Consider the following 115,041-nt stretch of genomic DNA (forward strand, 5'->3'; position numbering starts at 1 on the left):
GGCCTTCGGGCCGGTTTTTCCATTTGCGGCACGCGTTGTGCGTATTGCGGGTTCAGTCATGGGCGGTCATGGAATGGAGGCGGGCAGCGACGGCAGCCGAGCCTGACAAGTGTGCCGCCATGCGGTGCATGACGTGCAGGCCGGCAGTGTCCGGTCGGTGCCGACGCCGTCCTGTCGGTCACCGCGCCGCATCATCCATCCAGTTCCCCGCCAGCGCCTGGAACAGCGCCGCCGTATCGGCCAGCCGGTCGGCCTGCGCGCGGGTACGGTCGAGCGCCGTCTGCAGCGCCTGCCGTTGCGTGTCGAGCAGGTCGAACGTGCTGATCCCGCCCGCCGCGTAACGGTCGCCGGCAATTGCGTTGCTTGCTGCCGCTTCCCCAGCGGCCGTGTCTCTCGCCTGCAATTCGGCCGCATCGTGTTCGACCGCGCGCATCGCGTCGGCGACCTGCTGGAGCGCCAGCAGCACGGTTTCCCGATAGCTCGCGAACGCGGCGTCGTACGCGGCTTCGGCCGCGCGCTTCTTCGCGCGCAACTCGCCGCCGTGAAAGAGCGGCTGCGTCAGGCCGAGGCCGACGTTCCACACATTGAGCCCGCTCACGATATCCGCGATGCGCGTGCGTTCCGAACCGATCCCCGCTGAAATCGAAAAACGCGGATACAGGTTCGCGGTCGCCACGCCGACGTTCGCGCTCGCCTGGTGCAGCACGGCCTCCGCCGCGCGGATATCGGGCCGTTCGCGCGCGAGCGTCGACGGCAGCGCGACCGGCAGCGTACGCGGCAGCGCGAGCGCGTCGAGCGTGAGGTCGGGCAGCTCGGCGTCGGACGGCGGCGCGCCCAGCAGGATCGCGAGCCGGTGGCCGGCCTGCGCGAAGCGCGCCGCGAGCGGCGGCAGCGAGGCCTGCGTCTGCGCGAGCAGCGTGCGCTGCGCATGCACGTCGGCCCGCGATACGCCGCCCGCCGCGAAGCGCGCTTCGACGATCCGCAACTGCCGGGCCTGCGCGTCGACGAGCTGCCGCGTGAGCGCGATCTGCTGCGCGAGCGACGCGCGCAGGATCGCGGTCGCGACGACGTTGCCCGCGAGCGTCAGCCGCGCGGCGTCGAGCGTGTATGCCTGATAGTCGACCTGGGCGCGCAGCGCCTCGAGCGCGCGCCGGTTGCCGCCGAACACGTCGAGTGCGTACGACACGCTCACCGACGCGTCGTACAGCGTGAACGGCCCGGGATCCGGCACGTTGGCGGGCAGCCCGAACGCGGCGATGTCGACCTTCTCGCGCGTGGCGGACAGGTTCGCGTCGATGCGCGGCAGCATCGTCGCGCCGGCTTCGGCCGCATGGTTCTGCCGCGCTTCGTCGAGCCGCGCGCGGGCCTCGGCGAGCGTCGGGCTGTTGTGCCATGCGGTGTCGACGAGCTGGTTGAGCGGCGCCGAATCGAAGCGGGTCCACCAGCGTTGCAACGTGTGCGTGGCCGGTGCGAACGTCTGCGCGTCGCCGGCAGGGCCGCCGGACGCCGCCGTTGCCGTCGCGTCGGGCGCTTCGTCGCGCGTGTAGCGTTGCGTCGCCGGCGCGTCGGGCGTGCGGAAATCCGGCCCGACCGCACAACCGGCGACGAGCAGCGCAACGGCAGCGGCAGTGAAGCCGCGGGCGGTGTGGGAGGCGCGACGCGAAGGCGGTTTCATCGCGCGGCCCCTAGTCGAGCGTGCGCCGGTAGAAGCGCAGCGCGACACCCATCACGACGAGCGTGAACAGCGCGACCGGCCACACGGACGGCCACAGGTCGGCCCAGCCGTTGCCTTTCAGCAGGATGCCGCGCACGAGGCGGTTGAAGTAGGTGAGCGGCAGCAGGTTGCCGATGAACTGCGCCCACTTCGGCATCCCGGCGAACGGAAACATGAAGCCCGACAGCAGGATGTTCGGCAGGAAATAGAACACCGCGAGCTGCATCGCCTGCAGCTGGTTCTGCGCGAGCGACGACAGCGTGATGCCGACCGTCAGGTTCGCGGCGATGAACAGCAGCGCGGACAGGTAGATCGCGAACATGCCGCCGACGAACGGCACGTGGAACACGTAGCGCGCGGCCACGAGGATGATCGACACCTGGATCAGCCCGATGAACACGTACGGGACGATCTTGCCCGTCATCACCTCCAGCGGCCGCACGGGCGTCGCCAGCAGGTTCTCCATCGTGCCGCGCTCGCGTTCGCGCGTGATCGCGAGGCCCGTCATCATCACCATCGTCATCGTCAGGATCACGCCCATCAGGCCCGGCACGACGTTGTACTGCGTGATGCCTTCCGGGTTGTACAGGCGGTGCAGCACGACGTCGAACGCGGCCGGGCGGCCGTTCAGGTGCGTGAGCGGGCCCGTCAGGTCTTTATCCGCGACGGGCTGCACGAGGCCCGGCAGCGCGCCGATCGCCGACGCGGTCGCGACGGGATCGGTCGCGTCCGCCTCGACGAGCAGCGACGGGCGCTCGCCGCGCAGCAGCCGCTTCGAGAAATCGGCCGGCACGCTCAGCACGAACTGCACGTCGCCGCGGGCGAGCGCATGCCGGCCGGCCGCTTCGTCGGGCAGCGTCGCGACGATGTCGAAGTACGCGGAATTGCGCATCGCGGCGATGAAGCTGCGCGCGAACGGGCTCGAGTCGGCGACGATCACCGCGGTCGGCAGGTGTTTCGGATCGGTGTTGATCGCGAAGCCGAACAGCGCGAGCTGGATGATCGGCACGCCGACGATCATCGCGAACGTCACGCGGTCGCGGCGCAGCTGCAGGAATTCCTTCAGCACGATGCTCCACCAGCGCGCGATCGAGAACGCGTCGCGCAGGCGCGTCCACGCGTTCATGTCGCCGCTCCGCCGGGCGGCCCGGACGCGCGGCCCATCATGAAGATGAAGACGTCTTCGAGCCCGGTGTCGACCGGTGTGACCTGCAGCTGTGCGTGACGGTCCACCTGCGCCGCGACCTGTGCGAGCGTCGCGTCGAGCAGCGCGCGATCGCGGCCACTCACGTGCAGCGCCGAGCCGAACACGACCGTCTGGTCGACGCCCGGCATCGTGCGCAAGCGCGCGGACAGTTCGGCCAGGTGCCCGCCGGTGACCGTGCGCGTCGACAGGTGCTGCGACGCGACGATCTCCGCGGACGTGCCTTGCGCGAGCAGCTCGCCGTACGCGATGTACGCGAGCTTGTGGCAGCGCTCGGCTTCGTCCATGTAGTGCGTGCTGACGAGTACCGAGATGCCTTGCGCGGCCAGCCGGTGCAGTTCTTCCCAGAAGTCGCGGCGGGCGGCCGGATCGACGCCGGCGGTCGGCTCGTCGAGCAGCAGCAGCTCCGGCTCGTGCAGCATGCATGCGGCGAGCGCGAGGCGCTGTTTCCAGCCGCCGGACAGTGCGCCGGTGAGCTGGTCCGCGCGGCTCGCGAGGCCGAGCCCGTCGAGCGCGCGCGCGACGGCCGCGCGGCGATCGGGCATCCCGTACACGCGCGCGACGAAATCGAGGTTCTCGCGGATCGACAGGTCTTCCCAGTACGAGAAGCGCTGCGTCATGTAGCCGACGCGCCGCTTGATCTGCGCGCTGTCGCGCACGATGTCGTAGCCGAGGCAGGTGCCGCTGCCCGAGTCGGGCGTGAGCAGGCCGCACATCATGCGGATCGACGTCGTCTTGCCGCTGCCGTTCGGCCCGAGAAACCCGAAGATCTCCCCGCGCGCGACGCGCAGCGAGACGTCCTTCACGACGTGCTTGTCGCCGAAGCGCTTGTTCAGGCGGTCAACGTCGATCGCGTACGGAGCGGGCGGCGCGTTCATCGCATCCTCACGGCGACGGGCTGGCCCGGGTGCAGCTTCGGCGCGTCGGCGACGGCCGGGCGCGCCTCGATCATGAACACGAGTTTGGTCCGGCTCTCGTTGCTATAGATCACGGGCGGCGTGTATTCGGCCTCGCGCGACACGTAGGTGACGCGTGCGGGCACGTCGGCCGCGCAGCCGTCGCAGCGGATCGCGACGGTGCGCCCCGGGGCGATCGATGCGACGGCGGCCTCCGGCACGAAGAACCGCACTTTCAGGTTCTGCGGCGGCAGCATCTGCACGACCGGATTGCCGGCCTGCACCCATTCGCCGACGCGGTAGAGCGTGTCGTATACGCGCCCGGCGGCGGGCGCGGCGACGCGCTTCTGGTCGAGTTTCCATTGCGCTTCGGCGACGGCCGCCTGCGCGGCATCGACCTGCGCGGCCTGGGCGGCCACCTGCTGCTCACGGCCCGGCAGCCGCGCGACGTCGACCTGGTTCTGCAACTCGCGTACCTGCGCGGCGGTGGTCTGCGCTGACGTGCGCGAATCGTCGAGCTGCTGTTTCGACAGCCCGCCGGCCGCGTACTGGCGTTCGTCGCGCTCGCGTTGCGCGGCGGCCCGCGCGGCCTGTGCCGTGGCCTGCGCGAGCTGCGCCCGCGTGACCGCGACTTCCGGCGGGCGCTTGCCGGTCCGCAGGTCGGCAAGCTGCGCGCGTGCGGCCTCGAGCTGGTGTTGCGCCTGGCGCAGCGCGGCCGTTTCGTTGACGGCTTCGAGCGAGAACACCGGCGTGCCGGCCGCGACGGCCTGGCCGCGTTCGACGGAGAGCTGCGTCAGCGTGCCCGCCTGCGACGACGACAGGTACACGAATTCGCCTTCGACATAGCCCTGGTAGGTCGCGACGTCGTCCGCCGGCCGTCCGCAACCGGCGAGCAGCGCGACGGCGGCGGCCAGTGCGAGCGGCAGCGGGCGGGATGCGTTCACGACGGCCTCCGTCGCGAATGCGCGTCGGCATCCGGCGCGGCGGCGGGCGGCTGCATGCCGGAACCGAGCAGCGCGCGGACGTGGCGATGCAGCACGTCGCGATCGATCGGCGGCAGGCCGCGCGCGCTCTGCCACAGCTTCGCGGTGGCGAGCGGCAGCATCACGAGCGCGATGATCGAATGGAACAGGAACGCGGGCTCGAGCGCGGGGTTCAGCGTACCCGCCTGCTGCGCGGCGCGGATGCGCTCGGCAAACCGCCCGACATGCTCGAGCGGAATGCGCCGGACCATCCGCTCGCGCAGCAGGCCGCCTTCATGGACGATCTCGCGCAGCCAGATCGACGGTAGCCAGGGCATCCGGTGCGTGACGTCGAAGAAGCGGTCGACGAGTTCGGTGACGAGCGCGAACGGATCGTTTTCGATGTGCGGGGCGGTCGGCCGCCACACGAACGCGATGACCTGCGCGAGCCGCTCCTCGACGATCGCGTCGAGCAGTTGCTCGCGATTCGTGAAGTAGTAATGGACCATCGCCGACGTGACACCGGCGGCCGCGGCGATCTGCGCAACCGTCGTGGCCGCGATGCCGCGCTCGGCGAACAGCTGGATCGCGACGTCGAGCATGTGGTCGCGCAGGTCGAAGTCGTCCACCGACGGGCGGCGCCCGCGCGGCCTGGCGACGGTGGATTTCGCGTTCATGACATCGACGCTAATTGATGAGTTAGTTAATTTCAAGGAAGGGTTTTCGCCCGCGTTGATCGCGATCAGGTGCGCGTTGAATGGCGGCGCGGACGAGCGGGGCGGCGGCGCGGCGAAGGGGTGTGTGCTGGCGGCGGAGTGTAGGGAGCGGCTAATGGGGAAACGACGGGGAACGGCGGGGAAACGGTGGGGAACCGGCGGAGCGGCGGCCCCCGGAACCGGTGAGGCAGCCGCGCGGCACGGGCCGGAAAGCCGGCCGTGCAGCACGGATGCGTACCCGACACGGCACGCACCCGTGAAACGTCGTCACTGATCGATCGGCGACTTCAGCGGCGCATGCTCGCCCGTCAGCCCGAACACGACGAGCTGCGCGGGTTCGGTCGCGCTCGCATTGCGCGACACCTGGTGGCGCGAACCGGGCGGCTCGTACCAGCCTTCGCCGGCGCGATAGCGGCGCACCGGGCCGTCGTTCACCTGCGACAGCACTTCGCCTTTCGACACGACCGCGAACACCGAGCCGAGGTGCTGGTGCGCTTCGGACGCCTGGCCGGGCGCATAGTCGACGGTCGCGACGACGGCGAGCTTGCCGGGCGCTTCGGGCACGGGCTGTTGCATGAGCGCGTGCACGGCGTCGCCGGCATCGTGTGCGTGGGCGGCGGCCGGCAGCGCGGCGCCGAGCGCGAGCGACGTGCACAGCATCGCGCGGCGGAGCATGGAGCGGGAGCGCATCATCGTCGACTCCTTACTCGGGCATCTTGCGGAACGCGATCGCGAAGCGGTTCCACGTGTTGATCGTCGCGATCAGCATCGACAGGTCGAACAGCTCCTCATCGCTGAAATGCGGCTTCACGGCGTCCCAGACGGCATCGGGCACGTGGTTGTCGGCGACCAGCGTCAGCGCGTCGGTCCACGCCAGCGCCGCGCGTTCGCGCTCGGTGAAGAACGGCGTTTCACGCCAGGCGACGACCGTCGCGAGGCGGCGGTCAGTCTCGCCGCCCTTGCGCGCATCGGTGGTGTGCATGTCGACACAGAACGCACAGCCGTTGATTTGCGACGCGCGCAGCCGGACGAGTTCGGCGAGCGGCTTCTCGATCGTGCTTTTCGCGAGGAATTCCTCGGCGTTGCGCATCACCTTGATCGCGTTCGGGCTGGCGGCATAGAAGTTCAGGCGCGGTTGCATGGCGGGTCCTTTTTCGGTTGGGTGCGCCGGGTGGCGCGACAGGACCCACTTTAAGCGTGCGATTGGCCTGCTTGAATGTCCAATTCTGGGGAAATTCAGGTAACCAGTGGCAAACCGCCGACACTGCCCGAATCCAGCAGCGCGGCCAGTTTCGCGAGCGCGGTGTCGATGCGCAGCGCGTCGATCCCGCCATAGCCGAACAGCAGCCCCGCGCGGGCCGCCGAGCCGACGTGGAATGCCGAGATCCCGTACAGGCCGATGTCGTGTTCACGCGCCGCGCGGACCAGCGCGGCTTCGTCGAGCCCCGGTTTCAGGTGTGCGGCGAGGTGGATGCCGGCGGTCGGCACGATCGGTTCGAACCACGGCGCGAGGCCGCCGCGCAGATGCGCGAGCAGCATCTTGCGGCGCGCGTCGTAGTGCTTCTGCACGCGCCGCAGGTGCCGCGCGAAATCGCCTTCGAGCATGAAGCGCGCGAGGGCCGCCTGCGTCAGCGTGCAGGTATGCCAGTCGACGATCTGCTTCGCCTTGGCGAGCGCGCCGCGCAGCGCGCGCGGCGGAATCGCGTAGCCGATCCGCAGTTCGGGAAAGATCGTCTTCGAGAACGTGCCGACGTAGGCGACGAGGCCCGTGCGGTCCAGGCTCTTCAGCGACTCGACCGGCCGGCCTTCGAAGCGGAACTCGCCGTCGTAGTCGTCCTCGATGATCACCGCGCGGCGGCGCTGCGCCCATTCGAGCAGCGCGATGCGCCGATCCAGCGTCATCGGCATCCCGAGCGGGAACTGGTGCGACGGCGTCACGTAGACGAGGCGTGCGTCGTCGGGCAGCCGCTCGGTGACGAGGCCGTGCGCGTCGACCTGCACGCCGATCACCGTCGCGCCGAGCGAGGCGAACGCCGCGCGCGCCGGCGGATAGCCGGGGTTCTCGACCGCGACGACGTCGCCCGGCCGCACGACCACGCGCGCGATCAGGTCGAGCGCCTGTTGCGCGCCTTGCGTGACGAGCACGTCGTCCCAGCCGCACGCGACCGCGCGGCTGAACGCGACGTAGCGCGCGATCGCGCCGCGCAACTGCGGATCGCCGGCCGGGTCGTGGTACTGGCCGGGGCCGCGCGCCTGCTGGCGCAACGCGTGGTGCAGGCAGCGGCGCCACGCGTCGAACGGGAACAGCGTCTTGTCGGTCACGCCGCCGCGGAAGTCGAAGGCGGGCGAGTCCTGCGGCGCGGGCATCGCGAGCGCGTCGGGCAGGTCGTCCCACAGGGCGCGTGCGTCGACGGCATGGACAGGCGGTGTGTCCTCGACGAGCGACGGTGTCGCGGCCGCCGCCGTATGCGGAACCCGCGCGAGGCCGTCGGCGACGAACGTGCCGTCGCCCGCGCGCGTGTTCAGGTAGCCCTCGGCGACCAGGCGCTCGAACGCGTCGAGCGTCGTCTTGCGCGACACGCCGAGCTGCTTCGCGAGATCGCGCGTCGACGGCAGCCGGGCGCCGCCTTCGAGCCGCCCGTCGACGATCGCGGTGCGCAGCTGCCGGAAGATTTGCCCGGTCAGGTCGTGACGGCCTTCGATGCGGATCGCGATGTCCATCGCAGTGGTTACCTCAAATGCTGGAATTCGACGTCGATCAGCATACCGGAAGTTCGTGGCCGGATCGGCGCGCGGGCGGCTTCGTGCGGCTCGTGGGGTCATCATTGCGTTGCCTAAACGGGGAAGGCTGCCCGTGAGACCGGTCGGCCATGCCGGCTGGCACTGCGCCGCCGGGCAAGAGCGGCCGGCGCGGCATCCGCCCGATGCCGGCGAGCCCCGCATAGGGCACGGCACCATTCGATTGGACCGTCGCCCGCCGCTGCCTTACGATCCACCAGAACCCCCGACCGGAGTGTCCGCATGCTGTCCGAAGACGAACTCGCGCTGCTCGATGCGATCCGCGCCACTGGCAGCCTGTCGCGGGCGGCCGCGCGGCTCGGCAAGGCGCCGTCGACCGTGTCGCACGCCGCGCGGCAGCTCGAAACGCGCTTCGACGCGCTGCTGTTCGACCGGCGCGGCTACCGGCTGCAGCTCACGCCGGCCGGCCAGTTGCTGACCGACGAGGCGTCGCGCCTCGCGCTGGACGTCGCGCGGCTCACGCAGCGCGTGCGGCAGGTCGCGAGCGGCTGGGAGGACCGGCTGTGGATGGTCAGCGACGAGGTGCTGGAGTTCGACACGCTGCTGCCGGTCGTCCGCGCGTTCGATGCGCTCGATTCGGGTGTGTCGCTGCGTTTCACGCACGAGGTGCTCGGCGGCACCTGGGAAGCGCTGCGCGACGGTCGCGCGGATCTGGTCGTCGGCGCGACCAACGAGCCGCCGGCGATTCCGGGCTTCAAGTGGTTCGAGCTCGGCGCGATGGAATGGGTGTTCGCCGTCTCGCCGCGCCATCCGCTGGCGTCGGCGGGCGAGCGGCTCACCCGCGACGCGATCGGCGCGCATCGCGCGGTCGTCGTCGCGGATTCGTCGCGGCGGGCCGTCGGCCGCGCGTACGGGCTGCTCGGCGGGCAGGCGGTGCTCGCGGTGCCGTCGATGCGCGCGAAGATCCTCGCGCAGCGCGACGGGCTCGGCATCGGCTGGGTGCCGCGCCGGCGCGTCGCGTCGCTGCTGGCGCGCGGCGAGCTGGTCGAGAAGGAAACGGCCGATCCGCGCGAACCGAACGTGCTGTATGTCGCATGGCGCGGCGACCGCGACGGCCGCGCGCTGCAATGGTGGCTGGAGCAACTGCGCGAGCCGCGGCTCGCGCAGCGCCTGCTCGACGGGATCGACGTGGCGGGATGAGTGCGCCGGGAGGGCACGCGGGCACGCGCCGGACGGGCCCCGGCGAACACGTTCGAAGATTTCGAACATGTCTGCCGCGCCGGTCGTACGGCACCGCCGGGCGCCGCGCGCATCCTGTGGTCACGGTCAATTCACCGGTTCACAGGAGAACATCATGCAACGCTTCGAAGGAAAAACGGTACTCGTCACGGGCGGCAACAGCGGCATCGGTCTGGCGGCCGCGCGGGCATTCGCGGCCGAAGGCGCGCGGGTCATCATCACCGGTCGCGACGAGCAGACGCTCGCCGCCGCGCGCGAGAGCCTCGGCGACGGCGCGCTCGCGATCCGCAACGAAGCCGGCAGCGTCGCGTCGGCTCGGGCGCTGGCGGACGCGATCGTGGCCGCCGGTGCGCGGCTCGACGCCGTGTTCATCAACGCGGGCGTCGCGAAACTCGCGCCGTTCGCGGATATCGACGAGGCGTTGTGGGACCTCGTGTTCAACACGAACGTGAAGGGCGCGTATTTCCAGATCCAGGCGCTCGTCCCGCTGCTGAACCGCGGCGCATCGATCGTCATCAACGGCTCGATCAACGCGCACATCGGGATGCCCGGTTCGTCCGTGTACGCGGCGAGCAAGGCGGCCGTCAATTCGTTCGCGAAGACGCTGTCGACGGAACTGCTGCCGCACGGCGTGCGGGTCAACGTGGTGAGCCCCGGGCCGGTCCAGACGCCGCTGTACGGCAAGCTCGGCCTCGACGCGGCGACGCTCGACGAGACGGCCGACAAGATCAAGGGGCTGGTTCCGATCGGCCGGTTCGGCACGCCGGACGAAATCGCGTCGACGGTGCTGCACCTGAGCGCGCCCGAGTCCGCGTTCATCGTCGGCGCGGAGATCATCGCGTCGGGCGGGATGGGCTTGCTTTGATCGTATGACCGGCGGGGCTGCGCGGCCTGACGCAATGTCGGGCGGTGCGGCCCCGCCGTGCAATCGCATCATTGGCGCGATGCACAGGCGTCACGGGCATCGTCGGCCTGATTGCTTCCGTGGAGCTGCGTGACCGTCAAGCCCGAGAAGGTCGCGCTCCCGTGCTCGGCGAACACGGCGACGCGGTCCGCATCGAGCGGCGGAAAGATCAGGTCCGTCAGCGCGACGCGGCCGCCGTTCGCGAACACTTCGACCGAACCGCGATCGACGACGATTTCGAGCTGCAACCGTCCGTGCTCGAGCGGCAGATCGACGATGTGTTCGCGGCTGAACGTGCCCGCGAAGTCCGTTGCGCCGGAGCGGGAGCGGTCGAGCGTCAGCGTGTGCTTCGCCGTGTCGTACACGATCCGGGTGCCGACCGAGCCATCCGCCGAGCCCCGCACGATCAAACCCGCGCGGGCCGCGCGCCGCGGCGCGATCGTTACCGTGATGCGCTGGACGACACCGCGCGTGGCCGGCGACAGCGCCCGAGTGGCGGACTCGACGTTCAGATCGACTTCATGCACGGCGGGCCGCCCGTCGGCCCACGCATCGAACGCGGCGGCCGGCGTCACGACGAGCGTCGGTGCGCCGCCGATCGTCTTCAGCGCGAGTTCGCGCGGCAAGGTCGTCGCGCCGCGCCACGGCGCCGTCGGCGCTTTCGCCGCGTAGTCCCAGTTGCTCATCCATGCAATCGCGACCGGGCGCGCGCCCGGCGCGCCGGAGAACGTGCCGGCCGCATAGAAGTCGGCGCCGTGATCGACCCAGCGGAATCGCGCGGGATCGGAACCGGCCGGTGCGACGCGATCGGGGACGAACGTGCGGCCGTCGAAATCGCCGACAAAGTACATCGCGCCGGAACCGCCGGCGATCGACCACGGGTTGACGTTGACGATCATCACCCACTTGATGTGTCGCGGATCGTCGTCGACGGGCAGCGGCACGAGGTCGGGCATCTCCCACAGCACGCCCGCATGCGGTACGTCCGGCAGCGTGAAATCGCTCAGGAACGACCAGTGAATCAGGTCGTCGGAACGGTATAGCTTCACGACCTGCGCATCGGCGACGACCGTCGTCATCAGCCAGTAGCGTCCCGGCGCGTACCACGACACTTTCGGGTCGCGGAACTGCTTCGATTCGGGATCGAGCGTGAGCACCGGATTGCGCGCGTAGGGCCGCCAGGTCGCGCCGTGGTCGAGGCTGTACGCGAGCGACTGCGCCTGTGTGCCGGGTGCGTGACCCGAGCCGTCCTTATAGACGCTCGTGTAAAGCGCAACCAGCGGCGTCTCGCCCGGCGCGCCGAGGCCGGACGTGTTGTGCGTGTCGGCGACGATCGAGCCGGAGAAGATTTCCTCCGTCGCGTTCGCGCGCATCGCGACCGGCTGCTCGCGCCAGTGGACGAGATCGGTGCTGGTCGCATGGCCCCACGACATGTTGCCCCAGTCCTGGCCGACCGGGTTGTACTGGTAGAACAGGTGGTAGCGGCCGTGTTCGTACACGAGGCCGTTCGGATCGTTCATCCAGTTGCGTTGCGGCGTGTAGTGCACGGCCGGTCGCCATTGTGGCGTGCCGTTCCCGGGCGGCGTGCCGCAGGGCGCGGCAGTGGCGTGCGTGCAGGCCGCGCTTGCGGCACAAGCGAACAGCAGCCGGGCGATTCGGAGGGAAAAGCGAAAAAACGTCGATTTCATACGGGGTTCCGTGCTTCGGCGCGCGAAGCGGGAAAGGAACGCGCATGCCGCTTGCGACGGCGGCAGGCGCGATTCAGCGAACAAGGGAGGCGGCGCGCACGCGACACGCGCGACGTGCGCCGCCTCGACGCTGGCGGGTGGTGCCCGCCGCGTCCGTAGCGGACCCGTTACGGGCGGGTGCCCGGGCCGCCGTTGTGATCGGCGCCCGTCGCCGGCAGGTTCGACGGGATGTCGCCGTATCCGCCGAGGCCGCCGCGTCCGTACGCGCGGTCGACCGCCGTCGACGTGCCGTTGATGTTGACCTTCACCGTCGGCGCGAGCGTGCCGCCGCGACGCGGACCGATCGCATCGATGAACGACTCGACGAGCCCGCCCGGCATCACGTAGTGCGAATACGACTGGAATTCGCGCGGATTCTGGTTCGGATCCTGCGAATACGGCGCGCCGGCCGGCGCGGAGAAGTCGGTCGGGTTGCCGAGCACGAGACCGCTGCCGCCGTTCAGCGGCTGGAAGTCGCTGCGGATGCCGTTGCCGACGAAACCGTAGACGCCGTCCGGCCCGTCGACGCCCGCGGCCATCGTGGTGCGGTGGCTGATCGTGAACAGGTAGTACTTGCCGTCCTTCAGATAGATCTGCGGGCGCTCGGTCTGGTCGTCGACGCAGTTCGCCGACAGGATCGGCGGCAGGAACTTCCATTCGGTCAGTTGCGGGTTCGTCGCGACCGCCAGGCCGACATTGGCCTTTTGATACACTGCGCCCGAGTTCATCACGGCGTTGAGGTCTTCCCGGTACGGATCGTTCGGCGCGTAGCCGAGGTCGGCCTCGGTGCAGGTCCGGGCGCCGCGCTGGCCGCCCGTATTGCCTTCGAACACCATGTAGGTCTTGCCCGGATGCGCGGGGTCGGTGAACACGAACGGATCGCGGAACGAGAAGTAGGTGTTTTGCTGGCCGGTCTGGTAGTAGTTGCCGTCCGGCTGCAGCAGTGCCTTGTGATCGTCGAAGCCGCTGAACCAGACGTGCTTGTCGTCGGCATGGATGTGGCCGTCGGCACGCGTGATGATCGCCTGCGGCGGCGTGATGTCGGCGCCGCCGGGCGCCGAGCGGTTGAACGACGTCGCGGTGTAGTACAGGCTGACGTTGTCGCCGTGCGTGAGGCGCGCGGAGCCCGACCATTCGGCGTTGTTGGTCATCGGCGACGTGCCGAACACCTTGGCGCTCGCGCCGTCCGGGAACAGGTGGCCGCCCCAGGTCCAGCCGCCGTTCGCGGGCCGCTGCGACGCGGGGATGCCGGCACGGCGATAGAAGAAGCCGATGCGTGCATGGACGTGACGATCGTCGAACGTGTAGCCCGCATGCGGATCGGCGGTCAGCGAGAAGATCACTTCCCAGCCCTTGTAGCTGAGCTGGTTCGCGCGCAGGTCGGCCAGCGGCCAGGTATCCCAGACCCACACGTTCGAGTTGACCAGCGGGAAGTCCTGCGGGATATCCGGCATCGTCAGCGCTTGCGGCAGCGAGTTCCGGTCGGCGCCGGCCGTGTGCGACTGCGCGACGATCTGGCGGATGTCCGCCCGGGTCCAGCGCATCGTGAAGTTGCCGTCGGGGTCGTAGGCCTGCTGCGTGTGCGGCGTGGGCGCGGGGGCGCCGGCGGTCTGCGCGTGCGCGGCGGACGCGAACGCGGCCAGTGCGGCGCCGGCGAACAGCAAACGTTTGGCCGCGGTCGCGCGGCAAAAAGGAAAGTAAGTCATGTCGGCGTTGTTTCCGTTGACGGTGAGAGGGAACGACTGACGGCGGCATCGATGTCCAAACCGGTTTGGATGCTATTTCAAACCGGTTTGGACGTCAAAAGATAAATATTTGACGGTAATAACTACCATTCGGAAATAATTGCTGCGCGAGCGGCCCGGCCGGATGGCATGCATAACGCGAGGAGCGACGTGAAGGTGAATCTGAAGGCGCTGTCGGATGCGCTCGGACTGTCGCGCACGACGGTCAGTCGCGCGCTGAACGGCTATGACGACGTGAGCGAGGCGACCCGCGAGCGCGTGATGAAGGTCGCGCGCGAACTCGGCTATGTCGCGGATCCGACCGCGCGCCGGCTGGCGACGGGACGCTCCGATGCGATCGGCATCGTGTATCCGTTCGGCGCGGGCGATCTCGGCGATCCGCGCTTCGGCGAAGTCGCCGCGGGCATCACCGAACGGTTGGCCGAGCGCAATCTCGACTTCATCATCGCGGCCGCGCGGCCGAACGCCGAGCTGGACACGTATCGTCGGCTCGTCGACGGCAAGCTCGTCGACGGGCTGATCGTCGCGCGCACGCTGGTGGACGACCCGCGCATTGCGTACCTGCGGTCGAGCGCGTTTCCGTACGTCGCATATGGCCGCACGCAAGCCGCCGAGCCTTACGCATGGTTCGATTTCGACAACGAAGCGGGCGCACGCGAGGCGGTGCGGCGCCTGATCGGCTTCGGCCATCGCCGTATCGCGATGATCAGTGCGCCGCTGTCGCTCAATTTCGCGATGCAGCGTCGCGCCGGTTATCTCGCGGCGCTGCGCGAGGCCGGCATCGAACCCGATCCTGCGCTGCTCGTCGAGTGTCCGTTTACGCGCGACGGCGGTCAGCAAGCCGCGCAGGCACTGCTCGCGCGGGCCGAGCCGCCGACCGCGCTGCTGGTCGACAACAATATCGCGGGCGGCGGCGCGTTCCGGGCGCTGGCCGACAGCGGCTTGCGGCTGGGGCGGGACATGTCGTTGATCGTCTATGACGGCGTGCCGCCGGACGTCGCGCATCCGCATCGCGTGACGGCGGTGGTGCAGCCGACCGGACATGCGTCGGGACGTGCGCTCGCGGACCTGATGCTGGGCCTGCTCGCGGACGGTGTCCGCGGCCATCGGCTCGAGATGCCGATGATCGAGGCCGGCGATACGGACGGGCCGCTGCCCGGTTAGCCGACGCGGCGCGAGCCGGGGAGCGGGATGCGACCGGCAACGGACGTTGCGGGCTGCGCGCCGTCACAAAAGCCATGACGGCGGCAGGGCTGAATACCGGGTTTCTAGACGACCGGTCTAATCCGGGGCTATCATCCAGCCTCATGAATGCGACGTCGTTCCTGATGCACGGACGCGAAACTGCCATATCGCGCTGCGATGCTGGTCGTGCAGGCGACGGCGTCATTTTTTCGAGTCTCGTCTAGACGACTGGTCTAATAGGCTCGAGCAATATTTTCGGTACGGAGCCGGCACGTTGACGCGCGCCAGCGGACTAACCGGCAGGCGCGCCGTCGTCGCCGGCACGTGGCGTGCGTCACGCCCGCCGCAGCAACGCGGCCCCGTCCCCCCATTCCGCCATTTCGAAGGAGTGTCCGATCATGAAGATTCTGGTTGTCCTGACCTCGCACGACACGCTCGGCGACACCGGCAAGAAGACCGGCTTCTGGCTCGAGGAACTGGCCGCGCCGTACTACGCGTTCAAGGATGCGGGTGTCGATCTGACGCTCGCGTCGCCGAAGGGCGGCCAACCGCCGCTCGACCCGAAAAGCAGCGATCCGGCCGCGCAAACCGACGCGACGCGCCGCTTCGACGCGGATCCCGCCGCCAAGGCCGAACTCGCCGCCACGCGCAAGCTGGCCGAGGTGTCGGTCGACGATTACGACGCGGTGTTCTATCCGGGCGGGCACGGCCCGCTGTGGGATCTCGCCGAGGACCTGCATTCGATCGGCCTGATCGAGCGCGCGCTGGCGGCCGGCAAGCCGGTCGCGGCCGTGTGCCACGCACCGGGCGTGCTGCGCCACGTGAAGGACCCGAAGACCGGCGAGTCGGTCGTGCGCGGCAAGCGTGCGACGGGCTTCACCAACAGCGAGGAAGCGGCCGTCGAGCTGACGGAAGTGGTGCCGTTCCTCGTCGAGGACATGCTGAAGACCAACGGCGCGCAGTTCGAGCGCAGCGCCGACTGGGCGCCGCATGTCGTCACCGACGGGCTGCTGATCACGGGGCAGAACCCGGCGTCGTCGGAGCCCGCCGCCGAGGCGCTGCTCGCGAAGCTCGGCCGTCAGTAAGCCGGCCCGGCGCCGGCACGACCGGCGCCAGATCGTTTCCGTCGTCGGGCGCGACCGCCCCGGCGACGGCCCGAATCGTTCCGCCGTGCGCACCGCGCGGCGGCTCATCCAGTCGTTTCGCAGAACCAAGCAAAGGAGTGGTGGATGTCTGCCCTGTTCGAACCGTTCAAACTCAAGGATGTCACGCTGCGCAACCGCATCGCGGTGCCGCCGATGTGCCAGTACGTCGCCGAAGACGGCGTCGTCAACGACTGGCATCACGTGCATCTGGCCGGCATCGCGCGCGGCGGCGCGGGCCTCGTGATCGCGGAGGCGACGGCGGTGTCGCCGGAAGGCCGCATCACGCCGGGCTGCGCCGGGCTGTGGACCGATGCGCAGGCCGAGGCGTTCGCGCCGTCGGTCGCGGCGATCAAGGCGGCCGGCTCGGTGCCGGGCATCCAGATCGCGCATGCGGGCCGCAAGGCGAGCGCGAACCGTCCGTGGGAAGGCGACGACCACATCGCCGACGGCGATCCGCACGGCTGGCAGACCATCGCCCCGTCGGCGGTACCGTTCGGCGCGCACCTGCCGAAGACGCCGCGCGCGATGACGCACGACGACATCGCCCGCGTGCAGGCCGACTTCGTCGCATCGGCGAAGCGCGCCCGCGACCTCGGCTTCGAATGGCTCGAACTGCACTTCGCGCACGGCTACCTGGGCCAGAGCTTCCTCTCCGTGCATTCGAACCAGCGCGACGACGAGTACGGCGGTTCGGCGGAAAACCGCGGCCGTTTCCTCGTCGATACGCTGAAGGCCGTCCGCCAGGTCTGGCCGGAGCATCTGCCGCTGACCGCGCGCCTCGGCGTGATCGAATACGACGGCCGCGATGAAGAAACGCTGGCCGAATCGATCGCGCTCACGCAGCGGATGAAGCAGGCAGGCCTCGACATGCTGAGCGTGTCGGTCGGCTTTTCGACCCCCGACGCGCGCATTCCGTGGGGCCCGGCGTTCCTCGCGCCGATCGCGGAACGCGTGCGCCGCGAGGCCGGCCTGCCGGTATCGTCCGCGTGGGGGATCGACACGCCGCAACTGGCCGAGCGCGTCGTCGCCGAACAGCAGCTCGACCTCGTGATGGTCGGCCGCGCCCATCTTGCCGATCCGCACTGGCCGTACTACGCGGCCAAGCAGCTCGGGGTCGAGCGTCCGTCGTGGACGCTGCCCGCGCCGTACGCGCACTGGCTCGAACGCTATCGCATCGCCGACAAGGTGGCCTGAGCCACGCGTTGCACCGCGCGGCGGTGCGGCGTTCGCGGCATGCATTTGACGATGCTTGGCACTGCGTGCGCATGCCGTTGCGGCGCCGATGGATAGAATGGCGGTTCGTACAGGCTTCCGGCCTGCACGAACCGCCATTTTTTCATTTCGACCGAGGTGCCATGCGCGCACAAGTCTCGCCCTCCCAGGATTCCGCCGCGCGGCCGCGCGCGCAGCAGATCGCCCGCGCCGTGCTGTATGCGGCGCTGCTGGTGCTCGCGCTGTGGGTGATCCGCGATTTCCTTCCCGCTGTCGCGTGGGCATGCGTGATCGCGATCGCGTTGTGGCCGTTGCTGAAGCGCTTCGAATCCCGTCGCTGGTTTCGCGACCGGCCGACCCTGATCGCGACCGCGATCACCGCGGGCGTGTCGCTGCTGGTCGTGCTGCCGGTCGCGATCGCACTGGGGCAGGCGATCTCGCAGGCGCACGACCTGCGCATCTGGCTGCAATCGATCCAGGACAATGGCATTCCGCTGCCGGACGTCGTCAGCCGGTTGCCGTACGGTGCCGCGCAGGTCAGCGAGTGGTGGCAGGCCAATCTCGGTCATCCGCTGCACGCGGGCACCGCGATGCATGGCGCGAGCGGCGAGAAGTTCATCGCGTTCGGCCGGCAGTTCGGCACGAAGCTCGCGCATGCGCTGTTCGAATTCGGCTTCATGCTGGTCACGCTGTTCGTGATCATGCGGGCCGGCCACAAGTTGTCGGGCGCGTTGCTGCAGGGCGCGCGGCGCGCGTTCGGCCGCGGCGGCGCGGATCTGATCGAACGGATGGTCGCGGCCGTGTACGGCACGGTCACGGGGCTGGTCGTCGTCGGGTTGGGCGAGGGCGCCATTCTCGGCGTCGCGTATGCGCTCGCGGGCGTCCCGCATGCGGCGCTGCTCGGCCTCGTCACGGCCGTCGCCGCGATGCTGCCATTTTGCGCGCCGATCGTGTTCTGCGGCGCGGCACTCTGGCTGTTCGTGCAGGGTGCGACCGCGTGGGCCGTCGTGGTGCTGGTGCTCGGCTTCGTGGTCGTGTTCGTCGCCGAGCATTTCGTGCGGCCGGTGTTGATCGGCAGCTCGACCCGCCTGCCGTTCCTCCTCGTGCTGTTCGGCATCCTCGGCGGCGCGGAGACGTTCGGCCTGATCGGGCTGTTCGTCGGCCCGGCGCTGATGACGGTGCTGACGATGCTGTGGACCGAATGGATCGCCTGACGATGCCGACCGTTGCGCCGATTCGTCACATCGGCTCAGCGCCATCGACGCGTGTGCGAGCCCGCGCGGTGCCGCAACGATTCGTGACGTTCGGGCGCGCGCCGGACCGCGTCGAGCGGGGCGTCGGACACAAGTCTCTACATTTCTTTTCGATCCGGACCCAAAGGTCTAGTAGCATGGGGCTTTCGATCACGCCGGCATGGCGCAGCAGATTTCACCCAGCATGCGATTGATTCCGATGTCCCGCCCCGCCGCGACGCTGTCCCTGGCCGCCAGCTGCCTGATGCTGCACGGCTGCGCGTGGTTCGACTCGTGGCTGCCGTTCTCGTATTCGCGCACGCCGCTGGCGAGGGCCGCGTCGCGGCATGGCGCGACGCGCGCCGACGTCGTCCGCGCCGGCGGCAACCCGCGCAGCGTGTGGATGGTCCGCAACGGCAGCGGCGTCTGCTACAACTACTTCATCGAGCACGGCAACGATCACCGCACTTTCTTCGTCGTGTTCGATAATGCCGGTGCCGTCACGCAACACGGCTTCGATACCTGCATGGACGCCGACCGCAAGGGCACGCTCCAGCCGGGCAAGGCCGCTTCCCGATAGCGCGGCGGCTCGCCACCGGGCCTGTCGTGCCCGTCCGCGCCATCAAGCGATCGTGTCGAGCACGCCGCCGTCGGCGCGCAGCGCGGCGCCCGTCGTCGCCGAAGCCTGCGGCGAGCACACGTACACCACCAGATTCGCGATTTCCTCCGGCTGGGCAGGCCGCTGGATGATCGACGTCGCGCGCTCGCTGCGCACGAAATCCACCGCGACGTCGTCGATGCTGCGGCCCGTTTCGTCGGCCGTCGCCTTCAGCATCGCCCGCACGCCTTCCGACATCGTCGGCCCCGGCAGCACCGAATTGACCGTCACGTTAGTGCCGGCCGCGAGTTTCGCGAGGCCGCGCGCGATCGCCAGCTGCGCGGTTTTCGTGAACCCGTAGTGAATCATGTCGACCGGGATGTTCAGGCCCGATTCCGACGAAATGAACACGATGCGGCCCGTGTTGCGCGCGAGCATCCCCTTCAGGTAGTGCCGCGCGAGTCGCACGCCGGACATCACGTTCATCTGGAAGTAATGGGCCCATTCGTCGTCGTCGATGTCGAAGAACGCCTTCAGCCCGTAGATGCCCGCGTTGTTGACCAGGATGTCGGCCTCCGGCGTGTGCTGCGCGATGCGCGCGACGCCGGCGGCATCGGACAGATCGGCGGCGACGCCGTCGACGTCCGCGCCGGGTACCGCGCTGCGCAGCAGCGCGAGCGCGGCATCGACCGACTTGTCGCTGCGGCCGTTGACGACGACGCGTGCGCCCGCCTGCGCGAGCCCTTCGGCGATCGCCAGCCCGATGCCGGCGGTGGAAGCGGTGACGACCGCGGTCTTGCCTGTCAGATCGATGTGCATGAGCGTACCGGTTGGAAGAGGGAACGGAATCCGCCGGGCATGCCGCGGCGGCCGGAATTCAAAGCTTAGGTAAGTATCTCGCGTAGTGGATCGATGTCCATTGCGGCGAACATGTTTACAGAAAATCTTCTTACAAGGCAAAGCGAACGAGTCAGGTGCGGGCTGATTTGCATTATCAAGGCAAGAGTGTACGAGCGTGTAACCGAATACGAATGCCGGGCGGATCCGACGTCCAAAGAGATTTTTAAATTAAAAAACCGCTACACGCGGGTTTTTTTGTTTGGGATTGGACTTTGACCATCCCGATAGAGGCCATATTAGCCAGAATCTGGTGAACGTCAATCAATGATAAAGCGGCCCGGGCGGCGACAGGCGCATTTGCCGTGGGACGGTGCTGCGCATCGATTCGAGACTAATTTTCATACTTATCCGATTGCGCCCTGAGAAAAAACGGAGAAATATTTGGGGCACGTTTTATTCGTGCATTTCGTGTAGTCGATTAGCCCAGCACCGCTGGCGCTTTATCAGCCAGACAGTAAATGCCAAAGGGAAGTTTGCATGAAAAACGAACAGGGTCGCGACATGGCGCAGCTTGACGATACGACCGATCACGGCGGCAAGATAATCGAGGCGGCCCCCGATCTGAAGCACCTGGGTGTTGCCGTCGCGCTTGACGGCCATCGGGTCGCATGCCCGAAGTGCGGCGGCACCTTCCCTATCATCGCGACCGGCAAGCGGACCCATCACGGCGTGCGCGTCGCCCACCTGGGCGACAAGACCGGTTGCGGCGCAACCCTGATGCGCGGCTGATTTTCTGCAAGGATCTCCCCATGCCTGATTTTCTCCAGTCCCGCACGCTGGCTGTTGCCGGCGCGGCATTGCCGGTATTCAACGGTACGCCAGTTCTGGTGCCGGCACGTCTGTCGGGTACCGAAACGCTTGGCGAGCTGTTCTGCTACATGCTCGAACTGAGGACGGCCGATACGCTGGCGTTCTCGCCGAGGATCGCTGCCAATGTCGATCTGGATAAGCTGATTGGCACCGAGGTCACAGTGTTAGTCGAGATCGAGGGAATCGGCACCTTTATTCCCCGCATGCCAGGCAATACCGGCATGGGCAATATCGGCGCGGGCACACGCGAGATCACCGGCCTGGTCACCTCCGCGCGCTTCGTGCGCGAGGAAGGCCGCGCGATGGTGTACGAACTTACGCTGCGCCCGTGGCTGTGGCTTGCCACGAAGAACCAGGACTGCCGCCTGTTCCAGGACATGGATGTGATGGAGATCACGGATGCCGTGCTGTCCGCCTATATGTTCCCGGTCGAGAAATGGTTGGTCGGGAATTACCCGAAGCGTGACATCCAACGGCAAAACTGGGAGAGCGATTTCGGATTTGTCTGCCGCCTGTGGCAAGAGTGGGGCATCTATTTCTGGTTCGATCATGGTGACGGACATCACCGGCTGATCCTCTGTGATTCGATTGGCGCGCACCGACCGCATGGCGAAGCGTACCGTGCGATTCGCTACGAGGCGCCGGGTGGCAAGCGTATCGATCAAGAGCACATCCATGAACTGTCGGTAGAAAACCACTTGACGACCGGACGCGTCACGAGTGTCGATTACGACTATACCGGTCCGCGCGCGGATCTCACGAGCCGCGACGAAAACCCGCGCGATACCGCGCATGCCGGTCAGGAACATTACGGATGGGGCGATTACGCGCAGCCGCAGGCGGGCGTGAGCGGCCTGTCCGGTGAACATAACGATGCGAAGCGCGAAGCGGACTATCTGGTGCGGGTGCGCATGGATGCGCTTCGCTGCGCCGGCCTGCGTGCGAAGGGAGCGGGCAATCTGCGTGGCCTCGTGACCGGGCAGACCTTCACGCTGGAACGCTACCCGCAGCAGGCGGCCAATCGTGAATACCTGGTCGTCTCCAGCACGCTCACGATTGAGGAAGTGGCCCAGGCGAGCGGCACCGGCCAGCACTACCGTTGCACGACGGAATTCGAAATCCAGCCCACGAGCGAAATGTTCCGCTCGGCGCAGACCCTCCCGAAGCCGCGCACGTTCGGCCCGGAATACGCGGTCGTAACAGGTCCCGCGGAGCAGGAAATCTGGACCGACGCGTATGGCCGCGTGAAGGTCCGGTTCCTCTGGGACCGGTGGGGAGCGCGCGATCACACGTCAAGCTGCTGGGTGCGCGTGTCGTCACCGTGGCAGGGCAACCAGTTCGGAGCGACGCACCTGCCGCGCATCGGCCAGGAAGTGCTGGTGGAGCATATCAATGGCGACCCTGACCTGCCGGTGGTGACAGGACGTGTGGTGAACGCGTTCAACCAGCCAGCCTGGGCGCTACCGGACAACCAGGCGCTCTCGGGCTTCCGCAGTCGTGGACTGAAAGGCGGCCAGTCAAACCACTTCGTGCAGGACGATACGAGCGGCGAAATTCAGACGCAGTTATCAAGCGACTACGGCACCTCGCAACTGAGTCTCGGTTTCGTGCGGCGCATCCTGGGCAACAAGGGACGGCAAGACGCACGCGGCAAGGGCTTTGATCTTCGCACCGATTTGTGGGGAGTCGTGCGCGCGGCGATGGGGCTGCTGATCACGACCGAAGCGCGCAACGGTGCGCAGTCGCACGCGAAGGATATGGGTGAGACGGTCCAGCGCCTGACGCGGGCGCGCGACATTCACGTGAGCCTGACCAGGCTCGCGCAGCAACATGAAGCGCAGCAGGCGGACGCCGACCAGAGTGAGGTCACGAAGGCGATCACGGCGCAGAACGACGCCATCCGGGGCGGCACGCCGACCAGCGATGAGCCGCATCCCGAGATGAGCACGCCGCACCTGGTGGTCGCCAGTCCGGCTGGTATCGAAACCACCACTGCCGGCAGCACACACATTGCGAGTGACGAAAATCTTGCGCTCACGACGGGCGGCCACGTCGGCATTGCCGCGCGAAAGTCGCTTTATGCAAGTGTCGCGGAGGCGTTTTCGCTGTTTGTCCACAAGCTCGGTATCAAGCTGGTTGCGGCGTCGGGCAAGGTGCGTATCGAGGCACAGGGCGACAACGTCGAGATCGTCGCGAAGAAGGTACTTGAACTGATGAGCACGACTGACTGGATCAACCTGACCGCCAAGCAGGGCATCCGACTGAACGGTGGCGGCACTGAACTCGAAATCAGCCCGAAGGGCATTCTCGGCTTCACGGACGGCCAATTTCTCGTCCATGCGGATGCCCATGCGACAGACGCGCCACAGTCGAAACCTGCCGATTTTCCGTCGTTCCCGTCCGGGAAGGTGAATCAGGCATTCCCGTTTTCGCTGTGACCATCAAGGAATCTTAATCAATGGTCATCAGCCCACCGTTCCTGCCATCCCAACCGTCCGGGACCGGGCATGAAATTGACTCGGCCTCCGCCGGTAATACTGTCGTGCCGGATCACGACATCTGTCAGTCCGGCATGCAGGAATGCGCCCCCGGTAACGGCGCTTATCCGGTCAGCTACAGCCTTGGTTGGCACGGCGGACCTCATCTCGTCGCGCCCGAGGCCGCGAACGGCCGGTCGGAGCCGGTGCGCGCGATTGCCGACGGCGAAGTCGTCTATGTCCGCCAGACCGACGCAAGCGAGAAGCCCACCCTGCAATACCGCAATGTCCGCACTGACGATGGTTGCGTCGTGATCAAACATACGACCGAGATTGGCGAAGGAGATAGCGCAAAAGTCACCTTCTACTCGATCTACATGCATCTGCAAAGCGTCACGGTCAAGCTTGGCAAGCCTGTCTACCGGAAGGATCTGCTCGGTATGCCGGGGCAGATCTATGGGCAGCGCGGCCAGATACATTTCGAGATCGTCTGCGACACGGCTAACTTGAAGAAACTGGTGGGACGGACGACCGGACCGCTCGCCGCAATGCAGGGCCGCACCGACGCGATCTACGGGGATATCTGGTTCAAGGTACCCAAGGGCCTGAAGTTCTTTGCGAACCGGCCACATCCTTACCGGCGCGATGACACCGAACCGCCCCAAGGGCCGCACCCGTCGGTGCAGACGCAGCCCGCTGCAGGTACGACGGAGGTTGATCTGCTCGTCCAGATGCATTACGAAAGAGGCGATTGCACGCTCACGACGTTTACGCTGACCAGCGACGGTCGTTGCGTTCGGGTTGGCGAACCGGTGATAACACACGGCTACGAGTACAGCCTGTACGCCGAAGCCATGCGTCTGAACGGGCAGTACCACGACGGCAGCACCAATCCCGCCGCACCCGCGCCTGCGGCGCCTGCACCCAGCCTGATTTACGAAATGCTGCGCCTTGGCCGTGCGGTCGGCGAGCCGATGCCGGGGAACGTGAAGTTCGGGCACTGGCGCAAGATTGCCACGCCAGATGGCACCGGCTGGATCAACCTGAACGCACCAAAGAAAGAAGGTCATTACGGTGCCACGCCGTATGCCGGAATCAGCGTCTACAGCGACGCGGATTTTCCGCACTGGGCGGGCTGGAGTCTGATCGATGACGATACAACACCCGACAGCCTGTGCGAGTCGCCAACGATCAAACGTTGGCTCGACCTGGACCGCGACGGTCAGGTTACCCATGCGGAAGCGAAAGAAGCGCTGCATAACAGGGACGTGCGGAAACGGATGGCGCAGGCGATCTGCAAATTTCCGATTGAATGGGCGAAGCAGGATATCGATACGCGTTGGGGTTGGCTCAAGTCGCCGCATGAGGCGCTGGCGACACCGCTTACCGGGGAAGACTTCCACACACTGACGGCGCACATCGAAGCACTCGCGTTCTGGGAGGACATCCAGACTCCGGACCTGCCTCGAGCCGACGACTGCTGGCATTTTCCGCCAAAGGCATTTATCGAACACCTGAGAAGGTGCAAATGGCTGAGCGAAAGCGAGTTCAGGCAACTCGTCCCGAAGTACGCGATGCGCAAGCACAATGGGACCATGTTGTGGGAGCCTGTGACTAACCCCTATAGCATTGCGCTTGGAACACTCCCCAGGAGACAGCTTGTCCCAATCAATCGAATGTTGCGCACCTTCGGCATCAATACACCACAGCGGATGGCGAGCTTTTTCGGAAATGCGATCCAGGAGACGCAATGGCTAACCAAACTGGCAGAAGGCGCGATGACGGCCCGCTACGCGCCGTGGGACGGTCGAGGCTTCCTGCAACTGACCTGGCCGAAAAACTATCTTGATTACTGGGATTTCAGGGGAAGGTCCACGCAGATTCCCGCGCGCGCGCGTGCCTCATTGCTGACAGCACAACAGCAGGCTGACGCGACACGAAACAACGCACCATTGCGTGCCGCGGATCACCAACTGACCCCAGATATGCTTAGCTGGCGAGATGACGTTTCTGATTCGACAAAGGTTGACGCAGCCTGGAGTGCGGGCTTCTACTGGACCAGCCTGAACATGGTAAGTCATGCTGATGAGTTACACGTTCTGGAACGCGTGATCGTCGCGACCAATGGCGGACAGAAGTGCTATTACCGCAGTCCCAGCTTCTGGAAGGCGTCAGCGGCGGTAAATCTGCCCGGCGCAATCGGCGATCTGTACTCGGCCCGTCTGAACGGCTTTGAGGCCCGCTGTGCGGCCTATGCAGTCGCGTTGTCGGTGTTAGGCGAAACAAAGTTCCCGGCGCAAGGGCAGCCGGGCGAGACGCCGGAAAATCAGATATTGAGGCGCGCATGACGAAGCGAAAACAGGTTGCACTAAAGCTCCTCCGAATGATCAGGGGCGTGATTACAGCGGCGGTTGGATTCTGTCTGACGTTTAGCTGGGCCACCTCCGGACATGCGGAACAGCCGACTAAGGAAGTCAAGCAGATTGTCGTTACTACGGATGGAGTTCAATGCCCGATCAGACTTGTTGATCCTTACGACGCCCGTGTTACCGAAACGAGATATGTACTCGACCACTTTCCGTATCAACGAACGGGGCTCAGGGAGCTTTATCTACAGTTTGAGTGCGTTAATTCTAATGACGCTGAGGTAATCCGAAATATCGTTCTCGCATCATTTGACGAAAACGGAAAAAAATGGAAGGAGGATTTTTCTGCATTGTCTGCTGAAGACGTAGCCTTGCTGAAACCGGTCACTCGGATATTTCCTCTGGAGGCGGCAAATAGCACGGGTATCGCCGTAACTCAAGAGCAGACGAACGGTGATCCGAAGACGCGTGACCGCCGCTTTGCGTTTTGTTTGCGCCATCCCCCGGTCATGCTATGCGGCGGCACACCACAAATCGCTCGTCCCTTTTACCAGAAAAGCGACCTCTTGCCTTTCGCTCTAACCGTAGTCAAATCGATAGAGTTCATCGACACGCCAGTTGATGGCGCTCGCGCTGCATCGGCTGCGACTCCATCACCGGCAGTCGTTCCGCCTCAATGACCTTTGGGGCAACGCCGCCTGTTTTGCGTTTTCCCGGTGTGTTTCAACAAACCGTAAAGAGAGCCCGCGCTGCGTGCCTGACCGCACCCGGCGCCATACCTATCTGAAACCATGAACACTCAACCCAGCGAAGCCTCGACACCGCCTGACGCGCCCAAGGAGATTCCGCCGCGCGAACCTTTCAGCGAACGCCTGGCAGCAGTTCGCGCCCACCGGAATCCATTGCTGGAAGCGGCCCGGCCGCTGCTCCGCGCCCAGGCGGATATGCCGGAATATCTTGATACGGACGCTATCCCCGCGCTGCGCTCGCTTCTCGAACAGGAGATGCGCATATTCCAGAAGCTGTGCGAGCAGGCGAATATTCGGCGTGATCACATAATCGGTGCGCGTTACTGCCTGTGCACGGCGCTCGATGAGGCGGCGATGCAGACGGCCTGGGGGAAAAGCCGCGAAGACGGCGTGGCGTGGATCACGAGCGGCCTCGCGACAGTCTTTCACGAAGACCGTCAGGGCGGCGACAAGATCTATTTGCTGATCGGGCGGCTGATGAGCGAGCCGGACGAACATCTTGATCTGCTCGAAGTGATCCACCGCGTACTGAGTCTCGGCTTCGAGGGCCGCTACCGACTCGAAACGGACGGTCACCGCAAGCACGAGGCTGTGAGGCAGCGGCTCTACGATGAGATCATGTCGCGGCGGAAGCCCGTGCCGGTGGCGCTGTCGCCGAACTGGCGACCGGATACGAATGGCAGGCGCGTGTCGTTCTACAACTTCCCGGTGTGGAGTACGGTCTCGGTGCTGTCGGTGATCCTGCTGGGCATGTATGGCTATGACAAGTACCGGCTGGTGACCCGCGCGGCCGAAGTCCGGAAGCAGATCTCCGACATTGGCCATATGAGGCCGCCATCCGCATCGCAGGCCCTGCACCTGAAACAGTTGCTGAAAAACGAGATCGCAGCGGGCACCGTGAGCGTCGATGAGGATACGCACCGCAGTTCGGTAACGTTCCGGGGCGATGCGATGTTCCCGCCGGGTGGTGCATCAGTGAATGCGACGATGGCTCCACTGATCGCGAAGATCGCGGGCGAGATCGCCAAGGTGCCGGGCCAGGTGACGGTAACCGGCTACACGGACAACATACCGATCCGCAGCCGGCAGTTTGCGTCGAACCAGGCACTGTCGGACGAGCGTGCGACGCAGGTGATGCAGATGCTGCAAACTGCTGGCATCCCGGCTAATCGTCTCGAAGCCGTCGGCAAGGGTGATGCCGATCCGGTCGGCGACAACAAAACCACCGATGGGCGTTCGCAAAACCGACGCGTTGAGATCGCCGTCACGCGGTAGAGCTAAATCTCGATGTCTGTACGTTGCGGTGGCTACGTGTTCATGCAGAGGTTCGGGCGTTGGCCGCTACAGGTGTATCCAGAGGCGGTCTGAGCGTTGACCGTGACCACCACTTCTAGATTTGACGAATTGCTGCAATGCCGTCGGCCGCATAGATCGATGTGCATGAGCGTACCGGTTGGAAGAGGGAACGGAATCCGCCGGGCATGCCGCGGCGGCCGGAATTCAAAGCTTAGGCGATCCGGCCGCGATGCGTCGGGTCGCGGTTGCATCGCGCCGCGCAGTCTTGTACGGTGTGCGTTCGCCGTTCGATCCGGGAGCCCGTCGCGTGAGCCGTTCCGCCAACCCCCTCGCCATGCCGTCGCCGTTCTGGCGCGACGCCGCGCTGCCGTTCATCGAGGCGCGCACCGTCGATGACGGGCGGACGATCTGCTACGCGAAGCACACGCACGACACGTTTTCGCTCGGCGCGATCGTCGGCGGCACGAGCACCTACCTGAACGGCGCGACGAAGGAGCATGTCGGGCGCGGCGTGCTCGTGATCATCGATCCGGAGCAGGTGCATGCGTGCAATCCGTACGGCCCCGACGCATGGGCTTACCGGATGGTCTATGTGGACGTGCCGTGGCTCGCGCGGCTTCAGCATTCGCTCGGGCGCGACCCGAACCGCGATTTTCACGGGTTTTCGCCGAAGTTGACGGAGCGGCGCGACCTGTTCGCGCAGTTCGGCGGTTTTTACCGCACGCTCGTGGCACCCGGGGTCGATCCGCTCGGCAAGGAAAGCGCGGCGGTCGAATTCTTCACACGGCTGCACGGCGCGCTCGATCGCGAGTTGCCCGACGCCGCGCGGCGCGGGGCCGACAACGCAAAGCTCGCGCGCGCGGCGGACTACATCGCCGCGCATTGCCGTCAGGCCGTCACGCTCGATGCGATCTGCGCAGCCGCCGACCTGTCGCCGTCCTACCTGATCCGCGCGTTCAACGCCCGTTACGGGATGACGCCGCACGCGTTCGTGATCGACCGTCGCGTGCAGTACGGCCGCGCGGAGTTGCGCCGAGGCCGGCCGATCGCCGACGTCGCGCTCGATGCGGGCTTTGCGGATCAGGCGCATTTCCAGCGCGCGTTCCGGCGCATCGCGGCCGCCACGCCGGGGCAATATCGAAGCGCCGCGAACTGAGCGGCGAACCGTGGGGCGGTGCCGGCGTCGCAAACCGCAAACCGCAAACCGCAAACCGCAAACCGCAAACCGCAGACCGGCGACGGCCCATATCATCGGTCGCCGGCCGCACCGGCGCCGCGACCACACACCGAAGCAACGGCGCTAAACGTCGAGCAGATAAAGCGCGCTGCCCGCGAGCAGCAGCGCCATCGCGCGGTTGAACAGCCGCATCCGCCGCGCATTCGCGAGCCGGTGCCGCAGCGACGCACCCGCATATGCCCAGCACGCGATCGACGCAAAGCAGATCACCAGATACAGCGCCGCGAATTGCCACACCTGCGCGCGATCGCCGTCGGCCGCATACGCGCCCATCGCGGCCACGCACGCGAGCCACGCCTTCGGATTCAGCCATTGCATCGCCGCGCCGGCCGCCGCCGACGGGCCGGCCGCGTTCGACGCATCCGGATCGGCCGGACCGTCCGATAACCGCCCGTCGTCGAGCGCGAGCCGCAGCGCGAGGTAAAGCAGGAACGCGATCCCCGACCATTGGGTGACGGTGGTCAGCATCGGCCAGCGCGCGAGCACCGTGTGCAGCCCGAGGCCGATCAGCAGGAACAGCGCGACGAAGCCGAGCGTCGCACCGGCCGCATAGCGCAGGCTCGCGCCGAGACCGTGGCGCGCGCCCGCGCTGAGCGCGACGATGTTGACGGGACCGGGTGTGATCGACGACGCCAGCGCGAACGCGGCCATCGAAACCAGCATGCTCATCGGATGCCTCCATGCGAATGTCAAAGTCGCATCGAGACTAAAGAAGCCGCGCGTATCGGTATTGAAGAAAACTGCCCTCGGCGGCCTGGCCGCACGTCAGTGCATCGCGCGCGGCGCGTGCGTCGGCGGCAGCGCGTGGGGGTCGCCGGCATCGGCCGCGCGCAGCGGGCCGCTGCTGCACGGTTGCGTCGACACCGAAAAGCCGAACGTATTGACGCCGCCCGCGCATGCGACGAACACGCTGCCGCCGTGCATCTCCGCGACGGCCTTGACGATCGACAGCCCGAGCCCGTGGTTTTCCTTGCTGTTCGCGCGCGCCTCCTCGAGCCGGTAGAAGCGCTCGAACACATGCGAGCGCTGCACGGGGTCGATCGGCTCGCCGGGGTTTGCAACCGACACGTCGACGAGCGTGTCGCGCGGCGTGATCGTCACGTGCAGCGTCGCGCCGGGCGCCGAATGCTGGATCGCGTTGATCAGCAGGTTGGTCATCGCGCGGCGGAACAGCGACGGATCGACGGCCGCGCGCGCATCGCCGTGCAGTTCGGCGCGCAACTGCGCTTCGTCGAGCGGAATCTCGAGGAAGTCGAGCATGCGCCGCACCTCGTCGGCGAGCGACACGTGCTTCAGGTCGGTCGCGCGTTCGCCGCGATCGCTGCGCGACAGGAACAGCATGTCGTTGATGATCACGCGCAACCGTTCGAACTCTTCGAGGTTCGACTGCAGCGTCAGGCGCATCCGGTCGACCGAGCGGTCGCGGCTCGTCAGCGCGACCTGGGTCTGGCCGATCAGGATGCTGATCGGCGTGCGCAGCTCATGCGCGACGTCCGCATTGAACGCCTCGAGCCGCGCATAGGTCTGCTGGATGCGCTCGAGCGCACCGTTGAACGACGCGGCGAGATCGCGCAGCTCGGTCGGCAGCGCATCGGTCTGCAGCCGCTGGCGGCGGTTGGTGGCGCTGATGGCCGCCGCGTCCTGCGACAGCCGTTCGAGCGGCGCGAGCCCGAAGCGCGCGACCGCGCGGCCCAGCAGCAGCGTGACGCCGGTGGCGATCGCGATCAGCGCGGCGAGCGTCCACACGAAATGGCGCAGCATCCGCTGCGTGCGCTCGCACGACGTCGCGACGATCAGCTTCAGGTCAGGGCGCTCGCCGCTGCCTGCGATCGGGACGGTCTTCGTCATCACGTCGTAGCTGCTGTGGTTGAGCGCGTACTGCTGGAATGCGCCGAACGGTTCGCCTACAGGCACGCCGTCGACCGGATGGCCGAAGCGGAAGTCGGCGTCGGGGCTGTCGATCTGGTAGCGCGTCGACCCGTCGGGCGGTTCCAGGTCGGCGAGTTTTTCCTGCATCAGGCGGCCGCGCACGGCCGTGGTCGCGTGCGACACGATCATCTGCGCGACCTTCGCGCGCGTGTCGATCGTCGCGCGCAGTTCGGCGAACAGCTGGCGCTCCATCATCACGAACAGCCCGCAGCCGACCAGCGTGAACACGAGCAGCGACACGATGCCGAACATCGCCGACAGACGCAGGGTGATCGAGTGTTTCATGCGTGCCGCTCCGCGTCGCCTTCCTCGCGCGCCTCGAGCACGTAGCCCATGCCGCGGATCGTGTGCAGCAGCTTCTCCGCGAACGGGCCGTCGAGCTTCGCGCGCAGGCGCTTGATCGCCGTCTCGACGACGTTCGCGTTGCTGTCGAAGTTCACGTCCCACACGAGTTCGGCGATGGTCGTTTTCGACAGCACCTCGCCGCTGCGCCGCGCGAGCACGCCGAGCAGCTGGAATTCCTGCGCGGTCAGGTCGAGGCGCGTGCCGTCGCGGGTCGCGCGCCGGCCGATCAGGTCGACGCGCAGGTCGCCGATCGAGATCAGCGTCGATTCCTGCACGCGCGCGCGGCGCGTGAGTGCGCGCAGCCGCTCGATCAGCTCGAGGAACGAGAAGGGCTTGGTCAGGTAGTCGTCGGCGCCGCCGCGCAGCCCGCGCACGCGGTCGTCGACGCGGTCGCGCGCGGTCAGCATGATCACCGGCGTCTGCTTCTGCGCGCGCAACGCGCGCAGCACGCCGAAGCCGTCGAGCTTCGGCAGCATCACGTCGAGCACGACCACGTCGTAGTCGAATTCGACGGCCTTCCACGCGCCGTCCTCGCCGTCGAGCGCGGTGTCGACGACCCAGCCTTCCTCGGTCAGGCCGCTCTTCAGGTATTCGACGACTTTCGGTTCGTCTTCGACGATCAGGACTTTCATGGGCTGGTCCGCATAACCGGGTTAGGGGGCGACGCTCGTGGCGGCGGGCTGCGGGCTCGCCGACGCGATGTCGGTCGGCGCCGTGCCGCCCGTCGCGCCGCCGTCCCAGCCGCCGCCGAGCGCCTTCGCGAGAAACACGACGAGTGCCGCGCGCTGGCCCTGGATCTGCACGGCCTGGCGCTCGCTCGTCAGCAACTGCTGCTGGGCCGTCAGCACGTCGATGAACGGCGTGAGGCCGCCCGCATAGCGGTCCTGCGCGAGCGACACGAGCTTGCGCGCATCGTCGACGGCCGCCGACGCCTGCCGTGCGGCCTCGGCCAGCACCGACAGGCCCGTCACCGCATTCTGCACCTCCTGGAACGCGGTGAGCACCGTCTGCCGGTAATTGGCCTGCGCGGCCACGTAGCCGGCCTGCGCGAAATCGACGCCGGCCTTCAGCTTGCCGCCTTCGAACAGCGGCTGGCTGACCGACGCGCCGACCGACCACAGCAGCGCCGGCACGGTGAACAGGCCCGAGAAGCGCGTCGCATCCCAGCCGAGGTCCGGCGACAGCGCGATGCGCGGGAAATACGCGGCGCGCGCGACGCCGATCTGCGCGTTCGCGGCGGCCATCGCGCGCTCGGCCGAGGCGACGTCGGGCCGCCGCTGCAGCAGGTCGCTCGGCATGCCGGTCGGCAGCGCGGGCGCGTTGATCGGCACCACGCGCGGCGGCAGCGAGAACGCGGGGGCCGGCGTGCCGACCAGCGTCGCGATCGCGGTCTCGACCTGCGCGCGCTGCTGGATCAGCAATTGCGCCTGCGTGCGCGTCGCATCGAGCTGCGCGCGTTGCTGCAGCAAGTCGAGGCCGGACACGGCGCCGAGGTCGTGGCGCGCGCTCACGTAGTCGAGCGCCTTCTGCTGCAGGTCGATCGAACGCTTGACGACGTCGATCTCGGTGTCCAGTTCGCGCAGCGCGAAGTAGCTCGACGCGAGATCGGCGGTCAGCACCAGGCGCGCGTTCGCGAAATCGTCGCGGGCCTGCTCGGAGCCGGCCTGCGCGGATTCGACGCTGCGCCGCACGCGGCCGAACAGGTCGAGTTCATAGCTGACGCTCGCGCCGACCTGGATGTCGTTCTGCACGGTCGACATGCTCTGCGTCGCGTAGTTGGTCCGCGGCCGGTCGGCGGAGATCTTGAAGCGCTGGCCGCTCGCGTTCAGGCCGACGGCCGGATACTGCGCGGACGCGACCGACGCGAGCGTCGCCTTCGCCTGGTCGTAGCGCGCGGCGACGGCCTTGAGGTTCTGGTTGTTGCGCAGCGCGTCGGCTTCGAGTGCGTCGAGCCGCGGGTCGCCGAACGCGCTCCACCAGGCCGGATCGAGCGGCGCACGGGCCGGCACGGCGGGGTGCCAGTACGCGTCGGCCGGGTCGAGCCGCCACGCGGCCGGCGTCTCGACGGCGGGGCGCCGGTAGTCGGGGCCGACCGTGCAGCCGGCGAGGGCCGCGATCGCGACGACGGCCAGGACCGCGGTGGGGCGCAGGCGGGCGCGCATCGCGCTCACGACTTCGCTCCCGCGGCCGCGGAGGCCGGCGTCACGACCGGCGGCGCCTGCACGATGACGGTGTCGCCGTTCGCGAGCGCGTCGCTCGGGTTCTCGACGAGGCGGTCGTTCGGCGTGAGCGGCCCGTCGACTTCGAGGGTCTGCCCGATCGTGCGCGCGACCGTCACGGCCTTCAGGCGCACCTGGCCGTTCGCGTCGACGGTCGCGACCGTCGGCCCTTCGGCGCGGAACAGCAGCGTGCTGGCCGGAATCTGCAGGCGGCCGACCGGCGTCATCGGCAGCGTGGCCTGCACGTACGCGCCGGGCAGCAGCCGTCCGTCCGGGTTCGGCAGCGTGATCTCGATCTGCAGCGAGCGCGTCGCGACGTCGATCGCCTGGGACGTGCGCGTGATCGTGCCGTCGAAGGTCCGGCCGGGCAGCTCGGCCTGTGCGACGCTCACGTGCTGGTCGACCTTCACCTGCTGCGCGTATGCCTGCGGCACCTGGACGTACAGGCGCAGCCGGTCGGCCTGCACGACCGTGAACAACGCGCGGCCCGCGTTGCCGGAATTGACGAGATCGCCGACGTCGACGTTGCGCTGCGTGACGATCCCGTCGATCGGCGCGACGATGCGCTGGAAGCCCTTCAGTTCGGTGAGCCGGCGCATGTTCGCATCGGCGGCTGCGAGGTTCGCGGTGCCCTGGTTGAACGCGCCTTGCCGGTCGTCGAGTTCCTGTTGCGACACGGCATCGCGCTGGCGCAACTGCTGCGCACGGTCGAACGACGTCTTCGCGAGCGCGAGCGCCGCTTGCGCCTGCTGGCGCTGTGCGGTGGCCTGCGCAAGCTCCTGGTTCAGTTCCGGCGTGTCGAGTTCGGCGAGCACTTGCCCCTGCTTCACGTGCGCGCCGATGTCGGCCTGCCAGCGCAGCACGTAGCCGCTCGCACGCGCATAGATCGGCGCCTCGACGAAGCCGCGCAGCGTGCCGGGCAGCGTGAGCTTGCCGCCGGTGGCCGCATCGACCGGATGCACGACGTTCACGTACTGGCGCGTGTTCTGCTCGGCCACCGCATCGAGCCGGTGACGGTTCAGCACGTTGACGACGATCGTGCGCGCGGCGCCCGCGGCCAGCAGCACGCCGATCACGATCAATACGACCCGTCCGCGCCGCGACACCGACGTGCGCGTCGGCAGGTGCATGCCGTGTTCGTCCACCTGGATGCCGACGGAGCTGTGATGTTTCTCTTCCATGAATTGACCGGGTCTATAGGCTAGGGGCGAAAGTCAGTGTCCGGCCTGGCGCGCGCGCCGGCGGGCCAGCCGCGCATGCACGCCGCCGAACACGAGCGGCACGAACAGCAGCGTCGAAACGGTGGCGAACAGCAGGCCGCCGATCACCGCGCGGCCGAGCGGCGCGTTCTGCTCGGCGCCTTCGCCGAGACCGAGCGCCATCGGCACCATCCCGATGATCATCGCGAGCGCCGTCATCAGCACCGGGCGGATCCGCGTCGCGCCGGCCTCCAGCGCGGCCGTGAGCGGCGGCGCGCCGGCCGCGAGGCGCTGGCGCGCGAACGACACGACCAGGATGCTGTTGGCGGTCGCGACGCCGACCGTCATGATCGCGCCCGTCAGCGCGGGCACGCTGAGGTGCGTGCCGGTGATGAACAGCATCCACGCGATGCCGGCGAGCGCGGCCGGCATCGCGCTGATGATGATCAGCGGATCGAGCCACGACTGGAAATTCACGACGATCAGCAGGTAGACGAGCACGATCGCCATCGCGACGCCCGCGCCGAGGCCGAGGTACGACGTGCGCATCGTCTCGACCTGGCCGCGCACCGTCAGGTCGGTGCCGCGCGGCAGCGTCGCGCGCGCGTCGGACACGATCCGGTCGATCTCGCCCGCGACCGAGCCGAGGTCGCGGCCTTCGACGCTCACGTACAGGTCGATCGCCGGGCGGATGTTGTAGTGCGTGGTCACGGCCGGGCTCGCGACAGGATGGATCTGCACGAGGTTGCCCAGCAGCTGCAGCGGCATGCCCGTGCGGCCGCTCGCGGAAATCGGCGTGCCGAGCAGGTCGTCGATCGACGCGATGTTGTATTGCGGGGTCTGGATCTGCAGCGGGTACTGGACGCCCGTGCGCGGATTGATCCAGAACGACGGGGTCGTCTGGGAACTGCCGGACAGCGAGATCAGCATGTTCTGCGCGACGTTCTGCGCGGAAAGGCTGAGCTGCTGCATGCGCGTACGGTCCATGTCGGCCACCAGGGTCGGTTCGTCGTTGCGCTGCAGCACGTGCACGTCGACGGCGCCGGGGATTTGCCTGATCTTCTTCATCAGGCTGCTAGCGATAGCCATGTTACTCGCGAGATCGTTGCCGAGCACCTGCAGGTCGATCGCGGCCGGCTGACCGAAGTTGAGGATCTGCGTGATGATGTCCGACGGCTGGAAGAAGAATTCGACACCCGGGAAGCGCTGCGGCAGCAGCGTGCGTAGCGTCTGCACGTAGTGCTGGGTCGAGCGGTGGCCCGGCTTCAGCGCGATCATCAGTTCGCCGTCGAGCGTGCCGATCGTGCCGCTGTTGCTGTACGACAGGTTGATGCCGCTCACCGGCAGCCCGAGGTTGTCGACGATCGCGCCGAGTTCGTCAGGCGGCACGGCCTCGCGGATCACGCGCTCGACCTGGTCGGCGAGGCGCGCGGTCTCCTCGATCCGGTAGCCGGTCGGCGCGCGCATGTGCAGCCGGATGTTGCCGGAATCGGCGTTCGGGAAGAAGTCGCGGCCGAGCACGAACACGAGGCCGGTCGACAGCAGGCAGAAGCCGAGGAAGCACATCGCGTAGAAGCGGCGGCGCACCAGCAGCATGCTGAGCAGCACGATGTACCACGCGCGCAGCCGCTCGAACGCGGCGTTGAACGCGTGATGGATACGCGCGAAACGCGACGTCGAATGATCGGGGCCGGTGGTGGCCTGCTGCGGGCGGAACAGCAGCATCGCGAGCGTCGGCACGAGCGTGCGCGACAGCACGTAGGACGCGAGCATCGCGAACACCACGGCTTCAGCGAGCGGCACGAACAGGAAGCGCGCGACGCCCGTCAGGAAGAACATCGGCACGAACACGATGCAGATGCACAGCGTCGACACGAACGCAGGCACCGCGATCTCGCCCGCGCCCTCGAGAATCGCGTCGTGCAGGTTCGTGCCGAGATGCAGGTGCCGCTCGATGTTCTCGATCGTCACCGTCGCGTCGTCGACGAGAATGCCGACCGCGAGCGCGAGCCCGCCGAGCGTCATGATGTTGATGGTCTCGCCGAGCGCCGACAGCGCGATCAGCGACGTGAAGATCGACAGCGGAATCGAGATCGCGATGATCAGCGTGCTGCGCCAGTTGCCGAGGAACAGCAGGATCATCATCGCGGTCAGCACGGCGGCGATCAGCGCCTCGTGGATCACGCCCTGCACGGCGGCGTTGACGAACACCGACTGGTCGAACAGCGGCGTGATCGTGAGCCCTTCGGGCAGCGTCGGGATCACCTTCGGCAGCAGCGCCTTCAGGTCCGACACGACCTTCAGCGTCGACGCGTCGCCGGTCTTCAGGATCGACATCAGCACGCCGCGCTGGCCGTTCTGGCGCACGACGTTGGTCTGCGGCGCGAAGCCGTCGCGCACCGACGCGACTTCGCGCAGGTAGGTCGTCGCGCCGTTGACGGTCTGGACCGGCAGGCCGTTGATGTCGGCGATCGTGTCGGCGGACGCGTTCGTGTCGATCCGGTATTCGGTCTGGCCCATCTTCGCGGTGCCGGTCGGCAGCACGAGGTTCTGCGCGTTGACCGCGTTGACGATGTCGGCGGGCGTGAGGCCCTTGGCGAGCAACGCCTGCGGATCGAGGTCGATCGCGACCACGCGCGTGCGGCCGCCGTACGGGAACGGGATCTGCGCGCCCGGGATGGTGATCAGTTGCGGGCGCAGGAAGTTGAGCGCGATGTCGGCGAGCGACTGTTCGCTGAGCGTCTTGCTCGACAGCCCGAGCTGGATCACCGGGATGCTCGACGCCGAATAGGTGATGACGAGCGGCGGCGTCGCACCCTGCGGCATCTGCCGCACGATCGCCTGCGCGGACGAGACGGTTTGCGCGATCGCGGTCTGCACGTTCGCGCCGGGCTGCAGGAACACCTTCACGACCGCGATGCCCGGCAGCGACGTCGACTCGATGTGCTGGATATTGTTGACGGTCGTCGTCAGGATCCGTTCATGGACGGCCGTGATCCGGTTGGTCATCTCCGTCGCGGAGAAGCCGTTGTAATTCCAGATCACGCTGATGACGGGAATGTTGACCGCCGGCAGGACGTCGACAGGCGTGCGCATCAGCGCAAGCGGGGTGGCCAGCACGATCATGATGGCCATCACGATGAACGTGTAGGGGCGCCTGAGCGCGAGATTGACGATCCACATGGAGGCAGCGGGACAGGCGGTGATCAGGCGTCGGTGAAGGGAACCCGAATGATAGGCGTCGGGGCTGAACGGGCTACTGACGCGAAACTGGCGGAATCGTCAGGTTGGGGTGCGGCGACGAAACGGCGATTCATCGGATGAAACGCGCGAGGGTGCAGGCGCCCGGCAACGGACGCCGCATCGCACGGGCATGCCGCATGCACGACGGATCCGTTCATCGGACGTCGCTCAGATCTGCTCCATCCCGACGCGCGCGAGTGCGGCCAGATCGACGACTTCGATCTGGTTGTATGCGAGCCGCAGCACGCCGAGTTTCTCGAGTTGCTGCAGCGCCTGGTTGATCCGCTGCCGCGACACGCCGACGAGCATCCCCAGTTCCTCCTGCGAGATCGCGAGCGACGGGCCGGTGTCCGGATACAGCGCGGGGTTGAACAGTTGCGCGAGCGCCTGCGCGACGCGCGCGTCGACATCGAGCAGCCGGCTGTTCTGGATCGACGCGATGAACTCGCCCATCCGGTTGTTCAGCTGGTGGATCACGAAGCGCGTGAACGGCAGGCTCGTGTCGAGCAGCGCATGGAACGTGTCGACCGGTACGAACAGCACGATCGAGCGCTGGACGGCAACGACTTCGTACTTGCGCAGCTCGCGCTTGATCACGCTGCCTTCGCCGAACCAGCCGCCCGACGGCACGCCGGAAAACGTGCAGCCGCGCCCCGACGCGTTGAAGATCGCGAGCTTCAGCAATCCGCGATGCACGCCGATCCAGTATTCGGACGGCGCGAGTCGCTGCGCGATCACGTCGCCGGCCTCGCACCGTTCCGCGCGCGACTGCGCCAGCACGAGCGCCTGGTGTTCCGGCGCCAGCGCGCGGAACCACGCGCACTGGCCGAACAACCCGGACAGGGCGGGCAACGGGCCGGGTTCGAGCGGCGTGTCGGCCGGCGGGTTGGCCGGCGAGTTGGCCGAGACGGCGGCCGCGTCGGGCGGCGCAGCGAGGTGGTCGTGCATGGGTGCGGGTTTGCGAGGATAGGGATAACGCGCAGCATTCTTCGGGCACTCTGTCGTTTCGATGACAGACGGCTCACAATAGCGCCCGTTAGGCTGTCGGCAATTGAACCACATCAAAACGCATCGGGGTGCATGCACTCCGGCTGGATACGAGATCGAAGCGTGCGCCGCGGCGTCGGCACACGCGCCGATCGACGGAAAACGGGAGACAGGATCATGACGCAGATGTTCGAGGCCGGACTCGGCCGCCGCGACGCCAACTACGTGCCGCTCACGCCGATCGACTTTCTGGTCCGCGCGGCCGAGGTCTACGGCGAGCGCCTGGCGATCGTGCACGGCGACGTGCGCCGCACGTGGGGCGAAACCTACACGCGGGCGAAGCAGCTCGCGAGCGCGCTCGCGCAGGCCGGCGTCGCGCGCGGCGAGACGGTCGCGGCACTGCTGCCGAACATTCCGGCGATGGTCGAGGCGCACTTCGGCGTGCCGATGGCCGGCGCCGTCCTCAACACGATCAACACGCGGCTCGACATCTCGTCGGTGCTGTTCATGCTGCGTCACGGCGAAGCGAAGGTGCTGATCGTCGACACCGAATACGCGGAGCTCGCGCAGCGCGCGGCGCTGGAAGTGCCGGGCCTGAAGATCGTCAGCGTCGCCGACGCGATGCCGGCCGACCCCGCGCGCTTCGCGGGCGCGACCGACTACGAAGCGTTCGTCGCGGGCGGCGACCCCGACTACGCATGGACGCTGCCCGCCGACGAGTGGGAGGCGATCGCGCTGAACTATACGTCCGGCACGACCGGCGACCCGAAGGGCGTCGTCTATCACCATCGCGGCGCGTATCTCGCGGCGATCAGCAACATCCTCGAATGGGACATGCCGAAGCACGCGGTGTATCTGTGGACGCTGCCGATGTTCCATTGCAACGGCTGGTGCTTCCCGTGGGCCGTCGCGGCGCGCGCGGGCGTGAACGTGTGCCTGCGCAAGTTCGACGCGAAGACGGTGTTCGACCTGATCCGCCGCGAACGCATCACGCATTACTGCGGCGCGCCGATCGTGCAGAGCGCGATCGCGAATGCGCCGGCCGAGTTCCGCGCGGGCATCGATCACACGGTGCACGCGATGGTCGCCGGCGCGGCGCCGGCGCCGGCCGTGATCGCGAAGATGAAGGAGATCGGCTTCGACCTGCTGCACGTGTACGGATTGACCGAGGTCTACGGCCCGGCGACCGTGTGCGCGAAGCAGGCGCACTGGGACGCGCTGCCCGACGACGAGCGCGCGCGGCTCAACGCGCGGCAGGGCGTGCGCTATCACCTGGAAGCGGGCGCGACGGTGCTCGACCCGGATACGATGGCGCCGGTGCCGGCCGACGGCGAGACGCTCGGCGAGATCATGTTCCGCGGCAACATCTGCATGAAGGGCTACCTGAAGAACCCGAAGGCCACCGACGAAGCATTCCACGGCGGCTGGTTCCATACGGGCGATCTCGGCGTGCTGACGCCGGACGGCTATATCCGCATCAAGGATCGCCGCAAGGACATCATCATTTCCGGCGGCGAGAACATCTCGAGCATCGAGGTCGAGGATGCGCTGTACCGGCATCCGGCCGTCGCGGTCGCGGCGGTCGTCGCGATGCCCGATCCGAAGTGGGGCGAGGTGCCGTGCGCGTTCGTCGAGCTGCGCGAAGGCGCGAGCGCGACCGAGGAGGAGATCGTCGCGCACTGCCGGCAATTGCTCGCGGGGTTCAAGGTGCCGAAGGCCGTGCGCTTCGGCGAACTGCCGAAGACGTCGACCGGCAAGATCCAGAAATTCCAGCTGCGCAACGCGGTCGGGTCGGACAAGGCGATCGACCTGGCGGGGGACAAGAAGTAATCGGCGACGGCGTGCGTCGTGCGGCCCGATGCCGCGTGCATCAATGCACGACGAGCCACGCGATCGCCAGATACCGCCCGACCTTCGCGATCGTGACGATCGCGAGGAAGGTCGGCAGCGGCTCGCGCAGCACGCCGGCGATCATCGTCAGCGGATCGCCGATCACCGGCGCCCAGCTCAGCAGCAGCGACCAGCGGCCGTAGCGTCGGTACCAGCCCTCGGCGCGCGCGAGCGCGGCCGGCTTGACCGGAAACCAGCGGCGGTCGCGGAACTGCTCGATGCCGCGGCCGAGCGCCCAGTTGATCGCCGAACCCGCGACGTTGCCGACGCTCGCGACCAGCACCAGCGCCCACACGGGCTCGCGTCCGGCGAGCAGCAGGCCGGCGAGCACGGCTTCGGACTGGAGCGGCAACAGGGTCGCGGCGACCATCGACACGGCGAACAGGCCGCCGTAGGTGAGCAGTTCGGACATCGCGCGATTGTACCGGCCGCGCGTCGGCCGGCACCGGTCACGTGGCGTCGGCGGTGCCGAACAGCAGGTGCGAGATCAGCGACTTGTCGACCGGTTCGTCGTTGAGCGTGCTGGCGAGCAGTTCGCCCGCGAGCTGCTGCGGCGAGAACACCATGTCCGGTTTCAGCAGGCGCAGCCGCTCGAGGTTGCGCTGATGGTTCACGAGCGCGACCGTGCGCACGGTGGGCGCGATCTCGCGGATCGCGAGGATGATGAACGCGTTCTCGGCATCGTCGGAGCGCAGCGCGAGCACCGCGCGGGCCGTTGCCGCGCCGGCGCTTTCCAGCACCGCGTGGTCGGTGGCGTCGCCGACGATCAGGTCGGTCGCGCCCGCGTAGTTGTGCTCGACGCCGGCCGGCACGATGACGGTCACCGCGTAGCCGCGCTTGCGCAGCCCGTCGTGCACCGCATGCGCGACGGGCGTCGCGCCGACGATCAGGAAATGATGCTTGCGGATCACGTTCGAAATGCCTCCCTTGACGATCCGTTTCAGATTGCCGCCGATCACGGGCCCGACGACCGCGCTGATCGACGTCGCGAACACCGTGATGCCGAGCACGATCACCGACGCGGTAAAGAGCCGCGCGGTGGGCGCGTGCGGGACGATGTCGCCGTAGCCGACCGTCGACATCGACACGATCGAGAAGTAGACGGCGGTGGCGAGGTCGTGGACCGGCGGCGTGAATTCGTCGCCGAGGTACAGCACGCCGAAGGTCGCGTAGATGAGCAGCGACACGATGCTGAGCAGCGCGAACAGGCTGCTCGCGGCAACGCTCGCGCGGTCGAAGTGCCGCCAGTAGTAGATCAGCGCGACGGCGAGCACGGCCGTATACGCGAACACCGCGTTGCTGCGGTAGCCGCCGAGGACGCTGATCGCGGCGGCCGCGACCAGCAGCAGGATCGACAGCACCCACGCAAGGCGGGCGCGCAGCACGATGCCGATGGCCATCGTCGCGAGGCCGGCCGCGACGACGACCTGCGGCAGCACGACGAGGCCGGCGTTGTCGACGAGGTTCAACGCATCGGTAAGCCACGCATGATGCACGCCGAGCTTCGCATGGGCGACGACGGGGCGCAGCACCATCAGTGCATCGAGCGCGAGGAGGAGAGCGAGATACCAGTGCAGGCCGATCGGCGCGAACAGGCGCCGAAGGCGGGTAGTGACGTGCTTCATGCAATCGCCCGGGCGAGCCGGGCATGTCCGACGAACCAGCCGCTACCCTAAAGCATTCGGCGCTCGGCTGCTTTTTCGCGGGGCGTGGCGGCGGGCGGCACGGCACCCGCGCGGGCGGCCGCTCAGTTCCAGCCGGCCATGATCGCGCCCATGCCGACCAGCAGCCCGCCCGTCACGCGGTTCATCGCGCGCATCCGCGTCGGGCGTTGCAGTGCGCGGCTCAGCCGATGCGAGAACAGCGCCATCGACGCGACGCCGCCGGCGAACAGCAGCGCGAAGGTCGTCGCGAGCAGCAGGAACTGCGCGTTCAGGCTCCAGTCGGGGTTCGGGACGATGAACTGCGGGAAGAACGACGGAAAGAACAGCAGCGTCTTCGGGTTCAGGCCGGAGGTGGCGACGCCGCGCCAGAACAGCGCGCGTCCGGTGCCGGTGGCGTCGGGTGCCGTGCTGCCGGCGTCCGTGGACGCCGCGGGCGCGGTGGCCGGCGCGCGGCTGAGCCATTGCTTGCAGCCGAGCCACACGAGGTAGGCGGCGCCGGCCCAGCGCAGCACGGTCAGCGCGTGCGCGTCGAGATGGACCAGCGAATTCAGGCACAGCGCGGTCAGCGCGAGCTGCAGCAGCACGGCGAGCGTGCCGCCCCACACGCACGGCAGCGCGCGGCGCCAGCCGGCGCGCAATGCCTGGTTCATCGTGAGGAGGTTGACGGGGCCGGGGGCGTAGATGAGGACGGCGGACGCAGCGAGGAACGACAGATAAAGCCTGAACGACATGACGGGAGGTGCGGAAACGGAGGATCAGGCGCCGGCCCGTGCAACCGGATAGGCGCGCGGGAGGCGGGACATTGCATGCCTGCGTGTCCGGCGCCGCAACTCGTGATTGCGGCCGGGCGTCCCGGTGCGAGGGGGTTGTCGCGGGGAGCGTGCCGGGCAACAGGCATGGAGAAAATGTATCAAGCGGGCCGGTTAAAAGGCTTCCTGATTTCCAGCAAAACGAACCCGAAACCGGAATCCTGTTCAGATAGAATACGCATTTTCAGTAGAATATTCTTCTTGCCATGGCTACCCGCGAACGCACGCCGAAAACCCTCGACAACCAGGACCGCAAGATCCTCGGTGCACTGCAAAAAAATGCGCGCCTGTCGAACGCCGAACTGGCCGAACAGATCGGCATGTCGACCACCGCGTGCTGGAACCGCACGCGGCAGCTCGAACTCGACGGTTACATCGATGGCTACGTCGCGCTGGTCAACCAGCGCATGCTCGGCTACGCGGACATCGTGATCCTCGAAGTCACGCTCGATCGCCACGAGGACGACGCGCTCGCGCGCTTCGGCGCCGAACTCGCGGCGCTGCCCGAAGTGCTCGAGGCCTACCTCGTGTCGGGCGAATACGACTACTGGATCAAGGTCGCGGTGGACGGCACGGCCGGCTACGAGCGTTTCCTGCGCGAGAAGCTGTACAAGATTTCGAGCATTCGCCACAGCCGCTCGATGTTCGCGCTGCGGTGCATGAAAGACGTGCCGTCGATTCAGGTGTGACGACCGGGGCGACGGGCCGCGCATCGTCGTGACGACGAAGTTCGCGGTAGCGTCGAAGACGGGTGGTCATCGGGCTGTCGCGTCGCGTGGGCGCGGCCCGGAGCCCGATAAAGAAGGGAAATTCGCGTGGAGCGGGAAAACGGATGAATCTTCCGTGGCGACCCGATTCGCCACGCGGCGCGAGGAGACGCGCTCGCGCCCTGCATGCGTCACGGCCGGACACTCCGGCAAGCGGCGGTCAGCACGGTGCCGACAGGCTCGGCAGGGCATCTACGTCACAGCGCTCACATCGCGTGAGCGCCATTCAATCGGGGCATTCGCCCCTTTTTTGCGACCGCCATCCGGCACGCCAATGCCGGACGCGGCGGCCTTTCGGCGCGCGTCCCGGCAGGTGCATCGGACGGATGGTGTGCCGCCGGCCGGCGGCCAGTCGCTGCGCTTAGCGCGGCAGGCGTGCGTGCGCTTCAGCGATGACTTCGCAGTTCTCCAGGTGCAGTGCCCATGCTTCTGCAAGCAGCTCGCCAACACGTGCGAGCCAGCCAGCGGATTGGGTGGAACGATCGGAGACATTAGACGTTTGCATGACGAAGCCCCATGTAGGTGGCGAGTTAGGGATAACCCTAATCATAGAGGAACGTCACCGCGCTGTGAAATGCGATTTCGTTATATGAGAATTACTGACAATCTCTGTTGCTGCCGCGCAACATGAATGGCGTCAGCTTCCGCGTGGCGGACAGGCGTGACGAGGCCGTGGCGAGCACGGCCTCGCATTGACGGGCGGCAAGAGAAAGTCAGGCGGGCGAAACGCGCGCGGCAGCGCGGCGGCGATTACCCGCCGATCCACCCGAAGCGCCACGACAGGCGGCGCGTCGCGGCCAGCAGCGTATGTGCGAGTTCGCTGTCCGGCCCGCGCGGGAAGCCCCGCGACGAGCCGATGATCGCGATCACGAGCCGGATGCTGCCGGTGTGATCGAACACGGGCGCGGCGATCGTCCCGATGCCCGGCACCGGCGCATCGAATGCGAAATCGAGTTCGTCCGCGCGGATCGTCGCGAGCCGCGCGCGGAACGCGTCGTCGACCTGCGTCGCGCGGCCGGCGAGGCGCACCGGCTCGTCGGCCAGCAGGCCGGCCAGCACGTCGTCGGACATGCCGGCCGCGAAGATCCGCCCGATCGCGGTATTCACGAGCGACATCACCGTGCCGACCTGCAGGCTCACGTGCTGCGGCCGCGCGGATTCCTCGAGGCGGATCACGGTCGGCCCGAGCGGCCCGAGCGTCGCCGCGGCCACGCTCATGTCGGTCGCGGCTGCCAGCGCGACGATTTCGGCTTCCGCATCGCGCGTCGGCGACACGCGCTGCATCGCGATCAGCCCGAGCGCCTGGCCGAGCGGCCCGCCGCCGAAGCAGCCCGCGTCGTCGCGGCTCAGCAGGCCGATCTTCTGCAGGCTCACCAGATGCGGAAACGCCTTCGCGGCCGGCATGCCGGCCGCCGCCGCCAGATCGCGCAGCGGCAGCGCGCGGCCCGCCGACACGAGCGCGAGCAGCAGCTCGCCCGTGCTGTCGAGCGCGTTGATGCCGCGCTGCGCTTTCGTGTCGTCAGCGAGCGCGGGCGGCATGCGCTGGACGGCCGGGGCCGCGGCCGGCGCGGCGGGCGGCACGTCGCGCCCTGCATCGAGCGACGCGGTGGCTTGCCGCGCCGCGTCGCGCAACGCCGTTGCGATCGGCCCGTCCCAGCCGACCTCGATCGATCCGGTCGAGCCGATCACGGTCAACGCGAGCTGCAGGCTGCCGCCTGCGTCCAGCACCGGCACGCACATCGCGCTGACACCGGGGCTCGGCCGGTCCACGCCGCGTTCGATCCCGCGCGCGCGGATCGCGTCGAGTTCGGCCTGCCACGCGCGCGCATCGGGCGTGGGCGGGTCGCCTTCCGCGCCGGCGAGCGTGTCGCCGGCGCCGGCCTGGCTGGCCGCCATCGCGTCGAGCTGCGCGGCGTCGCCGAACGCGCGGAACACGCGGCCGGTCGCCGTCGTATCGAGCGACATCACCGACCCGACGTGCAGGTTCACATGCAGCGGATAACCGCCGTGCTCGATGCGCACGATCGTGGGCCCGAGCGCACCCGGCACCGACAGCGCGACGCTCAGGCCGACCGCTTCCGCGAGCCGCGCCGCGTGCGGCAGCGCCGCGCGATAGGCCGGCTGGCGTTCGATCGACATCAGCCCGAGCCGCAGCGACAGCGGCCCCGGCTCGTAGTTGCCGGTGAGCGCGTCGCGTTTCACGAGCGCGAGCCGCGTCAGGCTGACGAGATAGGTGTGCGCCTGCGCGGTCGACAGGTCGGCCGCGGCCGCCAGTTCCGACAGCCCGAGCGGCTTGCGCCGGCGCGCGAGCGCGTCGAGCAGCCGGCCGCCGACCTCGACGCTCTGGATCCCGCGCTGCGCCTTGGGCGGCGCGTCGTCTGCACTGACTTCGTGGTTCTGCACGCGATGAGTCTTCCGTTGACGAAACCCCGCATGGTATCCGACGCCATTTGACGCGCCAGCCCGCAGGTTTACCCGTATTAGACAATAGCAAGTGAATTTGTCATTGACAAATAATCGGCGCAGGAAGATGATCCGCTCACTCCCCTCAACACATGGCTCGCAGCCACGGAACGCAACATGGCCAAAGCATTCGCCTCCCAAGCCGATCTGGAAGAGAAGAAAGTCACCTGGACGCAGCTGTCCGAGAACGCGTACGCCTACACCGCCGAAGGCGACCCGAACTCGGGCGTGATCATCGGCGACGACAGCGTGCTGATCGTCGATACGACCGCGACGCCCGCGATGGCGCAGGACCTGATCGCGAGGATCCGCAGCGTGACCGACAAGCCGATCAAGCACGTCGTGCTGTCGCACTACCACGCGGTGCGCGTGCTCGGCGCGTCCGCGTATTTCGACGAAGGCGCGCAGCACGTGATCGCGAGCCGCGGCACCTACGAGATGATCGTCGAGCGCGGCGAAGCCGACATGAAGTCGGAGATCGAGCGCTTCCCGCGCCTGTTCGCCGGCGTCGAGACGGTGCCGGGCCTGACCTGGCCGACGCTCGTGTTCGAACGCGAGATCACGCTGTTCCTCGGCAAGCTCGAGGTGAAGATCATGCACGTCGGCTCGGGCCATACGAAGGGCGACACGATCGTCTGGCTGCCGTCCCAGAAGGTGCTGTTCTCGGGCGACCTGGTCGAATACGACGCGGCCTGCTATTGCGGCGACGCACAGCTCGAACAGTGGCCGGCCACGCTCGAGGCGCTGCGCGCGCTCGGCGCGGAAAAGCTCGTGCCGGGCCGCGGCCCCGCGCTGCTGAATCCGGCCGAAGTGAACAAGGGCCTCGATTACACGAAGGACTTCGTGACGACGCTGCTCGCGCAGGGCCGCAAGGCCGTCGAGCGCAAGCTCGACCTGAAGGCGTCGATGGCGCTCACGCGCGAAGCGATGGATCCGAAGTTCGGCCACGTGTTCATCTACGAGCACTGCTTGCCGTTCGACGTGTCGCGCGCGTTCGACGAGGCGAGCGGCATCACGCATCCGCGCATCTGGACCGCGCAGCGCGACAAGGAAATGTGGGACGCGCTGCAGGACTGAGCGGGTCACGGCGGCGGGGCGTCCGGGCGGGCGTCCCGCCGTTTTCCTGACGGCCCCTGAACGGCGGCGGCATTGCGCCGCGGTTCAGGAGGCCGACATCCGATTTCACAAGAAAGCAGGGCGCACGTACGCCCTCGGAGACCGCTGCGCGCGCGAATCGCGCGGCCCGTTTGGAGAGAGACATGCCCCAATCGCTTCCCGCCGAAGCGACGATCGCGCACGCGAGTGCCGCGGCGTCGGCTTCCGCATACGAATCCGCGCCGGCGTCCGATGCCGGCGACGCGCTGCTGTTCCGCAAGATCGCATGGCGGATCGTGCCGTTCCTGTTCCTCTGCTACGTCGTGTCGTTCCTCGACCGCATCAACATCGGCTTCGCGCAGCTGCAGATGAAGCACGACCTCGGTTTCAGCGACGCGATGTACGGCCTCGGCGCCGCGGTGTTCTACGTCGGCTACGTGTTCTGCGAGGTGCCGAGCAACCTGCTGCTCGCGCGCTTCGGCGCACGCCGCACGTTCACGCGGATCATGCTGCTGTGGGGCATCGCGTCGACCGGGATGATGTTCGTGTCGCAGCCGTCGCATTTCTACGTGCTGCGCTTCCTGCTCGGCGTGTTCGAGGCCGGCTTCTTTCCCGGCATCGTGCTGTACCTGACCTACTGGTTCCCGGCGAACCGCCGCGCGGCGGCGATCTCGGTGTTCTTCGCGGGCGTCGCGGTGGCGGGCGTGCTCGGCGGCCTGATGTCGGGCTGGATCATGCGTGACATGAGCGGCGTGCTCGGGCTGCACGGCTGGCAGTGGATGTTCGCGATCGAAGGCGCGCCGGCGATCGTGCTCGCAGGCTTCGCGTTCACGTACCTGGTCGACCGGCCGCAGGACGCCGCGTGGCTCACGACCGACGAAAAGGCGCGCGTCGCCGCGCTGTGCGGCGACAGCCGGGCGCACGGCGCCACGCATGGCGCGCACGACAAGCGCAGCCTGGTCGCCGCGCTCGCGAACCCGCGCGTCTACCTGTTCGCGTTCATCTACTTCTCGCTGACCTGCGCATCGCTGACGCTCAACTTCTGGATGCCGCTGATGATCCGCGACTTCGGCGTGACCGACGTCGTGGCCGTGAGCCTCTACACGGTCGTGCCGAACGCGGTCGGCGCGGTCGGGCTGATCCTGATCGCGCGCCGCTCGGACCGCACCGGCGAACGCCGCAAGCACTTCGCGTGCTGCACGATCGGCGGCGGGCTCGCACTCGCGGCGCTGACGCTGCATCTGCACAGCTTCGCGGCGATGCTGGCGTGCCTGTCGATCGCGGCGACGCTGATCTTCGCCGCGCTGCCGATCTTCTGGGCCGTGCCGACCCGCTATCTGTCGGGCAACGCGGCCGCGGCCGGGATCGCGCTGATCAGCAGCATCGGGATCACGAGCGGCATCGTCAGCCCGTGGGTGATCGGGCTGATCCGCACGCGCACCGGCAGCATGGATCTCGCCGTGTACCTGCTGGCCGCGCTGCTCGCGCTGAGCGGCGCCGCGCTGATGCTCGGCGTGAAGGGCGAACCCGCGCGGCGCACCTGAACCACGGCCGGTCGCCGCCCGCGGGCGGCGGCGGCCGGCGTCGCGTTTCCTGTCCGCACCGTATCCGCATCCATCGAGGAGACGATCGATGTCAGCCCATCTTCAAACGGACGCCGCGCATGCGGTTGCGTCCGGTTCCCGTGCGTCAGCGTCGGACCACGACGCGCTGTACCGCCGCATCGGCGCGCGGATCGTGCCGTTCCTGTTCATCTGCTACATCGTGTCGATCCTCGACCGCAGCAACATCGGCTTCGCGCAGTTGCAGATGCGGCAGGATCTCGGCCTGACCGATGCGATGTACAGCCTCGGCGCGGTGCTGTTCTTCGTCGGCTACGTGCTGTTCGAGGTGCCGAGCAACGCGCTGCTGCGCCGCTTCGGCGCGCGCCGCACGTTCGCGCGGATCATGTTCCTGTGGGGCGCGGTGTCGGTCGCGATGATCACCGTCGACAGCGCGAAGCACTTCTACGTGCTGCGCTTCCTGCTCGGGCTGTTCGAAGCCGGCTTCTTCCCGGGTGTCGTGTTCTACCTGACCTACTGGTATCCGGCGCGCCGCCGCGCGTCGGTGCTGTCGATCTTCTATGCGGGCGTCGCGGTGGCCGGGATGGTCGGCGGGCTGTTGTCGGGCTGGCTGATGCGCGGGATGTCGGGCGTGCTCGGGCTGCATGGCTGGCAATGGATGTTCGCGATCGAGGGCGCGCCCGCGATCCTGCTCGGCGTGATCGCGTGGTTCTGGCTGTGCGACCGCCCCGAACAGGCGCGCTGGCTGTCCGACGACGACCGCCAGCGGCTCGCGGCCGACCTGGCCGCCGATCGCGCGGAGGCACCCGCGCACACGCCCGCGTCGCTGCGGCAGGTGCTGGCCGAGCCGCGCACCTACCTGTTCGCGTTCATCTATTTCTCGCTGACGACCGCGCTCCTGATGCTGCTGTTCTGGATGCCGCTGATGATTCGCGAATTCGGCATTCACGACGTCGTGCACATCAGCCTGCTGTCGATCGTGCCGAACGCGATCGGTGCGGCCGGCCTGATCGCGATCGCGCGGCGCTCGGACCGCAAGCGCGAGCGTCGCAGGCACTTCGCCACATGCGCATTCGGCGGCGCGGTGGCGCTCGTCCTGCAGACGCTGCACCTGCCGAGCATCGTCGCGATGATGGCGCTGCTGTCGCTCGCGGCGATGCTGATCTTCGCCGCGCATCCGGTGTTCTGGGCCGTGCCGTCCGCGTATTTCTCGGGCGCCGGCGCGGCGGGCGGGATCGCGCTGATCAGCAGCATCGGCGTATCGAGCGGCATGATCACGCCATGGATCGTCGGGGTGATCCGCACCCGCACCGGCAGCATGGACGCGGCGATGCTGATGATCGCGGGATTGCTGGCCGCGTGCGCGGTCGCGATGCTGGTGGGTGTGCGCGCCACCTCGCGCGACGCGGCGCACGCGTCGCGTTGATCGCTTGATGCCGCGACGCGGCGTGCGTACGACGGGGTGTGCGGCGAGGATCGGCGCAAGTCAGCTATCGGTGGAAATCGACGGGAACACGCGCTAGGCCCGATACACCTCGATCCGGTTGCGGCCGTGCTCCTTCGCGACATACAGCGCCTGGTCGGCGCGCGACAGCGCCTGGTACGCGCCGAAGTCGGACGTTTGCATCGCGTCGATGCCGATGCTGACGGTCAGCACGAGCGGCTGATCCTCGTGCACGAGCCGCGACTCGGCCACGCGCTGCTGCACGCGCCGCGCGAGCGCGCACGCCGCGTCGATTCCGGTGCGCGGCAGCACGATCGCGAATTCCTCGCCGCCGATGCGCCCGACGATGCCGTCCGGTCCGATCTCCGCCAGCAGCAGCCGTGCGAAATGCCGGAGCGCGCGATCGCCGAGCGGATGGCCCCAGCGGTCGTTCAGCGCCTTGAAGTGATCGAGGTCGAGCATCAGCACCGCGGCGTCCTGGCCGGTCGCGCGCACGCCGCGCAACGCGGCTTCGCTCTGCCGCATGAACGCGTGGCGGTTCGGCAACTGGGTCAGGTGATCGGTCATCGCCATCCGCTGCAGTTCGGTCTCGATGTGCTTGCGCTCGGTCGCATCCGTGATGAAGCCGTGCCAGACCGTGCCGCCGTCCGGCGTGCGTTGCGGGCGCGCGTCGCCTTCGCGCCAGCGCATCCCCTGGTCCGGCAGCAGCACGCGGTATTCGAGCCGCCACGGCGCCAGGCGCTCCGCCGACGCCAGCAGCGACTGACGGTACGCGGCCAGGTCGGCCGGATGAATCCGGGTTTCGACCGCATCCGCATTGCGGGCGATCTGCTCGGGCGTCAGTTCGTAGATGTCGCGTACGCCCGCACTCGCATACGTAAAGAACCGGCGACCGTCGGCAGTCTGCCGCAACTGGAACACGAGGCCGGGCACCTGGTCGGTCAGGTTCGTGACGAGCGTGACGGAGTCGCTCAGCCGGCCGGCCAGTTCACGCAGCGCGGTGATGTCCGTGGTCGTGCCGACCATGCGCAGCGCGCGCCCGTGGCTGTCACGGGTGATGACCTTGCCGCGGCTGCAGATCCATTTGTATGTCCCGTTCTTGCAGCGGATGCGGTGCTCGACCGCATAGCTGTCGGTGCGGCTTTCGAAGTGCGCGAGCATCGCGGCCTTCACGTCGGCGACATCGTCCGGGTGCAGCCGTTCGTACGCATCCTCGATCCGGTTCGTCAGTTCGTGCGGCGCATAACCGAGCAGCGCCTTCCAGGCCGACGAGTAGTGGATCTCGCCGGTTTCCACGTTGCGATCCCACACGCCGGTGCCGCTTTCGGTCAGCGCCAGCGTGGTCAGCGCGCTGTGTTCCTCGATGCCGCCGAGCCGTTCGTGCAGCGCGGCCTGCGCGAGCGCGCGGCCGATCGCACATTCCGCCAGTGTCGCCAGGTCGTGCAGGAAAGCGCGCTGCGCGGCGCCGAGCGTCAGGCCGGTGCTGCCGGTCACGCAGAGCGCGCCTAGCGGGGTGCCGTCGGGCGCGACCAGTTCGCAGGCCGCGACGACGTGCGGCGCGTCGTGCGGGCGGCCGCTCGCATCGGGCGTGACGAAGCGTCGCTCGGCAGCCGGAGCGCGTTCGATACGCGGCGGGAAACGCACGGGAGGAAGCGTGGCGGGCAGCGTGCCGTCGGACGCCGCCACGCGCTGCGCGCCGGCGTCGGCGTACGCGACGAACGCACCGGCCGTGCCGAGATGCGTGCGGGCGAGACGGCACACGGCCTCGAGTTCGGGCAACGGCGCAAGCGCCGGTCGATCGTCGGCGGGGACGCGAGAGGAGCCGGGCGTGTCGCCGGCCCCGGAGGTGAACATACGGAACCGCATGGTCGAATTCCGCGACGGCCGATTGCGCCGATGATCGGACGAATGCCGGTGGGCGCTGCTTCGGGGGCTGCAATCGCAGAGCTTAGCGTCGCATGGAATGCGTGGCAAGCGGGTCGAAACCGGCTTGGGGTGCGGCAGGTTCGGCACGTGGAGACGCGCATGCGAGGCGGCCTGCATCGACGCGTGCGGCACGTCGGCAAGCGCCGGCTCCGCCGTCCGATCGCGCGGCAGCCGGCGCCTTTCGGCAGATCAATGCGTGCGTGAACGCTCGCCCGGAAACGCGTCGCCGAACATCGGATGGCCGCCCGCCGATTCGTCGCGCGTGGCCTCGTCCTGCAGCACGTCCCAGTGCTCGACGAGCTTGCCGCCTTCGATCCGCAGGATGTCCAGCGCGATCAGCGCGACGGTGCTCGCCGCGTGCGTGTAGCGGCTGTGCACCCAGACGAAGTCGCCGTTGGCGGCGACCCGGTCAGATTCGAAGCGCAGGCCGGGCATCGAGGCGACGAGGCCGAACAGCCCGTCGCGGCCGGCCGGCACATGCCGGCTGTGCTGGACGTAGTCGTCGGCCCAGAATTGCGCCGCGCGCTCGTAGTCCTTCCGGTTGAACAGCGTATCCAGCGCGTCGAGCACGAGCGCCGTGTTGGTCTCTTCCAGGGTCATGATGCCTGCTCCGATGCAGGATTGCGCCGCGCGACGTCACGCGACGGGAATCGGGTTGTCGACGATGAAGCGGTTGAACTGGTCGACGAACGCGTGCTCGTTCGGGCCCGCGTTGTCGCGCAACGGCTGCGCTGCTGCGACGACGACTTCGGTGGTTGCGGTCTCGAGCAGCGTTAGCGTCTCGGCGACGAACGCGTCGACCGGCATCGCGCGCGGATCGCCGCTCTTGTGCACGAGATCGGTGTCGACCCACGGCGGCGCGATTTCCAGCACGCGCACGCTCGTGTCGCGCAGCATGAAACGCTGCGACAGCGTGTACGAATGGATCGCGGCCTTCGTCGCGGAATAGAGCGCGGTCGCTGCGAGCGGCACGTACGCGAGCACCGAGCTGTTGTTGATGATCGTCGCGTCCGGCTGCCGCTTCAGGTGCTCGACGAACGCCGCGCTGACGCGCACCGGGCCGAGCAGGTTCGTGTTGACGAGTCGCACGGCCTGTTCGTCGTCGAGCGGCCCGGCCGCGTCGTCGAACGGCATGATGCCCGCGTTGTTGATCACGACGTTCAGCGCGGGATAACGGTCGATCAACCGCGCCGCGACCGCGCGGATCTGCGCCGGGTCGCCGACGTCGAGCTCGATTGTGTCGATGTTCGGATACTGCCGCGCGATCTCGTCGAGCAGCGCCGTGCGCCGGCCGGCGACGACGACCTTGTTGCCCAGCTCGTCGAGCGCGATCGCCAGCGCGCGGCCGATCCCGGACGTGCCGCCGGTGATGAGGATGGTATTGCCGTCGAGTTTCATGATGGGGCGCCTCAGCGGGCGGCCGCATAGCGCGGCGCCGGCGAATCCGTCGACAGGTGCGGCGCCATCGTGCGGCGGGCGGCCTCGTACGCATCCCATTCGCCAGCCGCGTGCAGCGACGGAATCGTCACGAGTTCGCGGCGATCGAAGCCGACCAGCGCCGCGTCGACCAGGTCGGACGCCGACATCACGATCTCCTTCGGCAGGTGTTCGAGCGGCAGGCCGCCGGTCTGCCAGAAGTCGGTGGCCGTCGCGCCGGGCAGCACGGCCTGCACCTGCACGCCGTGGTCCGCGAGTTCGTGATGCAGCGACTGGCTGAACGCGAGCACGAATGCCTTGCTGCCGCCGTACACGCCGTTGAGCGTTTCCGGCGACAGCGCGACGATCGACGAGATGTTGATCACGGCGCCGCGGCCGCGTGCGACGAAGCCGGGCACGGCCGCATAGGTCAGGCGCGTGAGCGCGGTCACGTTCAGGTCGATCAGCCGCGTCATCGCGTCGACGTCGCTGTCGAGCAGCGGTGCGTGCGTACCGACGCCCGCGTTGTTGACGAGCAGCGTGATGCTCGCGTCCTGCTTCAGCTTCGCCTCGACGGCGGCGAGTGCCGCGCGGTCGTTGAGGTCCGCGCCGACGATCTCGACGCTGCGCTGCGTGTCGTTCGTGATGCGCTCGGCGAGCGCGATCAGCCGCTCGCGGTTGCGCGCGACCAGGATCAGGTCGTAGCCGCGGCGCGCGAGCCGGTCCGCATAGATCGCGCCGATGCCGGATGATGCGCCGGTAATGACGGCGGTACCGCGATGTGCTTCAGTCATGATGTCGCTCCGTGTCGAGGAAAGGGTGAGTGCGTGAAGGCATTCTGGCGTCGAATCGCCGCGACACAAATGACGTAGATGGGTATGATTTCGGACATCGGGCCGATCGTAACGACCGTGACGATCCTGACGCCCGTCACCGGAGACACGCATGCACCGCATCGGCTTTCTGATCAGCGACGGCTTCCAGATCATGGCGCTCGCCGCGCAGTCGGTGTTCGAGTACGCGAACCTGGGCGCGGGCGAGCCGTTCTACGTGATGGACAACTATTCCGTCGACGGCGGCGACGTGCGCTCGTCGCTCGGGCTGTCGGTCGCGACGCGCGCGCTGCGTGGGCGGATCGACGTCGATACGTGGATCGTCGCGGGTGTCAACGATCCGATCGCGTCGCCGGCGCCGGCCGGCGTCGTCGCGTTCCTGCGCCGTGCGAATGCGCGCGCGCGGCGAATCGCCGGCATCTGCACCGGCGCGTTCGTGCTTGCGGAGGCCGGGCTGCTCGCGCAGCGCCGCGCGACGACGCACTGGGCGTACGGCCGCGACATGCAGAAGCATTTTCCGGACATTCGTGTCGAGGAGGACCGGATCTATATCGTCGACGGGCCGATCTGGACGTCGGCCGGGATGACGGCCGGCCTCGACCTGGCCCTCGCGATGGTGGAGAAGGATCTCGGCGCGGACGCCGCGCGCTCGGTCGCGCACAAGCTCGTGATGCACCAGCGCCGTGCTGGCGGGCAGTCACAGCATTCGGAGATGCTGGATCTCGCGCCGAAATCGGACCGGATCCAGAATGCGCTGAACTATGCGCGGCAGAACCTCGGCCGCGCGCTGACCGTCGAGGACCTGGCCGACGCCGTCCACCTGAGTCCGCGCCAGTTCAGCCGCGTGTTCACGCTGGAAACCGGGCAGTCGCCGGCGAAGGCGATCGAGCGGCTGCGGCTCGAGGCCGCGCGGCTGATGATCGAGCAGAGCCGGCACTCGCTCGACGTGATCGCGAAGGAGAACGGTTTCCGCGACCGGCGCCACCTGCGCGATGCGTTCGTGCGCGGGTTCGGCGTGCCGCCGCAGGCGGTGCGGCGCGATGCGCGCGGGGACGACCGGGGAGGTCGCTAGGCGGGGGGGCGCCGCAGGCACGGGCAGGCAGACGAATCGGGGCGGGCGGGGGCGAGGGTTGTTGTTGGCTGGATTCGGCCACTTTGGGACATTCGACGTGGCGCCGTAGATCATTCCGCGAAAAGAGCTTTCGCGGCTGTGCGCGTCGTTGTTTGGCTGGGAGCGTTATTGTCTTCACGCATTTGCGAGCGACGTCGGATCCCGCTCGACGTCGTCGATCTGATATTCGACATGCCGATTGCGGTTCTGGACCGGCGAGCCAGACGCTTCAGTCATCTTCACGACGAGCGACATGGTTCGCTCTTGGAGGGCGCTACTTCCCGCTTACCAGGTCCTTTGTGCGCAGGGTAATCGCCGACAGGCCTTTTTCCACGATCTCTTGCCAGTCGCTGGAAACCACGACCTGCTTCGAATCGCTAACGCGAGTCTTCACGGTCTGAACACCATGAAGCGCGCCGACGTCGCCTGACAATTGCAATTCCGACTTCTGATTGGTTGTGACGGACCAGAAGCCGGGCTGGAACCATGCCCAGAATTCGATTACTTGTGCAGTCACCGGAGCGGCGGCGGCAAAGTTGGGGTCACCTTGCTTTACGACGATGTAACCTGCCTCCTGAAAGCCCGTAGCCAATGCGCTTTCAACGAGGCCGGAAACCGTCTTGCCTTCAGGAAGCACCACATCGCCGAGTGCCTTGCCATAACTGTTTCTCTTCCGACCGATCGCGCGAGCTTTCGACGCATCGCTGGAATCTTCGTCAGAATCCAGTGATGCCATGTCGGCGCTGGGGGGCTTGACGGTGAAAGTGCGTTTGTCCAGGACGGAGTCAATGCGCACGTACTTCCCCGTCGCGGGGTTTGTGCCTTGAGGCGCGGAGACGTCGACAGTTGTGCGGCCCACCGCGCATCCGGCAAGGATGGACGCGGCGAGGCCATAGATGGCGATTCGACTCAACAGCATAATTGTTTTACCCCTAGTGGATTATTCGAGTCACCAAGTTGAACGCTTGACGATGCCCACAATAAAGTGCATGCGGAGTCGATCGCCGTCCATGTCCGGAGCCATTCGATTTCGTGATCACTCGATCGTAATTTGAAATTATCTGTTGATCAAACGGTAACCCAGGATGGTACTCGGGACGGCCTTGCGAGCCCGCAAGCCGTGGCGGCAAGCAATCGAAAAAGGAGACGGCGATGATCATTCCGGTGCTGGTGAATATCTGCGTCGTTGCGTTTCTGGCGCTTGTCGGCCTCGGCGCGGCGCGCGCGGACGAACTCAAGGTCTTCAGCACGCCCACGCTGAAGTCGACGCTGGCGGAAATCGCGCCCGAGTTCGAGCGGCAGACCGGACATGGTCTCGCAGCCACGTTCGACAACGCGGCTGCGCTGAAGCGGCGGATCGACGCGCGGGAGGCATTCGATGTCGCGATCCTGCTGCCCGATCAGATCGACGATCTGATACGCACGGGCCGAATCGTATCGAGCACGCGCGCCGACATCGCGAAAGCCGTGGTCGGCATGGCGGTGCGCGCGGACGCGCCGGTGCCCGACATCAGGACCGTCGACGCGTTCAGGCGGGCGCTGACGGCTGCCCGTTCGCTGTCCTGGTCGCCCGGAAGCGCGAGCGGCGCCTATCTCGTCGATCTGCTTGGTCGGCTGGGCGTCGCGGACACGGTCAGGTCGCATCTCGTGCCCGTGCCGGGCGGCGACGTGGTCGCTGCCGTCGCGGGCGGCACGGCCGATGCGACCGTCATCACCGTGCCCAACATCGTCGACGTGCCGGGTGTCCGTCTGGCCGGCGTGCTGCCACCGGAGCTGCAGCACGACACGGTCTACACGGCCGGAATTGCCACCCATACGGAGGATCCGGACGGGGCGAAGGCGCTGATCCGCCTCCTGACATCCGTCGAGGCGACCGCAGTGCTGCGCAAGAAGGGGCTCGAGCGAACGACACCATGAATCGATGAGCGAGCGACACGATGACGGCACGGCGCGTGGATTCGCATCGGAACCTCGCGTCCGACCCCGCCCGAGCGCTCAGCGCGTGACGAACGCCGCCGCGTCGTTCGGCGCGGTGCGCGCATGCTTGCGCTGGCGCAGCAGCGCGACGCGGCAATTCTCGCGCGCGGTCTCGCGGCCGTCGTCATCGAGCAGCACCAGGTCGCCGCGCATCACGTTGAGCGTGATCACGTCGTCGCCGGGCGCGCCGAGCGTTTCCGGCGTATGCACGGAGCCGGCCGGTTCGAGCACCGTCGAGCCGGCCTGCGCGATCCATTCGTACTCGCGGTAGCGCCACGCTCCCTGCAGCGTATGGACGAACACCTCGCCGTCGTGACGGTGGCGCGGCAGCGTGCCGCCGGCCGGCATCTTCAGCAGCGCGGTCAGCGTGTCTTCCGCCGCATTGATATGCAGATACTTGATCGCGAGCCCCGGCAGGTCGGCGCTCATCGGCAGCCACGGCAGCGCGTCGCCGGGCAGGCACGAAATCGGCGGCAGGTCGGTGGAGAGCGGGGCGGACGGCTGCGTCATGGCGGGAGGCGAGCGGAAACGGGAAGTGCGCATTATCGCAGAGCGGGCGCGAACGACCGCCGCGGCCGGACGACGGCGCAGGCCAAGCCCGAGCCCGGCTATGCGTCGCCGCCATCGCCGCCATCGCCGCCCGGCCGCGCCGCCGCATGCGCGGCCTCGAGGCACGACTGGAACAGCAGCGCCGCCCGTGACGGCCGCGGCGAGCGTCGCAGCAGGCTCACGAACCGGCACCGGTAGTTGAAGCGGTGCGGCGCGATCGGCTGCATCAGCCCCTTGGTTTCGAAGCTCTCCGCATAATGATCGGGCAGGAAGCCGAGATAGCGGCCGGACAGGATCAGCGTCGCGATCGATTCCTGGTCCGATGCCGTCGCGGTCCGCGTGAGCTTCGCGCGATGGCTCAGTTCCATGTTCGGCGAATGGAAGCCGAGGCCAGCGAACGCGTGGTTGCGGATCGTCGTCCACGTGAGCTTGCCGTGCGGCGCGTCGAACAGCGGGTGCTGGCGGCCGCAGTACAGCAGCATCCGCTCGTCGAACAGTTCCGCATACACGAGGCTGCCCGAGCTGCGGTGCGCGGGGATGATCCCGACCTGATAGCTGCCGTCGATGATCCCGCGCTCGACCTCGTTGATCGACGCGACATGCAGGGTCAGCGCGACGTCGGGCGCCTCGTCCGCAAACTGGCGGATCGCGTCGCCGAGCCGCGCATGCGGGTTGGTGGCGGTCTTGTCGAACACGGCGATGTGAAGTTCTCCGCCCATCTTGTCGTGAATGCCGTCGATCCTGCTGCGAAATGCCTCCATCGACGCGAGCAGCCGCAGGGTTTCCTCGTACACCGTCTGCCCTTCGGCGGTCAGCGTGAAGCCCGCGCGGCCGCGCCGGCACAGCACGAGGCCGAGGCGTGTTTCCAGATCCTTCACATGCCGGCTGATCGTCGAGATGCCGATATTCAGCTCCAGCTCGGCCGCCGCCATCCCGCCGCACTGCACGACGCCCTTGAAGACTCGCAGCAGCCGCAGATCCATGTCGCTGAGCTGCCCGAGCAGCGCGCGGCTCTTCGGTTTCTTTGCTTGCATAGTTGCGCAAGTGAACATTGATATTGCGATATTCAAAAGACTAATTGGCGTCCCGACAATGCGCAACATCATCACAAGAAGGAGGGGCGCGCCGCGCCGACCGACATGACCGACACGATCACCGCCAGCCAGCAGGACGACACGAACCTCCGCACCGACGCCGCGTGGCTCGACGCCCACTGGATGCCGTTCACGGCGAACCGCCAGTTCAAGTCCGACCCGCGCATGATCGTGTCGGCCAAGGACGCGTATTACACGGATGGCGAAGGCCGCAAGATCTTCGACGGCCTGTCGGGCCTGTGGTGCACGGGCCTCGGTCACGGCCGCACGGAGATCACGGAAGCCGTGAGCCGCCAGGTCGCGCAGCTCGACTACGCGCCGGCGTTCCAGTTCGGCCATCCGAAGTCGTTCGAGCTCGCGAACAAGATCAAGGACCTGACGCCGGCCGGCCTCGACTACGTGTTCTTCACGGGCTCGGGCTCGGAAGCGGCCGACACGTCGCTGAAGATGGCTCGCGCATACTGGCGCGCCAAGGGCAAGGGCTCGAAGACGCGCCTGATCGGCCGCGAGAAGGGCTATCACGGCGTGAACTTCGGCGGCATCTCGGTCGGCGGGATCGGCGCGAACCGCAAGCTGTTCGGCCAGGGCATCGACGCCGATTTCCTGCCGCACACGCAACTCGCGGAAAACAAGTTCTCGCGCGGGATGCCCGAGCACGGCGTCGAGCTGGCCGACCGCCTGCTCGACCTGATCGCGCTGCACGACGCGTCGAACATCGCGGCCGTGATCGTCGAGCCGTTCTCCGGCTCGGCGGGCGTGGTGATCCCGCCGCAGGGCTATCTGAAGCGCCTGCGCGACATCTGTACCGCGCACGACATCCTGCTGATCTTCGACGAAGTCATCACGGGCTTCGGCCGCGCCGGCGCGATGACGGGCGCCGACGCGTTCGGCGTGGTGCCGGACATCATGAACTTCGCGAAGCAGGTGACCAACGGCGTGCAGCCGCTCGGCGGCGTGATCGCGACGAAGGAAATCTACGACACGTTCATGGCCGCGGGCGGCCCCGAGTACATGCTCGAGTTCCCGCACGGCTACACGTACTCGGCGCACCCGGTCGCGTGCGCGGCCGGCGTCGCGGCGCTCGACCTGCTCGTGAAGGAAGACGCGGTGGCCCGCGTGCGCGATCTCGCGCCGCATTTCGAGGCGGCCGTGCACGGGCTGAAGGGCCAGCGCCATATCACGGACATCCGCAACTACGGGCTGGCGGCCGGCCTGACGATCGCGGCGCTGCCGGGCGAGCCGGCTCGGCGCCCGTACGAGATCGCGATGCGCTGCTGGGCGAAGGGCTTCTACGTGCGCTACGGCGGCGACACGATCCAGCTCGCGCCGCCGTTCATCGCCGAGAAGCGCGAGATCGACAACCTCGTGAACGCGCTGTCCGACGCGCTGAACGAAGTGAACTGAGCGCGGCCCGTTGCCCGCGACAACCGAATTCACGAAAGGCCAGAAACATGAAACACGACAGCAATGTGACCTCCACCGTCGGCCACCTGATCGACGGCCAGCGCGTCGACGGCGGCAGCCGCATCCAGCCGGTGTTCGACCCGGCGACGGGCGAATCGGACAAGAGCGTCGCGCTCGCCGACAAGCTGACCGTCGAAGCCGCGATCGCGTCCGCGCAGGCCGCGTTCCCGGCGTGGCGCAACACGCCGCCGCTGAAGCGCGCCCGCGTGATGAGCCGCTTCAAGACGCTGCTCGAGGAGCATGCGGACGAGCTGTGCGCGCTGATCACCGCCGAGCACGGCAAGGTGCTCGCCGACGCGATGGGCGAACTGCAGCGCGGGATCGAGAACGTCGAATACGCTTCCTATGTGCCCGAGCTGCTGAAGGGCGAGCACAGCAAGAACGTCGGCCCGGCGATCGATTCGTGGAGCGAGTTCCAGGCGCTCGGCGTCGCCGCCGGCATCACGCCGTTCAACTTCCCGGTGATGGTGCCGCTGTGGATGTGGCCGATGGCCGTCGCCTGCGGCAACACGTTCGTGCTGAAGCCGTCCGAGCGCACGCCGTCGTCGACGCTGCGCATGGCCGAGCTCGCGCTCGAGGCCGGCCTGCCGCCGGGCGTGCTGAACGTCGTGAACGGCGACAAGGAAGCGGTCGACACGATCCTGACCGACCCGCGCGTGAAGGCGGTGAGCTTCGTCGGCTCGACGCCGATCGCGGAATACATCTACTCGACCGGCTGCGCGCACGGCAAGCGCGTGCAGGCGCTCGGCGGCGCGAAGAACTTCGCGGTCGTCATGCCCGACGCCGACATCGGCAACGCGGTGAACGCGCTGATGGGCGCGGCGTACGGCTCGTGCGGCGAGCGCTGCATGGCGATTCCGCTGGTCGTCGCGATCGGCGATGAAACGGGCGACAAGGTGGTCGACGGCCTGCAGGCCGAGATCGCGAAGATGAAGGTTGGCCCGGGCAACGGTGCCGGCGTCGACATGGGGCCGCTCGTCACGAAGCAGCATTTCGAGAAGGTGACCGGCTTCGTCGATGCGGGTGTGGAAGCGGGCGCGACGCTCGTCGTCGACGGCCGCGGCGTGAAGGTCGACGGCCACGACGGCGGCTACTACCTCGGCCCGTGCCTGTTCGACAACGTGAAGCCCGGCATGCCGATCTATCAGCACGAGATCTTCGGGCCGGTGCTCGGCGTGATCCGCCTGAAGTCGCTCGACGAGGCGATGGCGCTGATCGACGCGCACGAATACGGCAACGGCACGTGCCTGTTCACGCGCGACGGCGAAGCGGCGCGCTACTTCAGCGACAACATCCAGATCGGCATGGTCGGCATCAACGTGCCGCTGCCGGTGCCGGTCGCGTATCACTCGTTCGGCGGGTGGAAGCGCTCGTTGTTCGGCGACCTGCATGCGTACGGCCCGGATGCGGTGCGGTTCTACACGAAGCGCAAGACGATCACGCAGCGCTGGCCGTCGGCCGGCGTGCGCGAAGGGACGGTGTTCAGCTTCCCGTCGAACCGCTGATGCGTGTGTTGCGGCCGCACGCGGCGCCGGCCGGCCGGCGGGTGTCGCCACGCAACCGCCGGCCTTGAAGACGCACCGGCCCGCCCCGGTCCACGATCGGGGCGGGCCTTTTTACGCGCGCGGCGGCCGTGCCGACGCTCAAGGTGGGGAAAGAACGCTTACGGCGCGACCACGTGCCACACGTTCCTGAAGTTGTCGCCGGTGCGGTCGCCCTGTTTCATGTCCTTCGAGAAGAAGTACAGCGGCTTGCCCTTGTAGGCCCATTGCGGGCTGCCGTCGTCGCGCTTGACGATCGTATACGGCCCGACCGGAACGTCGGTCGCGCTGGCCTTGTACGGCGGCCAGAGGGATTCGCATTGCCCCGCGCATGCGCTGGTGCCGGCGTTGGGCTGGTCCTTGTCGAACGTGTAGACGGTCATCCCGTTCGCGGCGACGAGCGCGCCGTTTTCGACTTTGGTGATCGAGCCTTGAGCCGAGGCCGAGACGGACGCCATGGCGAGCAGGGCGGAACTGACGAGCAGCACGGCTTTCATGGTTACCTCCTTGTAGTCCGGTGGACGGCGCAATCGCGCGCACGGCCGGGCGTGCGCACGATTGCGGGGAATGGTGCCGGAACGCGGCGCCGTGGCCGCCGGTGCGAGCGACGGGAAGTCGAATGACGGCGGAACGGACCCGCTTCATTCACCATAGGCGGTTTTTCGCGGGGCTGCGAGAAGAACCGGGGGCGCATCGGCGGTGCGTAGGTCGCGCGCAACGCTGCGGCGTTTGTACGCTTGCGGCGGGATTCGGCATCCGTCCCCGAACCTCCTTGAGTCGAACTGGGCCCTGCGGCGCACTCCCGCGACGGATAGCGACACGCCGCGGTGCCGGGCCGTCAGCGAAACACCGGCGCCGACGCGAGCGCCGTCAGCACGGCCGGCATCGCGAGCGCGGCGGCGATCGTCTGGAACGCGGTGATGCCGGCCATCAGCGGCGCGTCGCCGCCGAGCTGGCGCGCCATGATGTACGACGAGGACGACGTCGGCAGCGCCTGGAACAGCAGCGCGATGGTCAGCGCGGCATCGCCGAGCCCGAACAGGCGGCCGGCCGCGAGCGTGGCGAGCGGCATCGCCATGAACTTGAACGCCGACGCGATGCACATCGGCTGCATCCATCCGCGCGCCGCGTCGAACTTCAGCGCCGCGCCCACGCACAGCAGGCCGAGCGGCATCGAGGCGGCGCCGAGCGCGCGCACGGCCGGTTCGACCGCGGCCGGAAACGCGATGCCGGCGGCCTGCATCGCGATCCCCAGCGCGCACCCGACGACGAGTGGATTCGACAGGATCTGACGCACGAGCGCCCACGCGCCGAGCCGTGTGTCGCCGTAGCGCGCGAACACCAGCACGCACATCAGGTTCACGGTCGGCACGATCGCCGCGACGCACACGGCCGCGAGCGCGATGCCGTGCGCGCCGAACAGTCCGGCGGCGAGGGCGGTGCCGACATAGTTGTTGAAGCGCACCGCGCCCTGGAACACCGACGTGAACCCGGCGCCGTCGACCTGCACGAACCGGCGGACCAGCAGAAGAAGCGCCGCGACGAGCACGGTCGAACCGACCAGCGCCGCCGCGAGCGGTAACACGGGCAGCGCTTGCAGCCGCGCATTCGCGAGACCGTCCGCGAACAGCGCGGGCAGCAGCACGTAGTAGCAAAGTCGCTCGGCGTGCGGCCAGAACGCATCGGCGATGAAGCCCGTGCGCCGGAGGCCGTGGCCCAACGCGACCAGCAGCGCGACCGGCGCGAGCGCGAGCAGGATCGGGCCGATCATCGACGCGCCTTCAGGCGAGGCGGGCGGGACGGCCGGCAGGCGGAGCAGCGGAACGAAGCGGAAATCCATCCGGAGGGCAACATGGCGGTACGCAATCGAAAGAGTGACGATGCCGCCAAGTTAACATGCGGACGCAGCAGGAATAATTGTGAATTATCGGGTGTTCAATGAGAAATTCTCATCGATGACGTGGTGACTTCGGCGGCCAGCGCACGGGCGAAACGCTCCGCCGGACGCGACTGGTGTTCGAGCAGTACGACCGCGCGGCCCATCTGCGGCTGGCCGAACGGCAAGCGCGTGACGGGCGGCAGCCGCGCGAGCGTCGAGTCGGGGAGCGCGACGATCGCCGCGCCGAGCCCGCGCGCGACCATGCGCGCGATCGTCTCGGCGCTGTCGAGCACCATCTCCTCGCGCACGCGGACGCCGATGCGGCGCAGTTCGGCGGCGATCATCCGGCCGGCCCACGCCTGCGCGTCGAAGCGGATGAACGGCAGCGCCTCGAGCAGCGTGCCCGCGTCGCGCTCCGCGTAGTGCGGCGGCGCGAGCAGCCAGAAGCGGTCTTCGTACAGCGTGGTCCACGTCAGTTCCGCCGGATGCGGGCGCACCGGGCGCGTCGTGATCGCCGCGTCGAGTTCGCCGGCCGCGACGCGGTTCGCCAGTTCGGCCGACATGCCGGCCGATACGTGCACGCGCAACGACGGATGCGCATCGCGCAGCGCGAGCAGCGCATCGGGCAGCGGGCCGGACAGCGCGGTCTGGATCGCACCGATCCGCAGGCGGCCGACGAGCTTCTTCTCGTCGCTGAGCGCATCGGGAATCCGGTCGACCATCGCGAGTACCTGCTCGGCCTGCGCGACGAGGATGTTGCCGGCTTCGGTGAGCACCGGCTGGCGGCGCGAACGGTCGAACAGCTGGACGTTGTATTCGCTCTCGAGCGCCTTGACCTGCAGGCTCACGGCGGACTGCGTGAGCCCGATCGCCTCGCCGGCGCGGGCGAAGGTCCGGTATCGGGCGATCGCGACCAGCGTTCTGAATGCGCGTAGTGACATGGACACGGTGAGGTGGGCGGCCGGGACCGGCACGCGGATTGCACGAGGATGCGGGCGGCGGTGCAGGGACGGCATGCCGACTGCGCCACCGCCGACCGCCGACGACCGCCGAAGCGGACGGCGCGCTGCCGGACATCATGCCCGCGCGTGCGGAAACGGGCAACCACGGCAGCGGCGGCATCGGCTGCCTGCTGCAGTCAGCGCGGCGCGTCGCGTGCGGACCGGCCGGTGCGGGTTTTCGTGAATGGCACCGAGCCGGCTGGTACGTGCCGCATCAGGCACCCGCTGGCGGGTTCATCGAATCGGGCGATTGACGGCCTACGCCCGCATCGATGCGCTCACCCCGCCGCATCCTCCCCCAGCGCCTGAATGAACCGGGAAAACAATTCGGGCTGCGACGAGATTCCAAGCTTCGCGTAAAGATGCCGCCGATGCACCTTCACCGTTTCCGGTGAAATCGCCAGCCGCTCGGCGATCGCCTTCGACGAATTGCCGCGCAGCACCATTCTCGCGATCGACATCTCGCGATCGGTCAGAACGCCCGCGCCGAAGCGCGCGAGCGCCTGCTCGACGCGTGCGCCGAGATCGTCGTCGGGCGTCGCGCGCGCGGCATCGCCCACCAGCCGCCAATGCTGCCGGATCGTCGCGAGCACCCACGGCATCGCAGCCGTCAGCTTGCCGAGCGGCTCGACGTCGAAGCGCGCGGCCGCGCCGAGCGACAACGACAGCAGCAGGTCGGGATTCGGCCGCAGCAGGATCTGGATTTCATCGTCGCCGACCGCGTCGCGGAAGTAGCTCAGGAAATACTCGCTCTGCCGGAACAGGTCGGGCGCGACTTCCTCGAGCCGGTAGCAGCCGTCGGCGAGCCCGTCGTGCGCGGCCTGCAGGAACGGATCGAGCAGATATAACCCATTGAGGTAAAGCGGCACCGGCGACGCGCTGTCGGTGCCGCCCGTGTCGTATTCGTCGAGCACGAGCGGCACGCCGTCGCGGCCGATCGCGGTTGCGAGCGCATTGTCGAACGGCACCATTTCGTTGAGCAGCAGCACCAGGAAACGCCAGAAGCGCGGCTGGCCGAGATGATCGATCGCGCGGCCGAGCGCCTGATGCATCGCGATTTCGGAGAAGAGTCGATCCATACCACCACCGGAGGGCGTAACACGAAGGGGGAATAGCGGTCCTGAATTTGGCTTCCTAGACTGCCACGCAATCAATCGGGCCCGAGTATGGGCGTTCAAAAAAGTGCAGCATAGGCGCAACAGGAGAACGAAATGGCGATGATGTCGGAATCGACGGGCACGCTGCAAGCGACGCCTGCCACGGAAGGCGCGCCGCGCGCGTTATCGCAGACGCTCAGCGTCCGCGACGCGGTGATGATCACCGTGTCGGGCGTGACGCCCGCAAGCTCGATCTTCGTGATCGCGCCGTTCGCGATCCAGCAGGCCGGCAGCGGCGCGGTGCTGTCGTTCGTGCTCGGCGGCGTGCTCGCGCTCGCGTTCGCACTCTGCTACGCGGAGCTCAGCGCCGCGCACCGCAGCGCGGGCGGCGAATACGTGATGGCCAAGCGCGTGTTCGGCACGCTGCCCGGCTACCTGACCTTCATCACGGTGCTGTCCGTCAGCGTGTTCATTCCGGCGGTGCTCGCGAGCGGCGCCGCGCCATACCTGAACAACGCGCTCGGCACGCACTTCAGCAACCAGTCGGTCGCATTGACGATCGTGTTGCTCAGCTACGTGCTCGGCATGCTGAACATCAAGACGAATGCATGGATCACCGGCGCGTTTCTCGTCGTCGAGATCGGCGTGCTGATGCTGATCGCGGGGCTCGGCTTCGGCTCTCCGCATCGCGGCGCCGAGGCGCTGGTCGCGCCGGTCGTCGCGAGCGGCAATGCGCTGGTGCCCGCCACGCTCGCGGCGATCGTGCCCGCGATCGGCACGGCGATCTTCTGCTACAACGGCTTCGGCTCCGCCGCCTATCTCGCGGAAGACCTGCGCGGCGGCAACCGCAACGTCGCGAAGGCGGTGATCTATTCGCTGCTGGTGATCCTGGTCGTCGAACTGATTCCGCTCACCGCGATCGTGCTCGGCGCGCCGTCGCTGACGGAACTGACGAAGAGCGCCGACCCGATCGGCTATGTCGTGCGCTCGCTGAGCAGCCCGACGGTGTCGCGCGTGGTCAGCGGCGGGATCTTCCTGTCGGTGTTCAACGCGATCATCGCGATCGTGATCACGATGGGGCGCCTGCTGTACAGCAGCGGCCGCCATGCGCTCTGGTCGCGCACCTGCAACCGCGCGTTCTCGACGATCCATCCGCGCTTCGAGTCGCCGTGGCTCGCGACGCTCGCGCTGGCGGTGCCGTCGGCGGGGCTGGTGTTCGTGTCGAGCCTCGACGAGCTGACCGCGTTCACGGTCGACCTGCTGCTGATGATCTATCTGGTCGTCGGACTGGCCGCGCTGGCGAGCCGGTTCGTGCGCCGCGACGTCGAGCATCATTACCGGATGCCGCTGTGGCCCGTGACGCCGCTCGTCGCGGTCGCGGGTGCCGCGTATACGCTCTACACGACGCTGGCGACGGCGACGAAGCCGACCGACCTGATCATCATCGGCGGGCTGCTGGTGGCCGCGCTCGTGATGTATGCCATCTGGGCGCGCCACAGCGATGCGTTCCGCACGCTCTGACCATAACGACCCACCGAACCATTGAAAGACTGGAGGAATTGCATCATGCGCACGAGGGATCTCGGCATCCGCATCGGACTCGGCACGCCGGGCCGCTTCAACGCGATCACCGACGTACCGGGCGTGCGGGTCGGACACTGCACGCTGAACGTCGAGAACGGCGATGCGTCGATCCGCACCGGCGTCACCGTCATCGAGCCGCGCGCCGGCGCCGCGCACGATTCGCCGTGCTTCGCGGGTGTCCATGTGCTGAACGGCAACGGCGACGCGACCGGGCTCGAATGGATCCGCGAAGCCGGCCTGCTGACGACGCCGATCGCCTATACGAACACGCACAGCGTCGGCGCGGTGCGCGATGCGCTGGTCGCGAACGAACGCGAAGCGGCGGCCGGCCGCGTCTACTGGTGCATGCCGGTGGTGATGGAAACCTACGACGGCCTGCTCAACGACATCTGGGGCCAGCACGTGAGCGCCGCGCACGTGCAGCGCGCGCTGGCCGCCGCGCAGTCGGGGCCGGTCGCCGAAGGCGGCGTGGGCGGCGGCACCGGCATGATCTGCCACGAGTTCAAGGGCGGCATCGGCACCGCGTCGCGGGTGGTCGCGGCCGACGCGGGCGGCTGGACCGTCGGCGCGCTCGTGCAGGCGAACTACGGCGTGCGCGAGATGCTGCGCGTGGCCGGTTATCCGGTGGGCGAAGTGCTGCGGCACGTGCATTCGCCGTTTCGCGCGCCCGATGCGCCGGGCGAGGCCGGGATGGGCTCGATCGTCGTCACGATCGCGACCGATGCACCGCTGCTGCCGCATCAGTGCACGCGCCTCGCGCAGCGTGCGAGCGTCGGGCTGGCCCGTGTCGGCGGCGGCACCGAGGATTCGAGCGGCGACATCTTCCTTGCGTTTGCAACCGGCAACGACGGACTGCCGGCCGCGAACTACGGCAACAAGGGCGCGCCGACGACTGCCGTGAAGATGGTGAACAACGACCATATCTCCGCGCTGTTCGTCGCGGCGGCGGAAGCGGTGGAGGAAGCGATCGTGAATGCGCTGGTCGCGGGGAGCGACGTCGAATCGCGCGGCGCGCGGGTCGAAGGGCTGGGGCAGGCGCGCTTGCTGGATGCGTTGCGCGAAGTGGGGTGGCGGCCGGGGCGCGGCGCCTGAAACGGCATGCGCCGCTTCAATCGAAGCGGCGTGGCGGGCAGTGTCGGTGCGGCGAGCGGCCGGCCCGTCGTGCACGCGCGCATGCGATCCGTGCGATGCGCGCGCGGCGGGCCCGGCCGTGACGACGCGACGTCATGCTCAGCTGCCGAAGTAGACGTTGCAGAAGCTGACGGGGCCGACGCATGCGTTCGGGTCTTCCTGCTTCGATTGCGCACGATCGGCGCGGCCTGCCGCCTGGACGGCTTCGGCGCGGTTCGCCGGTTGCTGCGCGAGGTCGGCCGGCGCGGGCTGGGCATGCGCGACAGCGGCGGTGAGCGACAGGGCAACGAGGGCGAGGTGCAGCGGCTTCATTTCGGTTTCTCCTGGGTCAGTGCCAGTCTCGCTGGCAGTGAGGAAACTATAGGCTCGCACTGCTTGAAGATTAATCACCGCGGGTGCAGAGCTTATTTCCATTCGGAACAAGGGTGACGTTGCGTACGCATCGATCGCCGCCGATCGTCATCGATGGTCAATGACGATGGCGGTTGAACGGCGCATCCTTGTCCAGCAGCGCGCTGCGGATGAAGTGCAGGCAGCCGACGATGCGCTGCATGCGGTGGCGCGCCTCGGGCACCGCGTACCACGCGTGCAGCGTGTGCTGCGCGGCGCGGATCGCCAGGTTCACCGATTTCAGCGTGCGCGCGTGGCGGCCCGGCGCCGGATCGTCGAAGAAGCGCGGCAGCTCGTGCAGCACCGCATCGATCGACGCGGTCCAGCGCAGCGTCTGCGGCGGTTTCGATTCGCAGAACCCGTGCAGCTCGTCGCGCAGGTCGATCACCGCATGGCCGACTTCGAGCGTCGACAGCATCCAGCGCAGCGCGTCGCGATGCTGCCGCGTACGCTTGACGAGCAGCGTGCGCAACTGCGCCATCAGGTCGTGCGTGCTCGACTGGAAGCGCGCCGCGAGGCCCTCGCGCGCGCCTTCGCACGCGAGCGTGACCTGGCGGCGCAGATCGTGCGCGATCCGCGACGTGAGCCACGGCATGTGGGTCGGAAACACCACGGCGAACACGATCGAGCACGCCAGCATCGCGACGACGACGGCGAAGCCGTTGTTGATCAGCACCTCGGGCGTATACGCGATCGCGTTGTCGGGGCCCGCGAGCAGGCAGAAGAACACCGCGAAGCCGATCCCGTAGCCGGACAGGCCCGGGCGCATCGCGAGAAACGCGCCGAGGCCGAGTACCGGCGCGAGTGCCGCGCACAGCAGCGGAAAACCGTCGATGTTCGGATAGACGTAGCAGAGGAACAGGTAGCCGACGGCCGTCGCGAACGCCGCGCCGACACCCATCTGCGCGACGAACTTCGGCGCGCGCGGCGACGTCGAGCTCAGCGCGCACGCGATCGCGGTGCCGATCACGGCGAGCGAGCCGCTCGGCCATTCGGACGCGAGCCAGAACGCGCTCATCGCACCGACGGCGACGAGCGTGCGCAGGAAGGCGAAACCGACGAAGAACGAATTGGTCTTCACCGCGTAGTGGGTGACCGAGCGTTCGAACGCGTGATCGTCGCGGTCGAGCGACGCGTTGGTGTCGGCGTAGCCGAGATACTCGCCGATGAAGCGATACATCAGCTCGATCGCGGTATCGAAGTCGAGCACGCCGCCGGCCGCGTGATCCTCGATCTCGCGGCGCGATGCGCGCGCGGCCTTCGGCAACGCGCCGTGAAAGCGGCGCAGTTCGAGCAGCGCGCCGGTGGTGGTCGCAATCCCGCGCTGCCGCTCGTCGCGCAACGCGGTGATGCGCTGCGCGAGCGCATCGATGTGCGGCGCGAGTGCGTCGAGCACCGCGTCCGACCGGTTCGCGCGCAAGCGTTTGACGAGCTGGTGCAGCGCATGCAGGCGCGTGCACGCATTCATGAACTCGCTGTTGAGTCGCGCGAGCCGGCGGCTGCGCGCGCGAATGTGCGGATCCTCGAACGACGCGAACGCGCGGTTGGCCTCGAACCCGACGATCTCGTCGACGAAATCGGCGAAGCGCCGCTCGAAATCGCCGCGCGCGAGGTCGCCCGACAGCGCGCCGGCCGCGAATGCCGCGAACTTCACATGACGGGCGGTCAGCGAGCGCATCAGCGCTTTCGCGGAACTGAGCGGCAGGATCAGCGCGCTGACCGCGCCGGAGCAGGCGATGCCGAGCGCGACTTCCGCGGCGCGCGTGAGCGCGGACTGGAACAGCGTCTGCGGCGTCATCACCGCGGGCAGGCCGATCAGCGCGGCGGTGTAGCCGGCGAGCACGAACCCGTACCAGCGGAAGTGGCGGTTGCGCACCGCGAGCGCGATGCAACTGCCGATCCACAGCGTGATGCCGGCCATGTACAGCTCCGGCTGCTGCGCGAACAGCCCGCCGAGCGCGAGCGCGGCGACGAGGCCGGCCACCGTGCCGAGCACGCGGTAGAAGCTCTTCGCGAACACCATTCCCGACAGCGGCTGCATCAGCACGAACACGGTCGTCATCGCCGTGCGCGGCTGCGACATCTCGAGCCGCATCGCGATCCCCATCGCGAGCAGCGCCGCGAGCACGGTCTTGGCGAGGTGCAGCCAGATCAGCCCGTCGCGCGCGGCCCAGTCGCGCGCGGCGCCGCCGAGCGGATCGAGCCAGGTTCTCCATCGTGCCGGTTCGATGGGAGGTCGCTCGATCGCAGGTGGTGGCTTCATGAAAAAAGAGGGAGCGCGTGCGGTGCCGCGGCGCGTCCGGACGGGTCCATTCGACTGGTGAGGCGCCGATTGTAGGAGTGCGGCGCGCAGGCATTAACGCAGCTACGGGGAAACGATAGTTGCAGGCCGCGTAACAATCTGTCGCATCCGTTGGAGGAAAATGGCGGCTCCGCTACAGGTGGCTCACAGGAATGGATACCCTACAAAACATGCGGGTGTTTACGCGCGTCGTCGAGACGGGCAGTTTCACCGCGGCCGCGCAATCGCTGAATTCGACCACGGGCGCGATGTCGCGCGCGGTGTCGGAACTCGAGGCGCGCCTGCGCACCCGTCTGATGAATCGCTCGACGCGCCGCCTCGCGCTGACGTCGGCCGGCGAAAGCTATCTGCGGCGCTGCCGCCAGATCCTCGCCGACGTCGATCGCGCCGAGGAAGAGGCGAGCTGCGCGCACGAGCGGCCGGCCGGCGTGCTGCGCATGCACAGCTTCGCGAGCGTCGGCCATCACTACGTGATGCCCGCGCTGACGCGCTATCACACGCAGTATCCGGACGTCTCGATCGAGCTGTCGCTGTCGCAGCGCATGCCCGACCTGTTCGACGGCACGAGCGACATGGCGGTCGTGACCGCGTCGTCGCTGCCCGATTCCGAGCTCGTGTCGCACCTGCTCGGCTCGACCTTCAGCATCCTGTGCGCGTCGCCGGAGTACGTGAAGCGCCACGGCGCGCCGGCGCGCCCGCAGGATCTCGGCGCGCACGCGTGCCTGACGCTCTGCACGCCGGCCTTCCCGACCCACGAATGGGTGCTCGAAGGCGCCGAGGGCGTCGAGCAGATCCACGTCGCCGGGCCGGTGCAGACCAATACGGCCGAGTCGCTCGCGCTCGCGATCCGCGACGGTATCGGGATCGGCATGCTGCCGCTGTATTCCGCGATCGACGCGCTGCAGGACGGCACGCTCGTGCGCGTGCTGCCCGGGCACATCCTGCAGAAGATGAACGTGTATGCGCTGTATCCGTCGCGCCGCTTCGTCGACGCGAAGGTGCGCACCTGGGTCGAGATGCTGCGCGCGCAGGTGCCGGGGATGATCGCGCGCGACGTCGAGATGCTGAACGCGATCGACCGCGAACCGCAGGCCGCCTGAGGGCGAACACCGGAAGAGGATGGCCGCGTGCCGGACGGCACGCTGTCCGGCCGCATCGTCGCGGGCGGGTTCGCACGCTATCCGCCGCACCCGCATGACACCTGTCATGCCGGTACGGCGTTGTGCCATGCCTTCACAGCGCGGGCTTCGCGGCGACGCCCGATTCGGTTGCGCCCGCACCGGCCGGGCCATATGCGGCATGCGCGGCCTTGTGCTCGGCGAGGCGTTTTGCCGCCAGGCGTTCCTGCGCGGCCATGATGTCGTCCGGATAGTTGCCGGCGTCGCCGAGCGACGGGTTGTAGCCGACCGATTCGAGGTCGTAGAGCTCCTGCAGCACCTGCGCACGCGTGACGGGCGACTTGGCGGACTGAGCGAACGACAGGGCCGGTGCGGCAAGCAGGACGGCAGCGGCGGCGGTAACGACGAGCGATTTCACGATGTGCTCCTGTAGGCGGGGGGTGAGGCCGGTTCGGCGATCGATGAGCGATCCGAACCGTCGATGCCAGTCTATGCAGCGCACGCGGGCACAAAAACCCCGATTCCAGGCAGGCAGCTTTCCAGATGGAACAACATTGGCGCGCGTCGCCCGCATCGCGCGAACCCGTCCGTCAAGACAGGTTCACGGCCGGCGCGCAACGCGCGGTCCCTCGGATCGGGATCAGAACCGCGTGCGCATGCCGATCGTGCCGACGATCTGGTTCGCGGTGCTCGACGCGCCGCCCGACGTGTTGATGAACGCCTGGTAGCCGCGGCCCGACGCGTGCTGATACATCGCTTCCGCGTACAGGTCGGTGCGGCGCGACAGCTTGTACACGGCCTGCAGGTCGACCTGGTGCCACTTCGGATCGGTGCCGTGCTTGCTGTCCGGGTTCGACACGCTGGCATCCGTGTACACGTAGGCCGCGCCGAGGCTGACGGCCGGCGTCACCGCATAGCGCACGTTCACGTCGTAGTTGTTGAACGCGACCTGGCCGGTGGAACCGAACGAGCCCGAGTTGTCGTACTGCGAGCGCGTGTAGACGAAGCCGACCGTCGCCGGACCGAACACGTAGCTGACCCCGCCGCCGTACGTGCGCATGCGGTCCGCGCCCACCGACCAGCCGCCCTGGCTCACGCTCTTTGCTTCGGCCACGTCGGTCGCGCCCGGGCTCGCGCTCGTCGAACCCTTCGTGCCGTTCATCTGCAGGTACGCGCCGGCCAGCTTCAGCGGGCCGTTCGTGTAGCTCGCCGCCACGCTGTATGCACGGTTGCCCGCGAAATTCGTCGAGTTCGAGAAGCCGTACAGCGCGCCGACCTTGAAGCCCGCGATCGTGTCGCTCGTGTACTTGACCGCGTTGTTGATGCGCACCGAGTGGTTCAGGTTGTCGTTGTCGAACGGATGCGCGAAGCCCGTGTCGCCGAAGTCGCCGGACGTCGCGGACAGCGGTGCGACGAAGTCGACCATCGTGTCGTACTGGCGGCCGAGCGTCAGCGTGCCGTAGCCGCTGCGGCTCAGGCCGACATAGGCGTGGCGGCCGAACAGCTTGCCGTCCTGGCCGAGCGCGCCGTTGTTCGCGTTGAAGCCGTTCTCCAGGACGAACAGCGCCTTCACGCCGCCGCCGAGATCTTCCGTGCCGCGCAGGCCGAAGCGGCTGCCGTTGACGGTGCCGGTGGTCATGCGCCACAGCGATGCGCCGCCGGCGTTGTTGGTGTACGCGATGCCGGCATCGATCAGGCCGTACAGCGTGACCGAGCTCTGTGCGTGCGCGAGCGGGGCGAAGAGGGCGGCGGCGGATGCGGCGGCAATCAGGGTTTTGTTCGTTTTGTGCATGTAACAGCTCCTGCGTGTGGGACGGGTGATCAAAGTTCGGCGCAAGTGTAGGGGCGGGGTCGCGCGATTCCGGCCGCCGGCGCGCGAGCGCTCCGTTGCGAGCTGCGCAAGAGTGCGTCACATGGCGTTCACAAATCGGTGCCGAGGCCGGATGGCGTGCGTTTGCACCGAAGGTGCGACGCGAGAGGCGACGGTGTCGCGCACGCCGTGTCGCGCATTGACAACACGCGCGTCGCCGGCGCGGGAGTTGATTGCGGCACCGCGCGCGTGGAGAATGAGCAGACCCATGCCGAGATCCGGAGACACCCGATGACTACGCCTCGCCGTCCTTCCTTGAGTGCCGCGCTGTGCTACCGCGACCCGAAAGCCGCGCTTGCCTGGCTCGAACGCGCATTCGGCTTCGAGCGCGCGCTGGTCGTCACCACGCCGGAAGGCGACATCGCGCATGCCGAAATGACATTCGGCGACGGCCTCGTCATGATCGGCGGCGCGTGGGCCGACTTCATCGCCTCGCCGGAAGACACGGGCGACCGGAACACGCAGCATGTCCACGTGCATCTTCCCGACGACGCGGACCTCGACGCGCACTGCGCGCGTGCGCGTGCGGCCGGCGCGGAGATCCTGCAGGCGCCGGCCGACCAGTTCTACGGCGATCGCATGTATCGCGCGCGCGATCCCGGCCGGCATGTGTGGACGTTCGGCAAGCACGTGCGCGACGTGACGAACGACGAGATGAGCGCGGCCACCGGCCTGACGATCGACGCATTCAAATAAGCGCGGCACGCATCGCCGGAGCCGGTTTTCCCACCACGCGGCGCGCCGACGCCGCATGACGCCTGGACCCACATGAATCTCTTCAATGCACGCCTGCGCGGCCGCGACGGGCTGTTCACGATCGGCATCGATGGCGACCGGATCGCGCGGATCGACGCGCAAACCGCGCCGGTCACATCGGTTGGCGCCGACGATGTCGATGCGGGCGGCCGTCTCGCGATTGCTCCGCTCGTCGAACCGCATATCCATCTCGATGCCGTGCTCACGGCCGGCGAGCCGGCCTGGAACATGAGCGGCACGCTGTTCGAGGGCATCGAGCGCTGGTCCGAGCGCAAGGCGACGATCACGCACGAGGACACCAGGACGCGGGCGCATGCGGCGATCGGCATGCTGCGCGATCACGGCATCCAGCACGTGCGCACCCATGTCGACGTCACCGATCCGTCACTGGCCGCGCTGAAGGCGATGCTCGAGGTGAAGGACGAGGCGCGCGGGCTGATCGACCTGCAGATCGTTGCGTTTCCGCAGGAAGGCATCGAGTCGTTCGACGGCGGTCGCGCGCTGATGGAGCAGGCGATCGACCTCGGCGCGGACGTCGTCGGCGGGATCCCGCATTTCGAGAACACGCGCGAGCAGGGCGTCAGCTCGATCCGCTTCCTGATGGAACTGGCCGAGCGCACCGGCTGCCTCGTCGACGTGCATTGCGACGAGACCGACGATCCGCATTCGCGCTTTCTGGAAGTGCTCGCGGAAGAGGCGCGCGTGCGCGGGATGGGCGCGCGCGTGACGGCGAGCCACACGACCGCGATGGGTTCGTACGACAACGCGTACTGTTCGAAGCTGTTCCGGCTGCTGAAGCGCGCGGGCCTGAACTTCGTTTCGTGCCCGACCGAGAGCATCCACCTGCAGGGGCGCTTCGACACGTTTCCGAAGCGGCGCGGCGTCACGCGCGTCGCGGAGCTCGATCGCGCGGGCCTGAACGTATGCTTCGGACAGGATTCGATCAAGGATCCGTGGTATCCGCTCGGCAACGGCAACATCCTGCGCGTGCTCGACGCCGGCCTGCACATCTGCCACATGATGGGCTACCAGGACCTGCAGCGCTGCCTCGACTTCGTGACCGATCACAGCGCGACGACGATGCATCTCGGCGACGGCTACGGGATCGCGGTCGGTCGGCCGGCGAACCTGGTCGTACTCGATGCGGACAGCGACTACGAAGCCGTGCGCCGGCAGGTGAAGGCCACGCTGTCGGTGCGCCACGGGAAGGTGATCATGCGGCGGGAGCCGGAGCGCGTCACGTATCCGGCGTGACGCGGCTGCGTGGCAGGCGGCACGCATCGTCGCAGGTCGCCTTCGGTCACGTATTCGCAAAATGCATGAGTTGATCAGAAAAATACGTTTGTCTCATGAGGGGCCGACGCCTACGATGCGGACCTGACGGCGGCGTGCAGGGTGCGCGCCGTCTTGTCGACCCTCGTTCGCCGAACTTCATGCGCCTCGATCTCCCGTCTGCTCCCGCGTCTTCCTCGCCGTCCGCCAGCCTGTCCGCCAGCCTGTCCGCCAGCCCGTTCGCGCGGATGGCTGCCGTCACGGTCCTGACCGGCGTCGGCGCCGGCTTCGGCGGGATGCTGCTCGCGCTGCTGCTGCACGCGATCCAGCATGCGGCCTATGGCTACAGCCTGGCGCACGTGGTCGGCACCGAGAGCTTTCTCACGGGCGTGACCCGGGCCGACCCGTTGCGCCGGCTCGCGGTGCTCGTCGTGTGCGGGCTCGTCGCGGGCGGCGGCTGGTGGGCGCTCTACCGGTACGGCCGGCCGCTCGTCAGCATCCGCCGGGCCGTTCGCGCGGCCGATCCGCGGATGCCGTTCGTCAGCACGACGGTGCATGCGTTGCTCCAGATCGTCACCGTCGCGCTCGGATCGCCGCTCGGCCGCGAAGTCGCGCCGCGCGAGATCGGCGCGCTGCTGGCAGGGCGGCTCGCGCACCGCGCGGGGCTCACGCCCGCCGATTGCCGGTTGATGGTCGCGTGCGGCGCGGGCGCCGGCCTCGCGGCCGTCTACAACGTGCCGCTCGGCGGCGCCGTGTTCGTGCTCGAAGTGCTGCTCGGCACGTTCGAACTGCGCGCGCTGGTGGCGGCCGTCGTCACGTCGGCGATCGCGGCGGCCGTCGCATGGATCGGCCTCGGCAACGAACACCAGTACACGGTGCCGCCGTTCGTGCCGAGCACGCCGCTCGTCGCGTGGTCGATCGTCTGCGGGCCGCTGTTCGGTTTCGCCGCGTACGGCTTCGTGCGGCTCACGACCCGCGCGCGGGCGGATGCGCCGAAGGGCCGGTTGCTGCCCGTGCTCGCGCTGGTCAACTTCGCGGTAATCGGCGTGCTCGCGATGCGGTTTCCGCAACTGCTCGGCAACGGCAAGGGGCCGGCTTCACTGGGTTTCGACGGTACGCTGACGATCGGCCTCGCGGCGACGCTGCTCGTGCTGAAGGTATTGATCGAGGCGGCCAGCCTGCGTGCGGGCGCCGAGGGCGGGCTGCTCACGCCGGGCCTCGCGAACGGCGCGTTGCTGGGCGTCGTGCTCGGCGGGTTGTGGAGTCTCGTGTGGCCGGGCGCGTCGATCGGCGGGTGCGCGCTGATCGGCGCGACCGCGTTCCTCGCCGCGTCGATGCAGATGCCGATCACGGCCGTCGTGCTGCTGCTCGAATTCACGCGTGTCAATTACGACTGCCTGGTGCCGATGCTGCTGGCCGTGGCGGGCTCGCTTGTCGCGTACCGGTTCGCGCAGCACCTGGCGCAGCGGCGAGCGAATGCGATCGCAGCCGTCAGCACGCCGGAGGCGGTTGCTCGCTAGCTGGCTTACGGCTGGCCCCTCTACGCATCGACGAGGCGACGATCCGTGCCATGACGTGGCGCGTTTGGAGGACTGCTCTTGGGTAGGGGAAGCGCGCGCATCGCGGATGCGTTAATTCCGCTCTGAAGTGGATTAGAGCCGAAAATCTCGTTGTAAGGCCCAATATTCGGGGATTATCCTTCTTGGATGCATCTTGCCTGTAACTCTATAATATTGGGACTTATGAGGGATATAGCCACAGAAGGCCCACTATGTTGGAATTGAGCTTCCGCAAGCCCGATGAAATCGTCACATTGCTTTGTGCGCGGCTTCGCACGGAGCGGCTGGCGTTGCAACTGACGCAGACCGACGTAGCCGCGCGTGCCGGCGTGGGTGCCAATACCGTGTCCAATCTGGAAGCCGGACGCAATGTGAGCCTCGAAACGGTCATCCGTGTAGCGATGGTTCTGGGACGAAGCAAGGAACTCGAAGGACTGTTCCTGCCGAAGCTCGATAGCCTGGAAGACGTTCACCGCTATGAAAAGAGTGCCAAACGTCAGCGCGTCAAGAGGGGCAACCAGAAATGATTGAGCGGATCGATGTCTACTACGACGGCTGGGGGGAGCACTGGCGGTGGGGATCGATGGTCTCTACGACGGCGATCACGGGGCGCCCATTGATCGTATTCGAATATAGCGATGACGCGCGCAAGAGGGGGCTGGAACTGTCGTCTTATGCGCTCCCATTGCACGGGGCGAGGCTGCGCAAGGACTTTCCGTCCCACCAGCTGGGATTGCCCGGACCGGTCTATGACGCACTACCCGACGGATGGGGCATGTTGCTGATGGACCGCTTGTTCAAACGCCGCGGTCTCAACGCGGCACGCATTGGGCCGCTGGAGCGCTTGGCTTACATTGGCAACCATGCAATGGGGGCCATGTCGTTCGAGCCGGTCGCGCCCGAGATCCAGGCACCTCAGCCGGATATTCCTCTCGATCGGCTCGCGGCCGAGGTACAGGAAGTCCTGAATGGTGAGGGCGGTGAATTCCTTCATCAACTGCTGCAGGTCGGCGGTTCTCCGCAAGGCGCCAGGCCAAAGGCCCTGGTCTATCGTGATCCGCGGTCCGGCGTTTTTACCACGGCCGCGATGGCGGGTTTTGAAGCGTGGTTGGTCAAGTTCCCGGCTCGGCAAGAGCATCCCGAGGTGTGCGCGATCGAAATGGTCTACGCCGAGTGCTTGCGCATGTGCGGCATCGAGACCCCGGACACGCTCCATTTCAATTTGCCCGACGGGATGGCGGCATTTGCGTCCAGGCGTTTCGATCGACGGGACGGTCTGCGCGTGCCCATGCAAAGCGTTGCCGCGTTTACCGGTGCCGATTACAAAACGCCGGGTGCGCTGGATTACGTGAATTTCCTGCGTGCGACTCACATGTGCACCAACGACGTACGCGAGAAGGCGCGGGCGTTTGAACGGGCTGTCTTCAATGTCGCGTTCAACAATCGCGACGATCATCCGAAGAACTTCGCGTACGTCATGTCGCGATCCGGCGAGTGGAAGCTCGCGCCGGCCTACGACGTGACATTCTGCGAGGGGCCGGGCGGTTACCACCAAATGGACGTAATGGGCGAGGCGCTGCGGATCGACCGGGCGGCATTGCTCGGACTGGCAAACGAAGCGGAGCTTTCCGCAGCCGTTGCCGGCGACATGATCGACGGAATGTGCGGCGTGGCCAGCCGGTTTTCGGCCATTGCGAAGCGCCGCTACGAGGGGATCATCACCCAAGACACCCTGATGGACATTCAGCGTCGAATCGACGAGAACGTTGCGCTGCTGCGCTAGTGCCACGGGGTTGCAGAAAGCGAAGCGGCGAGATGGGCGTTCGTCGGCACTCGGTATTGCACATGCATGATGGAACCGGCTCGAATTCATCGGCCGCCTGTCGGGCTGATCCGTTGGCGGACGCACCGGCGACCGCCCATCGCCATCCTCCCCCCGATCGTGCAGAATCGAACCCCCGATCCCCGCCGACGGATGCCGCATGACCGATCCGAACGAACCGTCCGCCCGCCGCGTGTACGCGAGCTTCGCGCAACGCTACGCGGACATCGCGCCGACCAAGGCGCACAACGCGCTCTACGAACGCCCGGCGACGTTGGCGCTGCTCGGCGACGTCGCCGGCCTGACGGTGCTCGACGCCGGTTGCGGGCCCGGCATCTGCAGCGAGCACCTCGCGCGCCACGGTGCGACCGTCCACGCGTTCGACATCACGCCCGAGATGGTCGCGCTCGCCAAAGCGCGCTGCGCGGGGCTCGCGGTCGACGTCGCTCAGGGCGATCTTGCGGCGCCGCTCGACTGGCTGCCCGACCAGGCGTTCGACAAGATCCTGTGTTCGCTCGCGTTCGACTACCTGCGCGATCTAACGCCGACCCTGCGCGAATTCAGGCGCGTCGCGCGGCCGGGCGCGACGCTGGTGTTCTCGATGGCGCACCCGATGCGCGACTGGATGGACGAGCGTACGCGCGGCGACGGCACGTACTTCGAGACGAGCCGTTTCGGCTTCCATTGGTCGGGCTTCGGCGAACCGAAGCCCTACGTCGAAGCATGGCGCCGGCCGCTCGGCGACATCCTGAACGCGCTGGCCGACGCCGGCTGGCGGCTCGACCGGTTCGTCGAACCGACGCCGCTGCCCGAGATGAAGGCCGTGTCGGAACGACTCCATGCGGAGCTGTCGCTGGCGCCGGCTTTCCTGTGCATCCGTGCGCGCCGCTGACTGACCCGGCGCGCACGGCAAACGATACCCGGCACCTCAGCGCGCCGGCTCGTCGGTCAGCGTGCCGAGAAACGCTTCGATATCCTTGATGTCCTGTGCGGTCATCGCGGGCTGGTCGCCGGGTTTGCGGTCGAACGGCGCATCGGTCACGTCGACGTTCGCGCGGTATTTCGCCGGAATGTCGTCGTATGCGTCGACCTTGCCGTCCGCGCCGCGCGGGTAGAACTTCTGCGGCGAGATGCTGCGCTCGTTGTAGAACGCCATGACCTGGTCGAGCGTATGGAACACGCCGTTGTGGAAGAACACGTGGCGCGTCGCCGCGTTGCGCAGCGTCGGCGTGAGGAACATCGCGCAGTACTGCGTCTGGTCCTTCAGGTCCTCGCGGAACGGCCCGCACACGCCGAGGTCGTGGAACGCCGGGTTGCGGTTCTGCGCAAGCGCCGTGTTGCGCGGCGCGCCGAGCGCCTCGTACTGGTAGTCGGTGAACATCGGCGGCAAGCCGTCCTTGCCGGGCTTCGACAGATGGCAGCCCGCGCAATTCGCCTTGTCCGGATCGTTGAAGAGCCGCAGCCCGCGCAACTCGGCCTGCGTGAAGCGCGCACGGCCCTCGAGCCAGCGGTCGTACTTGCTGTTGTACGGATGGAACGACGGATCCTCGACCTGATAGCGTGCGATCGCGAACATCGCCTCCGACACCAGCAGCTGCGGGCTGGAGAACACGCGCGCGCCGAACAGTTGCTCGAACTGCGCGCGATGCGACGACTGCGCGAGCTTGCGCGCGACGTCGTCGATGTTCGCATTCGCCATTTCGACCGGATTCAGCAGCGGCCCGAACGCCTGCTGCTGTAGCGTATCGGCGCGGCCGTCCCAGAACATCCCGCCCTGCGGCACGAGTTGCGGCGCGGCCGACGTGCCGGCCACCTTCTGCGCCTTGACGACGCCAGCCGCGGATGCGGCCTGCTGCGCGACACTCGGCGCGGCGTCGTTTTCGCCCGCATCGGGGCCGATGCTGAAGTTCGGCTGGCGATACAGGTACATCAGCGACGGCGGCGGGCGGTAGCCCTGCTGCGTCATCGCCAGGCCGCCCGGCTGCACGTCGAGCCCGTTCGGCGGGCCGTACGCATGATCGGGGCTGTGGCACGACGCGCACGACTGCTTGCCGGATGCCGACAGCGACGGATCGGCGAACAGTGCGCGCCCGAGCTGCGCGACCGCGGACAGCGGCTGCGCGGCCGGGCGTTGCAGCACGACCGGATGCGGATTCGCGCCCGTCCAGTCGGCGACGACGTCGCCGATCGCCGCCGGCGTACGGGCCGGAAACGCGAGCGCGAACGCGCCGTAGCCGAGCACGGCCGCGCCGAGCACGAACGCCGCGCGGCGCAGCACGCGGGCAGGGGAACGCGGCGCGGCGGCGCCGGATGGGTCGGGGGACGGGCACGCGGGACGAGCTGTCATGCTGTCGGTCGAAGGTCGGGCACCGCGCAAAGGCGGCGCGTTAAATGGAAACGGCCGGCGCACGATGCGCCGGCCTGCTGCTGCTTGCTGCGACCGGTTATGCCATGCCGGTCAGATCGACGGCGCCGCGCTCAGCACGGTGCCTTGCGTCGGGTCGAGATACAGCGGCGCGGTATTCGGCTTCGACGAGAAGTCGAACAGCCCGCGCAGGTCGCCTGCCGTCGTATCGAACGAACCGCCGCCGATGCGCAGGCCGCCGAGCCAGTTGTCCTCGATGAAGCGCACGACGGACGCCTGGTCGATCATCGTGTGGTCGACGTAGTTCTGCTTCGCGTACGGCGAGATCACGACCAGCGGGATGCGCACGCCCGGACCGCAGCGGCCGTTCACCGTGCCGCCGTTCACGCCGGTGGTGCCGCCCGAGCCGCACGCGCCGTTGCCGTTCACCTGGTCGACCGCGTCGGACGACGCACGCGTCGGTGCCGTGTACGCATGGTCGTACCAGCCGTCCGAGTCGTCATAGGTGACGATCACGGCCGTGTTCTGCCAGTCGGGCTGCTGCTGCAGGAAGTTGACGACCTTCGTCACGAACGCCTGCTCGTCGAGCGGATCCGAGTAGCCCGCGTGCGCGTCCTGCGCGGCCGGCGCCTTCAGGAAGCTGACCGACGGGAAGTTGCCGGCCTTCACGGCCGCGAAGAAGTCGTCCGTGTCGTACTGGTGGTTCGCCGGTTCGGCCGTCTTGCCGTCCGCCTCGAGGCTCGAGCCGATCGCCGCGACCGCGCTCGGGCGCGTGTGCTGCGGGTTCGCGGTCGATGCGTAGTACTGGAACCAGTTGTGGTGCGGGATGTAGTCGGTCGTCGCGGCGTTCACGGCGGTGGCGACCGTGCTGCGGTTACAGCCGGTCGTGCCGTTGCCGTTGGTCGTCGACAGGTTGAAGCCGCCCATGAAGCCGCCCCACGTGATCTTCGCGCCGTTCAGCAGGTCGCCGATGTTCTTGCCGCTCATCATCGCCTGGTCGGTCGTGCTCGAGCACACGTCGTAGCCCGGGTCGACGTCGTTGATCATCGTGAAGCCGCCCTGGCCGTCGTTGATGTAGTACGACGTGGCGGCGAGCGTCGACGGCTGCTTCGACGTCTTGACGATCTGCATCCCGTTGGTCTGGCCCGACACGACGTTCAGCGCGCCCGGCGTCGACGGGCCGTAGACCGTCGTATACGCGTTGTCGCTCATCGCGAAGCGCTGCGCGTAGTTCCACAGCGCGGTCACGGTGTTGCCGTCGAAGTAGCCCATCACCTGGCCCTTCGTGCCGAACGCGCCGGCGCCGCCGGACGAGCCCTTGCCGGTGTATTTCGGGAACAGGTCGGCGAGGCCGTTGTCCTCGGCCTGCTGCTCGGCCGTGTACGCGTGGTTCTGGTCGGCGGTCGCGGCTTGCGTGCGGTCGAGGCGGAACGGGTTCGCGGCGTCGGTGCCGTTGGCCGTGTTCGTGAAGTTCGGGTTGGCGGTGAGCAGCGTGCCCGTCAGCCCGTTGACCGTCGGCGTGCCGGACTTCGCCGTGAAGGCCGGTTCGCCGGACGGGTTCGACGCGTTCGGGTAGGTGCCGAAATAGTGGTCGAACGACACGTTTTCGCCGTAGATCACGACGACGTGCTTGATCGGCGTGGCGGTCTGCAGCGCATCCTGCGACGACACGGCGGGCGTCGACGCGGGATCGTCGCTGCCGCCGCACGCGAACAGCGCAAGCGCTGCGCCGGCGCAGGCGGTGACGAGCAAGGCTTGACGGAACATCGTGAAACTCCAGGTAGGTTTTCGATGGGGGAGAGCGGTCCCGTCGCCATGTCGGTTCGGCGCGGCGCTCGAGACAGAGCACCGGCATTGGAACAGTCCGGTATGAAGATATGGGGGCGGAGCGGTTTCGCGACGGTTGCGCTGTGGTATCGATTTCATTACGGTGCGCAGCGGCCCGAAAGAAAGCGGAAAGGGACGGAGCGGATGCCACCTGGGCGACACAGTCGGCGGCGGGCACCGTCACGGCCGCGGATCCCGCGTGGGGCGGGCGCCAGCGCGCGGCGGGCCGGTTCGTCCGGGAGGTCGGGCCGCGCGCCTTTTTGACAGTCGGATGACGCATTCATGCGACGGTCGGCCCGCGGCGACGATGTCGCGTTGCCGGCCGTCAGCGAGGATTCAACGTGCCGATCCCCGTGCTGTTTGCCGTCATGTGCGCCGCCTTCCTGCCTGCGTCACGGAATGCGCACGTGCGCGGCAGCGGCGGCCGGCTGCGCTCGGCCACGGTGCTGCAGATCGCGATCTGGGTGTTCGCGGCGCTGATGGCGCGCGCGTATCTCGGCGAGCAGCTGACGCCGCGTCGCGCCGGCGGGTGTCTGGTGATTGCTTGCCGGGCGTTGCCGATCAGCGCGTCCGAAGCGGTGCGCTGAGCGCGGCTGCCGAACCAGGCGTCGCCCGGCCGGGCGCGCGGTGGCGGATCAGGCTTCCACCGGCATCGCGCTCGTGCACTTGATCTCGTCGAGGCACACGCTCGAATGGACGCCGCTCACGCCGGGAATCCGCATCAGCGTTTCGAGCAGGAACGTGGACAGCCCCTTCAGGTCGCGCGCGACGACCTTCAGCACGTAGTCGATATCGCCCGTCACCGAGAAACATTCCTGGATCTGCGCGAGATCCGACACGAGTTTCTGGAACTTCGACAGGTCGCGGATATGCCCGCGCTCCATCGTCACGTGCACGAACGCCGTGACGCCGAACCCGAGCGTATCGGGGCACAGACGCGTTTCGTAACGGCGGATCGCGCCGATCTCCTCCAGCCGGCGGTGGCGCCGCAGCGTCTGCGCGGGCGACAGGCCGACGGCCTTCGCCAGGTCGAGGTTCGACGCGCGGCCGTTCTCCTGCAGCACCGACAGCAAGTGGCGATCGATGCGATCGAGAACCGGTTCAGGCATTTTTGTTTCCTCATCTGTCTCCTGGATGCAATCTTATCTCATAATGTAGGGTTTGCATGAGCGGGTTACGCAACCCGATTTCGCTGTCGCGACGCTAAACTGACGCCGGATTTTCGTGTGCGGCCGCAGCAATGCGGACGAGGGCGACGGTCGGCGGCCGGTCTGGCGGGCCTGCCGACAGGCAGCGGGCGTCGCCGTGCGAGGATTGCAGTCCCCAACCCGGCGGCTCCACGAACGGCCGCCGGCACAGCAAAACAGCGCCCGGCACACCGAGGCGCGCCGCGCCGCTTCCGGCGGAGGCGGGCAGAATGGAGAAGACATGGTTTCTGGAAACGAGAAGGACGGCCTGAAGCGGGGGCTGAAGAATCGGCACATCCAGCTGATCGCGCTCGGCGGCGCGCTCGGCACGGGGCTGTTCCTCGGCATCGCGCAGACGATCAAGATGGCCGGCCCGTCCGTGCTGCTCGGCTACGCGGTGGCCGGCATCGTCGCGTTCTTCATCATGCGCCAGCTCGGCGAGATGGTCGTCGACGAGCCGGTCGCCGGCTCGTTCAGCTACTTCGCCGACAAGTACGTCGGCCACTTCACCGGCTTCCTGTCCGGCTGGAACTACTGGGTGCTGTACATCCTCGTCAGCATGGCCGAGCTGTCGGCCGTCGGGATCTACGTGCAGTACTGGTGGCCCGGCGTGCCGACCTGGGTGTCGGCGCTGGTGTTCTTCGTCGCGATCAACCTGCTCAACCTGGCGAGCGTGAAGTCGTACGGCGAGACGGAATTCTGGTTCTCGATCATCAAGGTCGCCGCGATCGTCGGGATGATCGGCTTCGGCGGCTGGCTGCTCGCGAGCGGCCATGCGGGGCCGGAAGCGAGCATCGCGAACCTGTGGCAGCACGGCGGCTTCTTCCCGAACGGCGTGTCGGGGCTCGTGATGTCGATGGCGGCGATCATGTTCTCGTTCGGCGGGCTGGAGCTGATCGGCATCACCGCGGCCGAGGCCGACGATCCGAAGCACAGCATTCCGCGCGCGACCAACCAGGTGATCTACCGGATCCTGATTTTCTACATCGGCGCGCTCGCCGTGCTGCTGTCGCTGTATCCGTGGGAAAAGGTCGTCACCGGCGGCAGCCCGTTCGTGCTGATCTTCCACGCGCTGAGCAGCAACCTGGTCGCGAACGTGCTGAACGTGGTCGTGCTGACGGCCGCGCTGTCGGTCTACAACAGCGGCGTGTACAGCAACAGCCGGATGCTGTTCGGCCTCGCGAAGCAGGGCAACGCGCCGAAGGTGCTGTGCTCGGTGAACAAGCGCGGCATTCCGCTCGCCGCGCTCGGCGCGTCGGCACTCGCGACCGGCGCGTGCGTGGTGGTCAACTACTTCATGCCGGGCAAGGCGTTCGAGGTGCTGATGGGTCTCGTCGTGTCGGCGCTGATCATCAACTGGGCGATGATCACGCTGATCCACCTGAAGTTCCGCCAGGCCAAGCGCATCGCCGGAGAGCAGACTTCCTTCCGCAGTCTGGGCTATCCTTTCACGAATTACCTGTGCCTGGCGTTCATGGCCGGCATTCTCGTCGTGATGTACCTGACGCCGGATCTCCGCCTGTCGGTGTACCTGATCCCCGTATGGCTCGCGGTGCTCGCGATCGGGTATCGCTTCCGTCAGAAGAATGCGGGCTACGCGATGCGCGACGGCGCGTCCGCACGCTGACACGGGCACCACGACCCTTCTTCCAAACGAGACCGACATAGCCATGTTCGAACACATCGACGCGTACCCGGGCGATCCGATCCTGACGCTCAACGAGAACTTCCAGAAAGATCCGCGCGATCAGAAGGTCAACCTGAGCATCGGCATCTATTTCGATGCCGAAGGCCGGATTCCGGTGATGGGTGCCGTGCGCGAAGCCGAAACCGCGCTGCAGCGCGACTTCGGCCCGAAGCCCTACCTGCCGATGGTCGGCCTCGCCGCGTATCGCGACGCCGTGCAGGCGCTGGTGTTCGGCGCCGATCATCCGGCGCGTGCGGCCGGCCGCATCGCGACCGTGCAGACGCTCGGCGGCTCCGGCGCGCTGAAGGTGGGCGCCGATTTCCTGAAGCGCTACTTCCCGGACGCACAGGTGTGGCTGAGCGACCCGAGCTGGGAAAACCACCGCTTCATCTTCGAGCGCGCGGGCTTCACGGTGAACACGTACCCGTACTACGACGAGGCGACGGGCGGCCTGAAGTTCGACGCGATGCTCGCGGCGATCGGCGCGCTGCCGGCGCGCAGCATCGTGCTGCTGCACGCGTGCTGCCATAACCCGACCGGCGTCGATCTCGACGAAGGCCAGTGGGCGAAGCTGATCGACGTGATCGAGGCGCGCGGGCTGCTGCCGTTCGTCGACATGGCGTACCAGGGCTTCGGCGCGGGCCTCGACGCGGACGCGTTCGCGGTGCGCGAACTGGCCCGCCGCGGCGTGCCGGCGCTCGTCGCGAACTCGTTCTCGAAGAATTTCTCGCTGTACGGCGAGCGCGTCGGCGGCCTGAGCGTCGTGTGCGAGGATGCGGCCGCGGCGGAGCGCGTGCTGGGCCAGCTGGCCGGCGCGGTGCGCTCGAACTACAGCAACCCGCAAACCTACGGCGCGAAGGTCGTGGCGGCCGTGCTCAATACGCCCGCGCTGCGCCAGCAATGGGAAGAAGAACTCGCCGCGATGTGCCGCCGGATCGCGCGGATGCGCCAGTCGATCCACGACGGCCTGCGCGACCACGTCAGCGGCGAAGCCCTCACGCGCTACGTGAAGCAGCGCGGGATGTTCACGTACACGGGCCTGACCGAATCGCAGGTCGAAGCGCTGCGCGAAGTGCACGGCGTGTACATCCTGCGTTCGGGCCGCATGTGCGTCGCGGGCCTGAACGATTCGAACGTCGGCATCGTCGCGGATGCGATCGGCAAGGTGCTGAAGAGCGGCGTCTGACCGGCGCGCCCGCGGGCGCCCGATCGCTCGCCGGAACCGGCTGTCTCCCCCCGTGGAGGCAGCCGGTTTTTTCTTGCGCGGCGGCGGCGCGGCGGTACGATGGCGGATCGAACGCAAGACGAAGGAGCGGCATGGCTATTCGAATCGTACGGCTCGGCACGCCGCGCGCGGCCGGCGAGGGCCTGAGGATCGGCACGGTGCGGCGGCCGCCGCGCGGCGTGCCCAAGGCGGAATTCGCATCGCGCAACTACTATGATGTATGGCTGCCGACGCTGTCGCCGAGCCCCGAGCTCGTCGCGCAGGCGCAGGCGGCCGGAACCGACGCCGAATGGCGCGCGTTCACGCGCCACTTCCGCGCGGAAATGGCGCATGGCGACGCGCCGAAGGTGCTGGACCTGCTCGCCGCGCTGTCGGCGACGAGCGCGTTCTCGATCGGCTGCTACTGCGAGGACGAGCGACGCTGTCATCGCAGCGTGCTGCGCGAACTGCTGGCGGAGCGCGGCGCGGCGATCGACGCGGACGCAGGCTGAATGCCCGTCGGGCCGCACGACGGGCGCCGCATCGTGCGGCGCAGCGAAGCGGTTGACGTGGGTCAAGCGGACGGCCGTGCGGGCCGCTATGCTCATGTCATGGGATCGTCCTGAGGATGACAGGCGGACAAATGCAGATTGCCTTTCCACCGGAACCGCCCGAGTATTGCGCACGCGATCTGGTCGTCGCGTTTTCGGCACTGGTCGACGGCCGCTGCGTGCAGTGCGCGATCACGGCTGAAGCGCTGGAAGACCATTTCGGCGCGCTGTCGCTGCTCGAGCGGGACCTGCTGAATGCGTTCGACGCGCATCGGTCGGCGATCGAGGCGATGGCGCGACGGATGCTCGACGAAATCGGCGGCCGGCCGGTGTTGCTGCATAGCGGTCATTTCCGGTTCGACGACTGACATCCCGGGAGGGCGCATGACACTGCAAGGCACGATTCATGAACGCGACTGGTCGGTCGAGATCGAGACGCGGCCGTGCGAATCCGGCGAGTTCCGCTGTCGTGTGTCGGTCGAGCACGGCACTGGGGCGGCGCGCTTTCACCACACGTTCGAGCACAGTCATGCGTATCCCACCGAGCACGAGGCCGCGATCGAAGGGCTGCGGGCCGGGATGACATGGATCGAAATGAAGGCGTCGCAGACATTCAGCGTGTAAACCGCTTCGCGCCGACGGATGCGCGCAGGCAAGGCTGCCAGGGCAGTGATCGCCGCGTCCGTCATCGCACCGAACGACGCGCGAGCAGACGGCTTCTGCCGCGGGCGGGACAGACAGACACAGGGACAGGCAACGCGGTCGACCAGCAGGCGATCGCGTCAGGAGAAACGACATGGGCGTGGGCATGCAGATCGTCTGCGTCGGATTCGCGGGTTCCGCCGCGCTCGAAGCAGAAGCGGGGGTGCAACTGGTGCGGCTCGAACGATTCCGTGCACGACTCGGCGATTGCCGGCTGGCGATCGAGTCGCGCACGACCGTCGACGGCGGGCGGACCTACGACGTGAGCCTCGAGCTGGTCATGCACGATCGTGCGCCGGCGTCGCTGCCGTGCAGCAGCGGTGACGACGTGAACGAGACGATGCGCCGCGTGTTCGCGCAAGCCGAACAGGCACTGTCCGCCTGGCGCGCCGGCGAACCTGACGCGGTCGCGCTGCATGCGGTCGCGACGCGCGTCGCCGCGCAATGATGCGCAATGACGCGAGCCGCGAGCCGAGCGTCAGACCTGCGCGAGCGCCTGCGCGTCGAGGATCCTCACGCGCTTGCCGCGCGTTTCGACGAGCGAATCCCGATGGAACCGCGAGAACATGCGGCTGACGGTCTCGAGCTTCATGCCGAGATAGCAGCCGATCTCCTCGCGCGTCATCCGCAAGTTGAATTCCGATGCGGAATAGCCGCGTGCCTCGAAGCGCGACGACAGGTTCAGCAGGAAATGCGCGACGCGCTGCTCGGCCGACATCGTGCCGAGCAGCAGCATCTGGCTCGATTCGCGAACGATCTCGCTGCTCAGCATCTGGTAGAGGAAATGCTGCATCGGCTTCATTTCGCGGCACGCCGCCTCGAGCGCACCGAACGGGATGATGCACACGACGCTGTCCTCGAGCGCGATCGCGTCGCAGCAGTGCTGGCCGCTGCCGATGCCGTCCATGCCGAGCGTTTCACCGGCGATCTGGAAGCCGGTCACGTGCTCGCGGCCGTCGCGATGCATCATCACCGTCTTGAACGAGCCCGCACGCACGGCATAGATGCTGTGGAACGGATCCTCGGTGCGGAACAGCGCGTCGCCCTGGCGAACCTGTCGCGTCGAGCAGATGATTGCGTCGAGGCGGCCGTATTCATCGGCGGTCAGGTCGGGCGGCAGACACATCGAGCGCATCGCGCAGACCGAGCAGCGTGCGGCCGGGTGTTTGGCGGCGTCGGTGCGCGCGACCGCACGCAGCGGCGTCGTGGGCCGAGAGGCGACGGGCGGGGCAGTGGCGCAGGCGGTGGCGGTAGACATGAGTCACTCCGGCTCGATCAGGGGTGGTGCGCGCGAGCGTGCACCAGGGATTCGATGACGCGGCATGCGGCGTCGAATTCGGCGGTCTTGTCGAAGAAATAATCGGCTCCGGCCGCGGCGCATGCCTCTCTGAATGCCGGCGCCGAGTGGTTCGTCAGCACGATCGTGACGACGCGCGGCGCGGCTTTCGACAGCATCCCGATCAGGTCGAGACCGCTGCCGTCCGCGAGCCGCACATCGACGATCACGACCTCCGCGTGGCTGCTGCGGATGTGCATCCACGCGTCCTGGCCGTCTTCCGCTTCGCCGACGACCACGACACCGTGGATCGCACCGACGAGCAGCGCGATCCGTTGCCGGACGGCAATGGCGTGATCGACGAGAAACACCCTGAGCGCGGCGGCGGGTGGCAGGCTGGCATTCATGCCGGCAGTATCGTGTTACGCCACCAGAATTGAAATCGGCCGAATTGGAAGTTTGTGTAGGCCGCTTCGACGCGTTGTAGGTCGATTCCTACAACGCGTACGGGAAGGAGGCGGCGCCGCCCGTGCCGCGATGCCGGGCGTGCGTGGTGCAGTCGGCGGGCGGGCGCTCGCCGCCGCCGTCGGATCAACCGGGCCGGCGCGCGGCCAGCGCATCGCGCGCCGTGCGGCACGCGGCCAGATCCCATGCGGCGCAGCCGACGCTCTTGAACAGCAGCGGCCCGCCGCGCGCGAATGCGCCGCTCAGCACGTCGGCGAGCGACGCGACCTGCTGCCAGTCGATTTTCGCGACGATCAGGTCGCCGGCCTCGTGGCGTGCGCCGGCCGGATCGTCGACGACGAGCCGGCTGTGGCGGACGGTATCGGCGTCGATCTCGGCAGCATCCGCGGTGAACGCGCCGACCCCGACCACGAGACGGCCTTCGCGCGCCGCCTCGCGATAGACGGGCGTGCGGCTCGTCGTCAGCGTGACGACGACATCGATCGCATCGGGAATCGTATCGCCGTCGAGCGCCACGAGCTGCGGCGCCTGCGCACGGTGCGCGGCGCAGAATGCGGCCGCACTGTCGGCGCGCGAGCCGCGCACGTGCAGGCGCGCGTCCGGAAAGATCGCCGCGAGCGCTTCCGCGTGATTGGCCGCCTGCTTGCCGGTGCCGATCAGCAGGATGTCGCGCGGCGCGCTGCCGTGCAGCGCCTGGATGCCCAGCGCGGTAATGGCCGCCGTGCGGCGTCCGGTGACCGTCGGGCCGTCGAGCACGAAGCGCATCTCGCCCGTCGTCGCGTCGTACGCGCTCACCTGGCCCAGGATCGTCGGCAGGCCGCGCGCGCCGTTGCCGGGGCATACGTTCACGAGCTTGTGGCTGGCGAGGTCGCGCGCGCTCGACGGCATCGACAGCATCACGCCGCCCGCCTGCAGCGGCACGACCAGCCGTTCGGGGCTGACGATCTCGCCCGCCGCGTATTCGGCGACGGTGTGCCTGAGGGTGGCGAGCAGCGCGGGGTAGTCGAGCAGCGCGGCCGTTTCGGTGGCATCGAAAGCGGGAATCCGGGAGAGAGCGGTCATCGTGTCGGTCGGTTGTGTCGGTGGGCGTGGACGACGGGCGCACGGCGCGCTGGCCACGGAGGCTGCCGGCCAGGGCAGCGGCAGGTAGTCTGGATCGAATCTATACCAATTTCAGGCCGTCCGGCAAGCCGAAAAAGCGAGCGGATGGCCGATTTTGGTTCTAATATCCGTCCAGATGGGCGTTGCGCGCACCGGCGCCGGTATCGCTCCGGTATAGTGCGACCCCATTCCCGATCCACGACCCGACCGGGCAGGAGCCCCAGATGATGTCCGCACGTTCCGAATCGCTCGAAGCCGGTTTCCGGCCGCTGCAGATCTACGAACAGGTCGCCGAGAAGATCCGCGACGAGATTCGCGCGGGACGCTATGCGGCCGATTCGAGGCTGCCGTCGGAGCGCGAACTCGCGGCGCTGTTCCAGGTCGGCCGGCCCGCCGTGCGCGAGGCGCTCGGCGCGTTGCAGAACGAGGGGCTGGTGTTCACGAAACGCAATTCGGGCACCTACGTCGTGCCGGCGCCGCTCGACGTGCTCGCGCAGCGCGGCGACGCGCGGCGTGCGCCCGATGCGGACTTCAGCCCGACCTCGACGCTCGACGTGCGGCTCATCCTCGAGCCCGCGATCGCGCGCCTCGCGGCCGCGCACGGCCGCGCCGATCCGGTCGCCGAAGGCTATCTCGCGCAGATGGAAACCGTCACCGACGTCGACGATCCGCAGCAGCGCGCGTTGTGGAACGAGAGCGACCGGCTGTTCCACCGGCAGCTCGCCCTGATGACCGGCGACGCGCTGATCGTGAAGATCGCGGACGAAGTCGCGAAGACGATGGATCAGCCGTTGTGGAAGCGGCTGAAGGACGACGGCATCTACGACGCGGGCCGGATCCGGCTCTACGTGTCCGAGCACCGGCTGATCTACGAGGCGATCGTGTCCGGCGACGCCGATGCGGCCGCGTTCTATGTCGAGCAGCACATTCTCCGTGTGCGCCGCGACATCACGCCGAAGTAATGCGCGCCACATCGGTCTGGTCTGAAATATGACCAGAATCGCAAAAATCTTTTTGAAATTGCTTGCATGGTGACCACGTGTGTCCTACATTGGTTTCACACAAAACCAATCAGGAGACACCATGCGACACTTCGTTACCGCGCTCTCGGTGGCCGTTGCCGCCGGCGCGCTGACTTCCGCGCACGCGCAGGAAGTCGTGATGATCGGCCACTCGGCGCCGCTCACCGGCCCGCAGGCCGCGAACGGCAAGGACAATGAAAACGGCGCGCGCCTCGCCGTCGACGAGCTCAACAAGGCGGGCGTGAAGGTGGCCGGCAAGACGGTCACGTTCAAGCTGGTGTCGGATGACGACCAGGCCGACCCGAAAGCGGGCGTGCAGGTCGCGCAGAACCTGGTCGACAAGGGCATCGTCGCGGTGCTCGGGCCGTACAACTCGGGCGTCGCCATCCCGGCATCGCGTGTGTACAGCAACGCCGGCGTCCCGATGCTGCCGGTCGCGTCGAACCCGGCGCTCACGCGCCAGGGCTTCAAGAACATCTTCCGGATCGGCGCGAGCGACGAACAGCTCGGCGGCACGATGGCGACCTTCGCCGCGAAGACGCTGAACGCCAAGACCGCCGCGGTCATCGACGATCGCACCGCGTACGGGCAGGGCGTCGCCGAGCAGTTCATGAACGTCGCGAAGGCGAACGGCATCAAGATCGTCGACCAGGAATACACGAACTCGTCGGCCACCGATTTCCTCGGCATTCTCACCAAGATCAAGGCCAGCAATCCCGACGTGATCTTCCTCGGCGGCTATGCGGCGCAGGGCGCGCCGATGGCGAAGCAGATGAAGCAGCGCGGCTTGCGCGCGAAGCTGCTCGGCGGCGACGGCATCTGCTCGGCCGACATGGGCAAGGTCGCGGGCGAGGCCGCGTCGATCGTCTATTGCGCGCAGGGCGGCGTCGCACTCGAGAAGACGCCGGCCGGCCGCGAATTCCTGAAGAAGTACCACGACACCTATCACACGGATACGCAGGTCTACGGCGTCAACTACTACGACGGCATGAAGCTGCTCGCCGACGCGATGGTCAAGGCCGGCACGACCACCGACAAGGCGAAGCTGATGGCGCAGCTGGCGAAGTCGAACTATGCGGGCGTCGCGGGCACCTATTCGTTCGACGAACGCGGCGACCTGAAGGGCGCGCCGACTTCCGTCTACGTGATCCGCAACGGGCTGCCCGAGCCGTACGCGAAGTAAAACCGCTACCGGAAGGACGGCGCCGGGGCGCCGTCCTTCGTCTTCACGCTTTCGATCCTCATGAAAATTTCCCGATCCCTTTCCACCGTCGAAGTCCATACCGGCGGCGAAGCGTTCCGCATCGTCACGAGCGGGTTGCCGCGCCTGCCCGGCGACACGATCGTCCAGCGCCGTGCCTGGCTCAAGGACAACGCCGACGAGATCCGCCGCGCGCTGATGTTCGAGCCGCGCGGCCATGCCGACATGTACGGCGGCTACCTGACCGAGCCGGTGTCGCCGAACGCGGATTTCGGCGTGATCTTCCTGCATAACGAAGGCTACAGCGACCATTGCGGGCACGGCGTGATCGCGCTGTCGACCGCCGCGGTCGAGCTCGGCTGGGTGCAGCGCACGGTGCCGGAGACGCGCGTCGGCATCGACGCGCCGTGCGGTTTCATCGAGGCGTTCGTGCAATGGGACGGCGAGCACGCGGGGCCGGTGCGCTTCGTCAACGTGCCGTCGTTCATCTGGCAGCGCGACGTGTCGGTCGACACGCCGTCGTTCGGCACCGTGACCGGCGACATCGCGTACGGCGGCGCGTTCTATTTCTACGTCGACGGCGCGCCGTTCGACCTGCCGGTGCGCGAAGCGGCGGTGGAAAAGCTGATCCGCTTCGGCGCTGAAGTGAAGGCCGCCGCGAACGCGAAATATCCGGTCGTGCATCCGGAAATTCCGGAAATCAACCATATCTACGGCACGATCATCGCGAACGCGCCGCGCCATCCGGGCTCGACGCAGGCGAACTGCTGCGTGTTCGCGGATCGCGAGGTCGACCGCTCGCCGACCGGCTCCGGCACCGGCGGCCGCGTCGCGCAGCTGTACCAGCGCGGCCTGCTCGCGGCCGGCGACACGCTCGTCAACGAATCGATCGTCGGCACGGTGTTCAAGGGCCGCGTGCTGCGCGAGACGACGGTGGGCGACATCCCGGCCGTGATCCCGGAAGTGGAGGGCAGCGCGCACATCTGCGGGTTCGCGAACTGGATCGTCGACGAGCGCGATCCGCTGACCTACGGTTTTCTCGTGCGCTGAACGCCGGCGCACGGCATCCGGTTGTACCAGGCTTGGCGCGCGGTCCCGTTGCGGGGCGCGCGCCTTTTTTTGTTGTAAAAATGCGCGATCGGACGCCCTTTTTGCGCGCCCGGGACGCCCGCCGGCCGGTGCGCCGCGCGAGTTTTGGTACGATGCAGCCTTTCCAGCCGATCCCCCACCCGCGTGAATCGCCGAAACGTGTCGTCAGTGCGTGACCTCTGTGCCAAATGGGTCGCGCGCGCCCAACCCGTCGCGGCCGCTGCCGCCGTGCCCGTCAAGCGTGTCCTGGCCATCGCCTGGCACCATCTTCGTCATCCCACGCGCCGCGGCGTGCTGCGTGCCGCCGCCGCCGTGCCGGCGCTGTTCCTGCTGTACGTGCTGGTGCTGATTCCGTTCACGCCGAGCATCGGCGACATCCGCAAGGCGCGCGTCGACCAGCCCGCGCAGGTGCTGTCCGCCGACGGCAAGGTGCTGGCGGAATTCAAGCCGTCGAACCGCGAATGGGTGTCGCTCAAGCAGATTTCGCCGCACATGGTCGACGCGCTGATCGCGACCGAGGACCATCGCTTCTACGAGCACCACGGCCTTGACTGGAAGCGCACGGCGTCGGCCGCGCTCCATACGTTCTCGGGCAGCCGCCAGGGCGGTTCGACGATCACGCAGCAGCTCGCGCGCAACCTGTATCCGGACGAGATCGGCCGCGCGCCGACGCTCACGCGCAAGGTGAAGGAGGCGATCACCGCGCTGAAGATCGAGGCCGTGTACAGCAAGGACCAGATCCTCGAGACCTACCTGAACACGGTGCCGTTCCTGTACAACGCGTACGGCGTCGAGATGGCCGCGCGCACCTATTTCGACAAGTCGGCCGACGCGCTCGACGTGCTCGACAGCGCGACGCTCGTCGGGATGCTGAAGGGCAACAGCTACTACAACCCGGTGCTGAACCCCGAGCGCGCGCTGCAGCGGCGCAACACGGTGCTCGGCCAGATGGTGAAGTACGGCAAGCTGTCGCCGGCGCAGTTCGCGCAGCTGCAGCGCCGGCCGTTGCGCATCGACTTCGAGCGCCAGAAGGAACCGCCGGGGCCCGCGCCGCACTTCGCGCAGCAACTGCGCAAATGGCTGATCGGCTGGGCCGACCGCAACGATTACAACATCTACTCGGACGGGCTGATCGTGCGCACCACGATCGATGCGCGACTGCAGCAGATGGCGACCCAGGCGCTGACGCTGCAGGCGAACCAGCTGCAGGGCATCGCGAACAACGCCTGGAGCGGCCGCGACGGCTGCGGCACCGACAACGAGGTGTTCCGCACCTTCATGCGCGAGTCGCCCGAGTACAAGGCCGCGCAGGATGCCGGCAAGAACGATGCGGCCGCGATGAAGCAGCTCGCCGCCGACCGCGGTTTCATGCGCGCGCTGTGCAAGACGAAGACCGACGTGCAGGCCGGCTTCGTCGCGATCGATCCGCGCGACGGGCAGATCCGCGCGTGGGTCGGCAGCCGCGACTTCACGAACGAGCCGTTCGATCATGTCGCGCAGGCACGGCGCCAGCCGGGTTCCACGTTCAAGCCGTTCGTCTATGGCGTCGCGTTCGCGAACGGGATGAAGCCGGACGACACGTTCATCGACCAGGCGGTCGAGATTCCGCTGAAGGGCGGCGAGATCTGGCGGCCGAACGACGACGTGCCGCCGTCGGGTAAGCCGATGACGCTGCGCGACGCGGTCGCGCTGTCGCGCAACCGGATCACCGCGCAGGTGATGGAGAAGGTCGGTCCGTCGGCCGTCGCGCGGCTCGCGCGCGACATGGGCGTGCGCGAAAGCCCGCTCGAGCGCGTGCCGTCGCTCGCGCTCGGCACGAGCCCCGTGACGCTCAAGGAAATGGTCGCGTCGTACGCGACCATCGCGAACGGCGGGCTGTACGTCGAGCCGCAGATGGTGACGCGCATCGAGAACCGCCAGGGCGACGTGCTCGCCGAATACGCGCCGGCGCCGCCCGAGCGCGCGCTCGACACCGAAACCGACAAGACGCTGCTCGGCGTGATGCGCGACGTCGTGACGCGCGGCACCGGCAGCAGCATCCGCACGCGCTTCGGGATTCGCGGCGACGTGGCCGGCAAGACCGGAACCACGCAGGACAACGCGGACGGCTGGTTCATCCTGATGCAGCCCGGGCTGGTGGCCGGCGCGTGGGTCGGCTTCGACGACGGCCGCGTGACGCTGCGCAGCGACTACTGGGGGCAAGGCGCGCACAGCGCGCTGCCGATCGTCGGCGACTTTTTCCAGCGCGCGCAACGCGCCCGGATCGTCGATACGAAGCTGAAATTCGATACCGAACCGTCGCCCGGCTGGTTCGCGTCGGTGCGCGAACGGGTGACGGACCTGTTCGACGGATGGTTCAGGCCCGAGCCGAAGCAGGCGCCGGCGCCCGTCAGGACGCAGCGTATCGAGCGTCAGCCGGAGGCGGACGCAGCCGCGGCGTCGGCCGCGTCTGCCGCGTCGGCCCCCGAGGCGGCATCCGGCGGCATCGTCGAGGAATGGGTGCCGGCGTCCGAGGTGGCGGCTTCGGCCGCTGCGTTGTCGGCGGGCGCGTCGCAACCGCAGGCCGTGCCGCCGCCGGCGGCGGGAGGCAGCGCGACGAGCCCGGGTAACACGGGCGGGGGCCTCGGCTCCGCACCGGCCGCCGCGCCTTCGGCTGCGCCGGCTCCGGCCCCGGCGCCGGCACCGGGTTCACCCGACGCGACCCGCGGTGCGGAGTAACGAGCCGTTCAGAATTCGCGCGATGCTGCCGTAATAACGTTGTCACGACAGCTCGCGCGGTCGCTCCGCGCTTCTCCGATGCCGCTCATCATCGATCACGTCGCGCTCACGCGCGATGACGTCTCCGCCGGCGTCCCGCTCGGCTTCGATCTCTACGATGCCGGCGGTGCCGCGCTGCTGCCCGCCGGCACGACGCTGCGCGATCCCGCGCAGCACGACTTCCTGTTCGATCACTTCCGGCCCGTCCGTCGACGCGACGCCGCCGCGCCCACCCCGCCGGTGCACGACGCCGCGCCGGCGGCCACGGGCATGGGGCTGTCGGCCGGCGCGGCGATCGGCATCCGACGGCGGGTCGGCGGGACCCGCGTGCTGCAGCGCTGCCGGTTGATCGGAGTCGGCGCATCGGGCGCGCTGTTCGTCGAGCCGCAGCCGGCCGTCGTGCTCGATTTCGCCCGCGGCGACGACGTCGAGGCGGTCGCGATCGGCCGCTCGGCGGTGTCGCGCTTCGGTGCGACGGTCGAAGCGGTGCAAAAAACGGGCGCCGCGCCGTTCATGGTGCTTTCGCCGCCGGGCTTCGTCGATCGGTTGCGCACGCGCGCGGAGCCGCGCGTGCCGGTGCGGATCGCGGCCTGCTGCACGGGCGGGCGGGCTCAGGTCGACGGCATCGGAATCGTGCACGATCTCAGCCTGAACGGCCTGTCGATCACGCTCGACCGGCCGCTCGCGGCGGCCGGCGAGCCGTTGCGCGTGCAACTGCCATACACGGACGGAGACCGTATCGCATTGCTGACGCTCGACAGCACGGTGCGCGCGGTGCACGCCGATCCGGCGACACCGGGCTGGACGCTTCATCACGCGGCTTTCACCGAAATCGCCGCCGCCGACCGGATTTGCCTCAAGGCGTTGCTGTTCGACCTGTCGGTGGGGGCCGTGGAGGCCGATCGGGTCCGGTGATGTTTCGGACGGGCAATCGCGGCAGCCGCAGGGGGCGGATGCCCAGGCCCGATGGCCTGTCCGCCCAGGCTGGGCATGCCCGAAGCGGGTCGCAGCACGATTGAGTGCGGATGCGATCATAATCATCTGATGATTCAGCCGAATGCGCCGCAATTGTACGGATTCGGTCAACAGAGAATTAGCGATTTAAGTATTTACCCTGATAGCCGAGCCGCCTAGACTTTCACTCATGCGCAACGACTACCGAGTCCGAAGCGCCTGACAAAACAATCTGGAGGTAACGCATCATGAAATCGCTGATCAAGGCAGTTGCACTGGCCGCTCTGGTGGCCGCACCGGTCGTTTCGTTCGCCCAATCGAACCAGCAGCCGCTGACGCGCGCGCAAGTGCGTGCCGAGCTGGTCCAGCTCGAAAAGGCCGGCTACAACCCGAACGACTGGATCAACTATCCGGAAAACATCCAGGCCGCACAGGCCAAGATCGCCGCGGCACAGAACACCGGTGCGCAGGCTGACGCAACGGGCTACGGCTCGAACCCGGTCGCGACGTCGCAGTCGGGCCAGCGCGTGACCGTGCCGGCGGTAGCCGACCGCTCGTCGGTGTACTTCGGTCACTAAGCCGGTGGACACCCGCGACGGGTGTCCCGGAAGTGGCTTCCCCGAAACCCGCGCACGACACTCGTGCGCGGGTTTTTCATTTCCACGGCCTCGAATGAGAAGGGGCGCGCGCCGTGCAGCCGTTCGCCATCACGAGCGGGCGTCCGCGTGGTGGGCACGGCTCGCGAGCACGGCAGCGACACCGCCGAGGATCGCGGCCGACGCGAGCGCGAGCCGCCAGGTCGGCTGTTCCGACAAAAACAGCACGGCGCCGCATGCGGCGATCGGCGGCACGGACAACTGGACCGCCGCGGCGCGCATCGCCGTCAGGTGCCGCAGCGCGGCATACCAGATCACGTAACCGATGCCCGACGTCAGTGCGCCGGAAAGCAACGCGAGCGCGGCGCCGGCCGGCGTCAGGTGAATGCGGGCGGCGAGCGCGGCGCTCAAGGCGAGTGCCATCGGCGCGGCCCGCAGGAAATTGCCGGCGGTCGCGGCGACCGGATCGGCCGGTCGACGGCCCCGTATCGAATAGATGCCCCACGCGACGCCGGCGGCCGTCATCAGCGCAGCGCCGCTCGGCGACGGTGCGGCCAGCCCCGGCGAGACGAGGTACAGCAGCCCGCCCAGCGCCGCGCCGAATCCGGCCCAGCCCGCGGGAGCGAACCGTTCGCCGGCGCGCCATCCAGCCGCGAACATCGTCAGTTGCACCGCGCCGAACAGGATCAGTGCGCCGGTCGCGGCGCTGACGGTCAGGTAGGCGAACGAGAAGCACGCGACATACGCGAACAGCATCGCCGCCGCGGGCCAGTCCGCTGGCTGGGCGGGCCGCCGCGCACCGGCGCGCGCGACGATCGCGAGCATCAGCGCGCCCGACACGAGGCGCAGGCTGCCGAAGCTGGCCGCATCGATCCGTCCGCCCTGCAGCGCGAGCCGGCACAGCAGCGAATTCGATGCAAACGCAAGCATCGCGACCGACGTCAGCGCGGCGACGCGCACGCCGGGACGCACGTGCGACGCGAATGCAGAGGCGGGCGGGCGCATCGCGGGCCTCACGCGTGACCGGCAACGATCAGCACGGCCGCGCCGAACAGCGCGACGCCGAGCGGCGCGGTGAGTTGCCGCCCCCACACGGCGTTCTTTTCGACGGCCATCAGCGCGGCAAGCGACAGCATCCAGCCGAGACTGCCGGCGCCGACGACGAACATCAGCAGCATCAGCGCCCAGCAGCACCCGACGCAGAAGAGTCCGTGACTGGCGCCCAGCGCGAACGCGTGCCGCAACGGCGTGCGGCCGCGCCAGCGGCCGATCACGAAACCGAGCGGCGTGCGGCACCGGTCGAGACAGCGCGCCTTCAGCCCGCTGAACTGAAACGCGCCGGCGAGCGCGAAGACGGCCGCGCCGATCAGCCAGCCGCGCCACGCAAGCGCCGGCACGTGCGCGATGCCCGTCAGCAGCAGCGTGTGCAGGCCGTGTGCGACGAGACCGAAGCCGCTCCACGCAGCCACGTAACCGAGGCCGACGAGTGCGAGCAGCCATGCCCGGTCGGGGCGGTCCGAGACGACGCGCGCGAACGTGTCGAACAGCGACAGCGTCGTCGGCAGCATCATCGCGAGGATCATCAGCGTCCAGGCCGCCGCGTCGAACACGGCCGGCAGCCACCACGCACCGCCCGGCAGCGCGCGGCACAGCGTGCTGAACGGCAAGGACGCCGCGTCGTCGCCGTGCGCGAGATAGCGTCCGTACGGGCTGCGCGTCCACGCCCACAGCGTGACCCAGGCGAACCCGACGAGACTCGCGAGCACGAACGGAAACAGGCGCCGGTGCAGCCGCGCGGCCATGATCGTTCAGGCGCGATCGCGCTTCACGCGTCGAACATGAACGTACTCTGCAGCGCGTTGTGATCCTTCAGATCGACGTCGATGCCGATCGCCGCGTTCTTCGACCGGTAGACGGGGGCCTTGCCGACGAACACGGGCGCGCCGGGCACCGTCGAGAACACGGTGTCGGTCAGCGTCGTCTGCGCGCCGCTCGGACCGAGATACGGCTCGAGTTCCGCGTGGTAGTCGGTGCCGATCGACAGCGTGCCGCGGGCGCCGACGACATCGAACCGGATCGGCGCACGCTCGACCGATACCACCTTGCCGATCAGTTTCGCGAGCTCGGCGATCGGGCCGCCGGCCTGGCCGGTATAGACCTTGAGCAGCGCCTGCTCCTGCGCGTCGGACGCCGTGTCGCTGACGTAGATCGCGGCCGTCCAGTTGCCTTGCAGGATGTTGCCGGGCACGCGACATACCGCGGCGATCGTGTTGCCGCCGACGTCGATGCCGTCGACGGTGCCCTGGTCGACATGCCATGCGACGATGGTGTCGCAGACGCCGAAATCCGGATCCTCGCCGATCCAGCACGGGCACAGTACACGACAGTTGCAGACCTCGAGCAGACGGCCTTCCAGGTGATAGCTCATGATTTCCTCCAGGTGAGCGACGGCGCTTGCGCGTTGTGCCGGGCGGAGGAAACCGGCTGACGAAACGTCAGGCCCGCTCGGTGTCGCGAACGCGAAATGCGCTGAAGAATGCGGCGGAAGCGAAGACGGGATGCGTGCGATAGCGAGCCTGAACGGCGTACTGATTTCTCAGTGTAGGCGTGCGGGGCCGATATGCAAGGCGCCGGCTGACAACCGTCCGCACGTGCGCTAGCATCGCGGACGGTGTCGCCGCGCGCCGAGGCGCGGCAGGGCAACCGGCACCGGGTTCCACGAATTCAACGAACAACAAACCAGGAGCATCCATGCGTGTCTTGACCGGTCTGCTGTGCGGCGCGCTGGCGCTGACGGCGAACGTTGCCCATGCGCAGGCGAATTGTGCGGACGCGACGGATCAGGCGGCGCTGACGGCGTGTGCCGATCGCGCGTACAAGAAATCCGACGCGGAGCTGAACCGCACCTACCAGGCGGTTACCGCGCGGCTGCGCGATGCGAAGCCGCTCGCCGAGAGGCTCGTAAACGCGCAGCGCGCGTGGATCGCCTACCGCGATGCCGAATGCAGCTTCTCCAGCGCGAACGCCGAAGGCGGCAGCGTGCATCCGATGGTCGTGTCGACCTGCCTCGACGATCTGACCAAGACGCGCAACGAGACGTTGAAGGGTTACCTGTCCTGCGAGGAAGGCGATCTGGCCTGCCCGGTGCCGGCGAAGTAACGGCTGAGCAACGGCTGAGCGGCGCCTGAGCAGCGTCAGGCCGGCCTGCGCGTCGCGCGGCCGGCGCGGTTCGCCGTTCCGGTGGCCTAGACGTCGTCGGTTTCGTCGAGCAGCTTGTGCCGCATCGCGTAGCGGACCAGCGCCGCTTCGTGCGGCATCTGCATCTTTTCCAGGATCCGGGTCTTGTACGTGCTGACCGTCTTTGCGCTGACGCACAGCGCCTGCGCGATCTCGGTCAGCGTCTGCCCGGCGGCGATCCGGCGGAACACGTCGAACTCGCGATCGGACAGACGCTGGTGCGGCAGCGTCTCGGCCGGCTCGTTCAGGCTCTGCGCGAACTGCTCGGCCATCGCGAGGCTCACGTAGACGCCGCCCGAGGCAACCTTGGTCACCGCGCCGACCAGTTCGGCGCTCGCGCTTTCCTTGGTCAGATAGCCCGATGCACCGGCGCGGAACGCGCGCACCGCGTATTGCTGTTCCGCGTGCATGGTCAGCACGAGCACGCGCAGCGCGGGCTTCTCGTCCTTGATCTGCTTGATCAGTTCGACGCCGTTGCGGCCCGGCATCGACAGGTCGAGCACCAGCACCTGCGCGGGTGTCGAACGCACGAGCGCGATCGTCGACGCGCCGTCGCACGCTTCGCCGGCCACTTCGAAACCGGTGGCGTTCTGGAGAATGTGCCGCAGACCGTCGCGCACGAGCGTATGGTCGTCGGCGATGAGCACCTTGATCATGTGAGGGTGGTTTCCTGTTGAACGGTGCCGAGCGGGAAGGCGACGGTGATCGAGAAACCGCGCGCGAGCGCGGTGTCGATCGTCACGCTGCCGCCCAGCATGTGTGCGCGTTCGCGAATGCCGATCAGGCCGAACGATTTGTCCTCGTGGGCGCTGCCGCCCGGTGCCGCGCCGCGGCCGTTGTCCGCGACGCGCAGCACGCAGAAGCCGTCCTCGATGTCGAGCCGCAGTGCGACGCGCGTCGCATCCGCATGGCGCGCGACGTTCGTCAGCGCTTCCTGGACGATCCGGAACAGGGTAGTCGCCCCCGCGCTGGTGAACGTGAGCCCGCCCGTTTCGATGTGGCGTTCGACGTCGATGCCGTAGCGATTCGTGAAGTCGTTCGCCAGCCACTCGATCGCGGGGACGAGGCCGAGATCGTCGAGCATCACGGGGCGCAGGTCGGCCGCGATGCGCCGTACCGATGCGACGGTCGCGTCGATCAGCCGGCGCATGCCCTGCAGGTGCGACAGCACGTCGGAGCCGGGTTGCGCATGGCCCGGCGCGCGCAGTTGCTGCTCGACGACCGACAGGTCCATCTTCAGCGCGGTGAGTTGCTGGCCGAGGTCGTCGTGCAGCTCGCGCGCGATGCGGGTCTTTTCCTCTTCGCGCACGTTCTGCAGGTTCGCCGACAGTTCGCGCAGCTCCTCCCGCGACTGCTTCAGCGCATTCTCGGCGCGCTGCCGCTCGGTGATGTCGCGCAGCATCACCGTATAGAGCTTGCCCGACGCATCGCGGATCTGCGAGATCGACGCCTCGATCGGGAATTCCTCGCCGTTGCCGCGCAGCCCGAACAGCACCCGCTGGCGGCCCATCTGCCGCTCGGACACGCCCGTCACGCCGAACTGGTCGACGTGCTTCGCATGCGCGGCACGAAACCGCTCGGGGATGAAGCGCGACAGCGGCGCGCCGATCGCCTCCATCGCCGACACGCCGAATACCTGTTCGGCCATCGGGTTGAAGATCACGACCGTCTGCTTCTCGTCGATCGTGATGATCGCTTCCATCGACGAACGGATGATGCCCATCATCCGCGCCTCGTTCAGGATGCCGCGGCTGCTGGCGCCGGTATCGGCGGTGCCGGCGCGGCCGCGCAGCAGCGCATGGACGAGCACCGCGAACGCGAACGACGCGATCAGCCCCGCGGCGAGCACCGTGCCGGCCGCGCGCTGCGCGCCGGTCGCGCTCGGGCGGCCGTCCGCGGAATAGGCGAGCGTCAGCACGGTTCCGCCGAAATTCAACTGGTCGGTGCGCCGCAGCAGGTCGGGCGAGGCGGAGGCCTCGTCGGTCGTCGTCTCGGCACTCGCGATCGGGTGCGGATCGTCGCCGGCGCTCATCCGCAGGTCGAGCCCGCGTTCCGCGTCGAGCGCGCGTTCGACCAGGCGATTCGGGCTCACTTCCGCGAACAGCACGCCGTCGGCGCCGATGTCATGGGCGCCGGCCAGCGCGACGGCCATGCGCGACGAAGCCGTCGCGGGTACGAAAAGCGTGAGGGTGCGCGCATCGCGGGACGTATCGTCGTCGGCCGGATGGATGCCGAGCGCGACATCGCCGGTCCGCAGCGCGCGCGCCAGCGGTGCCTGATCCGGCACGCCGAAGCGCACGCCGGCCGAGTTCGACACCGGAGCAACGAGCGTGCTCACCGCGAGCGGGCCGGCCGGCATCGGCGCGTGGCCGGCGAGGGCGCTGCGGGTCGCGGGCGACAGCGGGGCATAGCCGAGCTGGCGGATCGGCGAACGCCCGCTGTCGAGGTCGAGCGTGTCGGCATACCGGCGCCATTGCTCGGGTGTCATCTGCGGCGCGAGCGCGAACGCGCCGCGCGCGCTTTCGAGCACGGCGACGCTGGCTTGCAGCTCGTGGCGCAGCATCGCCGTCACGTGCGTCGTGCGGCGTTCGAAGCGCGTATGGACGGCGCCTTGCCACTGCTCGCGAACGAGCAGCGCGACGCAGAGCGACAGCGCCGCGCCAGCGAACAGCGTAACGACGCCGGCCGCGAGCGGCTGGCGTAACATGGTCTGGAAACGCGTGGGCCCTCGGGCGTCACGCGACGGGGTTCCACTGGCGGTCATTCGATGGCCATTCTGGTGTCGGGGCCGCCCGTGGCACTCGGGCAGCGCGGCAAAACCGGGAAAAACTCGCACCGGCCGCGTGCGACGTCTATTTTCAATATGAAATTGTGCGCGTTTTACAGGTTTTTTGTAATAGGGTCAGCCAAAAATGAGATAGCCGGGCGAGGCAGCGGGCGTCCCGGCCGCATTTGACGCGCGTCAACGGGCGCGTCGGCACGTGGGGCAGACTGTTCGGCAGGCGAGCCGGCATCGGGCCGGCTTGCGGTGACGGGTACGTCGTTTGCGCGATGCGCGACGGGTGCCCGGTCGGAGGGTGGACCATGTACAAGCGGATTTTCGTCGGGCTCGATGGCAGCCCGAGTGCGCGTCTCGCGCTGAACGAGGCGATCCGGATCGCGGCGGCATCCGGCGGCGAGGTCACGTGCGCGTATGTCGTCGAGCACCGGCCGCAGCTCGTCGACGTCGATGCGGGCTTTGCGGCCGAACGAGACGGCGACGCGGCGGCAACCGATGCGGCGACGCCCGTGCTCGACGACGCCAAAGCGGCGCTCGCGCAGCGGCACGTGCCGGGCACCGTGCGCGCGCTCGACGCGTACGGCGAGGATATCGCCGTGGTGCTGATGCGCACGGCGGCCGAGGCCGGCGCCGATCTGATCGTGATGGGGACGAGCGGGCGGCACGGCCTGCGCCGGCTGCTGCTCGGCAGTGTCGCGGAATCGCTGCTGCGCGCGGCCGACCGGCCCGTGCTGCTGGTGCGGCACGACGAGCCGGCCGCGGCGGCCACCGCGTGACGGGGCGGTGCGGCGCCGAGGTGTGAGCGGCGGTGGGCAGGGGGCGGTTGCGCGCAGGCTGGCACGATGACCGGTGCCGCGGTGCGTCCGTTGCATCGATCGCATCAATCGACGTGCCGCGCGGACGGTGCGCCGCTACGGCGTTGTCGCGTAGCGCCGGTTGCATCGTGGCCCGCACTTCTGGCAGCATCGACCGGTGTTCGCTTCATCGCCGCGCGCGGGTGCCGCGCGCGATTCAGTCGCCGCGTGCATGGCCGCGGCGATCGACGCAGCGGCACGCGACGTCGGCCGATCGCATCGTCGATCGAGCCAGGCCGTGCGTCGTGTGTCCGGTTCACTCATTCACCGACGTCATCCGCCATGCCGATCTCCGCCGCCGACCTGATTCACCAGTTCGATCTGCAACCGCACCCCGAGGGCGGCTATTTCCGGGAAACCTACCGCGCGGCCGATACGGTCGTGCGTCCGGCCGACGGCGCGCCGCGCGCCGCGTCGACCGCGATCTACTACCTGTTGTGCGACGGCGCGTATTCGTCGTGGCACCGGATCCGTTCCGACGAGGTCTGGCATTTCTACGCGGGCGATCCGCTCGAGGTGTGGGTGCTCGACGAGCACGACGGCCTGACGATCCACCGGCTCGGCAACCCGCTCACGCATCCGGGCACCGTGTTCCAGGCCGTCGTGCCGGCCGGACGCTGGTTCGGTGCGCGCTGCGCGTCGCCGGAGCACGTCGCGCTCGTCGGTTGCACGGTCGCGCCCGGGTTCGAGTTTGCGGAATTCGAGCTCGCGGACGCGACGGCGCTGGCCGCCGCGTTCCCCGAGTACGCGGAATACGTGGCGGGGCTCGCGCAGCGCCCCGACGCGTGAGCGTGCCGGCCGCCACGCCGGCCGTCCCGCGCCGCCTCCGGCGGCAGCCGTTCCGCGCGGTCCCGGCCAAACCCGTTTAGAATGCACGGTGGTGCAGGATCGGCCGCGGACGTGCCGCGGCGGTCGCTGCCAGCCGTATCGACGGCCGCCCCCGTCGCACGGTCCGCATGTCTTCCAGGAGCGCCGCCGTGTGGCACTTTCCCATTGCGATTCCCTCGTCGCTCGGCCCGTGGGCCGTGTTCGCGAGCGTACTGATCACGCAGCTCGGCGTGCCGGTGCCGGCCGTGCCGATGCTGATTCTCGGCGGTACGATGGCGGCGATGGGGCAGGCGTCCTGGGTAAGCATGTTCGCGGCGGCGATCGGCGCGACGATGCTCGCCGATTCGCTGTGGTTCTTCATGGGCCGCACGCGCGGCCGGCGCCTGCTGAACGGGCTCGTGCGATTCTCGCTGTCGCTCGACACCACGCTGCGCTTCGCGCGCAATGTGTTCGAAAGATACGGCGCACCGCTGCTCGTCCTCTCCAAATTCCTGCCGGGCCTCGGTCTCGTGTCGGCGCCGCTGCTCGGCACGACCGCGATCGGCATCGGCGTGTTCCTGTTCTGGGATCTGGCCGGCGCGTCGCTGTGGGCCGCGTTCTGGCTGATCGGCGGCGCGGCCGTGCATGACCAGATCGTCCAGTTCGTGCTGTGGGTCCGCGCGAGCGGCGGCACGATCCTCGACGCGTTCCTCGCGATCTTCATCACGTTCGTGCTGTACCGCTGGGTGCGCCGCGTGCAGTTCCGCCGCTACCTCGCGCAGGTGCGCATTTCCCCGCCGCAGCTCGTCGAAATGATGACGTCGAACGAACCGCCGCTGATCTTCGATGCGCGGCCGCGCGCGATTCGCGAACGCGAGCCGTTCCGGATTGCCGGTGCGGTGCCGGTCGATCTCGATTCGCCGGACCTGCTGGATCCGGAACTGCTGAAGCGGCCGATCGTCGTGTATTGCGTGTGCCCGAACGAGGCCACGGCCAAGCGCCTGATCGGGAAGATGCAGCGCAAGAAGATGCTCCACAACATCAAGGCGCTGAAGGGCGGCCTCGACGCGTGGGAGAAGCACGGCTATCCGGTCGAGCCGCTGCCGGCCGACCTCGATGCGTCGCGGTATTTCGTGCGGCCGGACCACGGCACCGCGCTCGAAGGCGAATATACGGTGCGCGCGACGCTGTCGAAATAAAGCGTGCGCGGGATTCCGCGCACGTTCCGATTCCGCCGCCGATTTCACGCTTCTCATTCGCGTGAAAACCGGCTGGCGCGAAACGTCTGATTATTCTTATAATCCCGCCTGCATATTGCGTGCGCTTGATTGCGCACATTCGACGCGCGTTCGTTCGCGCCGAAAGCGATTGATCCCGTTGCCGCCCGCCACGTGCACAGCCGCGTCGCACGGGCCGCACGGGCGTATTCCGTGAAAGGCCCGATCCGTTTTCCGGATTGTTCCGGAAAATGTCGATAATCAACGGCAATTCCAATCGGAGTGACGCGGTATCCGCAACGTTTTTCATCCGGAAAACGGCGGCGGGGATTTTTCGTTTTCGGTTTGCCGGTATCGGCATGAACGGTCGCGCATTGACATCGACAATGACGGCGGCCCGTTCGCGGCTGCCAGGAGACGGACTTGAAACAACCAGAAGACCAGCTGCACCGCGCGCTGGAAGAGCGGCACATCAACCTGATGGCGCTCGGCGCGACGATCGGCGTCGGCCTGTTCCTCGGCTCGGCCACCGCGATCCGCACGGCCGGCCCCGCCATCCTGCTGACCTACCTGCTGGGCGGCATCGCGATTTTCCTGATCATGCGCGCGCTCGGCGAAATGGCGATCACCAATCCGGTCGCGGGCGCCTTCAGCCGCTATGCGCGCGACTACCTCGGCCCGCTCGCGGGCTACCTGACCGGCTGGACCTACTGGTTCGTGTGGATCGTCACCTGCATGGCGGAAATCACCGCGGTCGGCGTCTACATGCACATGTGGTTCCCCGGCGTGCCGAACTGGATCTGGGCGCTCGCGGCGCTCACGGCGATGGGCGCGGTGAACTTCATCGCGGTCAAGCTGTACGGCGAATTCGAGTTCTGGTTCGCGTTGATCAAGATCGTCACGATCGTGCTGATGATCATCGGCGGCGGGCTCATGATCGCGTTCGGCATCGGTAACGGCGGCGTCGCGACGGGCATCTCGAACCTGTGGGCCCATGGCGGCTTCATGCCGAACGGCATCGACGGCGTGATCGGCGCGCTGCCGATCGTGATGTTCGCGTATCTCGGCGTCGAAATGCTCGGCCTTACGGCCGGCGAGGCGCGCAACCCGGAGAAATCGCTGACGAAGGCGGTGAACTCGGTGTTCTGGCGCGTGCTGATCTTCTACATCGGCGCGCTGTTCGTGATCATGTCGCTCTATCCGTGGGATCAGATCGGCACGCAGGGCAGCCCGTTCGTGATGACGTTCTCGCGGCTCGGGATCCCGGCTGCCGCCGGCATCATCAACTTCGTCGTGCTGACCGCTGCGCTGTCGTCGTGCAACAGCGGCCTGTTCAGCACCGCGCGGATGCTCTACAACCTCGCGCAGCAGGGCCAGGCGCCGGCCATGCTGGGTCGCGTGAACCGCCACGGTGTGCCGGTGTACGGCGTGGCCGTGTCGGTCGCGCTGCTGCTGATCGGCGTGCTGCTCAACTATCTCGCGCCGCAGCACGTGTTCACGTGGCTGACGTCGGTGTCGACGTTCGGCGCGATCTGGACCTGGTGCGTGATCCTGATCGCGCAGATGCGCTTTCGCCGCACGCTGTCGGCCGACAAGATCGCGCGCCTGCCGATCCGCGTGCCGTTCTATCCGCTCGGCTCGTTCGTCGCGCTCGGGTTTCTGGCGCTGGTCGTCGTGCTGATGGCGTTCACGCCGGACACGCGCGTCGCGCTCGTGATCGGCCCGGTGTGGATCGTGCTGCTCGGTATCGCATACGCGGTGTTCTATGCGAACCGCGCGGGCGCGCCCGCATCGACCAAGTCGTAAGCAAACCGGCCGAAGGTCGAAAGTCGAAAGTCGCCGCGCCGCGCGCCGTACCTGCGCGCGCGGCACGGCGCGCCCCGCACGGGTATTGATCGCGATCATGCACGTGCGGGCCGGACGACATATGCTGTCTGAATCGCTTGTCCGCGCTTCGCGTGGCCGTCCGCCGATTCCCGCGACCGCGTCGGTCGCGGGTCCGTCCGCCGCACGCCGCCGCCCGCGCGAAGCTCCGGTCGTCGTCCGCGACGACGCGTCCGCAAGGAGGCCTTCGCCATGCAATCCACCCCGACCATCCCGCCGCTCGCGCGGATCTCGCTGGCCGTCGACCTGACGCCGGAGTCGCTGTCCGCCGCGCGCTACACGCGCGCGCTGCTGCGTCCCGGCATGCAGGTGCGCATCGTCTGCGCGATCGACAATCCGCGTCTCGTGCTGCCCGACATCCCGCGTGTCGACGCGCTGCTGACGTCGGCGCGCGAAGACATGGCGCGCGAAGCACAGGCGGCGCTCGAGCGCATCGCCGCACTGTATGCCGGCAGCGGCGCGACGATCGAGCAGGTGATCATCGATACCGCGGTCACGGGCGGCACGGTGGCCGATGCGCTCGCGAACGACACGTCGGCCTGGCGCGCCGACGTGCTCGTGGTCGGCGCCAATCCGCACCATGGGCTGCTGCGGCTCGTCGAGGGTGCGGTGTCCGACACGCTGGCCGCGCGCGCACGCTGCGCGCTGCTGATCGTGCCCGCCGACTATGCGCGGCCATCGGAAGGGCCGCTGCAGCGCCTGATGTTCGCGGTCGACGGCAGCGAGCCGTCGCTGCACGCGGTGCGTGTCGGGCTCGGCTTCGCGGTGCCGACGACGCTGCTGTACGCGGCCTACGTCGTCGATCGCGCGGTTCGTCTGACGGATCTCGTGCCGGTGCGCGCGCTCGAGGATGCCTACCGCGCGGAGGGCGAGGATGCGCTTTCGCGGATCGGCCCGCTGTTCCATGCAACGGGGAACCCGACCAAACGCGGCGTCGTCGAAACCCGTCCGACCAGCGACGACGTCGCCCATGCGCTGATGCGCGACGCGGTGCACTGGCATGCGGAACTGCTGGTGGTCGGCACGCACGGGCGGCGCGGCATCGCCGCCTGGCTGATCGGCAGCGTCGCGCGCCGGGTCGCGCATCTCGCACAGGTACCGGTGCTGCTCGTGCGCGACGCGGCATGAAGATCGCGCCGTGACGGGGCCGAAGCGGCCTTTCGTTGATCTGCATCAGAAACGCCTTGAGCGAAGCGTGAGACTGTCACACAGCATCCGTCCTGGCGAAGGTGCCTGTCGTCCGGACACGACGCCGCGATTCGACACGTTTCGACACGTTGGCCCGGAACCGCGCGAACCGGCGGGTGTCCGACGCTGTTGCGATTCAACCGATTTCCAGAGCCGTGCCGCGCAGCGCGTGGCGCATTGGCCGATCAAGAACTCTCTGGCACGAGGGTAGGCAGCCGGCGGCTGCCTTGGACAACGGGCGGGGTGCATCGCACCCCGTCCGCTTTCCTGGCCCCGTGCAGCCTCTTTTCCTCGCAGGTATTGTCTTCGTCGATGTTGCCGTGTGGAACGGCGCGTGACGCACGCGATCGCGCGATGGCGAATCGGTGTGGATGGCGGCATCCGATGCGCTGTCGCGCGCGCTCGGCGCGCGGCGGCCGGTGCCGGATGGGTGACGCGACCGTCGCCGCCGTCACGCGGCTGCGTGCGGCGCCGGCTGCGTCCAGGCCGTTACGCGGCGCGCGGCGCTCGCAGGTCGTGCCGGCGGTAGGCGCCGCGGCAGACGCGGGCGCGGCGACGCACGCCATGCAGATGGCCGCGTCCGCCCGGCGTGCGATTGCGCAGCCTCGGCCAGCCGGGGCGCGTCTTGCGGCGCGGCCTCACGACGGCCGGTGCGTCGGCGCCGGCCCGCGCGCAGAGGGCCGCGGCGAACCGCTGCAACGCGAGCACCGACCCCGCGACGCTCTGGTATTTTTCGCGGCCGATCTGCCCGTCGAGCGTGACGAGCAAGCCCGATTCGCGCGCGAGCGCGAGCAAACTGTCGAGATCCTCTGGCGGACGGAGTGCGCCCGGCACGGCGGGCGCGGACAGCATGCGCGCGCGCCGCTGTCCGTCCCGCATCGGGAAATTGCGAGATGTCATGATGGGTCTCCCTGCGCCCGACCCCGCGCGCCGGCTCGATGGCCGGCTGAGCGATGACCGGGTATGAACGCATCGTTCATGACATCAGTATCCACCGGAGAGACCGCGCTGCCAATCGGCGCGTGCCGAAGTCGCTGTCAGACATTGCGTGCGAGGTATCGGAATCCGCTGACACGCGGGGCCGACGAGCGGCGGCTGCTGCGCGCGGCGAGCCCGCGCGTGATGCCCGGCGCCCCGGTTCGGTGCATTCGAACCGACGAATCGCGGCCGGCGCGTGTCGCTTGACGCAGGATTTCGGCCGGTCTAAGTTTCCCAATGCATCGGCGTTGCGCGGCGGTTGATCGTCCGCGCGAACGGCGGTGCCGCGCCTCGGGGTGGCGTGGCAATCCTTCCAGTCGTTCGCGGGCATGTGCGCCGCGAATCCTGCGCACGGGCCGATCCAGCGACGGATCGGCGCGGCGGCACGCAAGGTGCCGTTGATCGCGCGCAAACACGCTTCGGCGCATCGTACGCCGGGCGGCCGTCCAGCCTCTAATCTTCCGGTAGCGTCATTTTTTCCTTTCGTTCCTCGACCGTCAGGAGCCCGTCGATGTCACAGGACAATCTGCTTGATGCTTTGAAGGCCGTCGCCCAACAGCGCGCGATCGGTGCCGACCAGTTGCGCACGATGCTCGACGACGAAGTCCGTGCGTTGTCGTCCGATGCCCGCGTGCACGACTACATCCACGTGTTCGCGATCCGCCACCTGCGCGAACGGATGCGCAGACAGGACGAACTCGAGCGCGACACATCGGCCAGTACGCCGCAGAAGGAGCCGGATACGAGTACCGGCCACCGTCTGTAAGGGGCGATCGGCGCGACCGGCGCCGGCGGCGCCTCGTGACAGCGGCAGGTCCGTGACCGCCGCGCGTGCCTCCGGCACGGGCAACCGCTGCACGCATGCGCACCGGCAACGCGCTTGCGCGCCGGCCGCGCCGCTATTCATCCGTTTAATCGAATTGACACAACGGCCTCAAGTAAGCGGCGCGAATGCCGTTTACCCGGTGAAATCGTCCACCGGGCGTTCGCGCTCCCTTACCGAGTCGTTGCCATGTTCTCGTCCATCCGCACCCGCATACTCGCCGCGTGCGTCGCCATCGTCGTATTCGCGCTCGTCGCCACCACGCTGATCAATTATTTCATCGCGCACGCGTACAACGACGACGCGATCGACCGCAACCTGAGATCCGTCGCGAGCGGCCACGTGGTCGGCATCGGCGACTGGGTCGCGACCCGGAGCCGGATGATCGCGTCGCTGCAGGACGCCGCGCTGTCGCCCGATCCGCTGCCGGTGTTCAAGCAGATGGCCACGGCCGGCGGCTTCACGAACGTCTATGCGGGCTACGCGGACAAGGTATTCCATTTCTCCGACCCGACCGGCATCCCGCCCGACTACGACCCGACCGGCCGGCCGTGGTACAAGCAGGCCGCGCAGGCCGGCAAGCCGGTCGTCACGCCGCCGTACGTCGATGCGGGCACCGGCAACCTGGTCGTCACGTTCGCGGTGCCGATCCTGCGCGACGGTGCGCTGAAGGGCGTCGTCGCCGCCGACGTCGCGATGGACAGCGTGATCGCGAACGTGAAGTCGATCCACCCGACGCCCGCGAGCTTCGGGATGTTGATCGACAGCAGCGGCCACGTCGTCGCGCATCCCGACGCGAAGCTCACGCTGAAGCCGGTCGCCGACGTGTCGCCCGAGCTCGGCGGCATGAGCGCCGCGTCGCTGGCCTCGGCTGCCGCGCCGGTCGAGGTGCGCGTCGGCGGCGACGCGAAGCTGGTGCGCGCACAGGC

The 115,041-nt window shown here is 67.9% G+C and carries 101 protein-coding genes and 1 pseudogene (1 of these 102 only partly in view); 52 read left to right on the plus strand and 50 right to left on the minus strand.

Annotated elements, in window-relative coordinates; all coding sequences use genetic code 11:
- Positions 1-178 precede the first annotated feature (178 nt).
- From U5771_RS14070 to U5771_RS14105, 8 genes are all read right to left on the minus strand, one after another.
- Entirely contained in the window at positions 179-1,675 is a 1,497-nt protein-coding gene (locus U5771_RS14070; RefSeq protein ID WP_322024539.1) for an efflux transporter outer membrane subunit, read from the minus strand.
- A gap of 10 nt (positions 1,676-1,685) precedes the next feature.
- Positions 1,686-2,840, minus strand: coding sequence for an ABC transporter permease (locus U5771_RS14075; RefSeq protein ID WP_322024540.1), 1,155 nt, complete (start codon positions 2,838-2,840; stop codon positions 1,686-1,688).
- Positions 2,837-3,796 (minus strand): ABC transporter ATP-binding protein, encoded by a 960-nt coding sequence (locus tag U5771_RS14080; RefSeq protein WP_322024541.1) that lies wholly within the window; start codon positions 3,794-3,796, stop codon positions 2,837-2,839. The genes U5771_RS14075 and U5771_RS14080 overlap by 4 nt, the downstream gene beginning before the upstream one ends.
- A complete protein-coding gene (locus U5771_RS14085) occupies positions 3,793-4,758 on the minus strand; it encodes an HlyD family secretion protein (protein ID WP_322024542.1) in 966 nt (321 codons plus the stop codon). Before U5771_RS14085 ends, U5771_RS14080 begins: the two co-directional genes overlap by 4 nt.
- Complete coding sequence (locus U5771_RS14090; RefSeq protein WP_322024543.1) at positions 4,755-5,453, minus strand: TetR/AcrR family transcriptional regulator; 699 nt, start codon at positions 5,451-5,453, stop codon at positions 4,755-4,757. Before U5771_RS14090 ends, U5771_RS14085 begins: the two co-directional genes overlap by 4 nt.
- Before the next feature lie 306 nt (positions 5,454-5,759).
- On the minus strand, positions 5,760-6,185 hold the full coding sequence (locus tag U5771_RS14095) for a cupin domain-containing protein (RefSeq protein WP_322024544.1): 426 nt from the start codon (positions 6,183-6,185) through the stop codon (positions 5,760-5,762).
- 10 nt (positions 6,186-6,195) lie between these two features.
- Entirely contained in the window at positions 6,196-6,633 is a 438-nt protein-coding gene (locus U5771_RS14100) for a carboxymuconolactone decarboxylase family protein (RefSeq protein ID WP_322024545.1), read from the minus strand.
- Between the two features lie 95 nt (positions 6,634-6,728).
- Positions 6,729-8,213, minus strand: coding sequence for a PLP-dependent aminotransferase family protein (locus tag U5771_RS14105; protein ID WP_322024546.1), 1,485 nt, complete (start codon positions 8,211-8,213; stop codon positions 6,729-6,731).
- 300 nt (positions 8,214-8,513) lie between these two features.
- Here U5771_RS14105 and U5771_RS14110 point away from each other — a divergent pair, with 300 nt between their 5' ends.
- Both U5771_RS14110 and U5771_RS14115 read left to right on the plus strand, forming a co-directional pair.
- On the plus strand, positions 8,514-9,431 hold the full coding sequence (locus U5771_RS14110; RefSeq protein ID WP_322024547.1) for a LysR family transcriptional regulator: 918 nt from the start codon (positions 8,514-8,516) through the stop codon (positions 9,429-9,431).
- Positions 9,432-9,585: 154 nt separating this feature from the next.
- Positions 9,586-10,335, plus strand: a complete 750-nt coding sequence (locus U5771_RS14115) for an SDR family oxidoreductase (RefSeq protein ID WP_322024548.1) — start codon at positions 9,586-9,588, stop codon at positions 10,333-10,335.
- A gap of 68 nt (positions 10,336-10,403) precedes the next feature.
- Here U5771_RS14115 and U5771_RS14120 read toward each other — a convergent pair whose 3' ends face one another.
- Together U5771_RS14120 and U5771_RS14125 are read right to left on the minus strand one after the other, a co-directional pair.
- Positions 10,404-12,062, minus strand: coding sequence for a glycoside hydrolase family 32 protein (locus U5771_RS14120; protein ID WP_322024549.1), 1,659 nt, complete (start codon positions 12,060-12,062; stop codon positions 10,404-10,406).
- A 167-nt stretch (positions 12,063-12,229) separates the two neighbouring features.
- Positions 12,230-13,807: a glycoside hydrolase family 68 protein gene (locus U5771_RS14125; protein WP_322024550.1), complete on the minus strand. Its 1,578-nt coding sequence runs from the start codon at positions 13,805-13,807 to the stop codon at positions 12,230-12,232.
- 168 nt (positions 13,808-13,975) lie between these two features.
- On the opposite strand from U5771_RS14125, the gene U5771_RS14130 reads away from it, so the two are divergent.
- The 5 genes from U5771_RS14130 to U5771_RS14150 all read left to right on the plus strand — a co-directional run bounded on the left by U5771_RS14130 (position 13,976) and on the right by U5771_RS14150 (position 19,200).
- A complete protein-coding gene (locus U5771_RS14130; protein WP_322024551.1) occupies positions 13,976-15,010 on the plus strand; it encodes a substrate-binding domain-containing protein in 1,035 nt (344 codons plus the stop codon).
- Between the two features lie 419 nt (positions 15,011-15,429).
- Entirely contained in the window at positions 15,430-16,116 is a 687-nt protein-coding gene (locus U5771_RS14135; protein ID WP_322024552.1) for a type 1 glutamine amidotransferase domain-containing protein, read from the plus strand.
- A gap of 144 nt (positions 16,117-16,260) precedes the next feature.
- On the plus strand, positions 16,261-17,370 hold the full coding sequence (locus U5771_RS14140) for an NADH:flavin oxidoreductase/NADH oxidase (protein ID WP_322024553.1): 1,110 nt from the start codon (positions 16,261-16,263) through the stop codon (positions 17,368-17,370).
- 161 nt (positions 17,371-17,531) lie between these two features.
- On the plus strand, positions 17,532-18,602 hold the full coding sequence (locus U5771_RS14145) for an AI-2E family transporter (protein ID WP_322024554.1): 1,071 nt from the start codon (positions 17,532-17,534) through the stop codon (positions 18,600-18,602).
- A gap of 223 nt (positions 18,603-18,825) precedes the next feature.
- Positions 18,826-19,200 (plus strand): hypothetical protein, encoded by a 375-nt coding sequence (locus tag U5771_RS14150; protein WP_322024555.1) that lies wholly within the window; start codon positions 18,826-18,828, stop codon positions 19,198-19,200.
- A 42-nt stretch (positions 19,201-19,242) separates the two neighbouring features.
- Here the strand turns inward: U5771_RS14150 and U5771_RS14155 are convergent, their stop codons facing one another.
- Entirely contained in the window at positions 19,243-20,037 is a 795-nt protein-coding gene (locus tag U5771_RS14155; RefSeq protein ID WP_322024556.1) for an SDR family oxidoreductase, read from the minus strand.
- Between the two features lie 558 nt (positions 20,038-20,595).
- On the opposite strand from U5771_RS14155, the gene U5771_RS14160 reads away from it, so the two are divergent.
- The 6 genes from U5771_RS14160 to U5771_RS14185 all read left to right on the plus strand — a co-directional run bounded on the left by U5771_RS14160 (position 20,596) and on the right by U5771_RS14185 (position 28,972).
- Positions 20,596-20,847 carry a PAAR domain-containing protein gene (locus tag U5771_RS14160; RefSeq protein WP_322024557.1) on the plus strand — a complete coding sequence of 84 codons (252 nt, stop codon included), beginning with the start codon at positions 20,596-20,598 and terminating at the stop codon, positions 20,845-20,847.
- A gap of 20 nt (positions 20,848-20,867) precedes the next feature.
- Complete coding sequence (locus tag U5771_RS14165) at positions 20,868-23,366, plus strand: type VI secretion system Vgr family protein (RefSeq protein WP_322024558.1); 2,499 nt, start codon at positions 20,868-20,870, stop codon at positions 23,364-23,366.
- A gap of 20 nt (positions 23,367-23,386) precedes the next feature.
- A complete protein-coding gene (locus tag U5771_RS14170) occupies positions 23,387-25,753 on the plus strand; it encodes a peptidoglycan DD-metalloendopeptidase family protein (RefSeq protein WP_322024559.1) in 2,367 nt (788 codons plus the stop codon).
- Positions 25,750-26,451, plus strand: coding sequence for a hypothetical protein (locus tag U5771_RS14175; protein WP_322024560.1), 702 nt, complete (start codon positions 25,750-25,752; stop codon positions 26,449-26,451). The genes U5771_RS14170 and U5771_RS14175 overlap by 4 nt, the downstream gene beginning before the upstream one ends.
- A gap of 111 nt (positions 26,452-26,562) precedes the next feature.
- Positions 26,563-27,795 carry a type VI secretion system protein TssL, long form gene (gene tssL, locus U5771_RS14180; protein ID WP_322024561.1) on the plus strand — a complete coding sequence of 411 codons (1,233 nt, stop codon included), beginning with the start codon at positions 26,563-26,565 and terminating at the stop codon, positions 27,793-27,795.
- A gap of 328 nt (positions 27,796-28,123) precedes the next feature.
- Positions 28,124-28,972, plus strand: a complete 849-nt coding sequence (locus tag U5771_RS14185; protein ID WP_322024663.1) for an AraC family transcriptional regulator — start codon at positions 28,124-28,126, stop codon at positions 28,970-28,972.
- A 144-nt stretch (positions 28,973-29,116) separates the two neighbouring features.
- Here U5771_RS14185 and U5771_RS14190 read toward each other — a convergent pair whose 3' ends face one another.
- From U5771_RS14190 to U5771_RS14220, 7 genes are all read right to left on the minus strand, one after another.
- Positions 29,117-29,722: a LysE family translocator gene (locus U5771_RS14190; protein WP_322024562.1), complete on the minus strand. Its 606-nt coding sequence runs from the start codon at positions 29,720-29,722 to the stop codon at positions 29,117-29,119.
- 96 nt (positions 29,723-29,818) lie between these two features.
- Positions 29,819-31,267 (minus strand): heavy metal sensor histidine kinase, encoded by a 1,449-nt coding sequence (locus U5771_RS14195; protein WP_322024563.1) that lies wholly within the window; start codon positions 31,265-31,267, stop codon positions 29,819-29,821.
- Complete coding sequence (locus tag U5771_RS14200; protein ID WP_175694845.1) at positions 31,264-31,959, minus strand: heavy metal response regulator transcription factor; 696 nt, start codon at positions 31,957-31,959, stop codon at positions 31,264-31,266. Before U5771_RS14200 ends, U5771_RS14195 begins: the two co-directional genes overlap by 4 nt.
- Before the next feature lie 21 nt (positions 31,960-31,980).
- Entirely contained in the window at positions 31,981-33,489 is a 1,509-nt protein-coding gene (locus tag U5771_RS14205) for an efflux transporter outer membrane subunit (RefSeq protein ID WP_322024664.1), read from the minus strand.
- Between the two features lie 5 nt (positions 33,490-33,494).
- Positions 33,495-34,727, minus strand: a complete 1,233-nt coding sequence (locus tag U5771_RS14210; RefSeq protein ID WP_322024564.1) for an efflux RND transporter periplasmic adaptor subunit — start codon at positions 34,725-34,727, stop codon at positions 33,495-33,497.
- A 33-nt stretch (positions 34,728-34,760) separates the two neighbouring features.
- Positions 34,761-37,928, minus strand: a complete 3,168-nt coding sequence (locus tag U5771_RS14215) for an efflux RND transporter permease subunit (protein ID WP_322024565.1) — start codon at positions 37,926-37,928, stop codon at positions 34,761-34,763.
- A 228-nt stretch (positions 37,929-38,156) separates the two neighbouring features.
- The gene (locus tag U5771_RS14220) at positions 38,157-38,936 is read right to left on the minus strand and encodes a Crp/Fnr family transcriptional regulator (RefSeq protein WP_322024566.1); all 780 of its coding nucleotides are present in this window, start codon (positions 38,934-38,936) and stop codon (positions 38,157-38,159) included.
- 216 nt (positions 38,937-39,152) lie between these two features.
- Here U5771_RS14220 and U5771_RS14225 point away from each other — a divergent pair, with 216 nt between their 5' ends.
- Positions 39,153-40,805, plus strand: coding sequence for an acyl-CoA synthetase (locus U5771_RS14225; protein WP_322024567.1), 1,653 nt, complete (start codon positions 39,153-39,155; stop codon positions 40,803-40,805).
- Positions 40,806-40,845: 40 nt separating this feature from the next.
- Here the strand turns inward: U5771_RS14225 and U5771_RS14230 are convergent, their stop codons facing one another.
- From U5771_RS14230 to U5771_RS14240, 3 genes are all read right to left on the minus strand, one after another.
- Positions 40,846-41,277: a YqaA family protein gene (locus U5771_RS14230; protein ID WP_322024568.1), complete on the minus strand. Its 432-nt coding sequence runs from the start codon at positions 41,275-41,277 to the stop codon at positions 40,846-40,848.
- Between the two features lie 37 nt (positions 41,278-41,314).
- Positions 41,315-42,490, minus strand: a complete 1,176-nt coding sequence (kch, locus tag U5771_RS14235; protein WP_322024569.1) for a voltage-gated potassium channel protein — start codon at positions 42,488-42,490, stop codon at positions 41,315-41,317.
- Positions 42,491-42,612: 122 nt separating this feature from the next.
- A complete protein-coding gene (locus U5771_RS14240; protein ID WP_322024570.1) occupies positions 42,613-43,260 on the minus strand; it encodes a LysE family translocator in 648 nt (215 codons plus the stop codon).
- 284 nt (positions 43,261-43,544) lie between these two features.
- Between U5771_RS14240 and U5771_RS14245 the strand changes: the two genes are divergently transcribed.
- Complete coding sequence (locus U5771_RS14245) at positions 43,545-44,027, plus strand: Lrp/AsnC family transcriptional regulator (protein WP_010098798.1); 483 nt, start codon at positions 43,545-43,547, stop codon at positions 44,025-44,027.
- Positions 44,028-44,855: 828 nt separating this feature from the next.
- On the opposite strand, the gene U5771_RS14250 is transcribed toward U5771_RS14245, so the two are convergent.
- Positions 44,856-46,508 (minus strand): IclR family transcriptional regulator, encoded by a 1,653-nt coding sequence (locus tag U5771_RS14250; protein WP_322024571.1) that lies wholly within the window; start codon positions 46,506-46,508, stop codon positions 44,856-44,858.
- Between the two features lie 177 nt (positions 46,509-46,685).
- On the opposite strand from U5771_RS14250, the gene U5771_RS14255 reads away from it, so the two are divergent.
- From U5771_RS14255 to U5771_RS14265, 3 genes are all read left to right on the plus strand, one after another.
- The gene (locus U5771_RS14255; protein WP_322024572.1) at positions 46,686-47,645 is read left to right on the plus strand and encodes an MBL fold metallo-hydrolase; all 960 of its coding nucleotides are present in this window, start codon (positions 46,686-46,688) and stop codon (positions 47,643-47,645) included.
- Between the two features lie 182 nt (positions 47,646-47,827).
- Positions 47,828-49,207 carry an MFS transporter gene (locus U5771_RS14260; protein WP_322024573.1) on the plus strand — a complete coding sequence of 460 codons (1,380 nt, stop codon included), beginning with the start codon at positions 47,828-47,830 and terminating at the stop codon, positions 49,205-49,207.
- An 88-nt stretch (positions 49,208-49,295) separates the two neighbouring features.
- On the plus strand, positions 49,296-50,651 hold the full coding sequence (locus tag U5771_RS14265; protein ID WP_322024574.1) for an MFS transporter: 1,356 nt from the start codon (positions 49,296-49,298) through the stop codon (positions 50,649-50,651).
- A 93-nt stretch (positions 50,652-50,744) separates the two neighbouring features.
- On the opposite strand, the gene U5771_RS14270 is transcribed toward U5771_RS14265, so the two are convergent.
- The 4 genes from U5771_RS14270 to U5771_RS14285 all read right to left on the minus strand — a co-directional run bounded on the left by U5771_RS14270 (position 50,745) and on the right by U5771_RS14285 (position 54,805).
- Positions 50,745-52,535, minus strand: coding sequence for a diguanylate cyclase (locus U5771_RS14270; RefSeq protein ID WP_322024575.1), 1,791 nt, complete (start codon positions 52,533-52,535; stop codon positions 50,745-50,747).
- A gap of 249 nt (positions 52,536-52,784) precedes the next feature.
- Positions 52,785-53,195, minus strand: coding sequence for a nuclear transport factor 2 family protein (locus tag U5771_RS14275; protein ID WP_322024576.1), 411 nt, complete (start codon positions 53,193-53,195; stop codon positions 52,785-52,787).
- 36 nt (positions 53,196-53,231) lie between these two features.
- Positions 53,232-53,993, minus strand: coding sequence for an SDR family oxidoreductase (locus U5771_RS14280; RefSeq protein WP_322024577.1), 762 nt, complete (start codon positions 53,991-53,993; stop codon positions 53,232-53,234).
- An 11-nt stretch (positions 53,994-54,004) separates the two neighbouring features.
- Positions 54,005-54,805 carry an SDR family oxidoreductase gene (locus U5771_RS14285; RefSeq protein WP_322024578.1) on the minus strand — a complete coding sequence of 267 codons (801 nt, stop codon included), beginning with the start codon at positions 54,803-54,805 and terminating at the stop codon, positions 54,005-54,007.
- Positions 54,806-54,956: 151 nt separating this feature from the next.
- On the opposite strand from U5771_RS14285, the gene U5771_RS14290 reads away from it, so the two are divergent.
- Entirely contained in the window at positions 54,957-55,916 is a 960-nt protein-coding gene (locus U5771_RS14290) for a GlxA family transcriptional regulator (RefSeq protein WP_322024579.1), read from the plus strand.
- A gap of 313 nt (positions 55,917-56,229) precedes the next feature.
- On the opposite strand, the gene U5771_RS14295 is transcribed toward U5771_RS14290, so the two are convergent.
- Complete coding sequence (locus U5771_RS14295) at positions 56,230-56,874, minus strand: flagellar biosynthesis protein (RefSeq protein ID WP_322024580.1); 645 nt, start codon at positions 56,872-56,874, stop codon at positions 56,230-56,232.
- A 233-nt stretch (positions 56,875-57,107) separates the two neighbouring features.
- Between U5771_RS14295 and U5771_RS14300 the strand changes: the two genes are divergently transcribed.
- Positions 57,108-57,872 carry a molybdate ABC transporter substrate-binding protein gene (locus tag U5771_RS14300; RefSeq protein ID WP_322024581.1) on the plus strand — a complete coding sequence of 255 codons (765 nt, stop codon included), beginning with the start codon at positions 57,108-57,110 and terminating at the stop codon, positions 57,870-57,872.
- A 78-nt stretch (positions 57,873-57,950) separates the two neighbouring features.
- Here U5771_RS14300 and U5771_RS14305 read toward each other — a convergent pair whose 3' ends face one another.
- Both U5771_RS14305 and U5771_RS14310 read right to left on the minus strand, forming a co-directional pair.
- Entirely contained in the window at positions 57,951-58,442 is a 492-nt protein-coding gene (locus U5771_RS14305) for a 2,4'-dihydroxyacetophenone dioxygenase family protein (protein ID WP_322024582.1), read from the minus strand.
- 98 nt (positions 58,443-58,540) lie between these two features.
- Entirely contained in the window at positions 58,541-59,515 is a 975-nt protein-coding gene (locus U5771_RS14310; protein WP_322024583.1) for a LysR family transcriptional regulator, read from the minus strand.
- 105 nt (positions 59,516-59,620) lie between these two features.
- On the opposite strand from U5771_RS14310, the gene U5771_RS14315 reads away from it, so the two are divergent.
- Positions 59,621-60,979, plus strand: a complete 1,359-nt coding sequence (locus tag U5771_RS14315) for an aspartate aminotransferase family protein (RefSeq protein WP_322024584.1) — start codon at positions 59,621-59,623, stop codon at positions 60,977-60,979.
- Positions 60,980-61,026: 47 nt separating this feature from the next.
- A complete protein-coding gene (locus U5771_RS14320) occupies positions 61,027-62,544 on the plus strand; it encodes a CoA-acylating methylmalonate-semialdehyde dehydrogenase (RefSeq protein WP_322024585.1) in 1,518 nt (505 codons plus the stop codon).
- Between the two features lie 158 nt (positions 62,545-62,702).
- Here the strand turns inward: U5771_RS14320 and U5771_RS14325 are convergent, their stop codons facing one another.
- The 4 genes from U5771_RS14325 to U5771_RS14340 all read right to left on the minus strand — a co-directional run bounded on the left by U5771_RS14325 (position 62,703) and on the right by U5771_RS14340 (position 66,539).
- A complete protein-coding gene (locus U5771_RS14325; protein ID WP_322024586.1) occupies positions 62,703-63,077 on the minus strand; it encodes a hypothetical protein in 375 nt (124 codons plus the stop codon).
- 341 nt (positions 63,078-63,418) lie between these two features.
- Positions 63,419-64,351, minus strand: coding sequence for an AEC family transporter (locus U5771_RS14330; protein WP_322024587.1), 933 nt, complete (start codon positions 64,349-64,351; stop codon positions 63,419-63,421).
- A 164-nt stretch (positions 64,352-64,515) separates the two neighbouring features.
- A complete protein-coding gene (locus tag U5771_RS14335) occupies positions 64,516-65,400 on the minus strand; it encodes a LysR substrate-binding domain-containing protein (protein ID WP_322024588.1) in 885 nt (294 codons plus the stop codon).
- A gap of 338 nt (positions 65,401-65,738) precedes the next feature.
- Complete coding sequence (locus tag U5771_RS14340) at positions 65,739-66,539, minus strand: helix-turn-helix transcriptional regulator (protein ID WP_124613562.1); 801 nt, start codon at positions 66,537-66,539, stop codon at positions 65,739-65,741.
- Positions 66,540-66,671: 132 nt separating this feature from the next.
- Between U5771_RS14340 and U5771_RS14345 the strand changes: the two genes are divergently transcribed.
- Both U5771_RS14345 and U5771_RS14350 read left to right on the plus strand, forming a co-directional pair.
- Entirely contained in the window at positions 66,672-68,078 is a 1,407-nt protein-coding gene (locus tag U5771_RS14345; RefSeq protein ID WP_322024589.1) for an APC family permease, read from the plus strand.
- Between the two features lie 45 nt (positions 68,079-68,123).
- Positions 68,124-69,233 carry a P1 family peptidase gene (locus U5771_RS14350; RefSeq protein ID WP_322024590.1) on the plus strand — a complete coding sequence of 370 codons (1,110 nt, stop codon included), beginning with the start codon at positions 68,124-68,126 and terminating at the stop codon, positions 69,231-69,233.
- A 138-nt stretch (positions 69,234-69,371) separates the two neighbouring features.
- Here the strand turns inward: U5771_RS14350 and U5771_RS14355 are convergent, their stop codons facing one another.
- A complete protein-coding gene (locus U5771_RS14355) occupies positions 69,372-69,584 on the minus strand; it encodes a hypothetical protein (protein WP_322024591.1) in 213 nt (70 codons plus the stop codon).
- 157 nt (positions 69,585-69,741) lie between these two features.
- The gene (locus tag U5771_RS14360) at positions 69,742-71,925 is read right to left on the minus strand and encodes an FUSC family protein (RefSeq protein WP_322024592.1); all 2,184 of its coding nucleotides are present in this window, start codon (positions 71,923-71,925) and stop codon (positions 69,742-69,744) included.
- A 191-nt stretch (positions 71,926-72,116) separates the two neighbouring features.
- Between U5771_RS14360 and U5771_RS14365 the strand changes: the two genes are divergently transcribed.
- Positions 72,117-73,064, plus strand: coding sequence for a LysR family transcriptional regulator (locus U5771_RS14365; RefSeq protein ID WP_124501270.1), 948 nt, complete (start codon positions 72,117-72,119; stop codon positions 73,062-73,064).
- Positions 73,065-73,197: 133 nt separating this feature from the next.
- Here U5771_RS14365 and U5771_RS14370 read toward each other — a convergent pair whose 3' ends face one another.
- The 3 genes from U5771_RS14370 to U5771_RS14380 all read right to left on the minus strand — a co-directional run bounded on the left by U5771_RS14370 (position 73,198) and on the right by U5771_RS14380 (position 75,162).
- On the minus strand, positions 73,198-73,500 hold the full coding sequence (locus U5771_RS14370; protein WP_059916241.1) for a DUF4148 domain-containing protein: 303 nt from the start codon (positions 73,498-73,500) through the stop codon (positions 73,198-73,200).
- Between the two features lie 222 nt (positions 73,501-73,722).
- Positions 73,723-74,874 carry a porin gene (locus tag U5771_RS14375; protein WP_322024593.1) on the minus strand — a complete coding sequence of 384 codons (1,152 nt, stop codon included), beginning with the start codon at positions 74,872-74,874 and terminating at the stop codon, positions 73,723-73,725.
- 117 nt (positions 74,875-74,991) lie between these two features.
- Entirely contained in the window at positions 74,992-75,162 is a 171-nt protein-coding gene (locus tag U5771_RS14380) for a hypothetical protein (protein WP_322024594.1), read from the minus strand.
- A 21-nt stretch (positions 75,163-75,183) separates the two neighbouring features.
- Between U5771_RS14380 and U5771_RS14385 the strand changes: the two genes are divergently transcribed.
- The 6 genes from U5771_RS14385 to U5771_RS14410 all read left to right on the plus strand — a co-directional run bounded on the left by U5771_RS14385 (position 75,184) and on the right by U5771_RS14410 (position 81,253).
- Positions 75,184-75,648 carry a VOC family protein gene (locus U5771_RS14385; protein WP_322024595.1) on the plus strand — a complete coding sequence of 155 codons (465 nt, stop codon included), beginning with the start codon at positions 75,184-75,186 and terminating at the stop codon, positions 75,646-75,648.
- Positions 75,649-75,720: 72 nt separating this feature from the next.
- On the plus strand, positions 75,721-76,962 hold the full coding sequence (gene codA, locus U5771_RS14390; protein ID WP_322024596.1) for a cytosine deaminase: 1,242 nt from the start codon (positions 75,721-75,723) through the stop codon (positions 76,960-76,962).
- Between the two features lie 179 nt (positions 76,963-77,141).
- Positions 77,142-78,500 carry a chloride channel protein gene (locus U5771_RS14395; protein WP_322024597.1) on the plus strand — a complete coding sequence of 453 codons (1,359 nt, stop codon included), beginning with the start codon at positions 77,142-77,144 and terminating at the stop codon, positions 78,498-78,500.
- A 254-nt stretch (positions 78,501-78,754) separates the two neighbouring features.
- Positions 78,755-79,066: a helix-turn-helix domain-containing protein gene (locus U5771_RS14400; protein WP_415859406.1), complete on the plus strand. Its 312-nt coding sequence runs from the start codon at positions 78,755-78,757 to the stop codon at positions 79,064-79,066.
- A complete protein-coding gene (locus U5771_RS14405) occupies positions 79,063-80,322 on the plus strand; it encodes a type II toxin-antitoxin system HipA family toxin (protein WP_322024599.1) in 1,260 nt (419 codons plus the stop codon). The genes U5771_RS14400 and U5771_RS14405 overlap by 4 nt, the downstream gene beginning before the upstream one ends.
- Positions 80,323-80,521: 199 nt before the next feature.
- Complete coding sequence (locus U5771_RS14410; protein WP_322024600.1) at positions 80,522-81,253, plus strand: class I SAM-dependent methyltransferase; 732 nt, start codon at positions 80,522-80,524, stop codon at positions 81,251-81,253.
- 36 nt (positions 81,254-81,289) lie between these two features.
- Here U5771_RS14410 and U5771_RS14415 read toward each other — a convergent pair whose 3' ends face one another.
- Complete coding sequence (locus U5771_RS14415; protein WP_322024601.1) at positions 81,290-82,708, minus strand: cytochrome-c peroxidase; 1,419 nt, start codon at positions 82,706-82,708, stop codon at positions 81,290-81,292.
- A 111-nt stretch (positions 82,709-82,819) separates the two neighbouring features.
- Positions 82,820-84,493: an alkaline phosphatase family protein gene (locus tag U5771_RS14420; protein ID WP_322024602.1), complete on the minus strand. Its 1,674-nt coding sequence runs from the start codon at positions 84,491-84,493 to the stop codon at positions 82,820-82,822.
- 401 nt (positions 84,494-84,894) lie between these two features.
- On the opposite strand from U5771_RS14420, the pseudogene U5771_RS14425 reads away from it, so the two are divergent.
- Positions 84,895-85,044 (plus strand): annotated as a pseudogene (locus U5771_RS14425) (EamA family transporter); the annotation flags it as partial.
- Positions 85,045-85,188: 144 nt separating this feature from the next.
- Here the strand turns inward: U5771_RS14425 and U5771_RS14430 are convergent.
- Positions 85,189-85,662 carry an Lrp/AsnC family transcriptional regulator gene (locus tag U5771_RS14430; protein WP_322024603.1) on the minus strand — a complete coding sequence of 158 codons (474 nt, stop codon included), beginning with the start codon at positions 85,660-85,662 and terminating at the stop codon, positions 85,189-85,191.
- Positions 85,663-85,981: 319 nt separating this feature from the next.
- Here U5771_RS14430 and U5771_RS14435 point away from each other — a divergent pair, with 319 nt between their 5' ends.
- The 6 genes from U5771_RS14435 to U5771_RS14460 all read left to right on the plus strand — a co-directional run bounded on the left by U5771_RS14435 (position 85,982) and on the right by U5771_RS14460 (position 90,332).
- Positions 85,982-87,367: an amino acid permease gene (locus U5771_RS14435; protein ID WP_322024604.1), complete on the plus strand. Its 1,386-nt coding sequence runs from the start codon at positions 85,982-85,984 to the stop codon at positions 87,365-87,367.
- 43 nt (positions 87,368-87,410) lie between these two features.
- Positions 87,411-88,613 carry an amino acid aminotransferase gene (locus U5771_RS14440; protein WP_322024605.1) on the plus strand — a complete coding sequence of 401 codons (1,203 nt, stop codon included), beginning with the start codon at positions 87,411-87,413 and terminating at the stop codon, positions 88,611-88,613.
- Positions 88,614-88,744: 131 nt separating this feature from the next.
- Positions 88,745-89,143, plus strand: coding sequence for a DUF488 domain-containing protein (locus tag U5771_RS14445; RefSeq protein WP_322024606.1), 399 nt, complete (start codon positions 88,745-88,747; stop codon positions 89,141-89,143).
- 116 nt (positions 89,144-89,259) lie between these two features.
- Positions 89,260-89,550 carry a DUF1488 domain-containing protein gene (locus tag U5771_RS14450; protein WP_322024607.1) on the plus strand — a complete coding sequence of 97 codons (291 nt, stop codon included), beginning with the start codon at positions 89,260-89,262 and terminating at the stop codon, positions 89,548-89,550.
- A 16-nt stretch (positions 89,551-89,566) separates the two neighbouring features.
- A complete protein-coding gene (locus U5771_RS14455; protein WP_006752669.1) occupies positions 89,567-89,806 on the plus strand; it encodes a hypothetical protein in 240 nt (79 codons plus the stop codon).
- A 172-nt stretch (positions 89,807-89,978) separates the two neighbouring features.
- Complete coding sequence (locus tag U5771_RS14460; protein WP_322024608.1) at positions 89,979-90,332, plus strand: metal ABC transporter ATPase; 354 nt, start codon at positions 89,979-89,981, stop codon at positions 90,330-90,332.
- A 30-nt stretch (positions 90,333-90,362) separates the two neighbouring features.
- Here the strand turns inward: U5771_RS14460 and U5771_RS14465 are convergent, their stop codons facing one another.
- The 3 genes from U5771_RS14465 to lhpI all read right to left on the minus strand — a co-directional run bounded on the left by U5771_RS14465 (position 90,363) and on the right by lhpI (position 92,687).
- Entirely contained in the window at positions 90,363-91,142 is a 780-nt protein-coding gene (locus tag U5771_RS14465) for a helix-turn-helix domain-containing protein (protein ID WP_322024609.1), read from the minus strand.
- Between the two features lie 17 nt (positions 91,143-91,159).
- Positions 91,160-91,567, minus strand: coding sequence for a response regulator transcription factor (locus U5771_RS14470; protein WP_322024610.1), 408 nt, complete (start codon positions 91,565-91,567; stop codon positions 91,160-91,162).
- Between the two features lie 184 nt (positions 91,568-91,751).
- Positions 91,752-92,687, minus strand: coding sequence for a bifunctional Delta(1)-pyrroline-2-carboxylate/Delta(1)-piperideine-2-carboxylate reductase (lhpI, locus tag U5771_RS14475; protein WP_322024611.1), 936 nt, complete (start codon positions 92,685-92,687; stop codon positions 91,752-91,754).
- A gap of 263 nt (positions 92,688-92,950) precedes the next feature.
- On the opposite strand from lhpI, the gene U5771_RS14480 reads away from it, so the two are divergent.
- The 6 genes from U5771_RS14480 (at position 92,951) to U5771_RS14505 (ending at position 100,327) form a co-directional block, all read left to right on the plus strand.
- Positions 92,951-93,688, plus strand: a complete 738-nt coding sequence (locus tag U5771_RS14480; protein WP_322024612.1) for a FadR/GntR family transcriptional regulator — start codon at positions 92,951-92,953, stop codon at positions 93,686-93,688.
- 121 nt (positions 93,689-93,809) lie between these two features.
- Positions 93,810-94,931, plus strand: a complete 1,122-nt coding sequence (locus U5771_RS14485) for a branched-chain amino acid ABC transporter substrate-binding protein (RefSeq protein ID WP_322024613.1) — start codon at positions 93,810-93,812, stop codon at positions 94,929-94,931.
- Between the two features lie 60 nt (positions 94,932-94,991).
- Positions 94,992-95,999, plus strand: coding sequence for a trans-3-hydroxy-L-proline dehydratase (gene lhpH, locus U5771_RS14490; protein WP_322024614.1), 1,008 nt, complete (start codon positions 94,992-94,994; stop codon positions 95,997-95,999).
- A 198-nt stretch (positions 96,000-96,197) separates the two neighbouring features.
- Positions 96,198-98,756 (plus strand): penicillin-binding protein 1A, encoded by a 2,559-nt coding sequence (locus U5771_RS14495; RefSeq protein WP_322024615.1) that lies wholly within the window; start codon positions 96,198-96,200, stop codon positions 98,754-98,756.
- Between the two features lie 78 nt (positions 98,757-98,834).
- Positions 98,835-99,710: a PilZ domain-containing protein gene (locus U5771_RS14500; protein ID WP_322024616.1), complete on the plus strand. Its 876-nt coding sequence runs from the start codon at positions 98,835-98,837 to the stop codon at positions 99,708-99,710.
- A 287-nt stretch (positions 99,711-99,997) separates the two neighbouring features.
- Positions 99,998-100,327 carry a DUF4148 domain-containing protein gene (locus U5771_RS14505; protein ID WP_322024617.1) on the plus strand — a complete coding sequence of 110 codons (330 nt, stop codon included), beginning with the start codon at positions 99,998-100,000 and terminating at the stop codon, positions 100,325-100,327.
- A gap of 129 nt (positions 100,328-100,456) precedes the next feature.
- Here U5771_RS14505 and U5771_RS14510 read toward each other — a convergent pair whose 3' ends face one another.
- Genes U5771_RS14510 through U5771_RS14520 form a run of 3 tightly spaced genes read right to left on the minus strand, consistent with a single transcriptional unit; the run spans position 100,457 to position 102,773 of the window.
- Entirely contained in the window at positions 100,457-101,350 is an 894-nt protein-coding gene (locus U5771_RS14510; RefSeq protein ID WP_322024618.1) for a DMT family transporter, read from the minus strand.
- A gap of 8 nt (positions 101,351-101,358) precedes the next feature.
- The gene (locus U5771_RS14515; RefSeq protein ID WP_322024619.1) at positions 101,359-102,147 is read right to left on the minus strand and encodes a DUF2182 domain-containing protein; all 789 of its coding nucleotides are present in this window, start codon (positions 102,145-102,147) and stop codon (positions 101,359-101,361) included.
- 23 nt (positions 102,148-102,170) lie between these two features.
- Positions 102,171-102,773, minus strand: coding sequence for a DUF1326 domain-containing protein (locus tag U5771_RS14520; protein ID WP_322024620.1), 603 nt, complete (start codon positions 102,771-102,773; stop codon positions 102,171-102,173).
- Positions 102,774-103,096: 323 nt separating this feature from the next.
- Here U5771_RS14520 and U5771_RS14525 point away from each other — a divergent pair, with 323 nt between their 5' ends.
- Complete coding sequence (locus U5771_RS14525; RefSeq protein WP_322024621.1) at positions 103,097-103,504, plus strand: lysozyme inhibitor LprI family protein; 408 nt, start codon at positions 103,097-103,099, stop codon at positions 103,502-103,504.
- An 86-nt stretch (positions 103,505-103,590) separates the two neighbouring features.
- Here the strand turns inward: U5771_RS14525 and U5771_RS14530 are convergent, their stop codons facing one another.
- Both U5771_RS14530 and U5771_RS14535 read right to left on the minus strand, forming a co-directional pair.
- Positions 103,591-104,238, minus strand: coding sequence for a response regulator transcription factor (locus U5771_RS14530; RefSeq protein WP_322024622.1), 648 nt, complete (start codon positions 104,236-104,238; stop codon positions 103,591-103,593).
- Positions 104,235-106,346 carry a PAS domain S-box protein gene (locus U5771_RS14535; protein ID WP_322024623.1) on the minus strand — a complete coding sequence of 704 codons (2,112 nt, stop codon included), beginning with the start codon at positions 106,344-106,346 and terminating at the stop codon, positions 104,235-104,237. Before U5771_RS14535 ends, U5771_RS14530 begins: the two co-directional genes overlap by 4 nt.
- Positions 106,347-106,666: 320 nt before the next feature.
- Here U5771_RS14535 and U5771_RS14540 point away from each other — a divergent pair, with 320 nt between their 5' ends.
- The 5 genes from U5771_RS14540 to U5771_RS14560 all read left to right on the plus strand — a co-directional run bounded on the left by U5771_RS14540 (position 106,667) and on the right by U5771_RS14560 (position 112,251).
- Complete coding sequence (locus U5771_RS14540; RefSeq protein WP_322024624.1) at positions 106,667-107,137, plus strand: universal stress protein; 471 nt, start codon at positions 106,667-106,669, stop codon at positions 107,135-107,137.
- Between the two features lie 360 nt (positions 107,138-107,497).
- Positions 107,498-108,004, plus strand: coding sequence for a cupin domain-containing protein (locus U5771_RS14545; RefSeq protein WP_011658785.1), 507 nt, complete (start codon positions 107,498-107,500; stop codon positions 108,002-108,004).
- Positions 108,005-108,192: 188 nt separating this feature from the next.
- Positions 108,193-109,221, plus strand: coding sequence for a DedA family protein/thiosulfate sulfurtransferase GlpE (locus tag U5771_RS14550; RefSeq protein ID WP_322024625.1), 1,029 nt, complete (start codon positions 108,193-108,195; stop codon positions 109,219-109,221).
- A 441-nt stretch (positions 109,222-109,662) separates the two neighbouring features.
- Entirely contained in the window at positions 109,663-111,045 is a 1,383-nt protein-coding gene (locus U5771_RS14555) for an amino acid permease (protein WP_322024626.1), read from the plus strand.
- A gap of 270 nt (positions 111,046-111,315) precedes the next feature.
- Positions 111,316-112,251 (plus strand): universal stress protein, encoded by a 936-nt coding sequence (locus tag U5771_RS14560; protein ID WP_322024627.1) that lies wholly within the window; start codon positions 111,316-111,318, stop codon positions 112,249-112,251.
- Between the two features lie 549 nt (positions 112,252-112,800).
- Here the strand turns inward: U5771_RS14560 and U5771_RS14565 are convergent.
- Positions 112,801-113,211 (minus strand): hypothetical protein, encoded by a 411-nt coding sequence (locus U5771_RS14565; RefSeq protein ID WP_322024628.1) that lies wholly within the window; start codon positions 113,209-113,211, stop codon positions 112,801-112,803.
- A 589-nt stretch (positions 113,212-113,800) separates the two neighbouring features.
- Between U5771_RS14565 and U5771_RS14570 the strand changes: the two genes are divergently transcribed.
- Positions 113,801-114,055 (plus strand): DUF3562 domain-containing protein, encoded by a 255-nt coding sequence (locus tag U5771_RS14570; RefSeq protein ID WP_322024629.1) that lies wholly within the window; start codon positions 113,801-113,803, stop codon positions 114,053-114,055.
- Positions 114,056-114,301: 246 nt separating this feature from the next.
- Positions 114,302-115,041, plus strand: partial view of a methyl-accepting chemotaxis protein gene (locus U5771_RS14575; RefSeq protein WP_322024630.1) — the start only. Its footprint extends 1,060 nt past the window's final position; the window shows 740 of its 1,800 coding nt (coding positions 1-740); the start codon lies at positions 114,302-114,304; its stop codon lies beyond the right edge, outside the window.

The sequence above is a fragment of the Burkholderia sp. BCC1977 genome (assembly GCF_905339595.1).
Taxonomy (GTDB): domain Bacteria; phylum Pseudomonadota; class Gammaproteobacteria; order Burkholderiales; family Burkholderiaceae; genus Burkholderia.

Coding starts and splice junctions, on each gene's coding strand:
- U5771_RS14070 (WP_322024539.1), bottom strand. CDS start 1,675: ATGAAACCGCCTTCGCGTCGCGCCTCCCACACCGCCCGCGGCTTCACT.
- U5771_RS14075 (WP_322024540.1), bottom strand. CDS start 2,840: ATGAACGCGTGGACGCGCCTGCGCGACGCGTTCTCGATCGCGCGCTGG.
- U5771_RS14080 (WP_322024541.1), bottom strand. CDS start 3,796: ATGAACGCGCCGCCCGCTCCGTACGCGATCGACGTTGACCGCCTGAAC.
- U5771_RS14090 (WP_322024543.1), bottom strand. CDS start 5,453: ATGAACGCGAAATCCACCGTCGCCAGGCCGCGCGGGCGCCGCCCGTCG.
- U5771_RS14095 (WP_322024544.1), bottom strand. CDS start 6,185: ATGATGCGCTCCCGCTCCATGCTCCGCCGCGCGATGCTGTGCACGTCG.
- U5771_RS14100 (WP_322024545.1), bottom strand. CDS start 6,633: ATGCAACCGCGCCTGAACTTCTATGCCGCCAGCCCGAACGCGATCAAG.
- U5771_RS14105 (WP_322024546.1), bottom strand. CDS start 8,213: ATGGACATCGCGATCCGCATCGAAGGCCGTCACGACCTGACCGGGCAA.
- U5771_RS14110 (WP_322024547.1), top strand. CDS start 8,514: ATGCTGTCCGAAGACGAACTCGCGCTGCTCGATGCGATCCGCGCCACT.
- U5771_RS14115 (WP_322024548.1), top strand. CDS start 9,586: ATGCAACGCTTCGAAGGAAAAACGGTACTCGTCACGGGCGGCAACAGC.
- U5771_RS14120 (WP_322024549.1), bottom strand. CDS start 12,062: ATGAAATCGACGTTTTTTCGCTTTTCCCTCCGAATCGCCCGGCTGCTG.
- U5771_RS14125 (WP_322024550.1), bottom strand. CDS start 13,807: ATGACTTACTTTCCTTTTTGCCGCGCGACCGCGGCCAAACGTTTGCTG.
- U5771_RS14130 (WP_322024551.1), top strand. CDS start 13,976: ATGCATAACGCGAGGAGCGACGTGAAGGTGAATCTGAAGGCGCTGTCG.
- U5771_RS14135 (WP_322024552.1), top strand. CDS start 15,430: ATGAAGATTCTGGTTGTCCTGACCTCGCACGACACGCTCGGCGACACC.
- U5771_RS14140 (WP_322024553.1), top strand. CDS start 16,261: ATGTCTGCCCTGTTCGAACCGTTCAAACTCAAGGATGTCACGCTGCGC.
- U5771_RS14145 (WP_322024554.1), top strand. CDS start 17,532: ATGCGCGCACAAGTCTCGCCCTCCCAGGATTCCGCCGCGCGGCCGCGC.
- U5771_RS14150 (WP_322024555.1), top strand. CDS start 18,826: ATGCGATTGATTCCGATGTCCCGCCCCGCCGCGACGCTGTCCCTGGCC.
- U5771_RS14155 (WP_322024556.1), bottom strand. CDS start 20,037: ATGCACATCGATCTGACAGGCAAGACCGCGGTCGTCACCGCTTCCACC.
- U5771_RS14160 (WP_322024557.1), top strand. CDS start 20,596: ATGAAAAACGAACAGGGTCGCGACATGGCGCAGCTTGACGATACGACC.
- U5771_RS14165 (WP_322024558.1), top strand. CDS start 20,868: ATGCCTGATTTTCTCCAGTCCCGCACGCTGGCTGTTGCCGGCGCGGCA.
- U5771_RS14170 (WP_322024559.1), top strand. CDS start 23,387: ATGGTCATCAGCCCACCGTTCCTGCCATCCCAACCGTCCGGGACCGGG.
- U5771_RS14175 (WP_322024560.1), top strand. CDS start 25,750: ATGACGAAGCGAAAACAGGTTGCACTAAAGCTCCTCCGAATGATCAGG.
- tssL (WP_322024561.1), top strand. CDS start 26,563: ATGAACACTCAACCCAGCGAAGCCTCGACACCGCCTGACGCGCCCAAG.
- U5771_RS14190 (WP_322024562.1), bottom strand. CDS start 29,722: ATGAGCATGCTGGTTTCGATGGCCGCGTTCGCGCTGGCGTCGTCGATC.
- U5771_RS14195 (WP_322024563.1), bottom strand. CDS start 31,267: ATGAAACACTCGATCACCCTGCGTCTGTCGGCGATGTTCGGCATCGTG.
- U5771_RS14200 (WP_175694845.1), bottom strand. CDS start 31,959: ATGAAAGTCCTGATCGTCGAAGACGAACCGAAAGTCGTCGAATACCTG.
- U5771_RS14205 (WP_322024664.1), bottom strand. CDS start 33,489: ATGCGCGCCCGCCTGCGCCCCACCGCGGTCCTGGCCGTCGTCGCGATC.
- U5771_RS14210 (WP_322024564.1), bottom strand. CDS start 34,727: ATGGAAGAGAAACATCACAGCTCCGTCGGCATCCAGGTGGACGAACAC.
- U5771_RS14215 (WP_322024565.1), bottom strand. CDS start 37,928: ATGTGGATCGTCAATCTCGCGCTCAGGCGCCCCTACACGTTCATCGTG.
- U5771_RS14220 (WP_322024566.1), bottom strand. CDS start 38,936: ATGCACGACCACCTCGCTGCGCCGCCCGACGCGGCCGCCGTCTCGGCC.
- U5771_RS14225 (WP_322024567.1), top strand. CDS start 39,153: ATGACGCAGATGTTCGAGGCCGGACTCGGCCGCCGCGACGCCAACTAC.
- U5771_RS14230 (WP_322024568.1), bottom strand. CDS start 41,277: ATGTCCGAACTGCTCACCTACGGCGGCCTGTTCGCCGTGTCGATGGTC.
- kch (WP_322024569.1), bottom strand. CDS start 42,490: ATGAAGCACGTCACTACCCGCCTTCGGCGCCTGTTCGCGCCGATCGGC.
- U5771_RS14240 (WP_322024570.1), bottom strand. CDS start 43,260: ATGTCGTTCAGGCTTTATCTGTCGTTCCTCGCTGCGTCCGCCGTCCTC.
- U5771_RS14245 (WP_010098798.1), top strand. CDS start 43,545: ATGGCTACCCGCGAACGCACGCCGAAAACCCTCGACAACCAGGACCGC.
- U5771_RS14255 (WP_322024572.1), top strand. CDS start 46,686: ATGGCCAAAGCATTCGCCTCCCAAGCCGATCTGGAAGAGAAGAAAGTC.
- U5771_RS14260 (WP_322024573.1), top strand. CDS start 47,828: ATGCCCCAATCGCTTCCCGCCGAAGCGACGATCGCGCACGCGAGTGCC.
- U5771_RS14265 (WP_322024574.1), top strand. CDS start 49,296: ATGTCAGCCCATCTTCAAACGGACGCCGCGCATGCGGTTGCGTCCGGT.
- U5771_RS14270 (WP_322024575.1), bottom strand. CDS start 52,535: ATGCGGTTCCGTATGTTCACCTCCGGGGCCGGCGACACGCCCGGCTCC.
- U5771_RS14275 (WP_322024576.1), bottom strand. CDS start 53,195: ATGACCCTGGAAGAGACCAACACGGCGCTCGTGCTCGACGCGCTGGAT.
- U5771_RS14280 (WP_322024577.1), bottom strand. CDS start 53,993: ATGAAACTCGACGGCAATACCATCCTCATCACCGGCGGCACGTCCGGG.
- U5771_RS14285 (WP_322024578.1), bottom strand. CDS start 54,805: ATGACTGAAGCACATCGCGGTACCGCCGTCATTACCGGCGCATCATCC.
- U5771_RS14290 (WP_322024579.1), top strand. CDS start 54,957: ATGCACCGCATCGGCTTTCTGATCAGCGACGGCTTCCAGATCATGGCG.
- U5771_RS14295 (WP_322024580.1), bottom strand. CDS start 56,874: ATGCTGTTGAGTCGAATCGCCATCTATGGCCTCGCCGCGTCCATCCTT.
- U5771_RS14300 (WP_322024581.1), top strand. CDS start 57,108: ATGATCATTCCGGTGCTGGTGAATATCTGCGTCGTTGCGTTTCTGGCG.
- U5771_RS14305 (WP_322024582.1), bottom strand. CDS start 58,442: ATGACGCAGCCGTCCGCCCCGCTCTCCACCGACCTGCCGCCGATTTCG.
- U5771_RS14310 (WP_322024583.1), bottom strand. CDS start 59,515: ATGCAAGCAAAGAAACCGAAGAGCCGCGCGCTGCTCGGGCAGCTCAGC.
- U5771_RS14315 (WP_322024584.1), top strand. CDS start 59,621: ATGACCGACACGATCACCGCCAGCCAGCAGGACGACACGAACCTCCGC.
- U5771_RS14320 (WP_322024585.1), top strand. CDS start 61,027: ATGAAACACGACAGCAATGTGACCTCCACCGTCGGCCACCTGATCGAC.
- U5771_RS14325 (WP_322024586.1), bottom strand. CDS start 63,077: ATGAAAGCCGTGCTGCTCGTCAGTTCCGCCCTGCTCGCCATGGCGTCC.
- U5771_RS14330 (WP_322024587.1), bottom strand. CDS start 64,351: ATGATCGGCCCGATCCTGCTCGCGCTCGCGCCGGTCGCGCTGCTGGTC.
- U5771_RS14335 (WP_322024588.1), bottom strand. CDS start 65,400: ATGTCACTACGCGCATTCAGAACGCTGGTCGCGATCGCCCGATACCGG.
- U5771_RS14340 (WP_124613562.1), bottom strand. CDS start 66,539: ATGGATCGACTCTTCTCCGAAATCGCGATGCATCAGGCGCTCGGCCGC.
- U5771_RS14345 (WP_322024589.1), top strand. CDS start 66,672: ATGGCGATGATGTCGGAATCGACGGGCACGCTGCAAGCGACGCCTGCC.
- U5771_RS14350 (WP_322024590.1), top strand. CDS start 68,124: ATGCGCACGAGGGATCTCGGCATCCGCATCGGACTCGGCACGCCGGGC.
- U5771_RS14355 (WP_322024591.1), bottom strand. CDS start 69,584: ATGAAGCCGCTGCACCTCGCCCTCGTTGCCCTGTCGCTCACCGCCGCT.
- U5771_RS14360 (WP_322024592.1), bottom strand. CDS start 71,925: ATGAAGCCACCACCTGCGATCGAGCGACCTCCCATCGAACCGGCACGA.
- U5771_RS14365 (WP_124501270.1), top strand. CDS start 72,117: ATGGATACCCTACAAAACATGCGGGTGTTTACGCGCGTCGTCGAGACG.
- U5771_RS14375 (WP_322024593.1), bottom strand. CDS start 74,874: ATGCACAAAACGAACAAAACCCTGATTGCCGCCGCATCCGCCGCCGCC.
- U5771_RS14380 (WP_322024594.1), bottom strand. CDS start 75,162: ATGGGTCTGCTCATTCTCCACGCGCGCGGTGCCGCAATCAACTCCCGC.
- U5771_RS14385 (WP_322024595.1), top strand. CDS start 75,184: ATGACTACGCCTCGCCGTCCTTCCTTGAGTGCCGCGCTGTGCTACCGC.
- codA (WP_322024596.1), top strand. CDS start 75,721: ATGAATCTCTTCAATGCACGCCTGCGCGGCCGCGACGGGCTGTTCACG.
- U5771_RS14395 (WP_322024597.1), top strand. CDS start 77,142: ATGCGCCTCGATCTCCCGTCTGCTCCCGCGTCTTCCTCGCCGTCCGCC.
- U5771_RS14405 (WP_322024599.1), top strand. CDS start 79,063: ATGATTGAGCGGATCGATGTCTACTACGACGGCTGGGGGGAGCACTGG.
- U5771_RS14410 (WP_322024600.1), top strand. CDS start 80,522: ATGACCGATCCGAACGAACCGTCCGCCCGCCGCGTGTACGCGAGCTTC.
- U5771_RS14415 (WP_322024601.1), bottom strand. CDS start 82,708: ATGACAGCTCGTCCCGCGTGCCCGTCCCCCGACCCATCCGGCGCCGCC.
- U5771_RS14420 (WP_322024602.1), bottom strand. CDS start 84,493: ATGTTCCGTCAAGCCTTGCTCGTCACCGCCTGCGCCGGCGCAGCGCTT.
- U5771_RS14430 (WP_322024603.1), bottom strand. CDS start 85,662: ATGCCTGAACCGGTTCTCGATCGCATCGATCGCCACTTGCTGTCGGTG.
- U5771_RS14435 (WP_322024604.1), top strand. CDS start 85,982: ATGGTTTCTGGAAACGAGAAGGACGGCCTGAAGCGGGGGCTGAAGAAT.
- U5771_RS14440 (WP_322024605.1), top strand. CDS start 87,411: ATGTTCGAACACATCGACGCGTACCCGGGCGATCCGATCCTGACGCTC.
- U5771_RS14445 (WP_322024606.1), top strand. CDS start 88,745: ATGGCTATTCGAATCGTACGGCTCGGCACGCCGCGCGCGGCCGGCGAG.
- U5771_RS14450 (WP_322024607.1), top strand. CDS start 89,260: ATGACAGGCGGACAAATGCAGATTGCCTTTCCACCGGAACCGCCCGAG.
- U5771_RS14455 (WP_006752669.1), top strand. CDS start 89,567: ATGACACTGCAAGGCACGATTCATGAACGCGACTGGTCGGTCGAGATC.
- U5771_RS14460 (WP_322024608.1), top strand. CDS start 89,979: ATGGGCGTGGGCATGCAGATCGTCTGCGTCGGATTCGCGGGTTCCGCC.
- U5771_RS14465 (WP_322024609.1), bottom strand. CDS start 91,142: ATGTCTACCGCCACCGCCTGCGCCACTGCCCCGCCCGTCGCCTCTCGG.
- U5771_RS14470 (WP_322024610.1), bottom strand. CDS start 91,567: ATGAATGCCAGCCTGCCACCCGCCGCCGCGCTCAGGGTGTTTCTCGTC.
- lhpI (WP_322024611.1), bottom strand. CDS start 92,687: ATGACCGCTCTCTCCCGGATTCCCGCTTTCGATGCCACCGAAACGGCC.
- U5771_RS14480 (WP_322024612.1), top strand. CDS start 92,951: ATGATGTCCGCACGTTCCGAATCGCTCGAAGCCGGTTTCCGGCCGCTG.
- U5771_RS14485 (WP_322024613.1), top strand. CDS start 93,810: ATGCGACACTTCGTTACCGCGCTCTCGGTGGCCGTTGCCGCCGGCGCG.
- lhpH (WP_322024614.1), top strand. CDS start 94,992: ATGAAAATTTCCCGATCCCTTTCCACCGTCGAAGTCCATACCGGCGGC.
- U5771_RS14500 (WP_322024616.1), top strand. CDS start 98,835: ATGCCGCTCATCATCGATCACGTCGCGCTCACGCGCGATGACGTCTCC.
- U5771_RS14505 (WP_322024617.1), top strand. CDS start 99,998: ATGAAATCGCTGATCAAGGCAGTTGCACTGGCCGCTCTGGTGGCCGCA.
- U5771_RS14510 (WP_322024618.1), bottom strand. CDS start 101,350: ATGCGCCCGCCCGCCTCTGCATTCGCGTCGCACGTGCGTCCCGGCGTG.
- U5771_RS14515 (WP_322024619.1), bottom strand. CDS start 102,147: ATGGCCGCGCGGCTGCACCGGCGCCTGTTTCCGTTCGTGCTCGCGAGT.
- U5771_RS14520 (WP_322024620.1), bottom strand. CDS start 102,773: ATGAGCTATCACCTGGAAGGCCGTCTGCTCGAGGTCTGCAACTGTCGT.
- U5771_RS14525 (WP_322024621.1), top strand. CDS start 103,097: ATGCGTGTCTTGACCGGTCTGCTGTGCGGCGCGCTGGCGCTGACGGCG.
- U5771_RS14530 (WP_322024622.1), bottom strand. CDS start 104,238: ATGATCAAGGTGCTCATCGCCGACGACCATACGCTCGTGCGCGACGGT.
- U5771_RS14535 (WP_322024623.1), bottom strand. CDS start 106,346: ATGACCGCCAGTGGAACCCCGTCGCGTGACGCCCGAGGGCCCACGCGT.
- U5771_RS14540 (WP_322024624.1), top strand. CDS start 106,667: ATGTACAAGCGGATTTTCGTCGGGCTCGATGGCAGCCCGAGTGCGCGT.
- U5771_RS14545 (WP_011658785.1), top strand. CDS start 107,498: ATGCCGATCTCCGCCGCCGACCTGATTCACCAGTTCGATCTGCAACCG.
- U5771_RS14560 (WP_322024627.1), top strand. CDS start 111,316: ATGCAATCCACCCCGACCATCCCGCCGCTCGCGCGGATCTCGCTGGCC.
- U5771_RS14565 (WP_322024628.1), bottom strand. CDS start 113,211: ATGACATCTCGCAATTTCCCGATGCGGGACGGACAGCGGCGCGCGCGC.
- U5771_RS14570 (WP_322024629.1), top strand. CDS start 113,801: ATGTCACAGGACAATCTGCTTGATGCTTTGAAGGCCGTCGCCCAACAG.